At 71.8% G+C, this 111,691-nt stretch carries 108 protein-coding genes and 4 pseudogenes (1 of these 112 cut by a window edge); 62 read left to right on the top strand and 50 right to left on the bottom strand.

Annotated elements, in window-relative coordinates:
- The 3 genes from ACFY6S_RS26115 to ACFY6S_RS26105 all read right to left on the bottom strand — a co-directional run.
- Positions 1-805, bottom strand: partial view of a PepSY-associated TM helix domain-containing protein gene (locus ACFY6S_RS26115; RefSeq protein WP_388827454.1) — the 5' portion only. The gene continues 680 nt to the left of window position 1, outside the view; only the first 805 of its 1,485 coding nucleotides appear in the window; it begins with the start codon at positions 803-805; the stop codon falls past the left edge of the window.
- Between the two features lie 197 nt (positions 806-1,002).
- Positions 1,003-1,608 carry a sigma-70 family RNA polymerase sigma factor gene (locus tag ACFY6S_RS26110; RefSeq protein WP_388827457.1) on the bottom strand — a complete coding sequence of 202 codons (606 nt, stop codon included), beginning with the start codon at positions 1,606-1,608 and terminating at the stop codon, positions 1,003-1,005.
- A gap of 178 nt (positions 1,609-1,786) precedes the next feature.
- Positions 1,787-2,551 (bottom strand): hypothetical protein, encoded by a 765-nt coding sequence (locus ACFY6S_RS26105; RefSeq protein WP_388827460.1) that lies wholly within the window; start codon positions 2,549-2,551, stop codon positions 1,787-1,789.
- A 127-nt stretch (positions 2,552-2,678) separates the two neighbouring features.
- Between ACFY6S_RS26105 and ACFY6S_RS26100 the strand changes: the two genes are divergently transcribed.
- On the top strand, positions 2,679-3,590 hold the full coding sequence (locus tag ACFY6S_RS26100) for a hypothetical protein (RefSeq protein ID WP_388827462.1): 912 nt from the start codon (positions 2,679-2,681) through the stop codon (positions 3,588-3,590).
- Between the two features lie 18 nt (positions 3,591-3,608).
- Here the strand turns inward: ACFY6S_RS26100 and ACFY6S_RS26095 are convergent, their stop codons facing one another.
- The 8 genes and pseudogenes from ACFY6S_RS26095 to ACFY6S_RS26060 form a co-directional block, all read right to left on the bottom strand.
- Positions 3,609-4,403, bottom strand: coding sequence for an ABC transporter ATP-binding protein (locus tag ACFY6S_RS26095; protein ID WP_388827465.1), 795 nt, complete (start codon positions 4,401-4,403; stop codon positions 3,609-3,611).
- Positions 4,404-4,408: 5 nt separating this feature from the next.
- Positions 4,409-5,374, bottom strand: a complete 966-nt coding sequence (locus tag ACFY6S_RS26090; RefSeq protein ID WP_388827763.1) for a FecCD family ABC transporter permease — start codon at positions 5,372-5,374, stop codon at positions 4,409-4,411.
- 65 nt (positions 5,375-5,439) lie between these two features.
- Complete coding sequence (locus tag ACFY6S_RS26085) at positions 5,440-6,480, bottom strand: ABC transporter substrate-binding protein (protein ID WP_388827468.1); 1,041 nt, start codon at positions 6,478-6,480, stop codon at positions 5,440-5,442.
- 344 nt (positions 6,481-6,824) lie between these two features.
- Positions 6,825-7,340, bottom strand: coding sequence for a copper chaperone PCu(A)C (locus tag ACFY6S_RS26080; protein WP_388827766.1), 516 nt, complete (start codon positions 7,338-7,340; stop codon positions 6,825-6,827).
- A gap of 2 nt (positions 7,341-7,342) precedes the next feature.
- Positions 7,343-9,631: a heavy metal translocating P-type ATPase gene (locus ACFY6S_RS26075; RefSeq protein ID WP_388827471.1), complete on the bottom strand. Its 2,289-nt coding sequence runs from the start codon at positions 9,629-9,631 to the stop codon at positions 7,343-7,345.
- Positions 9,631-9,900 (bottom strand): hypothetical protein, encoded by a 270-nt coding sequence (locus tag ACFY6S_RS26070; protein ID WP_388827474.1) that lies wholly within the window; start codon positions 9,898-9,900, stop codon positions 9,631-9,633. Before ACFY6S_RS26070 ends, ACFY6S_RS26075 begins: the two co-directional genes overlap by 1 nt.
- A gap of 134 nt (positions 9,901-10,034) precedes the next feature.
- Positions 10,035-10,598, bottom strand: a complete 564-nt coding sequence (locus ACFY6S_RS26065) for a hypothetical protein (protein WP_388827795.1) — start codon at positions 10,596-10,598, stop codon at positions 10,035-10,037.
- Between the two features lie 67 nt (positions 10,599-10,665).
- Positions 10,666-10,827, bottom strand: a pseudogene (locus ACFY6S_RS26060) (alcohol dehydrogenase catalytic domain-containing protein); the annotation flags it as partial.
- 517 nt (positions 10,828-11,344) lie between these two features.
- Here ACFY6S_RS26060 and ACFY6S_RS26055 point away from each other — a divergent pair.
- On the top strand, positions 11,345-11,677 hold the full coding sequence (locus tag ACFY6S_RS26055) for an SCO4225 family membrane protein (RefSeq protein ID WP_388827477.1): 333 nt from the start codon (positions 11,345-11,347) through the stop codon (positions 11,675-11,677).
- 73 nt (positions 11,678-11,750) lie between these two features.
- Positions 11,751-12,386 (top strand): SMI1/KNR4 family protein, encoded by a 636-nt coding sequence (locus ACFY6S_RS26050; protein ID WP_388827480.1) that lies wholly within the window; start codon positions 11,751-11,753, stop codon positions 12,384-12,386.
- 709 nt (positions 12,387-13,095) lie between these two features.
- Here the strand turns inward: ACFY6S_RS26050 and ACFY6S_RS26045 are convergent.
- Positions 13,096-13,464, bottom strand: a complete 369-nt coding sequence (locus tag ACFY6S_RS26045; RefSeq protein ID WP_388827483.1) for a VOC family protein — start codon at positions 13,462-13,464, stop codon at positions 13,096-13,098.
- A gap of 28 nt (positions 13,465-13,492) precedes the next feature.
- Positions 13,493-14,266 (bottom strand): SDR family oxidoreductase, encoded by a 774-nt coding sequence (locus ACFY6S_RS26040; RefSeq protein ID WP_388827486.1) that lies wholly within the window; start codon positions 14,264-14,266, stop codon positions 13,493-13,495.
- An 81-nt stretch (positions 14,267-14,347) separates the two neighbouring features.
- Here ACFY6S_RS26040 and ACFY6S_RS26035 point away from each other — a divergent pair, with 81 nt between their 5' ends.
- The gene (locus ACFY6S_RS26035) at positions 14,348-14,926 is read left to right on the top strand and encodes a TetR/AcrR family transcriptional regulator (protein WP_388827489.1); all 579 of its coding nucleotides are present in this window, start codon (positions 14,348-14,350) and stop codon (positions 14,924-14,926) included.
- A 36-nt stretch (positions 14,927-14,962) separates the two neighbouring features.
- Here ACFY6S_RS26035 and ACFY6S_RS26030 read toward each other — a convergent pair.
- Positions 14,963-15,422, bottom strand: a pseudogene (locus tag ACFY6S_RS26030) (Tn3 family transposase); the annotation flags it as partial.
- Between the two features lie 212 nt (positions 15,423-15,634).
- Between ACFY6S_RS26030 and ACFY6S_RS26025 the strand changes: the two are divergent.
- Positions 15,635-15,793 carry a hypothetical protein gene (locus ACFY6S_RS26025; RefSeq protein ID WP_388827492.1) on the top strand — a complete coding sequence of 53 codons (159 nt, stop codon included), beginning with the start codon at positions 15,635-15,637 and terminating at the stop codon, positions 15,791-15,793.
- 184 nt (positions 15,794-15,977) lie between these two features.
- Here the strand turns inward: ACFY6S_RS26025 and ACFY6S_RS26020 are convergent, their stop codons facing one another.
- Positions 15,978-16,730 carry a MerR family transcriptional regulator gene (locus ACFY6S_RS26020; protein ID WP_388827494.1) on the bottom strand — a complete coding sequence of 251 codons (753 nt, stop codon included), beginning with the start codon at positions 16,728-16,730 and terminating at the stop codon, positions 15,978-15,980.
- Between the two features lie 166 nt (positions 16,731-16,896).
- Between ACFY6S_RS26020 and ACFY6S_RS26015 the strand changes: the two genes are divergently transcribed.
- The 5 genes and pseudogenes from ACFY6S_RS26015 to ACFY6S_RS25995 form a co-directional block, all read left to right on the top strand.
- Positions 16,897-18,408: an alpha/beta hydrolase gene (locus ACFY6S_RS26015; protein ID WP_388827497.1), complete on the top strand. Its 1,512-nt coding sequence runs from the start codon at positions 16,897-16,899 to the stop codon at positions 18,406-18,408.
- 1,004 nt (positions 18,409-19,412) lie between these two features.
- Positions 19,413-19,649, top strand: a pseudogene (locus tag ACFY6S_RS26010) (GTP-binding protein); the annotation flags it as partial.
- Between the two features lies 1 nt (position 19,650).
- Positions 19,651-19,845: a hypothetical protein gene (locus ACFY6S_RS26005; RefSeq protein WP_388827500.1), complete on the top strand. Its 195-nt coding sequence runs from the start codon at positions 19,651-19,653 to the stop codon at positions 19,843-19,845.
- 221 nt (positions 19,846-20,066) lie between these two features.
- Positions 20,067-20,207: a hypothetical protein gene (locus tag ACFY6S_RS26000; RefSeq protein WP_388827503.1), complete on the top strand. Its 141-nt coding sequence runs from the start codon at positions 20,067-20,069 to the stop codon at positions 20,205-20,207.
- Positions 20,208-20,227: 20 nt separating this feature from the next.
- Positions 20,228-20,462 (top strand): annotated as a pseudogene (locus ACFY6S_RS25995) (ammonia channel protein); the annotation flags it as partial.
- A gap of 79 nt (positions 20,463-20,541) precedes the next feature.
- On the opposite strand, the gene ACFY6S_RS25990 reads toward ACFY6S_RS25995, so the two are convergent.
- Positions 20,542-21,039: a DUF6194 family protein gene (locus ACFY6S_RS25990; protein WP_388827506.1), complete on the bottom strand. Its 498-nt coding sequence runs from the start codon at positions 21,037-21,039 to the stop codon at positions 20,542-20,544.
- Between the two features lie 98 nt (positions 21,040-21,137).
- On the opposite strand from ACFY6S_RS25990, the gene ACFY6S_RS25985 reads away from it, so the two are divergent.
- Positions 21,138-21,833 (top strand): MerR family transcriptional regulator, encoded by a 696-nt coding sequence (locus ACFY6S_RS25985; protein WP_388827509.1) that lies wholly within the window; start codon positions 21,138-21,140, stop codon positions 21,831-21,833.
- A gap of 82 nt (positions 21,834-21,915) precedes the next feature.
- Here ACFY6S_RS25985 and ACFY6S_RS25980 read toward each other — a convergent pair whose 3' ends face one another.
- Positions 21,916-23,640, bottom strand: coding sequence for a bifunctional 3'-5' exonuclease/DNA polymerase (locus tag ACFY6S_RS25980; RefSeq protein ID WP_388827512.1), 1,725 nt, complete (start codon positions 23,638-23,640; stop codon positions 21,916-21,918).
- Between the two features lie 267 nt (positions 23,641-23,907).
- Between ACFY6S_RS25980 and ACFY6S_RS25975 the strand changes: the two genes are divergently transcribed.
- Positions 23,908-24,822, top strand: a complete 915-nt coding sequence (locus tag ACFY6S_RS25975; RefSeq protein ID WP_388827515.1) for an NADP-dependent oxidoreductase — start codon at positions 23,908-23,910, stop codon at positions 24,820-24,822.
- A 153-nt stretch (positions 24,823-24,975) separates the two neighbouring features.
- The gene (locus ACFY6S_RS25970; RefSeq protein WP_388827518.1) at positions 24,976-25,524 is read left to right on the top strand and encodes an ATP-binding protein; all 549 of its coding nucleotides are present in this window, start codon (positions 24,976-24,978) and stop codon (positions 25,522-25,524) included.
- A 154-nt stretch (positions 25,525-25,678) separates the two neighbouring features.
- Here ACFY6S_RS25970 and ACFY6S_RS25965 read toward each other — a convergent pair whose 3' ends face one another.
- The gene (locus ACFY6S_RS25965; RefSeq protein WP_388827521.1) at positions 25,679-26,239 is read right to left on the bottom strand and encodes a sugar O-acetyltransferase; all 561 of its coding nucleotides are present in this window, start codon (positions 26,237-26,239) and stop codon (positions 25,679-25,681) included.
- 155 nt (positions 26,240-26,394) lie between these two features.
- Here ACFY6S_RS25965 and ACFY6S_RS25960 point away from each other — a divergent pair, with 155 nt between their 5' ends.
- The gene (locus ACFY6S_RS25960; protein WP_388827524.1) at positions 26,395-27,690 is read left to right on the top strand and encodes a DUF2786 domain-containing protein; all 1,296 of its coding nucleotides are present in this window, start codon (positions 26,395-26,397) and stop codon (positions 27,688-27,690) included.
- A gap of 19 nt (positions 27,691-27,709) precedes the next feature.
- On the opposite strand, the gene ACFY6S_RS25955 is transcribed toward ACFY6S_RS25960, so the two are convergent.
- From ACFY6S_RS25955 to rpmB, 3 genes are read right to left on the bottom strand one after another with little or no spacing between them, the layout of a single operon-like run.
- Positions 27,710-28,225, bottom strand: coding sequence for a hypothetical protein (locus ACFY6S_RS25955; RefSeq protein ID WP_388827527.1), 516 nt, complete (start codon positions 28,223-28,225; stop codon positions 27,710-27,712).
- A gap of 52 nt (positions 28,226-28,277) precedes the next feature.
- Positions 28,278-28,583, bottom strand: a complete 306-nt coding sequence (gene rpsN / locus ACFY6S_RS25950) for a 30S ribosomal protein S14 (RefSeq protein ID WP_388827530.1) — start codon at positions 28,581-28,583, stop codon at positions 28,278-28,280.
- Positions 28,583-28,819, bottom strand: a complete 237-nt coding sequence (gene rpmB, locus ACFY6S_RS25945) for a 50S ribosomal protein L28 (RefSeq protein WP_388827769.1) — start codon at positions 28,817-28,819, stop codon at positions 28,583-28,585. Before rpmB ends, rpsN begins: the two co-directional genes overlap by 1 nt.
- 52 nt (positions 28,820-28,871) lie before the next feature.
- On the opposite strand from rpmB, the gene rpmG reads away from it, so the two are divergent.
- The 5 genes from rpmG to ACFY6S_RS25920 all read left to right on the top strand — a co-directional run bounded on the left by rpmG (position 28,872) and on the right by ACFY6S_RS25920 (position 31,436).
- Entirely contained in the window at positions 28,872-29,036 is a 165-nt protein-coding gene (gene rpmG, locus ACFY6S_RS25940) for a 50S ribosomal protein L33 (protein ID WP_388827533.1), read from the top strand.
- A gap of 138 nt (positions 29,037-29,174) precedes the next feature.
- Entirely contained in the window at positions 29,175-29,438 is a 264-nt protein-coding gene (locus ACFY6S_RS25935) for a type B 50S ribosomal protein L31 (RefSeq protein ID WP_388827536.1), read from the top strand.
- Positions 29,435-30,610, top strand: a complete 1,176-nt coding sequence (locus ACFY6S_RS25930; RefSeq protein ID WP_388827539.1) for a CobW family GTP-binding protein — start codon at positions 29,435-29,437, stop codon at positions 30,608-30,610. The genes ACFY6S_RS25935 and ACFY6S_RS25930 overlap by 4 nt, the downstream gene beginning before the upstream one ends.
- Positions 30,610-30,858, top strand: a complete 249-nt coding sequence (gene rpsR, locus ACFY6S_RS25925; RefSeq protein ID WP_388827772.1) for a 30S ribosomal protein S18 — start codon at positions 30,610-30,612, stop codon at positions 30,856-30,858. The genes ACFY6S_RS25930 and rpsR overlap by 1 nt, the downstream gene beginning before the upstream one ends.
- Before the next feature lie 335 nt (positions 30,859-31,193).
- Positions 31,194-31,436 (top strand): DUF397 domain-containing protein, encoded by a 243-nt coding sequence (locus ACFY6S_RS25920; RefSeq protein ID WP_388827542.1) that lies wholly within the window; start codon positions 31,194-31,196, stop codon positions 31,434-31,436.
- 195 nt (positions 31,437-31,631) lie between these two features.
- On the opposite strand, the gene ACFY6S_RS25915 is transcribed toward ACFY6S_RS25920, so the two are convergent.
- Positions 31,632-32,126, bottom strand: a complete 495-nt coding sequence (locus ACFY6S_RS25915; RefSeq protein ID WP_388827545.1) for an ATP-binding protein — start codon at positions 32,124-32,126, stop codon at positions 31,632-31,634.
- Positions 32,127-32,440: 314 nt separating this feature from the next.
- On the opposite strand from ACFY6S_RS25915, the gene ACFY6S_RS25910 reads away from it, so the two are divergent.
- From ACFY6S_RS25910 to ACFY6S_RS25895, 4 genes are all read left to right on the top strand, one after another.
- Positions 32,441-33,322 (top strand): helix-turn-helix domain-containing protein, encoded by an 882-nt coding sequence (locus tag ACFY6S_RS25910; protein WP_388827548.1) that lies wholly within the window; start codon positions 32,441-32,443, stop codon positions 33,320-33,322.
- A gap of 63 nt (positions 33,323-33,385) precedes the next feature.
- The gene (locus tag ACFY6S_RS25905; protein WP_388827551.1) at positions 33,386-34,852 is read left to right on the top strand and encodes an aldehyde dehydrogenase family protein; all 1,467 of its coding nucleotides are present in this window, start codon (positions 33,386-33,388) and stop codon (positions 34,850-34,852) included.
- 78 nt (positions 34,853-34,930) lie between these two features.
- Positions 34,931-36,439 (top strand): hypothetical protein, encoded by a 1,509-nt coding sequence (locus tag ACFY6S_RS25900; RefSeq protein ID WP_388827554.1) that lies wholly within the window; start codon positions 34,931-34,933, stop codon positions 36,437-36,439.
- 9 nt (positions 36,440-36,448) lie between these two features.
- A complete protein-coding gene (locus ACFY6S_RS25895; RefSeq protein ID WP_388827557.1) occupies positions 36,449-37,090 on the top strand; it encodes a PadR family transcriptional regulator in 642 nt (213 codons plus the stop codon).
- Between the two features lie 56 nt (positions 37,091-37,146).
- Here the strand turns inward: ACFY6S_RS25895 and ACFY6S_RS25890 are convergent, their stop codons facing one another.
- Both ACFY6S_RS25890 and ACFY6S_RS25885 read right to left on the bottom strand, forming a co-directional pair.
- On the bottom strand, positions 37,147-38,547 hold the full coding sequence (locus ACFY6S_RS25890) for a glutamate decarboxylase (protein WP_388827775.1): 1,401 nt from the start codon (positions 38,545-38,547) through the stop codon (positions 37,147-37,149).
- A 193-nt stretch (positions 38,548-38,740) separates the two neighbouring features.
- Positions 38,741-40,018: an ion channel protein gene (locus tag ACFY6S_RS25885; protein WP_388827560.1), complete on the bottom strand. Its 1,278-nt coding sequence runs from the start codon at positions 40,016-40,018 to the stop codon at positions 38,741-38,743.
- Positions 40,019-40,353: 335 nt separating this feature from the next.
- On the opposite strand from ACFY6S_RS25885, the gene ACFY6S_RS25880 reads away from it, so the two are divergent.
- Positions 40,354-41,688 (top strand): VTT domain-containing protein, encoded by a 1,335-nt coding sequence (locus ACFY6S_RS25880; protein ID WP_388827563.1) that lies wholly within the window; start codon positions 40,354-40,356, stop codon positions 41,686-41,688.
- A gap of 24 nt (positions 41,689-41,712) precedes the next feature.
- Here ACFY6S_RS25880 and ACFY6S_RS25875 read toward each other — a convergent pair whose 3' ends face one another.
- Complete coding sequence (locus tag ACFY6S_RS25875; protein ID WP_388827566.1) at positions 41,713-43,401, bottom strand: threonine/serine exporter family protein; 1,689 nt, start codon at positions 43,399-43,401, stop codon at positions 41,713-41,715.
- A 203-nt stretch (positions 43,402-43,604) separates the two neighbouring features.
- On the bottom strand, positions 43,605-44,099 hold the full coding sequence (locus tag ACFY6S_RS25870) for an inorganic diphosphatase (protein ID WP_003968257.1): 495 nt from the start codon (positions 44,097-44,099) through the stop codon (positions 43,605-43,607).
- A gap of 176 nt (positions 44,100-44,275) precedes the next feature.
- Between ACFY6S_RS25870 and dacB the strand changes: the two genes are divergently transcribed.
- The 6 genes from dacB to folE all read left to right on the top strand — a co-directional run bounded on the left by dacB (position 44,276) and on the right by folE (position 51,860).
- The gene (gene dacB, locus ACFY6S_RS25865; RefSeq protein ID WP_388827569.1) at positions 44,276-45,757 is read left to right on the top strand and encodes a D-alanyl-D-alanine carboxypeptidase/D-alanyl-D-alanine-endopeptidase; all 1,482 of its coding nucleotides are present in this window, start codon (positions 44,276-44,278) and stop codon (positions 45,755-45,757) included.
- 116 nt (positions 45,758-45,873) lie between these two features.
- Entirely contained in the window at positions 45,874-47,007 is a 1,134-nt protein-coding gene (locus ACFY6S_RS25860; protein WP_388827572.1) for a zinc-dependent metalloprotease, read from the top strand.
- Positions 47,008-47,194: 187 nt separating this feature from the next.
- Positions 47,195-48,247, top strand: coding sequence for a tRNA lysidine(34) synthetase TilS (tilS, locus tag ACFY6S_RS25855; RefSeq protein WP_388827575.1), 1,053 nt, complete (start codon positions 47,195-47,197; stop codon positions 48,245-48,247).
- 69 nt (positions 48,248-48,316) lie between these two features.
- Positions 48,317-48,877 (top strand): hypoxanthine phosphoribosyltransferase, encoded by a 561-nt coding sequence (gene hpt, locus ACFY6S_RS25850; RefSeq protein WP_388827578.1) that lies wholly within the window; start codon positions 48,317-48,319, stop codon positions 48,875-48,877.
- A 224-nt stretch (positions 48,878-49,101) separates the two neighbouring features.
- The gene (gene ftsH, locus ACFY6S_RS25845; protein ID WP_388827581.1) at positions 49,102-51,129 is read left to right on the top strand and encodes an ATP-dependent zinc metalloprotease FtsH; all 2,028 of its coding nucleotides are present in this window, start codon (positions 49,102-49,104) and stop codon (positions 51,127-51,129) included.
- A 125-nt stretch (positions 51,130-51,254) separates the two neighbouring features.
- The gene (gene folE / locus ACFY6S_RS25840) at positions 51,255-51,860 is read left to right on the top strand and encodes a GTP cyclohydrolase I FolE (RefSeq protein WP_388827584.1); all 606 of its coding nucleotides are present in this window, start codon (positions 51,255-51,257) and stop codon (positions 51,858-51,860) included.
- Positions 51,861-51,917: 57 nt separating this feature from the next.
- On the opposite strand, the gene ACFY6S_RS25835 is transcribed toward folE, so the two are convergent.
- The 6 genes from ACFY6S_RS25835 to ACFY6S_RS25810 form a co-directional block, all read right to left on the bottom strand.
- On the bottom strand, positions 51,918-52,418 hold the full coding sequence (locus ACFY6S_RS25835) for a DUF3180 domain-containing protein (RefSeq protein ID WP_388827587.1): 501 nt from the start codon (positions 52,416-52,418) through the stop codon (positions 51,918-51,920).
- 75 nt (positions 52,419-52,493) lie between these two features.
- On the bottom strand, positions 52,494-53,108 hold the full coding sequence (gene folK / locus ACFY6S_RS25830) for a 2-amino-4-hydroxy-6-hydroxymethyldihydropteridine diphosphokinase (RefSeq protein ID WP_388827590.1): 615 nt from the start codon (positions 53,106-53,108) through the stop codon (positions 52,494-52,496).
- Positions 53,105-53,464 (bottom strand): dihydroneopterin aldolase, encoded by a 360-nt coding sequence (gene folB, locus ACFY6S_RS25825; protein ID WP_388827593.1) that lies wholly within the window; start codon positions 53,462-53,464, stop codon positions 53,105-53,107. The genes folK and folB overlap by 4 nt, the downstream gene beginning before the upstream one ends.
- Before the next feature lie 179 nt (positions 53,465-53,643).
- On the bottom strand, positions 53,644-54,102 hold the full coding sequence (locus tag ACFY6S_RS25820; protein WP_388827596.1) for a nuclear transport factor 2 family protein: 459 nt from the start codon (positions 54,100-54,102) through the stop codon (positions 53,644-53,646).
- Entirely contained in the window at positions 54,099-54,959 is an 861-nt protein-coding gene (folP, locus tag ACFY6S_RS25815; RefSeq protein WP_388827599.1) for a dihydropteroate synthase, read from the bottom strand. Before folP ends, ACFY6S_RS25820 begins: the two co-directional genes overlap by 4 nt.
- A gap of 80 nt (positions 54,960-55,039) precedes the next feature.
- On the bottom strand, positions 55,040-56,890 hold the full coding sequence (locus tag ACFY6S_RS25810; RefSeq protein WP_388827602.1) for a phosphatidylglycerol lysyltransferase domain-containing protein: 1,851 nt from the start codon (positions 56,888-56,890) through the stop codon (positions 55,040-55,042).
- 193 nt (positions 56,891-57,083) lie between these two features.
- On the opposite strand from ACFY6S_RS25810, the gene ACFY6S_RS25805 reads away from it, so the two are divergent.
- Positions 57,084-58,199, top strand: coding sequence for an alpha/beta hydrolase (locus ACFY6S_RS25805; protein WP_388827605.1), 1,116 nt, complete (start codon positions 57,084-57,086; stop codon positions 58,197-58,199).
- A gap of 21 nt (positions 58,200-58,220) precedes the next feature.
- Here the strand turns inward: ACFY6S_RS25805 and ACFY6S_RS25800 are convergent, their stop codons facing one another.
- On the bottom strand, positions 58,221-59,393 hold the full coding sequence (locus ACFY6S_RS25800; RefSeq protein WP_388827607.1) for an ABC transporter ATP-binding protein: 1,173 nt from the start codon (positions 59,391-59,393) through the stop codon (positions 58,221-58,223).
- A gap of 195 nt (positions 59,394-59,588) precedes the next feature.
- Between ACFY6S_RS25800 and ACFY6S_RS25795 the strand changes: the two genes are divergently transcribed.
- The 4 genes from ACFY6S_RS25795 to ACFY6S_RS25780 all read left to right on the top strand — a co-directional run bounded on the left by ACFY6S_RS25795 (position 59,589) and on the right by ACFY6S_RS25780 (position 63,271).
- Positions 59,589-60,296 carry an ABC transporter permease gene (locus ACFY6S_RS25795; protein WP_388827610.1) on the top strand — a complete coding sequence of 236 codons (708 nt, stop codon included), beginning with the start codon at positions 59,589-59,591 and terminating at the stop codon, positions 60,294-60,296.
- A gap of 2 nt (positions 60,297-60,298) precedes the next feature.
- The gene (locus ACFY6S_RS25790) at positions 60,299-61,033 is read left to right on the top strand and encodes an ABC transporter permease (protein ID WP_388827777.1); all 735 of its coding nucleotides are present in this window, start codon (positions 60,299-60,301) and stop codon (positions 61,031-61,033) included.
- 37 nt (positions 61,034-61,070) lie between these two features.
- Positions 61,071-62,054 (top strand): ABC transporter substrate-binding protein, encoded by a 984-nt coding sequence (locus ACFY6S_RS25785; protein WP_388827613.1) that lies wholly within the window; start codon positions 61,071-61,073, stop codon positions 62,052-62,054.
- Positions 62,055-62,206: 152 nt separating this feature from the next.
- Entirely contained in the window at positions 62,207-63,271 is a 1,065-nt protein-coding gene (locus ACFY6S_RS25780) for a hypothetical protein (RefSeq protein ID WP_388827616.1), read from the top strand.
- A gap of 81 nt (positions 63,272-63,352) precedes the next feature.
- Here ACFY6S_RS25780 and ACFY6S_RS25775 read toward each other — a convergent pair whose 3' ends face one another.
- Positions 63,353-64,504, bottom strand: coding sequence for an NADH-quinone oxidoreductase subunit D (locus ACFY6S_RS25775; protein WP_388827619.1), 1,152 nt, complete (start codon positions 64,502-64,504; stop codon positions 63,353-63,355).
- Positions 64,501-65,532 carry an SAM-dependent methyltransferase gene (locus tag ACFY6S_RS25770; protein WP_388827622.1) on the bottom strand — a complete coding sequence of 344 codons (1,032 nt, stop codon included), beginning with the start codon at positions 65,530-65,532 and terminating at the stop codon, positions 64,501-64,503. The genes ACFY6S_RS25775 and ACFY6S_RS25770 overlap by 4 nt, the downstream gene beginning before the upstream one ends.
- 285 nt (positions 65,533-65,817) lie before the next feature.
- Here ACFY6S_RS25770 and ACFY6S_RS25765 point away from each other — a divergent pair, with 285 nt between their 5' ends.
- Positions 65,818-67,017 carry a sensor histidine kinase gene (locus ACFY6S_RS25765; RefSeq protein ID WP_388827625.1) on the top strand — a complete coding sequence of 400 codons (1,200 nt, stop codon included), beginning with the start codon at positions 65,818-65,820 and terminating at the stop codon, positions 67,015-67,017.
- Between the two features lie 183 nt (positions 67,018-67,200).
- Positions 67,201-67,875, top strand: coding sequence for a response regulator (locus ACFY6S_RS25760; protein WP_388827628.1), 675 nt, complete (start codon positions 67,201-67,203; stop codon positions 67,873-67,875).
- Positions 67,876-67,917: 42 nt separating this feature from the next.
- On the opposite strand, the gene ACFY6S_RS25755 is transcribed toward ACFY6S_RS25760, so the two are convergent.
- Positions 67,918-69,006, bottom strand: a complete 1,089-nt coding sequence (locus tag ACFY6S_RS25755) for a DUF5937 family protein (RefSeq protein ID WP_388827631.1) — start codon at positions 69,004-69,006, stop codon at positions 67,918-67,920.
- Between the two features lie 100 nt (positions 69,007-69,106).
- On the opposite strand from ACFY6S_RS25755, the gene ACFY6S_RS25750 reads away from it, so the two are divergent.
- The 11 genes from ACFY6S_RS25750 (at position 69,107) to ACFY6S_RS25700 (ending at position 77,821) form a co-directional block, all read left to right on the top strand.
- A complete protein-coding gene (locus ACFY6S_RS25750; RefSeq protein WP_388827634.1) occupies positions 69,107-69,373 on the top strand; it encodes a hypothetical protein in 267 nt (88 codons plus the stop codon).
- A 145-nt stretch (positions 69,374-69,518) separates the two neighbouring features.
- Positions 69,519-70,526: a Rossmann-like and DUF2520 domain-containing protein gene (locus ACFY6S_RS25745; RefSeq protein ID WP_388827637.1), complete on the top strand. Its 1,008-nt coding sequence runs from the start codon at positions 69,519-69,521 to the stop codon at positions 70,524-70,526.
- On the top strand, positions 70,523-71,428 hold the full coding sequence (gene panC, locus ACFY6S_RS25740) for a pantoate--beta-alanine ligase (protein ID WP_388827640.1): 906 nt from the start codon (positions 70,523-70,525) through the stop codon (positions 71,426-71,428). The genes ACFY6S_RS25745 and panC overlap by 4 nt, the downstream gene beginning before the upstream one ends.
- Positions 71,425-73,263, top strand: coding sequence for an L-aspartate oxidase (locus ACFY6S_RS25735; RefSeq protein ID WP_388827642.1), 1,839 nt, complete (start codon positions 71,425-71,427; stop codon positions 73,261-73,263). The genes panC and ACFY6S_RS25735 overlap by 4 nt, the downstream gene beginning before the upstream one ends.
- A 2-nt stretch (positions 73,264-73,265) precedes the next feature.
- Entirely contained in the window at positions 73,266-74,354 is a 1,089-nt protein-coding gene (gene nadC / locus ACFY6S_RS25730) for a carboxylating nicotinate-nucleotide diphosphorylase (protein ID WP_388827645.1), read from the top strand.
- Complete coding sequence (locus ACFY6S_RS25725; RefSeq protein WP_388827648.1) at positions 74,354-75,151, top strand: type III pantothenate kinase; 798 nt, start codon at positions 74,354-74,356, stop codon at positions 75,149-75,151. Before nadC ends, ACFY6S_RS25725 begins: the two co-directional genes overlap by 1 nt.
- A gap of 157 nt (positions 75,152-75,308) precedes the next feature.
- Entirely contained in the window at positions 75,309-75,941 is a 633-nt protein-coding gene (locus tag ACFY6S_RS25720; RefSeq protein WP_388827780.1) for a hypothetical protein, read from the top strand.
- A gap of 14 nt (positions 75,942-75,955) precedes the next feature.
- Positions 75,956-76,147, top strand: coding sequence for a hypothetical protein (locus ACFY6S_RS25715; protein WP_388827651.1), 192 nt, complete (start codon positions 75,956-75,958; stop codon positions 76,145-76,147).
- 150 nt (positions 76,148-76,297) lie between these two features.
- Complete coding sequence (locus ACFY6S_RS25710; protein WP_388827783.1) at positions 76,298-76,792, top strand: BlaI/MecI/CopY family transcriptional regulator; 495 nt, start codon at positions 76,298-76,300, stop codon at positions 76,790-76,792.
- 9 nt (positions 76,793-76,801) lie between these two features.
- The gene (locus tag ACFY6S_RS25705) at positions 76,802-77,341 is read left to right on the top strand and encodes an amino-acid N-acetyltransferase (RefSeq protein WP_388827653.1); all 540 of its coding nucleotides are present in this window, start codon (positions 76,802-76,804) and stop codon (positions 77,339-77,341) included.
- A gap of 144 nt (positions 77,342-77,485) precedes the next feature.
- Entirely contained in the window at positions 77,486-77,821 is a 336-nt protein-coding gene (locus ACFY6S_RS25700; protein ID WP_329067003.1) for an Lsr2 family protein, read from the top strand.
- Here ACFY6S_RS25700 and ACFY6S_RS25695 read toward each other — a convergent pair.
- Positions 77,800-78,387, bottom strand: a complete 588-nt coding sequence (locus ACFY6S_RS25695; protein ID WP_388827656.1) for an SCO3374 family protein — start codon at positions 78,385-78,387, stop codon at positions 77,800-77,802. The two genes, ACFY6S_RS25700 and ACFY6S_RS25695, sit on opposite strands and share 22 nt — an antisense overlap.
- 597 nt (positions 78,388-78,984) lie before the next feature.
- Between ACFY6S_RS25695 and ACFY6S_RS25690 the strand changes: the two genes are divergently transcribed.
- The gene (locus tag ACFY6S_RS25690) at positions 78,985-81,507 is read left to right on the top strand and encodes an ATP-dependent Clp protease ATP-binding subunit (RefSeq protein ID WP_388827659.1); all 2,523 of its coding nucleotides are present in this window, start codon (positions 78,985-78,987) and stop codon (positions 81,505-81,507) included.
- 748 nt (positions 81,508-82,255) lie between these two features.
- Positions 82,256-82,906: a M23 family metallopeptidase gene (locus tag ACFY6S_RS25685; protein WP_388827662.1), complete on the top strand. Its 651-nt coding sequence runs from the start codon at positions 82,256-82,258 to the stop codon at positions 82,904-82,906.
- A 29-nt stretch (positions 82,907-82,935) separates the two neighbouring features.
- On the opposite strand, the gene ACFY6S_RS25680 is transcribed toward ACFY6S_RS25685, so the two are convergent.
- Positions 82,936-83,532 (bottom strand): TetR/AcrR family transcriptional regulator, encoded by a 597-nt coding sequence (locus tag ACFY6S_RS25680; protein WP_388827665.1) that lies wholly within the window; start codon positions 83,530-83,532, stop codon positions 82,936-82,938.
- A 114-nt stretch (positions 83,533-83,646) separates the two neighbouring features.
- On the opposite strand from ACFY6S_RS25680, the gene ACFY6S_RS25675 reads away from it, so the two are divergent.
- Positions 83,647-85,293, top strand: a complete 1,647-nt coding sequence (locus tag ACFY6S_RS25675; protein WP_388827668.1) for an MDR family MFS transporter — start codon at positions 83,647-83,649, stop codon at positions 85,291-85,293.
- Positions 85,294-85,489: 196 nt separating this feature from the next.
- On the opposite strand, the gene ACFY6S_RS25670 is transcribed toward ACFY6S_RS25675, so the two are convergent.
- Entirely contained in the window at positions 85,490-85,831 is a 342-nt protein-coding gene (locus ACFY6S_RS25670) for a hypothetical protein (protein WP_388827671.1), read from the bottom strand.
- A gap of 299 nt (positions 85,832-86,130) precedes the next feature.
- Here ACFY6S_RS25670 and ACFY6S_RS25665 point away from each other — a divergent pair, with 299 nt between their 5' ends.
- Positions 86,131-86,553, top strand: a complete 423-nt coding sequence (locus ACFY6S_RS25665) for a VOC family protein (protein WP_388827673.1) — start codon at positions 86,131-86,133, stop codon at positions 86,551-86,553.
- A 151-nt stretch (positions 86,554-86,704) separates the two neighbouring features.
- Positions 86,705-87,838, top strand: coding sequence for a winged helix DNA-binding domain-containing protein (locus ACFY6S_RS25660; protein ID WP_388827676.1), 1,134 nt, complete (start codon positions 86,705-86,707; stop codon positions 87,836-87,838).
- A gap of 119 nt (positions 87,839-87,957) precedes the next feature.
- On the opposite strand, the gene cseC is transcribed toward ACFY6S_RS25660, so the two are convergent.
- From cseC to ACFY6S_RS25630, 6 genes are all read right to left on the bottom strand, one after another.
- A complete protein-coding gene (gene cseC / locus ACFY6S_RS25655; RefSeq protein ID WP_388827679.1) occupies positions 87,958-89,271 on the bottom strand; it encodes a two-component system sensor histidine kinase CseC in 1,314 nt (437 codons plus the stop codon).
- 19 nt (positions 89,272-89,290) lie between these two features.
- Positions 89,291-89,995, bottom strand: coding sequence for a two-component system response regulator CseB (gene cseB, locus ACFY6S_RS25650; protein ID WP_388827682.1), 705 nt, complete (start codon positions 89,993-89,995; stop codon positions 89,291-89,293).
- Between the two features lie 10 nt (positions 89,996-90,005).
- The gene (locus ACFY6S_RS25645; RefSeq protein ID WP_388827786.1) at positions 90,006-90,614 is read right to left on the bottom strand and encodes a hypothetical protein; all 609 of its coding nucleotides are present in this window, start codon (positions 90,612-90,614) and stop codon (positions 90,006-90,008) included.
- A gap of 50 nt (positions 90,615-90,664) precedes the next feature.
- Positions 90,665-91,315 carry a SigE family RNA polymerase sigma factor gene (locus ACFY6S_RS25640; RefSeq protein ID WP_388827685.1) on the bottom strand — a complete coding sequence of 217 codons (651 nt, stop codon included), beginning with the start codon at positions 91,313-91,315 and terminating at the stop codon, positions 90,665-90,667.
- Positions 91,316-91,477: 162 nt separating this feature from the next.
- On the bottom strand, positions 91,478-92,410 hold the full coding sequence (locus ACFY6S_RS25635) for an A/G-specific adenine glycosylase (protein WP_388827789.1): 933 nt from the start codon (positions 92,408-92,410) through the stop codon (positions 91,478-91,480).
- A gap of 325 nt (positions 92,411-92,735) precedes the next feature.
- Positions 92,736-93,386 (bottom strand): phosphatase PAP2 family protein, encoded by a 651-nt coding sequence (locus ACFY6S_RS25630; RefSeq protein WP_388827688.1) that lies wholly within the window; start codon positions 93,384-93,386, stop codon positions 92,736-92,738.
- Positions 93,387-93,556: 170 nt separating this feature from the next.
- Between ACFY6S_RS25630 and ACFY6S_RS25625 the strand changes: the two genes are divergently transcribed.
- On the top strand, positions 93,557-94,471 hold the full coding sequence (locus tag ACFY6S_RS25625; RefSeq protein ID WP_388827691.1) for a hypothetical protein: 915 nt from the start codon (positions 93,557-93,559) through the stop codon (positions 94,469-94,471).
- A gap of 274 nt (positions 94,472-94,745) precedes the next feature.
- On the opposite strand, the gene disA is transcribed toward ACFY6S_RS25625, so the two are convergent.
- Together disA and radA are read right to left on the bottom strand one after the other, a co-directional pair.
- Complete coding sequence (gene disA / locus ACFY6S_RS25620; RefSeq protein ID WP_329067031.1) at positions 94,746-95,870, bottom strand: DNA integrity scanning diadenylate cyclase DisA; 1,125 nt, start codon at positions 95,868-95,870, stop codon at positions 94,746-94,748.
- A 44-nt stretch (positions 95,871-95,914) separates the two neighbouring features.
- Positions 95,915-97,324, bottom strand: a complete 1,410-nt coding sequence (gene radA, locus ACFY6S_RS25615; protein ID WP_388827695.1) for a DNA repair protein RadA — start codon at positions 97,322-97,324, stop codon at positions 95,915-95,917.
- A 290-nt stretch (positions 97,325-97,614) separates the two neighbouring features.
- Here radA and ACFY6S_RS25610 point away from each other — a divergent pair, with 290 nt between their 5' ends.
- Complete coding sequence (locus ACFY6S_RS25610; protein ID WP_388827698.1) at positions 97,615-99,600, top strand: hypothetical protein; 1,986 nt, start codon at positions 97,615-97,617, stop codon at positions 99,598-99,600.
- Positions 99,601-99,712: 112 nt separating this feature from the next.
- Here the strand turns inward: ACFY6S_RS25610 and ACFY6S_RS25605 are convergent, their stop codons facing one another.
- Positions 99,713-100,561, bottom strand: a complete 849-nt coding sequence (locus ACFY6S_RS25605) for a hypothetical protein (RefSeq protein ID WP_388827701.1) — start codon at positions 100,559-100,561, stop codon at positions 99,713-99,715.
- Between the two features lie 40 nt (positions 100,562-100,601).
- Here ACFY6S_RS25605 and ACFY6S_RS25600 point away from each other — a divergent pair, with 40 nt between their 5' ends.
- The 3 genes from ACFY6S_RS25600 (at position 100,602) to ilvD (ending at position 104,708) form a co-directional block, all read left to right on the top strand.
- Positions 100,602-101,534, top strand: coding sequence for a Ppx/GppA family phosphatase (locus ACFY6S_RS25600; RefSeq protein ID WP_388827704.1), 933 nt, complete (start codon positions 100,602-100,604; stop codon positions 101,532-101,534).
- Between the two features lie 105 nt (positions 101,535-101,639).
- A complete protein-coding gene (locus tag ACFY6S_RS25595; RefSeq protein ID WP_388827707.1) occupies positions 101,640-102,596 on the top strand; it encodes a sugar phosphate isomerase/epimerase family protein in 957 nt (318 codons plus the stop codon).
- 261 nt (positions 102,597-102,857) lie between these two features.
- Positions 102,858-104,708, top strand: a complete 1,851-nt coding sequence (ilvD, locus tag ACFY6S_RS25590) for a dihydroxy-acid dehydratase (protein WP_388827710.1) — start codon at positions 102,858-102,860, stop codon at positions 104,706-104,708.
- A gap of 86 nt (positions 104,709-104,794) precedes the next feature.
- Here ilvD and ACFY6S_RS25585 read toward each other — a convergent pair whose 3' ends face one another.
- Positions 104,795-107,221, bottom strand: a complete 2,427-nt coding sequence (locus tag ACFY6S_RS25585; protein ID WP_388827713.1) for a PQQ-binding-like beta-propeller repeat protein — start codon at positions 107,219-107,221, stop codon at positions 104,795-104,797.
- 265 nt (positions 107,222-107,486) lie between these two features.
- Between ACFY6S_RS25585 and ACFY6S_RS25580 the strand changes: the two genes are divergently transcribed.
- From ACFY6S_RS25580 to proC, 4 genes are all read left to right on the top strand, one after another.
- Positions 107,487-107,744, top strand: a complete 258-nt coding sequence (locus ACFY6S_RS25580) for a peptidase (RefSeq protein WP_388827792.1) — start codon at positions 107,487-107,489, stop codon at positions 107,742-107,744.
- A 37-nt stretch (positions 107,745-107,781) separates the two neighbouring features.
- Positions 107,782-108,366, top strand: a complete 585-nt coding sequence (locus ACFY6S_RS25575) for a hypothetical protein (RefSeq protein WP_388827716.1) — start codon at positions 107,782-107,784, stop codon at positions 108,364-108,366.
- A 39-nt stretch (positions 108,367-108,405) separates the two neighbouring features.
- On the top strand, positions 108,406-109,164 hold the full coding sequence (locus tag ACFY6S_RS25570) for a class I SAM-dependent methyltransferase (protein WP_388827719.1): 759 nt from the start codon (positions 108,406-108,408) through the stop codon (positions 109,162-109,164).
- Between the two features lie 163 nt (positions 109,165-109,327).
- A complete protein-coding gene (proC, locus tag ACFY6S_RS25565; protein ID WP_388827722.1) occupies positions 109,328-110,137 on the top strand; it encodes a pyrroline-5-carboxylate reductase in 810 nt (269 codons plus the stop codon).
- A 26-nt stretch (positions 110,138-110,163) separates the two neighbouring features.
- Here proC and trpS read toward each other — a convergent pair whose 3' ends face one another.
- Positions 110,164-111,159 carry a tryptophan--tRNA ligase gene (trpS, locus tag ACFY6S_RS25560; protein ID WP_388827725.1) on the bottom strand — a complete coding sequence of 332 codons (996 nt, stop codon included), beginning with the start codon at positions 111,157-111,159 and terminating at the stop codon, positions 110,164-110,166.
- Between the last annotated feature and the right edge of the window lie 532 nt (positions 111,160-111,691).

Here is a 111,691-nt window from a genome sequence, read left to right as displayed (position 1 = left end):
CTCCGGCGTGGACGGACCAGGTCATGCCGGTGGCGGATAGGCCCAGCAGGCCGACCGAGGCCCACACGCCGACCGCGGCGTGCCAGGACATGGTGCGCCGGCGCCCCTTCGGCCCGCCCTGGGGGATGAGCACCCGCCGGATCCGCTGGCGGGAGCGTGGGGCGGTCAGCCAGAGGGCGAGTCCGCCGAGGATCTCCACCCACAGCCAGCTCGCCGCGATCTCGCTGTAGATCCGGCCGGGCTCGCCCAGGTTGAGGTGCCGGTGAAAGCCGTCCACCCAGGACCGGACCGGCAGCCACCAGCCGGCGAACGTCCGCTCCTGGCCGAGCACTTCGCTGGTGTACGGGTTCACGAAGGCGGTCTGGGTGTAGTTGTCGGGCAGGCCGGGCCGGTCGAAGACGACGCGGGTGCTGTCCGTGCGGCCGGTGGCCGGGGTCACCGAGAACAGCGTGCCGTCGGGGACCGCCTTGCGTGCCGCCGCCACTTGGGCGGACAGCGTCTGGGGAGTGCCGTGCGGGGTGACCTTGAGTTCGTGGCGGTAGACGACCGCCTCGATCTGCGGGGTCGCGGTGTACATCAGTCCGGTGACAGCGGCCACGAGCAGGAACGGGCCGATGAGGACGCCCGCGTAGAAGTGGAGCCGGAGCAGGATCGGGCGCAGGCCGCTCCACGACACGGGCGGCTTGGCGCCGGGCTGCGTGCGCGTCTCGGTGACCGGAGCTGTCGCGTCGCCCTCGTGGGGCGCGAGGGTGGGGTCGGCTGTGGATATGTCCGTCGCAGCTTGCGCTGTGTGGCTTTCCGCCATAACGGGCCCTTCTGTAACGGAACGTCGTCCACCGCTTTCGGCGGTCCGGTGTAGTGGTCGGACGCGAGGGCGGGCGAGTTCCCGGCGTCTTGTCGTGAACGGGGTCACGGCAAGGACGGAGGAGTCGTGGTGGCGGGCTGACGCCGCACCCCCCAGGGGGCAGGCGTGTGTGCGGTGCGGCGTCAGCCCGTGTCGGGTCAGGCCGCGGCGAGTTCGAGCGCGCCGGGGCCGGATGACGGCGTTGCGGTACCTGTGAGAGACCGCTCCAGCCGGGCGCGGGCCCGTGAGACACGCGAGCGCACCGTGCCCACTGGGCAACCGGCCAGCACGGCGGCCTCCGCATAGGACAGGCCGAGCATTTGCGTGAGCACGAACGCCTCGTACCGGTCCGGGGGCAGGGCCTCGACGAGTTCCATGACGGCGATGCCGTCGTCGAAGCCGGGCAGCCCCCTGGGCTGGCTGCGCTCGGCGGCGCCTTGCCAGTCGGTGGTATCGGAGATGCGTGGCCGGGCGGCCGCGTGGCGCAGGCTGTCGGCCACGACGCGGCGTGCGATGGACAGCAGCCAGGTACGGGCGGAAGAGCGGCCCTCGAATCGGTGCAGGCTCGACAGGGCGCGCAGGAACGTGTCCTGGGTGAGGTCGTCGGCGGCCTGCGCGTCCTTGGCCAGATAGGTCACGAAACGGCGCACGTCCAACTGCAGGGCGCGTACGAAGTGTTCCAGGGCTTGGTCGTCGCCGCGTGCGGCGGCAAGGGCGATGGCGGTGACCGTGTCGTCGGTCACCGCGGACGGGGCAGGAGTCATTGCCCGAGGTCCCTTCTCGGATCCCGCTGGGCGCACGCGTGAGCGGCTGTCGGCGCGGGGCCGGACAGCTCACGGTGGGTCACGGGATGACGGGAGTTGAACCCGCGCCGCCCGTCAGGGCGTGGCGCGGGAGCGCGTCCGGGCGGCGGTCGGCCGCCCGGACGCGTGGCACCGGCTGTCAGGCGACAGCGGGCTCTCCAGGGGGACCTCGGGTGGCTAGGGTGTGAACGAGAAGCCGCGAGCGCAGTGGTGCGACGGTGGTGACGGTGCGCCGGACAGGTGCGGGGACCTGGGCCACCGGGCACAGGGCCAGGACCAGGCGCAGGGGCACGAACGCCCGGTCGGCGGCGGCGCGCAGGACGCGGAACGCGGCCCGCTCCCCCAACGCCAGCCAGATGCCGCAGACCAGCGCTGCGGCCACGTGCGCGACGAGCATCCCCCACGACGCCGTGCCCGACATCGCTCCCATGTGGTGCATGCCGGCCATGGAGTCCATCCCGGCCATGTCGTGCGCCATCGCGCCGCTGCCGTGCCCACCGGTGGGCATGTTCATCTGCTCGGTGAGACCGGTCCGCAGCGCCAGATCGTAGGCGCGGGCGGCCGCTTGGGGCGTGGGGTCCCCGCAGAGCAGCAGGCGGGCCCACTGCTCGGGGGCGGCTGCGGAGGACGTGCCGGTGGTGGCGTGCGCGAGCGACTGGGACAGGGTGAAGGCGATGTGCAGGCACGCCTGCACGGCCAACGTGAGCGCGACCACGGTGCGCGGTCGGCGTTCCTCGGCGGCGAATAGCCAGCCGGTCAGCGCCGTCGCGGCGGCTGCCAGGGCGAGTACGGGCCAGGGCAGCGGCGTTCCGGACATCCAGACGTGGCCCACGGCGGCGAGCACGACGCACACGGCGGCGAACATCGCGGCGCGGGACGCGCGGGACAACCGGCTGACGGACACAGCCACATCTTGGCACTGGCACCGCGCGCTGAGGAGCACCGGGGCGGGCGGTTGACGCGGGGGGTGCCGTGGTGGTTTCGGCAATGCTCCGTGAGGCCGGGTGGCGAGGTGGGAGCATGAGCGCGCCATGACTGCTGGACGGTGTGCGCGCACTGTGCGGACCGGGGTGTTCGCGGCGATCCGCGTAACGCTCGCGGCCCTGGGGCATGTCGTCATGTCCGGCGCCGGAGTCCCGTGGTGGGCTCTGCTCGTGGCCCTGATCACGACGGGAGTCGTCGGCTGGGGGCTGTCCGCTTTTGAACGCGCGGGGCGGACCGTGGTGAGGGCCCGCGTCGGAATCCAGGTCGCCCTGCACGCGATGCTGTGTCTGGCGCAGGCCGCGGCGCGACCGGACGTCGGCGGGTCCCTGCCGCGACGCTGGCTCGCGTACCTGCTCTGCACGGCCCCGCCGACACCCCACCCGCAGAATGGCTCCATGCCGTCCATGCCAGGGATGAGCAGCTCGGCGAGTACCGCCCTGCACGCGATGCCCGGCATGGGCGCCCCGGGGCAGGGCATGAGTGCCGCGTCCTCGGCGGGCATGCTCGCCGCCCACGTCCTCGCGGCAGCGCTGTGCGGCGGCCGGCCGGCCCGGGGCGAGCGCGTGGCCTTCGACGCGCTGCGAGCCGTCGAGTCCTGGCTGGCCGCGCCGCTGAGGCTTCCTCAGCCGTGCGCGCTCCTCGTGCCCGACTGCTGTGTCCCCGCGTCCCGTCCGGTTTCCGACCGGGCTCCGCGTCGCCTCCTGCTCGCCAGGGCGATCACCCAGAACCTCGACTGCGCGGACGTGGCCGCCACGACGGCCAGGCTGCTGCTGCGCGGGGACGACGCGCAACGGCCGCTGATCGCGGCACAGCTCGACGCCTGCCTCATCGCCTGCCGCGACGCTCATGAGCTGTGCGGCGGGCATGCCGGGCACCGCGAACACCGCCGCGTCTGTACGGAGACGGCCCGAACGGCCGCCGAGGCGTGCGAGGCGCTGCTCACCGCCCTGAAGCACTGAACAGCGCCACCAAAGCCGCTAGTTCGCTACGTGACCGTCCACGCTCAGCGGATCCGCCGCATACGTGAGCCGGACCACACCGTCCTCGTCGCGCCGTGCTGCTGCGGCCACGCCGAAGACCTTCGCGAGTACGGCCGAAGTGAGCACGTCGAGGACGGGTCCGGCGGTGACGACGCTGCCCTGGTCGAGGACGACGAGGTGGTCGCAGAACCGGGCCGCGAGGTCTAGGTCGTGCAGGACGGCGAGCGTCGTGGTGCCGGTGGACCGGATCAGGTGCAGTAGTTCGAACCGGGCTCGGATGTCGAGGTGGTTGGTCAGCTCGTCCAGGACAAGCAGGCGGGGCAGCTGGGCCAGGGCCCGCGCGAGCAGCACCCGTTGGCGCTCGCCACCCGACAGCGAGGCGTAGTCGCGGTGCACCAGGTGCCGGACGCCGCACCGGTCCACGGCACCCTCCACCGCATGCCGGTCCTGGGGTCCGTCGCGTCCCAGCAGGCCATGATGGGGCGCCCGTCCCAGGGCGACGGTCTCAATCACCGTGAGTCCGCCGCTGCCGCCGGTTCCGTCCTGGAGGACGGCGGCGGTGCGCAACGCGGCGGCGCGCGGGCTGAGTGTCCAGATGTCGTCGTCGCCGACCCGGACCGCGCCGTCGGCCGGCTTGAGAGAGCGGTAGACGGCCCGCAGGAGGGTGGACTTGCCGCTGCCGTTGGGGCCGACGAGTCCGACGAGGTCGCCGGGCCGGGCGTCGAGGTCGACGCCGTTGAGGATGGGGTGCCGGTCGAGGGTGATGTGGAGCCGGTCGACGGTGAGGCGCATGCGTGTCAGTCCAGACCCTTGTTGCGGCGCAGCAGCCACAGGAAGAAGGGAGCGCCCAGGAGGGCGGTGAGGATGCCGAGCGGGAGTTCGCTCGGCCGGTTCAGGGTGCGCGAGAGCAGATCGACGAGGACGAGGTAGACCGCTCCGAGCAGGGCGGACAACGGCAGTAGTCGGCGGTGGTCGGCGCCGGTGGTGAGCCGTACCAGGTGGGGGATCATCAGGCCGACGAAGCCGATGCCGCCCGCGACCGCGATCACCGAGCCGGTCAGCAGGGCGCTGAGCAGGAGCAGGAGGGTGCGCAGCCGGTTGACGTCGGTGCCCAGTGAGGTCGCGGTCTCGTCTCCGGCGAGGAGCACGTTGAGCTTGCGGCCGAAGAGGGTGAGCAGGCCGGTGCAGCCGATGACGACGGCGGTGACGGCGGGCAGTTGGTGCCACTGGGCGCCGGCCACGCTGCCGAGCATCCAGAACATCACGGTGCGCAGCTCGGTGGGGGTGGCCTGGAGCTGGACGTAGCTGGTGGCCGACAGGAACACGTAGCCGACCGCCACGCCGGCCAGGATCAGCCGGGTCGGCGCCATGCGGCCCCGCCTGCGTCCCAGCCAGAACACCAGCGCGCCCGCGACGACCGATCCGGCGAACGCGGCGGCCGACACCCCCACCCCGAACAGGGCCGCTCCCCCGCCCAGGGTGATGACGAGGACGGCGCCGAACGTGGCGCCGTAGGAGAAGCCGAGCACGAGCGGATCGGCGAGCGGGTTGGCGACCACTGTCTGGAGCACCGCGCCGGTCAGGGCGAGTCCCGCGCCCGCGACGGCGGCGAGCACCACGCGCGGGGTGCGGAACGTCCACACGATCTGGTCCAGAGCGCCGTCGGCGGGCGGGTCGCCGATGCCGGTGACGTGGTGCAGAACGATGCGCCACACCTCACCCAGCGGCACGTTGACCGCGCCGATGCTGACCGCGATCAGCATCACGGCAACGAGCACGAGGGGCAGGACGACGAGTGCGAGCGCCGCGCGGCGCCGGCCCGGTGGGGTCAGAACGCGTCCGGGTGCAGCTTCTTCGCGATCTTCTCCACGGCCCGGTCGTTGTCGGGGCTCAGGTAGATCGAGTCGGACACCGTCACGTACGTGTTGGTCTTCGCGGCCGGCCACTGGGGGAACTCCTTGAACAGTTTCCGGGCGTAGGCCGCGGGGTTCGGGTCCTGGTAGGCGATGACGACGAGCGCGTCGACGTCGGTGGCCGCCACCTTCTCCTTGCTGAGGTCGGCGAACGACGTCTTCGACGCGTTCTCGAAGACGTTGGCGGCCCCTGCCTTGCCGAGAATGTCGTTGTAGATTCCCTTGGCGACCACCGCGCTGAATTCGTTGCTGCCCATCGTCATGTTGGTGAACAGCATCATGACCTTCGGCTTCTTCTTTCCCTTCACCTTCGCCGCGACGTCGGCGATGTGCTTGCGGGAAGCGGTGATGATTTTCTCGGCACGGTCCGAAACGTGGAAGATCCGGCCCATGTCACGTAGGAGACGGTAACTGTCCTCGATGGTGAGTTCGGAATTCTCGTCGTGGCAGCCCTGTGGGGAAATGTAGGTGCGCGCACCCGCGTTCTTCAGTTCGTCACGGGTCGCGAATCCGTTCTTCGCGTCGAAGCCGTACGACGTGGTGGACAGGACGAGGTCGGGGCGCAGCCCGATCATCGATTCGCGGGGGATGTCGAAGGCGTCGTTCAGCTTGACGCCGCCGGTCGGGAGTTTCTTGATCGCCTCGGCGCGGCCGGGCACCTCGGACATGCCGTACGACTGCTGGTTCGCCACGATCTTGTCGCCGAGCCCCAGGGCCAGCAGCGTCGAGACCTCGGCGACGGAGGCGCCATTCATGACGACGACCCTGCTCGGCGCCTTGTCGAAGACCTGTGTGGTACCGCAGTTCTCGACCTTCACCGGATAGCCGGAGCCCCCGGCGGTCGCTCCTGCACGGCTGCCCGAGGTGTCGTCATCGGCCGATCCGCCGCAGGCCGTGGCTGCGAGGCTCAGGGCGATGACGGCCGCGACGGCGGCTGCTGGTCTGGTGACGGGCATGCGCGTTCCTCCGGTGTCCACGAGAGGGGGACTGATCCCCCGCCCCAGTAGTCGGGCGGTCCGGCTTTCCGGTTCCCGTCGTGCTCGGAGAAAAGAAGAAATCCTGCCGGCTGCCTCCCGCACCGGGACGGGGTGTGGCGATCAGGGCAGCCGACAGGAGTGCGGAGCACGCTCGGGAAGGCGAATTCCATCGCACTCCGCAGGAAAGATGCTGGCGTGGACCGGGCCCACGCGAAAGGCGCGTCCCCGCACATCCACTCGTGAGGATTCTCCTTTCCCCTCCGGGAACCACGGGGCTCCGCCTGCCGACTACCTTGAATTGCGGGACGGTGTGCGGCTCATGATCAGAGCGATCCGGGCCGCACGACGTCCGCTCGCACGCGCACCGTGCCGCTGTGCGTGAAGTGCAGATCGAAGGAGATCCGGTCACCGACGCTCCAGTCCGGGTCGGCGGGCACGGTGACGTCGCTGGACATCGGGGTCATGTCCAGCGTGCCGCGCGCGGGCACCTGGATCCGGTCGGCGACGTCGCGGTAGGCCGCGCCCTCCGGCGTCATCCGGTGGCGGCTCAGAGCGATCCCGTCCCCGATCGAGGGGGAGGTGACCGCCGTCAACTCGTCTGTGGAGTCACCCTGGTTGGTGACACGGAAGAAGGCGGCCGTGTCCGGAGTGCCGCCGGTCGGCAGGAAGACGCGGGCACGAGTGATGGCGAGGTCGGGCGGCGTACCCGCGTTCCCGAGGGACGTCCACGCGGTCAGCCCGCCCAGGGCCACCATGCAGGCGGCCACGGGGGCGGCTGCCGCGAGCAGCGACTGCCGCAGTCTCCCGGCCGTGCGTGCGGCCGGGACGGTCGTGGACATGTTCACCAGGTGCTCCTTGCCCGCTGTCCGGGCTTGTGCGGGCGGGTGGCGGTGGGTGCGGGCTGCCAGGTGCGCAGGCGCAGGCTGTTGACGACGACGAGGACCGAGCTGAGCGACATCGCCGCCGCGGCCGGCATCGGGTTCAGCAGACCGACCACGGCCAGCGGCACGGTCACCACGTTGTAGCCGAACGCCCACACCAGATTGGCGCGGATCGTGCCGAGTGCAGCACGGGACAGCCGTACAGCGTCGGCGAGTGCCTCGATCTCGCCACGCACGAGCGTCACGTCGGCGGCGCCGATCGCCACGTCCGTGCCGGCGCCCATCGCGATCCCGAGATCGGCGCAGGCGAGGGCGGCCGCGTCGTTGACGCCGTCCCCGACGACCGCGACCCGGCGCCCCTCGGCACGCAACGCGGCGACCAAGGCGGCCTTGTCCTCGGGCGAGCAGGCGGCGTGCACCTCGTCGATGGCCAGCCGCGAGGCGACCGCACGTGCCGGAGCCTCACGGTCCCCGGTGGCCAGCACCGGCCGCACCCCCAGCCGACGCAGCCGGTCCACCGCCCGGTAGCTGCCCGGCCGCAGCACATCCCCGACCGCGAACAGTCCCACCACCGTGCCGTCCACCGACACCTGCACCGCGGTGTGCGCCGCTTCCTCGGCGGCACGCAAGGCGTCCCCGAGGGCTTCCGGCAGACCGTCGCCCACGGCGGACACTTCGACGAGCCGCCCGTTCACCCGGCCGCGTACACCGAATCCGGGCGTCGCCACGAAGTCCGACACCGGCGGCAGCACCTCATCGGCGAGCGCGCGCACGGCGTGCACGGTGATCGCCCGGCCCAGCGGGTGCTCCGAGGCGTCCTCGACCGCCGCCGCCAGCCGCAGCACCTCGCCCTCCGTCGGGCCGTCGGGAACGACCGTGACCCGGGCCACGCTCATGTGACCCGATGTCAGCGTGCCGGTCTTGTCGAGCACGACGGTGTCTACGTGCTGCAACCCTTCCAGCGCCTGCGGCCCGGTCACCAGCACGCCGAGCTGCGCGCCCCGCCCGGTCGCGGCCATCAGTGCCGTCGGCGTGGCCAGCCCCAGCGCGCACGGACAGGCCACCACCAGCACCGCGACACACGCGGTGACCGCGGCCTGTGCCTCCGTGCCGGCACCGAGCCAGAAACCCAGCGTCGTCACCGCCAGCGCCAGAATCACCGGCACGAACACCCCGGCCACCGAGTCCGCGAGGCGCTGCGCGCGCGCCTTGCCCGCCTGCGCCTCGGTCACCAGCCGCGTGATGCGGGCCAGTTGGGTGTCCGCGCCGACCGCGCTCGCCCGCACGAGCAGGAGCCCGCCCGCGTTGACCGCGCCCCCGACCACCGTGTCCCCGGGCCCCGCCTCGACCGGCTCGCTCTCGCCGGTCACCAGCGCCTGGTCGACCGCCGAACTGCCCTCCACCACCACACCGTCGGTGGCGACGCGCTCGCCGGGACGTACGAGGAACGTGGCCCCGACGGCCAGCTCCTCCACCGGAATCAACCGCTCATGCCGCCCCTCGCGAACGGCGACGTCCTTCACACCGAGCCGGGCCAGCGACCGCAGCGCGGCCCCGGTCCCCCGCCGCGCCCGCCCCTCCAGGAACCGGCCCGTGAGCACGAACAGCGGCACGCCGACCGCCGCCTCCAGATACAGATGCGCGACCCCGTCCGCGGCGGACGGCACCAGCGTGAACGGCATCCGCATCCCGACCCGGCCCGCTCCTCCCAGGAACAGCGCGTACACCGACCACGAGAACGACGCCGCCACACCCAGCGACACCAACGTGTCCATCGTCGCCGCGCCATGCCGCGCCCCGCGCGACGCCCGCTGATGGAACGGCCACGCACCCCACACCGCGACCGGCGCCGCCAGCATGAAGCACAACCACTGCCAGTTCCGGAACTGCAACGCCGGAACCATCGACAGCACCAGCACCGGCACCGCCAGCAGCGCGACGACCACCAGCCGTTGCCGTTCCGCACGGTCGGCCGCCGACTCCTTGTCGTCCCGCGTCGCGACTGCCTCCTTCTCCGGCTGCGGCAGCCGGGCCGTGTACCCCGCCTGCTCCACCGCCGCGACCAGCTCCTGCGGACTGACGTCGGCGGGGTGGCTGACCCGGGCGCCGCCCGTGGCGAGATTCACGCTCGCCGCGACCCCGTCGATCTTCGCCAGCTTCTTCTCGACGCGCCGCACACAGGCGGCGCACGTCATCCCGCCGACCGTGATGTCGGTGACGGTCAGGGCTTGCACAGGCACGGCGCCCATCAGCGACCACTCCCGTGATCCATCTCCATGCCGCCCATGTCACCGGAGCCCGACTCATCGCCGTGGCCGTCGGCGCCGCCGCCACTGCTCGACCCGTGCATCCCCGGAGCGACCGGACCGACCGCATGTCCCACCGCGTACGAGACGCCGAACATCACGGCGAGCAACAGGACAAAACCGAGCAGCGTGGGGGCCGGAAGCCGTCGACGTCCCGACTGCTCAGGAAGTGAGAGCGCGGGCGCCAGGGCTCTATCAATGTGCTTGCTCAATGTTGCTCCCGACCGTGCTGTCCAACGCTCTAGCCGCGCTACATCAGAGCTTCCGACGCGCGGCATCTCTACAGTGGTCGGGTGGAAAGGCGGTGACGTTCCCGCTTGGTCGTGTGAGGGGCCTCACATGCACTTCATCCCTTCTCGTACCCGTCGCGCCACGTGGCGCGATCTGCTGACCCTCGTCTCCACGCACTGCGGCAGGCAGCACCTGTGCGACGCGCGGTGTCAGCACGCCGGCCTCGGCCTGACGGCAGAGAGTGTCCGGGCCGGCCGTGTCGCCGATGCGATCGGGGACCGTCACCGGGCATACCCTGATGTCCCGCTCGGCCGGTCCCAAGCTCGACGAGCGTGCCACCGTCGCTGATCGCGGGCACCAGGTCGGCGGTCTGGGCCGACCCGTCCACCACACCGGCCACGCCCTCGGGCACGAGCGCACGGAAGCGCTCAGCGATTCCGGCACCGCGCTCGACGACGTGGTCCGCCCCGAAGCCACGCACCGTTTCGACATCGCGAGGGGCCGCGTCGGCGATCATCGTCAGCCCGTCCGCCGAGGCCGGCTCGACCGCGTAGCCGCCCACGGCACCCGCGGCACCGGTCACCGCGACCGTCCCGCCCGGCGGCAGGTCCAGCACGTCGAGGGCCAGTCGCGCGGTCATGGCGTTCATCGGCAGCGTGGACGCCTCGGGAAAACCCATTCCCTCCCGGCGCCGGCACGACCGACTCGGCCGGCACGACGACCTGTTCCGCGTAGGCGCCCCCGTGCGGACCGGTGAACAGCACCAGCGCCACCACGCGTTGGCCCACTGCGAGCCGCCCCTCGACCCCGGGCCCGATCTGGTCGATGACCCCGGCGGCATCCATGCCCGCTACGAACGGAGGCCGACGGCCGGGCATCCGCACCGCGTGCCCGCCCGTACGCAGCATGACGTCCGTGGGGCTCACCCCGGCCGCGTGGACCCGGACACGGACCTCACCAGGGCCTGCCTGAGGTTCGGGCAGATCCAGCACCCGCAGGACCTCCGGACCACCGAACCCGTACATACCGACAGCCTTCACGCCGTCCTCCGACCACCCCTGCGCGACACGCATTCCAGGTAACGCCGCGCGCCGGCCCGGTAGGCGAGGAAATGACCGGGTGGTCAGGCGTGGTACGCCCCTGGCTGATCCGGGCCCCGCGCCCAGGCGGACACGGCCAGCCCGCATAGCGCCCGGCGTTGTTGCCACCCGCGCCCCCGGGGGAAGCCCCCGGGGACTGGCTGGAAGTGCAGCGTCGTCAGAAGCATGGGCGGCCGGAATGTCCGACCCCGGCCGGCAGATGCGAAGGCCGAAGGCGAACATGAGTAGGGGTACTCATGTGATGCAACTCGCGGAAAGGCATTGTTCAGACCGTCAGCAGGTCAGCCACCGTACCGGGCATTCCGGAATTCCCAGGAGATCCGTCATGGAAGAGAATCGTCGCTCGTTTTCCCAGAATCTCCGCCACTACCTGGTCAACCCTCTGTCCCTGGGATATTTGGGTGTTGTTCTCGCGGTGTGCCTGTGGGTGACCATCGACGCCATCTCCCACTCCTCCTCCGGAGACGCCAGCTTCGCCGGAATATGGGCCTTCTTGGTCACGGCACCGACCTCGATGGTGTTCCTCGTCGCCGGCCCCGCAGGGCTGATAGGCGTTCCCATCGGCGCCCTCGTCCAGGCCGCCGCGCTCGGCGCCCTGTACCGCGACATCACCGAACGGCGGGCCCGCAGCACCGGGAGCGGTGTCAGCAACGCCTGACTGCCCGGCAGTTCGACAGGTCCAGCACCAGGGGGCCGACGCCTCCCCTGCATTGTCGTAGCCACCTGGCACCATGATCGGCATGAGTGAGACAACTGAGCCTGAAGACAATGAAGTTGCCGACGTCTTGACTGCGCCAGAGGCGTGGCGCGACTTTCTGCAGCGGTACGGCGAGCTGTACGTGAAGACCCTTGCCGACGAGGAAGAGCTGGACGACCTCCTGGACGAGGATCAGCTGGAGGCTCTGGACCAAGGCGGACACGTCGAGCTGTGGCTGGGTGAAGCCCCTGCTCGCCAGGAGGCTCTGGCGGCAGCCGAGGAACGGCTCGGGGTGCGGTTCCCGCCCAGCCTGCGGGGATTCTTCCTGGCGAGCGACGGGTGGACGCGCCTCGATGACCACGTGGACGGCGTCCATCCGTGCGACCGCGTCGTGTGGATGCGGGACAGCGAGGCCGGCAGCCGGGTGATCGAGACCTACGCGTCCATACCCGGCAACGAGGAAGACGTCGAGTTGTTCCGCCGGTCCGTCGAGATCGCCCGGGGAGAGGACTTCTGGCTGCTCGACCCGACCGACATCGGGCCGGACGGCGAGTGGGCCGCTTACGAGTTCGCACCGAAGTACGGCGACACCACCCAGCACCCCAGCTTCTCCGCACTCTTCCGCTCCGGGTACGAGAGCATGGAGGAGGACGCGGACGACATGGACTGAGGCGGGTCGTCAGTCTTCACGCTCACGCCCCGAGTGGGGCAGGGGCGACGGCCGCTTCGTAGGACCGAGCGGTTCCGTCGCGCCGGGAGGCGATCCCTCGCGTGCGCAATGCCTCGGCGGCGGATACACGCGCAAAGCGCCCTCGAACAGCCCCTGCCCCAGGACGTGATCGGGCCCGGGTGCCCCTGCCTGGGGCCCCCGAGCCGGCGCGGGCCGGGGATCGCGGTGGGTGCGGAGACCGGAGTCGACGCCGGCGAAAGGTGTGCTGGACGTGCCATAGCGCCCGTGGAAGAGGCCGTTGGTGCACCCGGAGGCGCCGGTGACGGGGCGATCTCCCCCTGAACTGGTCAGGAGGTGGTGTGCTGTGAGCGGGGTATGACGACGAGGGCAAGGCGCGGGTTTTCTTTTCCTTTTTCGACCTGTGTCGTCAGTAACCGCGGATCACATCACCGAGGCCGCCTCGGTTGTGAACGCCGGACTTATTCTCTGCCCGCCTTCGTGGTGCGTCAGTTGACCGAGCCAGAGCGAATCAAGCGCGGGCAGGTCTCTGAAATGGGTTGAGTAGGAGCTGGTAACGCGATCTTGTTGAAGTGGGCTGGTGGGGCGTAACCGGTGTGAAGATTCGGCCGTGCGTGAGCTGTCGGTATTCGACCGTGGATCGTGGACGATCGTTTGACGAAAGGCGCGGCCCGATGGACGGCCGGTCGGCTCAGGTCGAGCGCAGGCAGAAGGGGTGTCCGGCCGGGCTGGCGTAGACCCGGCTACCGGTCCGGGTTTCCGGGGTGACCTCTTCGGTGGGCCGCAGTCGGGTGGCGCCGGCGTCGGTGGCCGTGCGGTCGGCGGTTGCGAGGTCGTCGACGCCGAAGTCGAGGTGCATCTGCTGGGAGGTGCCGTCCGGCCAGTTGGGGGCGGTGTGTCCGGGGGCGGACTGAACGACGATCACCGGGAGACCGGGGGCCTGAACGAAGTGGTGGGTCGGCGTGAGGGTGAGGGTGCCCCCGAGCAGCCGGTGCCAGAAGGAGCTCTCCTTCTCGATGTCGGCGGCGTCGATGATCACGGAGGTCAGGGTGATGGGCATGGAGTGTCCTCGTGCTGTCGGTGGTTGCTCAGACGGTCGGGATGATGCCGCCGTCGACGCGGAACTGTGCTCCGGTGAGCCATTTCGCTCGGCTGGAAGCAAGGAAGGCGATCATCTCGGCGACATCCTCGGGGTCGCCGGGGCGGCCCATGGGAACGTTCAGGTGGTCCACGATCTGCTGGGTGACCTCTTCGGTGGTGATGCCTTGCTTCTCGGCCATGTGCTTCAGGTGGGCGGTGGCGCCGTCGGTGACGACGAAGCCGGGAAGGACACAGACCACGCGCACGCCGTGCCCGCCGACCTCGGTGGCCAGTTCGCGGCTGTAGGTGTTGAGCGCGGCCTTGGCGGCGGCGTAGGACGCCTCGGTGCGCTGGGGCAGTTGGCTGGCGATCGAGGAGACGTGCACGACGACGCCGGAGCCCCGCTCAACCATTCCCGGCACCAGGGCCCGGTCCAGGCGCACGGCGCTGAGGAGGTTCATCTCCAGGTCCGCCTGCCAGGATTCGTCCGACCGGCTCAGGGTCGGCGCCGGGGCGCTCGCCGCGCCCGCGTTGTTCACGAGCACGTCCACGCCGCCCACCTGCTCGACGACGCGGCGGCCGAGTTCGGCCACTCCCTGCTGCGTGGAGAGGTCCGCCGCGAGGAATGTGGCACCGCTGTCCTCCTCGGGCCGGCTGCGGGAGGCCGTCAGCACGGTCGCGCCCGCGGCGACGAAGCGGCGCACGGTCGCCGCGCCCAGGCCCCGGCTGCCGCCGGTGACCAGTACCCGAAGGCCGTCGAGGTTGTTGTCCGTGATGGGCATGGGGTCTCTCCTCCGTAAGATGAACCTGACTCCGGAAACGGTACACGTAAACGGAACCGGACTCACCTTATGGAGGTTCTCTTGCCGGCATCACGCCCGCTGCGTGCCGACGCGCGACGCAACCGCGAGGCCCTGCTGTCCGCGGCTCGCCAGGCGTTCCTTGGCGGCGACACCGACGCGCACGTCGAGGACATCGCCCGCAGCGCCGGCGTCGCCGTCGGAACGCTCTACCGCCACTTCGAAACCCGCGAAGCGCTGATCGAGGAGGTCTACCGCAAAGAGGTCGACGAACTGTGCGCCACGCCCGGTGTCCTGCTGGACCAGCACACCCCGGAGGAGGCGCTGCGGCGCTTCCTGCTGCTGCTCGTGGACCACGCGGCGGTGGGCAAGGGGATGTCCAGTGTGCTGGAAAGCATCATGGCGACGGACTCACACGTCTTCGACGACGCACGCACCCGTATGGCCAACGCCCTCTCCCTGCTGCTCGAAGCCGGCAGCGCGGCCGGCACCGTCCGCGACGACGTCACAGGCTCCACCCTGTTGCGCGCCCTGGGCGGCATCTGCGGAATGCGCGCCACGGAGGGCTGGTTGGTCGAGGCCCGGCAGATCACCGCCCTCCTCTTCGACGGCCTGCGACACAGCGCCCCGCACTCACCCTGAGCCGGGGGCCGCGCGCCACCGGCCAGGCCCTGCCCGTCACTCCTGACCGCTCCCGTCGTCGTCCTCGTACAGCTCCGGCGGGTCAGGATCGCGCAGCGGGCGCCGGCGGCCGGGACACTGGCGGTGAAGTAGTAGCGGCCGAGCACGTTGAGGTTGGGCGTGCTTCAGCGGGGAGACGCGGGCGACGTCTTCGTCCAGGAAGTCGTGCTCGCGCTCCTCGGCGGGCCGGGCCCGCAAATCGAATGCGGCGTCGAGATGGCGAGTCGTCCACAGTGCTTCGGCATCCGGCACGACACCGAGCGCGCCGAGCCGGTCCTCCTGGGCGTCTTGGCGCCCGCATGATCTGTCCGCGCTTGCCGTGGCAGATGGCGCGGGCGAGCTTGTGATGGGACTCCCGCACGGTGAGCTGACGGTTCATCTGCCGCTGGTAGGTGTCGTCGACCGGGTCGACCACCCGTAGCAGGTGCGGAGTCCTGGCGATCCGCCCGTACCCGGCAGCCCCCGTTCGTTTCAGCAGCGCGGCCGGTGTGCGGGACTGGTTGTACTGGCTGGACACCTTCAGCGCTGCCTGTGGCCCCGTAGATGCTGACGTGTTCTCACTCCTCATCCGGGCCCACCGGGCTTCCGGAGAAACCTGACCCCGCCTCCCGAAGCTGTGCTGGACGACCATGCTCGATCTCAGCGCCAACTGCGGATCGGACCGGACCGATGAGTGCCGACAGCCGCCGAGCCCTCGACGACGCGATGACCGGCACGGCTATCAGCAGGGCGAGGACCTCGGCGATGGTGTTGGGCCGGCGGACCATGAAGTTCCTGCCGACCGGGGGCGAAGGCCACTACTTCCGCCGTACCGGTTCGTGCGGCTGACCGTTGATCCGGGGGTGGGCTCCAGCGGGCGTCGTGTTCCGAGTCGTCGTCACTGCCACTACCACCTGGACATCAGCGAACCGTAGTCGGTGTGGTCCACGTGCCGCACGTGCCTCGTTTCCGTAGGCCGGTACGACGCCGCGCGGACGGCACAGATGCGGTGTGCGCCTGCCCGGCGTTGCCCTCACTGCTGGGCGTCGTCGCTCTCGCTCCCCGCGGTGTCGTTCTCGACGAGGATGCTGTGAACGCGTCGCAGCACGTCGAGGTGCGCGCGGTTGTAGAACTCGACCAGTGCGTGCACGGTGACCGAGTCCGTTAGCGCCCTTTCTCGGTTCGAGGCCAGCCCGAGGTCGGCCAGAACAGGGTGGGCCCGGTGCTGCTGGCGGACTTCGGGCGCCATCTGCTCGGCCAGCCGCTGCCGTACGTCGTCGGGAGCGTCCTCCTCGAGCGCCGTGAACTCCGCTTCGAGGTCGCCGCGAGGTCCCGAAAGCTGTTCTTGGAGGGCGGCAATCGCTTCCGGTGTGAGGATGCTGGAGTAGGCCACCAGCAGGGATCGCTGGGTTTCGGGCAGGTCGTCGGCGAGCGTCTTGAAGTCCGGGGGCATGTCGAGCGCGGCCCGATTGTCCATGATGGCCGCCAAGTCCCGCCGCATCCGCTGTCGGCGTTCGATGTCCGCCGCGAGTTCGGCGTCCAGGTCCCGAAGGATCTGCCGTGCTCTCTCATCACCGCTCTCGACCGCGGGGACATCTGCGAGAGCCACACCGAGGTCGGTCAGTCTGCGGATACGCAGCAGGCGCACCAGATGGTTGACGCCATAGCGCTTGTAGCCGTTGGACGCCCGTTCCGGCTCGTCCAGGAGGCCGATCTCGTGGTAGTGCCGGACGGCCTTTGCCGTCGTCCCCGCGAGTTGCGCCAGCCGACGGGTACTCCACGCCATCAGGAGCCCCCTCTCCAGGATCGTGCCCGGCGGCCATTGAAAACCCTGCCCCTGGGGCACGGTCAACTCCGTTCGGTTCCGGCTCGCCACCGGTTGACCGTGCCCCAGGGGCAGGGAGTGGGATGGTCGCGACCACGCCCCACGCACCGATATGCGGAGACTGGACATGAAACGACAAAGCAGTGTCGGCCGAAAGCTGGCCCTCCTGGCGGTCATCGGCCTGGGCGCGTCACTGATCACTGTGCCCGCCGCCGCCGAGGAGACGAAAACCCCTCAGGTGGAGTGGGGCCAGTGCCCCGACGACGTCGGGGCGGAAGCCGCTCCGACCGTGCTGCGGTGCGCCACCGTGCGCGTGCCGTTGGACTATGCCGAGCCGGAAGGCGAGCAGATCGACCTCACCGTTTCGCGGCTGGCCGCCGCCGACCCGGACAAGAGGCGCGGCGTCCTCATGCTCAACCCGGGCGGTCCCGGCGGATCCGGGCTGGCGCTGTCCGCGCTGCTGGTGGCCCAGGGCCTGCCCAGCAGCGTCACCGACCGCTACGACTTGATCGGCATGGACACCCGCGGGATCGGTCGTTCCACACCGGTCAGCTGCGGTTTCACCACAGACAGCCCCTACTACTCCAATATCCCGCCTTACGCGGTCGATGACGCTGCGGTCACCGCGCAGGCGAAAGTCGCTGAGAAGGCAGCCGAGCAGTGCGCGGACAACGACGACGATGGCAGGCTGCGCCACCTGACCACCGCGAACACCGCCCGCGACCTGGACCGGATCCGGGCCGCGCTCGGCGAGGAGAAAACCAGCTACCTGGGCTACTCGTACGGCACGGCCCTCGGCGCCGCCTACGCGTCGATGTTCCCCGAGCGTTCCGACCGGATCGTGCTCGACAGCAACATCGGAGACACTCACCTCGACCGCGACGGCATGCGCCGCTACGCGCTCGGCATGGAGCAGACCCTGCCGGACTTCGCGAAGTGGGCCGCCAGTCGGCACGACAGCTACGGCCTGGGCCGCACACCTGGGCAGGTACGGGCGTCCTACCTCACCATCGCCGGCAGGCTCGACAAGGCTCCGGTCGCGGGAATCGACGGCAACCTCTTCCGGCTCCTGACATTCGGCCACCTGTTCAAGCAGACGCAGTACCCCACGCTGGCGCAGACCTGGCAGACGCTGCGCGAAGGCGACGAGGCCGCGGCCCGCGGTGTGACGGCCGCCACCGGGGAAACGGCGGACGGCACGCTGTCGCCGACCGACAACGCACTGACCGTGTTCCTCGCCGTCACCTGTAACGACGCCGAGTGGCCCGAGGACATCAACACCTACCGGCAAGGCGTCGCCGAGGACCGCGAACGCTACCCGCTGTACGGCGCCGCCACCGCCAACATCACCCCCTGCGCCTTCTGGCCGTACACCCCCGCTGAACCGCCCGTGGAGGTCGACGCCGAAGGCCCGCGCAACGTGCTGCTCCTACAGAACCGGCGGGACGCGTCGACCCCGCACCTGGGCGGGAAGATGCTGCGCGAGAAGTTCGGCGACCGCGCCCGGCTGATCAGCGTCGACGACAGCGGGCACGGTGTCTACGTCCTGGGCCGGAACTCCTGCGCGTTGAACTCCACCACGCGCTACCTCGTCGAGGGCAAGATGCCCACGAAGGACACGTCCTGCCGCGCGGATTGACCACCGGACCCGCGCCGTCGGCACCCCGTCCGCTGTTGACATCTTCCGGCGTACCCGTCGACGCCGGATCACAAGTAGTGCCGCAGTCCGCAGTACCAGTCCTCCCTTGGTAAACGACGTCAGTGGCGGCGCGCGTGCCGATAGATTCGGCAGTGGGGTCCGGAAGCCGGAGCAGACACAGGGCGGACCACGGGACTGCCCTAGTGGCGCTATGAGAGCTCGCCGGTGGTTCGCAGTGTCAGGAGTACGCCCTGCCGACGCGGGATCAGGGCCGGTGAATGGTGCAGCAGTGCATCGGAGGCCCGGCGCCCTTGGTACCAGGGCTCCGATGCGTTTCGAGGGGCGGGTCCTACGGAGGCGCCGGGTGGCCGCGCGTTGTAGGAAAGGCACAGTCGTCGTCGTGCCTCCGGCCCAATGTGCGCGGTCCTCGGTGAGAGCCGCGAGGTCTGAGGTCTGACGGGGATGAGTGGCCGATCGGCCTGGCCGGTGGACGGGCGGTGGACAGACGCCTTTGGCGCGGTGCGGCACGAGGTGGCACAGGCCAAGCTGCTGTAGATGCTCTGACCAGGAAATATGTCACGAGACTGTACGGCAGGGCATTCCCCGGCACGGCAGGGCATTCCCCGGCATGATCGCTCTCGGTCTCGTAATGCGTAGGTCTCGGGTTCGAATCCCGAAGGCGGCTCGGAATCACCCCAGGACTCACTCGCCGTGACCTGGGGTTTTTTCATGCCCGGAGGGTGCCGAGCCGCACGACGAGGATGGCCTTCTTCCCTTTTGGGAGATTGCGTTCGCCACCGCCGCCCCGGCGCACCGCGCACCGAAGCCTTACGCATGCTCGGATGCCGGGCGTCGGGTAGCGGCCGGCCCACTGTGACCCGTCGGGCAGGGCCGGCGTCAGGGGTTCGCAGGCGAAGGCCGTCCGGGTCGACAGGGCGCCGCGGAACCCGGTGGTTGGCAGCAGGTGGAGTCGCGACGCCAGGTCGCCACGGGGCCTGCCGCACAGCGCGCAGGGCGAGAAGGCGCTGCGCAAGCGAGGGCCGGGCATCACCGACTCGGACCTGCTCGTCATCAGCAAGATCGACATCGCGCAGTACGTCCGCACCGGCATCGCCGTCATGGAATCCGACGCCCACCGGCTCCGGGAGAACCGTCCGGTCGTTCTGACGGACTGCCTCAACGGGACGGCCTTCGACGGTGTGCTGAGCATCCTCGAGTCGCGCCGCGAGGTGCTGATCTGACGTGCCGCCCACCTCGCTCAGGGCCAGGCCCGACCGGCTCGATCCCCGGTACTACAGCGCCGAGCGGCTGCCGCCTGCGGTGGCACCCCCGGGCTCCGCGCCGGACACGCTCGCCGTCGGCTTCCCTGCCCAGGTCGGCATCCTCGGCATGGGTTTCGCTGTGCGGGGTGGGCGCACCGACCTCGCCGGGTGTTAACAGAAATCGCTGCTCCAGATCATCCGGTTCGCGGACGCCCGCTTCTAGCAGCACACCCGAGGTCATGGCCGCTCCCGGCGTTACGGCCGTCCTGGGCGGCACCGCGACTGTGCACGCCGCGACCTGGAATGCCGTACACCGGCCGCCCGGCGCCCGCGATGCGCAAGCCGTGACACCTGCGTCTCCCCGACCGACGAGCCCCTCAGCGAGGTATCCCGCCGGTGAACCCCTCTCGCGCCGATGCCACCCGCGTATTTCCCGGCGCCAGGACCTGGCTGCACGCCGCCACCGCCGTGATGCTGCTCATGACACCGGGACTGGCGTTCTTCCGCGGCGGCACGGCACGCCCCAACGCGTTCTGATGATGATCAAGATGAGCTTCGCCGCGCTCGACTTCGCGCCCTTGGGGGAGCGGCCGAACAACATTCCGGTCGGTGTGGTCGGTGCGGGACTCCTCTGGTTCGGCTGGTTCGGCTTCAACTCGGGTTCTGCGCTGAGTGACCTGGGCGCGGTGTCCGCCGTTCATCAACACAACTGGGCGCCGCGGGAGCCGCCATGGTGACCTGGCCGCTGGGTCGAGGAGTGGCGCACGGCAGCGCGTCACCACCGTGGGCGTCCGTCGTGGGACCGAGGGCGCCTTCGAGTCCCGTCCCGTGCGCTGTCGGATCCGTGTCCTCGGCGAGCCGATGAAGCTCCTCAGTCCGTCGTCGTCCCCGTACGCCGCTCGCGGCGTGCGCGGGCGAGGTGGTGGGCGTGGCGGAGCAACTCGCGGACGGTCATGCCGGTCCGGCGGCCCGGGTTCACCACCGCGAGCCAGCCGAGGGAGCCGTAGACGGGGTGGGCGATCACGACATCGGTGGCGTCGGGGGCGGCCCCGGCCGTGCCGGGGGCCGCGTCGGCGGCGGCTGGGTCGCGCGGTGTCCGGCCGGTCCGGGCGAGGAAGGCTTCCTTTCCGGCGGCGATATTGAGGCGGAACGTGTCCGGGCGGTCCAGGCGGGAGGTCTCGTCGCCCGGGTAGTTCTTCGTGACGATCGTCGCGAAGGGTTGGACCGTTGCCGGGACGTCTCCGTCCGGAGCGTAGAAGAAGTAGGTGTCTCCCCAACTGATCTCCGGTGACCCGTCGCCGGGTCCGGGTCTGACGGCCAGTACCCCGTCGAGGTCCGCCGTGAAGCTGATGATCTCGTCCATGGTCATGTGTTCAAGCGTTTCATTAAGGTGCTTGTGGGGATATGGAGCCGCACGACGCCTTGGTGGAGGGGGGATGGAGGGTGTCGACTCTCAACTCACCGGTCTTGCGTACCGTCGATGTCGCGCGCCGGGCCGGATACTCCGTCCAGCAGATCCGCGATCTCGAACGCGACGGTGTGCTCCCGTCGGCGCCGCGTACGGCGGCGGGCCACCGGAGGTACGGCGAGACCCATCTGCACTCCGCGCTGGCCTACCGCGCCCTCGCGGCAGGTACGGGGCCGGTCGAGGCGAGACGGATCGTCCGCGCCGCGCACCGGCGCCCGGTCCCGGAGCTGCTCGCACTCCTCGACGCGGCTCACGCCGTACTCGACCGGGAGCGCGAGCAGCTGGCGCTCGCGAGGGCGGCGGCGCAGGCGATTTCCGCCGAGCCGGTCGCGGACGTACGCGCGTCGGACTCGATGAGCGTCTCCGAACTCGCCGACGCGCTCGGAGTGCGCCCGTCTACGCTGCGGCACTGGGACGCCGAGGGGCTCGTCGTTCCCGACCGGCTCCCGCCGCGCGGCACGCGGAGGTACGCACCGGACCATGTCCGGGACGCCCGGATCGTGCACCAGCTGCGCGGCGCCGGATACCGCGTGGGTTCGCTCCGGGCGCTGATGCCGGATCTGCGGCAGGGACAGAGGCCGCAGGACGTTGAAGCCGCGCTGGCGGCCCGGGACAAGACCATCGCGGCTCGCTCCCGGGCGCTCCTTGATGCCGCCGCGCACCTCGGTCGGGTCCTCTCGGCCACCCGCACGTGAATCGACCGCCACCGCCACCGCCACCGCCCCCGCGACCGACCGGCCGCGCCGCGTCGGCCGGCTCGGTTTGCCGCCGTGCCCCTCACTTCGCGTCGGAGTACCGCTCGACCGTCGCCGTCGTCAGCGGGAAGCGCACCGGAGTCTCCCCGAAGGCGATGCGTCCGGCCAGCTCCCCGGCCGCGCGGACGGCCCGCGCCACTTCTTCCGCCTCCGCCTGCGGGCAGTGCACGATCACCTCGTCGTGCTGGAAGAAGACCAGCTCGGCCCGCATCCCGGTGATCGCGCGGCGGAGCGCGGCCAGCATCAGCAGCGCCCAGTCGGCGGCGCTGCCCTGGACGACGAAGTTACGGGTGAAGCGGCCCCGCGCCCGGCCGTTGGACGACGCGTAACCCGGAGTGAATCCGGCCGGTCCGCCCGACGCGCCGGTGCCGGAGTCGGTGCCGGGGCCGTCGCCCGGGGCGAGGTCCTGGGGGATGCCCGCCTCGTCGGAGTCCTCGGCTCCCGCCGCCCGTGGGCTCGTGCGCCCCAGCCAGGTGCGTACGAGCCTGCCCTCCTCGCCCGCCCGCGCCGCGTCGTCCACATAGGCCACGGCCAGCGGGAATCTGCGGCGCAGCGCCGCCAGGTTCTTCAGGCCGTCGCCGGACGTCTGGCCGTAGATCGCGCCCAGCAGGGCCAGTTTGGCGTGGTCGCGGTCGCCGGAGAAGGCGCGGTCGGAGAGCGCCGTGTAGAGGTCGCCGTCGTGTCCCGCCACCTCCATCAGCCCCGGATCGCGGGAGATCGCGGCCAGCACGCGCGGCTCCATCTGGTCGGCGTCGGCCACCACCAGCCGCCAGCCCGGGTCAGCGACGACGGCGCGCCGGATCACCCGGGGGATCTGGAGGGCCCCGCCGCCGTTGGTCGTCCAGCGGCCGGAGATCGTGCCGCCCGGCAGGAACTCCGGCCGGAAGCGGCCTTCCCGCACCCAGTCCTGGAGCCAGCTCCAGCCGTGCGCCGTCCAGATCCGGTACAGCTTCTTGTACTGGATCAGCGGCTCCACCGCCGGATGGTCGATCTCCGCCAGCTCCCAGCGCCGGGTCGACTTCACCCTGACGCCCGCCCCCGCGAACGCCTTGATCACATCGGCCGGGAGATCCGGCCGCACCCGCCGGCCGAAGGCCCGTGACACCTCGTCGGCCAGCTCGGCCAGCCGCCGCGGCTCGCCTCCGCCCGCGTACCGCTCGCCGAGCAGCTCACTCAGCAGCGCGCGGTGCACATCCGCCCGCCAGGGCAGCCCCGAGCGGTGCATCTCGGCGGCCACCAGCATCCCCGCCGACTCGGAGGCGGTGAGCAGCCGCATCCGGCCGGGGTGCTCGGCGGCGGCATGGCGGCGGCTCTGCTCCGCGTACACCTCCAGCAGCGCGTCGAAGGGCAGGCCGGCGCCCGCCCTCGGTTCGAAGAGCGAGGACTGCGAGCCGGGCACCGCCGACCGGGGCGGCGGGTCGGGCGGCACCGGCGCGCCCCGCAGCCGGGCCGAGGCCGCGGCGGCCGAGCGCGGCTCGCCGAGCCGCCCCTCGTGGCCGAGGAGCAGCGACTCGGCCGCCTCGATGTCGTAGCACCGCTCGACGCGCACACCCGCCGCGAGCAGCTGCGGATACAGCTCGGCGGTCGACCGCCACACCCACCTCCCGACCTCCGGCTCGCGCTCCCTGACCGCCGCGACGAGATCCGGCTCGCGCAGCACGGGCCCGGCGGGCAGCCCGTCCGCGCCCAGCGGAGCGAGCAGCGCGCCGCCGCCCTCCACCGGCGCCAGCGCCCAACGTTCGCTCATACCGCCGAGTCTCGCAGGGGGGTCTGACAACGGACCGGCGCGGCGCGGTCCGGCCGGGCGGCACGCCGACCCGGCCTGACGGCACGCGGTCCCGGACACGGCGGTCCGGCGCCGCGGTCCGGCTGAACCTCCGGCCGGACCGGACCGTTCGACAGGCGGTCCCGGCCGGTGACCGGGAGGATCGACCCGGGACCAGAGCCACGGAATCCCGGACCCGTCCCGTGAACACCCCCTTCTGATCCATGACCACAGGCTGTGGAGGCTGCTGTGCGAGCGACCGTTTTCCATGAGTTCGGCGGGCCCGAGGTACTGCGTACGGAGGACGTGCCGGAACCGCACGCGGGTCCCGGTGAGATCCGGGTGGCGGTACGGGCCGCGGGCGTCAACCCGATGGACTGGAAGATCCGGCGCGGCTGGATGGAACAGCTCGCGCCGACCCCGCTGCCCGCCGTGCCCGGTGCCGAGTTCGCCGGGGTGGTGGACGAGACCGGCGAGGGCGTCACCGAATTCGCCGTCGGGGACGACGTGCTCGGCTGGTCGGCGACCGGTGCCTACGCGCCGTACGCCCTGGCCGGGATCGTGGTCGCCAAGCCGCCCGCCCTGGGCTGGGCGGAGGCGGCGGCGATCCCGGTCGCCGGGGAGACGGCCGCGCGGGTGCTCGACCAGCTCGCCGTGCGGGACGGGGAGACCCTGCTGCTGCACGGCGCCGCCGGCGGGGTCGGCGCGCTGGCCGTCCAGCTCGCGGTGGCGCGCGGCGCCACGGTGATCGGCACGGCGTCCCCGGCCAACCACGACTATGTGCGCTCCCTGGGCGCCGTCCCCGTGGCGTACGGGGACGGGCTGGTCGACCGTGTCCGGGCCGTGGCGCCCGGGGGAGTGGACGCCGTCTTCGACGCGGCGGGCAAGGGGGCGCTCCCCGACTCGATCGAGCTGCGCGGCGGCAGCACGGACCGGATCGTCACCATCGCGGACATGGACGCCGGCGAGCACGGGGTGGTCTTCTCCTCCGGCGGCACGTCGCCCGAGGCCCGGCGGGCGGGGCTGGCGGAGAACGCCCGCCTCGCGGCGGAGGGCGCGCTGCGGGTACAGGTCGCACGGACGTTCTCGCTCGCCGAGGCGGCAGCGGCGCAGGAGTTGAGCGAAGGCGGGCACCCCGGTGGAAAACTGGTGATCACGCCCTGAAACGGCGGACGCGGCGGGGCCGGTCCGACGCCGCGTCCCGCGCGTCGGCCCGCGTCGATCCGACAGGGCCCGGGATCGGGGATGTGGCACGACAGGGCTCCTCTCGGGCACCATGGGTTGCTTTCGGTGACCTATTGATGTCCGAGAGTAACGATGCTCACTGACAGTGGACTTGCGCACGATGTCTACGACTCCGACCCCGGCTGGCTTCCGCTCACCCGGATGCCGCTCCCGCACCGACCGGAGGCGTCTCCCCGGGCCCGCCGCCATACCCGCGAGGTGCTCGCGCTGCGCCGGGTGGAGGGCGAACTGGCCGCGGCCGTCGAACTGGCGGTCAGTGAACTCGTCACCAACGCCGTACGGCACGGCGTCTGCATCTGCGGCTGCACCCGCGGTCCCGTCTCCCTCGCGCTGCTGCGCGCGGAGGACCGGCTGCGTGTCGAGGTCGCCGATCCGTCCCGTACGCCTCCGCGGTGGCCCACGGGTATCGAATCGGTCGACGCGGAGACCGCCGCCGAGGCGGAGGAGGGGCGCGGGCTGCTGCTGGTCACCGCCCTCGCGTCGGACTGGGGTGATCACGCGGGACCGGTGCGGGGGAAGGTGGTGTGGTGCGAGTTCACGGCGCAGGGCGCGGGAGGGGGCGCGGAGGGGAGCGACCGCGGAAGCGGCAGCCGGGATACGAGCGGGGGTGCGCGCCCCTGAGCTGCGAGGAGCTGCGGGCGCGCGGGACGCGCCCACGCGCCCCACGCGCCCCACGCGCCCACGCGCCCCGCGCGGGCGCCCCACCTACGCGCCTCGCCGCTCCCGCTGCCCTCCCGCTGCCCCCGTCGGCCGCCCGGGCCGCTCCTCCGGCGGGTCACGGCTCCAGCGAGCGGACCACCCGCGCCGGGTTGCCCACGGCCAGGACGCCCGGCGGGAGGTCCTTCGTCACCACCGATCCCGCGCCGACCACCGTGTTCTCGCCGATGGTCACTCCCGGGCAGACGATCACCCCGCCGCCCAGCCAGACGTTGTCCCCGATCGTCACCGGAGCGGCCCGCTCCCAGCCCGCGCGCCTGCGTTCGGCGCCCAGTTCATGGAGAGGGGTGAGGAGCTGGACGTTCGGCCCGATCTGCACGTCGGAACCGATGGTGATCGGCGCGGCGTCCAGGAAGACAGCGTTGAAATTGACGAACGTACGGTCGCCGACGCTGATGTACGTCCCGTAGTCGCACTGGAACGGCGGCCGGATGGTGACCCGCTCGCCCACCGAACCCAGCAGCTCGGCCAGAATCCCGGCGCGGTCGGCGCGCTCCGCGCCGCCGTTCGCGTTGTAGGCGGAACAGAGGGCGAAGCGCCGCTCGGTCTCGGCGTGCAGCTCCTCGTCGTCCGGGATGTACCAGTCGCCCGCCAGCATGCGCCGCTTGTTCTCACCCATGGATGCCCCTGAAGCGTTGGTCCGTCGGAGGTGGCCACCGTAAGGGGAGAGGGCGCGGACCGGATATCCACAGCCTGTGGACAGAGAGCGGGTCGTGACCGGGGATCTGAGATCATCGGGGGCGTGGACATCCGTACGCCGGAGGGGGCGATCGCATGAGTGACACCGTCGAGCGAGCGCTCACCGCGCTGCTCTCCACCGGCGGCGGGGCCGGCGCGGGCGAGGGGCTCGACCTGGCCGCCTCCCTGCTGGCCGCCGACCCGGCGGCCGACCAGGAGCTGCGGCGGCGTGGCGAGGGATACCTACGGCTGGCGTGGGAGCGTGGCTGGCAGCCCGCCGATGTCGCCCGGCTCGTCCGCCGCGAGCTGCGCGACCCGCAGACGCGGCTGCTCGCCGAGCTGATCGCGGGGGAGATACGGCGTTACGAGCGGCTGCCGTCACGCTGGACCGGCCAACTGGCCGACCTGGGTATCGACTTCACCCCGGGCAGCGGTGGTGGCACCGGCGCCGGCGCCGGTGCGGTGGTGGTCGCCGGTGAGCCGTACCGGGCCGACCGCTTCTCGTACGCCACCGCCGTACTGGAGCTGTATCTGCTGCTCGCCCGGCTGCCCCCGCTCGAACCGGCCGGGCCCGTACCGGGGGCGTCCCTCCGGCTCGCCCCCGTGGAGGGCGAGCCGCGCATGCTCACCCGGATCAGGGCGCTGCTCGCGAAGGCGGAGGCGACCGGCTACCCCGAGGAGGCGGAGGCGCTCACCGCCAAGGCGCAGGAGCTGATGGCGCGGCACAGCGTCGACGAGGCGCTGCTGGCGGACCGCACCCACCGGGGCGATGTCCCCGGCGCGTGCCGGATCGGTGTGGACGCCCCGTACGAGACGGCGAAGGCGATCCTGCTCGACGCCGTCGCCTCGGCCAACCGCTGCCGCGCCGTGTGGAACAGCGCGTACGGCTTCTCCACGGTCGTCGGCTTCGAACCGGACCTGGAGGCGGTGGAGCTGCTCCACACCTCCCTGCTGGTGCAGGGCACGTCGGCGATGACCCGTGCGGAGGCCGCCCAGCGCGCGTCGGGAAGGAAGCGGACGAAGACTTTCCGGCAGTCCTTCCTGATGGCGTACGCCCACCGCCTGGGCGAACGCCTGGCCCTGGCCGCGGAACACGCCACCGCCGAGGCCGCGCAGGTCGCCGAGGCCGAAGCGTCGGCGGGCCCGGCCGCCGGGGGCGTGTCCGCGGGCTCCGGGCTGCTGCCCGTGCTCGCGGCGCGCGACGTGGCCGTGGCCGAGCACACGGACCGGATGTTCCCGGAGACGGTCGCGACCCGCGTCCGCGGGGCGACCGACGCCGAGGGCTGGCATCACGGCACGTCGGCGGCGGACGCGGCCCATGTGCCGGCCGGGGACCGGCGCGGCCGCGACCGCGCCGGACGCGACCGGGAGCGCATCCGGGGCGGCCGCTGACCACACCGGGGGTGGTGCCTCAGCGCGATGTCGGCAGTTCGGTCGGCAGTTCGGTCGGGAGGTCCGTGGGCAGGGTCGGCAGGTCGGTCGGCAGACTGTCCGCGCCGTTGGTGAACGAGTCCTTCCTGCCGCCGCCCCAGGAGACCACCAGCGTCTTGCCGTCGTTGGACTCGATCGTGCCCATGGCGCGGTCCTTGTTCCCGTCCGCGCACGTGAGCGAGAACATCGGCTCGCCGCCCATGTCCGTCACCTCGCCCTCGCAGACATGGGTGGCGGCGATCAGGGAGACCTTGCCGGACGTGACCGACATGGCGACGGGCTTGCCGTCGGTGACGGCCGCCCAGGTGCCGTCGACGCGCGCGGCCTCCGAGGCCGATCCCGACCCCGCGTCACCGGAGACCGTGGCGGACGGGGCGGCCCCGCTCTTGTCCTTGTCGCCGCTGTCCCCGTCACCGCCGCATCCCGCGAGCGCGAGCGTGAGCGCGACGGCGAGACCGGCGGTGGCCGAACCGGTCCGTACGAACTGCTTCCGCACGATCAAGTCCCCCTTCTCAGTGGCCGAACGCAGTGGCCGAACGGGGGTCAAACTACCAGGAGGATTTCCGCACACCGGGAAGGAAACCGGCGTGTGCCTGCTCGCGCAGCCGGACCCGGGAGAGCCCGAACTTCCTGAGATGACCGCGCGGCCGGCCGTCCACACTGTCCCGGTTCCTCACCCGGGTCGCGCTCGCGTCACGCGGCTGACGACGCAACTCGCGCTCCGCCGCGATCCGTTCCGCCTCGGGGGTGCCGGGGCTCCGCAGGATCTCCTTCAGCTCGGCACGGCGTACGGCGTAGCGCTCGACGATCTCCTGGCGCCGCTCATTGCGGACGATCTTGCTCTTCTTCGCCATCAGACCTTCACCCCCCGCGCGCGGATGCGGGCGACCGCGGCCTCGATGCCGATCGAGTCGATGGTCTTGATGGCCCGGGCGCTCAGGGTGAGGCGCACCTGCCTGCCCTCGCTCGGCAGCCAGTAGCGCTTGCGCTGGATGTTCGGGTCGAAGCGGCGGGAGGTGCGCCGGTGGGAGTGGGAGATCTGGTTGCCGAAGCCCGGCTCGGCTCCGGTCAGTTGGCAGTGGGCGGACAAGGTCACACACCCCTCTCTTTGGAAATGGAAACCATTTCCATATACTAACCCCATGGCACGCAACGAACTGCGCCCGATCGTCAAGCTCCGCTCCACCGCCGGTACCGGCTACACGTACGTCACCCGCAAGAACCGCCGTAACAACCCGGACCGGCTGACGCTGCGCAAGTACGACCCGCTCTGCCGCCGGCACGTCGACTTCCGCGAGGAGCGCTGACAGCGGACCGAGCGCTCGGGGCGGCGACCGGCAGACAGTGACCGACAGCCCTCGGCCGGTCGGGACAGACACAGACACAGACACAGACACAGACACACAGACGGACACAGAGACAGAAAAGGACAGGACGAGACCCCGATGAAGCCCGGAATCCACCCCGCGTACCGGCCCGTCGTCTTCCGCGACAAGGCGGCCGGCTTCGCCTTCCTCACCCGCTCGACCGCTTCCGGCGAGAAGACGGTCGTCTGGGAGGACGGCGCCACCTACCCCGTCATCGACGTCGAGATCTCCTCGGCGAGCCACCCCTTCTACACGGGCACCGCCCGCGTCCTCGACACCGCCGGCCGCGTCGAGCGCTTCGAGCGCCGTTACGGCCGCCGCGCCCCCGAGGCCCGGCCATGAGCGGGACCGACGGCCGGCTCCCCGTCGCCCTCGTCTGCGGCCTGCACACCGACGCCCGCGAGGCCACCGTGCGCCGGCTCCTCGCCTCCGTGCCCGGCAGCGTCGCCCTCCACCACGACCTGTCGACGGCCGCCGACGGAACCGTCGTCCGCACTGTCCGCGACCTCACGGGACCGCTCTCCTCCGGCGAGGCGCCGCTCGTCAACGACTGCGCCTGCTGCGCGCTCCGCGAGGACCTCGTACCCGAGCTGATCCGGCTCGCGGACGACGGGACGACCCGGCTCGCGATCGTCGAGCTGTGGGACTCGGTCGAACCCCGGGCCATGGCCGAGGTCATCGCGGCACACGGCGAGCGGCTGGTCGTCACCTCGGTGCTGACCGCCGTCGACCCGGCGCTGCTCCTCCCGTACCTCGGCAACGGCGACGACCTGGCCGACGCCGGGCTCGCCGCGGCGGCCACCGACCGGCGCACGATCGCCGACACCTGGGCCAGACAACTGGAGTACGCGCCGGTGCTCGCCGTCGTCGACAACCCGTCGGCCGACGACGAGGACCGCGCGCTGCTGGCCCAACTGCACCCGACCGCACGCCGGATACGGATCGATCCGGCGAGCGGTACCGGCCCGGCCGTCTCCGGCGAGCTGGCCGAGGCCGCTCTCGCCGGCTTCGACGTCGAGGCCGCCGCCGCGCGCCAGCACCCCGCCTGCGCGCTGCTGCCCCAGGAAGCCGACGAGTGCGGGGTCGGTACGTACGTCTGGCACCGCGCCCGGCCCTTCCACCCCGAGCGGCTCTACGCGGCGCTGGAGGACCTGACCTGCGCCGCCGCCCGCAGCCGGGGCCGGTTCTGGCTCGCCGACCACCACGACAGCCTGCTGCACTGGGACGCGGCGGGCGGCGCGCTGTGCGTGGAGAGCGCCGGCCCCTGGCTGGCGGCGCTGCCGGACGCCGAATGGGAGAAGGTCCCGCCGCTGCGCCGGGCCGCCGCCTCCCTGGACTGGCACCACCCGCACGGCGACCGCTGCCAGCACCTGGTCTTCACCTCACCCGGCCTCGACCGGGAGGGAATCGAGCGCCTGCTCGACTCCTGCCTGCTCACCGACGCCGAGTACAGCGCGGGCCGCGCCGCCTGGAGGCGTCTGCCGCCCGCCTTCGACACCCTCCTGGAGGTCTGATCCCCGTGCCCACCCGCCGCGCGCAGCGCAAGCCGCCCGCCCCCCGCCCCAACCCGCTGGACCGGGACGGCATCACGTACGTCGACTACAAGAACACCGACCTGCTGCGGAAGTTCCTCTCCGACCGGGGCAAGATCCGCAGCCGCCGGGTGACCCGGGTGAGCGCCCGGCAGCAGCGCCAACTGGCGCGCGCCGTCAAGAACGCCAGGGAGATGGCACTGCTGCCGTACGGCTCGTCACCACGCTGACGGTCCCTGCCCCACCGCACCGGTGCCACCGGGCCCGGGCGGCTGAACCGCGCGAGGCGGGGTACATGGCGTAAGCGGGGACCGATTTCCGCGGATCGGGGGCGGGGAGGGATCCTGGGGGCCTCGAATTGCGTCTCTACCCAGAGCATTACTCAGCGCGGGTACACCGGTAGCCGCCGACGTGGGTCCCTCCACCACCGAGGCGCGCCGGTCACCAGGTCTGTAACCAAAGGAACACCCCGCGTGCACGTGCATTTGCTCATGCATCAGCACATGAAACACAGCTATGATCCGAGACAGTTGACACCTGCACCTTGCAACTCGGGGAGCGTCCTGTGCACCACGTGTACAACGGCATGGCGGCCACAGAGCTTCACGGAGTCGTCTGGCAGAAGAGCAGGCACAGCAACTCCCAGGGTTCCTGCGTGGAGTTCGCCAAACTGCCGGGCGGGGAAGTGGCGGTACGCAATTCACGCCACCCCGAGGGACCGGCGCTCGTGTACACCCCCGCCGAGATCGAGTCCATGCTGCTGGGCGCGAAGGCGGGAGAGTTCGACCACCTGATATCGACCACCTGATCTGGACCGGGCGATCTGGACCGGTCGATCTGGACCAGCTGATCCCGGCCATCTGACGGCCCCGGCGGCCGTACCGTCAGGTGGCCCTGATCACAGCTGATTTCGGCCAACCTCCGGCCGACGGGTCCGATCCGCCCGTCGGCCGCGCGCCAGGACGCCCGGCGCGCGCCAGGAAGCCCGGAGGGAGCCCGCGCGTCAGCTCGTCTCCAGCCGGAACAGCGCCCAGACCACCTTGCCGTGCAGCGACCCGGCCAGCGGGTGCCATCCCCAGGTGTCGCTGAACGACTCCACCAGGAACAGCCCGCGGCCCGATTCGGCCGAACAGTCCTCGTCCGTCTCCCGCGCCGTGGGCCGGGCGTGGCTCGGGTCCCGTACCGCGCAGACCAGCCGCGACGACCAGCGCATCAGATGCAGACGTACGGGAGGCTCGTGCGGCTCGCGCGGGGTGTCGGCGGGCAGCGCGTGCCGCAGCGCGTTGGTGACGAGTTCCGAGACGACCAGCGCGACATCGTCGAAGCGCTCGCTCAGCTCCCACTGGGACAGCGTGGTCCTGGTGAACTGGCGCGCCCCGCGCACCGCCTCGTAGCGGGCGGGCAGGGCGCACGAGGCCGAACCGGCCGCTGCGGCGAGGTCGGTGGGAGGAAGCCCCTGCCTTAAAGGCCAGAGCATGGTCGATCCAGTCATCCCCATGCGAGGCACTCCCGGTATTCGCGGCCGTAGCGATACTGCGGTGGTCCAGCGTCACAACACGTCAATCACGAAACGAGCGCAGGTGCGCGGGGCCCATGGTTCCGAATGCGTACGGCAGATGCAAGGGCAGATGCACGTGCACGCGCCGGACTTCGCCGGTCCCGTACCGTTTCCGTAGCTTTTCTCCTCGTGACCATTTTCGTCCTCTTCGCAAAGCCTTCTTATTTCCGTAATCGAATGAGTACGGGGTGAAGCGTTTTGATGGCAGAATCCGGCACTTGGAGTTCGGGGGTGCTCCGGGGAGAACCACATTGATGGGGAGGGTTGGAGACGTGACCGCAGCCGAATCGGGCGGTTCCGTGGTGCGGCGCATCCTGCTGGGCTCACAACTGAGGCGGCTGCGCGAGACGCGCGGTATCACCCGTGAAGCCGCCGGCTACTCGATCCGCGCTTCCGAGTCCAAGATCAGCCGCATGGAGTTGGGACGGGTGAGCTTCAAGGCCAGGGACATCGAGGACCTGCTGACCCTCTACGGGGTGGCCGACGAGGGCGAGCGCGCGGCCCTGCTCGGGCTCGCCCGGGAGGCCAATGTCGCGGGATGGTGGCACAGCTTCGGCGATGTGCTGCCCGGCTGGTTCCAGACGTACATCGGTCTGGAGGGCGCCGCCTCCCTGATCCGCATCTACGAGGTGCAGTTCGTGCACGGACTGCTCCAGACCGAGGCGTACGCGCACGCCGTCGTCACCCGTGGCCAGCCGGACGCGCCCCGCGCCGAGGTCGAGCGCCGCGTCGCCCTGCGGCTGGAGCGGCAGAAGGTGCTCGTCTCCGAGCGCGCCCCGCGCTTCCACGCCATCCTCGACGAGGCGGCGCTACGCCGCCCGTACGGCGACCGTGCCGTCATGCAGGGGCAGTTGAGGCATCTGATCGAGATCTCGGAGCAGCCGAACATCACCCTTCAGGTGATGCCGTTCAGCTTCGGCGGACACGCGGGCGAGAGCGGCGCGTTCACCATGCTGAGCTTCCCCGAGTCGGACCTCTCGGACGTCGTCTTCCTGGAACAGCTGACCAGCGCGCTGTATCTGGACAAGCGCGAGGAGGTCGGCCAGTACGAACGGGTGATGGCGCGGCTCCAGGAGGACAGCCCGGGGCCGGAGGAGAGCCGAGACGTCCTGCGCGGACTGCTCCCATTGATCTGAGGCATCAGTACGATGACAACACATCAGGAGTTCCCGCCTGTAGCACCCGCAGTAAGGGATCGCATGTCCTACTTCACCGACTTGGCGCATCAGTACATCGACGGCGAGTGGCGGACCGGCAGCGGCTCGTGGGACATCATCGACTTCAACCCGTACAACGGGGAGAAGCTCGCCGCCATCACGGTCGCCACGGCCCGCGAGGTGGACGAGGCGTACCGCGCGGCCGAGCGCGCGCAGCCCGGTTGGGCCGCGACCAACCCGTACACCCGCAGGGCCGTTCTGGAACGGGTGCTGCTGCTGGTCGAGGAGCGCGCCGACGACATCGTCGAGGCGATCATCGACGAGTCGGGCGGTACGCGTGCCAAGGCGCTGTACGAGGTCGGCGCCGCCGGTGAGTTCCTGCGCGAGGCCGTCCGGCTCGCGCTGCGCTGCGAGGCCCGGATCATGCCCTCCCCGGTCGACGGCAGGGAGAACCGCGTCCACCGGCTGCCGGTCGGTGTCGTCGGGGTGATCAGCCCCTTCAACTTCCCCTTCCTGGTGACGCTCAAGTCGGTGGCGCCCGCGCTGGCCCTCGGCAACGCCGTGGTGATCAAGCCCAATCAGAACGCCCCGGTGACGGGCGGCGGGCTGATAGCCGGACTCTTCGCGGACGCGGGACTGCCCGCCGGACTGCTCAACGTGGTGGTCACGGACATCGCGGAGATCGGCGACGCGCTCATCGAGCACCCCGTCCCCAAGGTGATCTCCTTCGCTGGCTCGGACCGGGTGGGCCGCCATGTCGGGGCCGTCGCCGGCGGCCACTTCAAGCGGGCGCTGCTCCAACTGAGCGGCAACAGCGCGCTGGTGGTCCTGGACGATCTGGACGAGGCCGGGATCGACTACGCGGTGGACGCCGCGGTCTTCAGCCGCTTCTTCTACCAGGGCCAGATCTGCATGGCCGCCAACCGGGTGCTGGTGGACCGCGCGGTGGAGCGGGAGTTCACGCGGAGGTTCGTGGCGAAGGTGGCGGCGCTCAGGACCGGCGACCCGCGCGACCCCGAGACCCGGATCGGCCCGGTCATCAACAGCTCCCACGCGGACGCCCTGACCGCGCTGGTGGACCAGGCGCTCGCGGAGGGCGCGACCGCGCTCGTCCGGGGGAACACCCGCGGCAACCTCGTGGAGCCGACCGTACTGACCGGTCTGCGGCCCGACTCCCCGCTCATGCGGCAGGAGATCTTCGGTCCTGTGGTGCTGCTGGTCCCGTTCGACGGCGAGGACGAGGCGGTACGGCTGGCCAACGCCACTCCGTACGGGCTGAGCGGCGCCGTCCACACCGCTCGGGTGGAGCGGGGCGTCGCGTTCGCCGAGCGGATCGTCGCCGGCATGATCCATGTCAACGGCACGACCGTGCTCGACGAGCCGATGGTGGCCTTCGGCGGCGAGAACGCCTCGGGCCTCGGCCGGCTCAACGGGGACTCGGCGCTGGAGGCGTTCACGACGCAGAAGTGGATCTCGGTGCAGCACGGCCGTTCGGAGTTTCCGCTCTAGGGTGGGGGAGGCCCGCTGGTCCGTCCATGGACGGACCAGCGGGCCTCGTACTGTTGTCCAGGGGGCGGAACCACCTTCGTGATATCTCCAACGGCGTCCTCGCGGCGCCGCGTTCTCGTCTGGCTGATCCCGGCGCTGTGGACGGTCGCCCTCGGCCTGTGGGGGCTGTCCCGGCAGGGCAGCGTGTGGCGGGACGAGGCCGCGACCTGGCAGGTGGCCCAGCGCTCCACCGCCGAGATATGCCGGATGCTGGGGAACGTCGATGTCGTGCACGGGGTCTACTACCTGTTGATGCACGGGCTGTTCGCGTGCTTCGGTCCCGGCACCACGGTCCTGCGGCTGCCCTCGGTGCTGGCCACGGCGGTGGCGGCGGGGTGCGTGGCGGTCGTCGGGCACCGGCTGGCCGGGGGGTACGCGGGGCTGACGGGAGGGCTGGCGTTCGGGCTGCTGCCGGCCGTGCAGTTCTACCTCCAGGAGGGCCGGCCGTACGCGCTGGTCGCGGCCGGGGCCGGGATCTCGACCCTGCTGCTCGTGTCCGCGCTCCAGGGGCGGGCCCGGACGGCGCACTGGGTCGCCTACGGCGGCACCGTCCTGCTGTGCGGGGCGCTGAACTGGCTCTCGCTGCTGATGCTGCCGGCGCACCTGGCGACCCTGGCCTGGACGCGGGCCGGGCGCGGGGTGTGGAGGCGCTGGGCGACGGCCGCCTCGGCGGCGGTGGTGTGCGCGCTGCCGTTGGTTCTCTTCAGCCGGGGCCAGTCCGCACAGGTGTCCTGGATTCCGCCGCTGACCTGGCACATGCTGATCGGCCCCGGCGTCCTGCTGCTGATCGGTGGCGCCGGCGCGCTGCTGGACCGGCCCGCGGTCGGCCGGCTGTCGGTGGCGGCCGTGGGGCTGCCGTTGCTCGCGGTGCCACAGCTCGGCCTCATCGCTCTTTCCCTGGTCCAGCCGCTGTTCCTGGACCGGTACGTCCTCTTCAGCCTGCTGGGCCTGGCCCTGCTGACCGGCACGTTCGTCGGCGCGGCGACACGGGCGGCCCGGCCCCGGTTCCCGCGAGCGTCCGCGTGGATTCTTCCGGTGGCGCTCGCCGTGGCGGCGTCGGCGCTGCTGCCGCAGTCGCTGGCCAAACGCTCCCCGGCGAGCCGGGTGGACGATGTCGTGGCCATAGCGTCGGACGTGCGGCGCATGACGGAGAGCGGAAGCGCGGTCCTCTTCGTCCCGTCGGCGCGCCGGGACACCAAATCCGTCTCCCCGGCCGCCTTCGCCGGTCTGCGGGACATCGCTCTGACCGAGAGTCCGGAGGACTCCGGGACGCTCAAGGGCGTGGAGGCGGACCCGGACCGCATCAGGGCGGCGATGCTGGCCCAGCGGCGGATACTGCTGGTGACGGACGCGGCCCGGGTGGCGAGGCCGGTGACGGCGCGGCGGGACAGAACGAAGCTCGCCGTGCTGGAGGAGCACTTCACGGCGGTGGCCGACCGGCAGGTCCGGGGCCGGCGGGTGACGGTGTACGAGCGGCTCGCGCCGGCCCGTCGAACTCTCCCCGACGACCCCGGCGGCGCCGGGGGAGGGCACCGGGGCAGGGCCTAATCTGGGGGGATGTCAGCGATCCGTCTGCTGGTGCTCTGCGCGGTCCGCCAGCACGGGCGCGCCCACGGTTACCAGGTCCGCAACGACCTGGAGTTCTGGGGTGCCCACGAGTGGTCCAACGCCAAGCCGGGATCGATCTACCACGCGCTGAAGCAGCTGGCGAAGCAGGGCTTCCTGCTGGCCCACGAGGTCGCGCCGAGCCCGGCGGGCGGTCCGCCGCGTACCGAGTACGAGCTGACGCCGGCCGGCCGCGAGGAGTATCTCCGGCTGGTGCGCGCGTCGCTGACCTCGTACGACCAGAAGGTGGACGTGCTCTCCGCGGGCCTCGGCGCCATGGTCGACCTGCCGCGGGCCGAGGTCGTGGAGCTGCTCGGCGCGCGGGTGCGCGCGATCGAGGCGTGGCGGGCCGAGGTGACCGAGCACTACGTACCGGAGGGCGGCCCCGGGCCGCTGGGTCACATCGGCGAGGTCATGAACCTGTGGATCCACTCGGCGGACGCCGGCGCGGAGTGGACCCGCGGTCTGATCGAGCGCGTCGAGGGCGGCGCTTACACCTTCGCCGGGGAGGGCGAGACCTTGGTGACGGTGCTGACCGGGGGCGAGAGGAACCCGTACGCGACGGGGACGCCCCACGAGGGCGACCGGCGCTGACGCGGGCGGCACCGGGTGCCCGTGTCCGGACGGGCGTCGGTGGTCCCCGTACGCCCTCAGTGGTGAAACGCCGTCGCGGCCGACTTGTCGCGGTTCAGCGGGCGCTCCTGGCGGCGCAGCTCCGGAAGCACCCGTTCCAGATCCGCGACGAGCAGCGCGGCCAGATCCGCCGAGAAGCCGTTGCGGCAGACGATCCGCAGGACGGACAGGTCCTGGCGGTTCGCCGGGAAGGTGTAGGCGGGCACCAGCCAGCCCTGTTCGCGCAGCCGCCGGGAGACGTCGAAGACGTCGAAGTTCGTCACCCCGGGGGCGGTGGTGAACGCGAACACGGGCAGCTCGTCGCCCCGGGTGAGCAGCCGGAAGTCACCCAGCGCCCCGATCCGGTCCGCGAGCCCCCTCGCGATGTCGCGGGCGGTCTGCTGGACCGCCCGGTAGCCGTCCCTGCCCAGCCGCAGGAAGGTGTAGTACTGCGCGACGACCTGCGCGCCCGGCCGGGAGAAGTTCAGCGCGAAGGTGGGCATGTCGCCGCCCAGGTAGTTCACCCGGAAGACCAGCTCCTCGGGGAGTTCGGCGGGGGTGCGCCACAGCGCCCAGCCGACACCCGGGTAGACCAGCCCGTACTTGTGCCCCGAGGTGTTGATCGAGGAGACGCGGGGCAGCCGGAAGTCCCAGACGAGATCCTCGTCGATGAAGGGCGCGATCATCGCGCCGGAGGCGCCGTCGACATGGACCGGCACATCGAGACCCGTACGCTCCTGGAGCGCGTCCAGGGCCGCGCACAGCTCCGCGACCGGTTCGTACGAGCCGTCGAAGGTGGAGCCCAGCACGGCCACGACGCCGATGGTGTTCTCGTCGCAGAGATCGGCCGCCGCCCGCGGATCGAGATGGAACCGGTCGCCTTCCATGGGGACTTGGCGCGCCTCCACCTCCCAGAAGGCGCAGAACTTCTCCCAGCAGACCTGGACGTTGACGCCCATCACGAGATTCGGTCGGGCGCTGCCCGGATAGCGCGCGGCGTTGCGGATCGCCCAGCGCCGCTTGAGCGCCATCCCGGCGAGCATGCACGCCTCGCTCGACCCGGTGGTCGAGCATCCGACCGCCGAGGACGGGTCGGGGGCGTTCCAGAGCGCGGCGAGCATCGCCACGCAGCGCCGTTCCAGCTCGGCCGTACGGGGGTACTCGTCCTTGTCGATCATGTTCTTGTCGCGGCACTCCGCCATCAGCACCGTCGCCTGCGGCTCCATCCAGGTGGTGACGAAGGTGGCCAGGTTGAGCCGCGAGTTGCCGTCGAGCATCAGCTCGTCGTGGACCAGCTGATAGGCCGTGTCGGGAGCGGTCGGACCGTCGGGGAGCCGGTGCGTCGGCGGGGCCGAGGTCATCTCGCCCACCGGGTCGGCCTCCCCGTAGAACGGGTTGAGCGACAGCCTGCGCATCTCGGCCCGGTCCTCCTCGGGCATCTTCGCCGCCCGGTCCGTGCCTCGGTCGAGTGACATCGGCTGGTCTCCTCGCGCTGGGACGACGGGCACGGCGGCCCCCGTCGCGAGGATACGGACGTACGGGACATACCGCCCGCCGGGTGGTGCTCGTCGGGCCATGCTCGCCGGACGCCGCTCGCCGGGTGGTGGCGGGCGGCGGGCGGAGACGTCCGGGTCACCGCAGCGCCGTGCCGTCCTCGCGCAGCTGCATCTGAGGGCGGCCGGTGACCAGCAGCCAGGCCGGCAGGGTCGCCACGCACAGCAGGGGCAGGATGTTCGGGTCCGCGACCATGACCGCCGCGGTGAACAGGCTCAGCCACCCCTGCCGGGTGACGGCGAGCAGGATGCCCAGGACGCCGCAGACCACCGCCAGCGCGGGCTGGGCCGCCGGGACGAGCGCGTGGGCGCACAGGCCGAGGGCCACTCCGACGAAGACGCCGGGGAAGATCCGGCCGCCCCGGAAGCCGCAGGCGGCGGCGGTCAGCAGGGCGACCAGTTTCACCACGGCCATCAGGGCGAACGAACCGGCCGACCAGCCGTCGGGGCGCTCCGCCAGGGTCCTGACCTCCGACAGCCCCTTGAAGAGGGTCAGCGGTCCGCCCAGCGCCCCCAGCAGGCCGAGCACCAGCCCGCCCGCCGTGAGCATGAGGCCGGGGTGGCGCAGCCGCCGGAAGAGGGCGTGCGCGTACGGGAACGCCCGGACGGCGGCCATTCCGAGCGCCGCCGCGACCGGGGCGATCACCAGAGCCGTCAGCAGGTCGCCCCAGTGGGTCCCGGTGTACTCGGGCAGGCCGAGGTCGAAGGTCGGACGGGCGATCAGCACCGTGGTCAGCCCGCCCGCGCCGGCGGCGATCAGCGGCCCGAACAGCTTGTCCCACAGTGTGCCGGGCCCCGGCCGCGCGGCCATGGTCTCGGTGAGGATCAGCGCGGCCGCCACGGGGGTGCCGAACAGCGCCCCGATCGTGCCCGCCGCGCCGAGCCCCACCCACAGCGCGGCCGGCGTGCCGGGCGCGGCCTTGCGGCCGAGCCAGTACGCGAGCGCGATGTTGGCCGCCGTGATCGGGTTCTCCGGGCCGAGACTCACCCCACCGGCCAGGGCCAGTACGGTCACCACCAGCAGCCCCGGCACCACCCCGGCCGGCATCGGCGCGTCGACGAGCCCGGTGGTCGCCGGATCGGGCCCGGCGTGCCCGGGCACCCGCCGTACGACGATCCCCACCGCGAGCCCGGTGGCCGTCAGCATCACGATGATCCACAGCGCGGAGTGGCGACCCACCCCGAGGGCGTCCGGCAGGGTCTTCCACAGCACGTCCTCGAACCGCTCCGCGACCTCGCTCACCCCCAGCAGCACCAGCGCCGCGACCACCCCCACCAGCAGCGAGGGCACGACCAGGGGGAGCAGGGCGCGCGCGGAGGGGGAGGGGGCGGGAGCGGACGGAGCGTCGGCGGTCACGTACTCAACGTAATCGCGCGGGCGGACTCGCACCTCACGTCGCGGGAGGAGCCGCAACGGCACCCGTACGGATTCGCACGACCGGCCCGTACGGATACGCACGGAGGGGTAACGGACCCGGCCGGGCACCTGCCGGAGGCTCCCGCGCGGCGCGTAAGGGACGCGGAGGCCGATACGGGTACGGGGCGGGTCACGGCGGGTCGGGGGAGCGGGCCGGAGGCGGGATACCGGGGCGGGGTGGAACCTGTAGGTGCGCACGGGCGTTGATAGCTTGTGCGCGGCCGACCACGCCGATTCGACGATCGACCGACCAACGACTCAGGAGTCCGGAACCCGTGACCACCCTTGCGCTCGGACCCAGCTGGCTGGACCCGGACTATCTGATCGGGACCTTCGGGCTGATCGGTGTCCTGGTCATCGTCTTCGCGGAGTCCGGTCTTCTCATCGGCTTCTTCCTGCCGGGCGACTCCCTGCTGTTCACCACCGGCCTGCTGGTGACGGCGGGCACGCTCAAGAGCCCGCTCTGGCTGGTCTGCCTGCTGGTCGTGCTCGCGGCGATCGCGGGTGACCAGGTCGGCTATCTCTTCGGCCGGAAGGTCGGCCCCGCGCTGTTCCGGCGGCCCGACTCCAAGCTGTTCAAGCAGGAGAACGTGGAGAAGGCCCACGAGTTCTTCGAGAAGCACGGCCCCAAGTCGCTGGTGCTGGCGCGCTTCGTCCCGGTCATCCGTACGTTCACGCCGATCATCGCCGGTGTGAGCCGGATGAACTACCGCTCGTTCATCACCTTCAACATCATCGGCGGCCTGCTCTGGGGCGCCGGGGTCACGCTGCTGGGGGCCGCCCTCGGCAAGATCGAGTTCGTGCACCAGCACATCGAGATGATCCTCATCCTGATCGTGCTGATCTCGGTGCTGCCCATCGTGATCGAGTTCCTGCGGGCGCGCGCCAAGTCGAAGAAGGCGGCGGCGCTGGAGCCCGGCGTCGACGACGGCCAGGTCGGCCCCGGCACGGCCGCGACGGACGCGTACCCGGCGGCGTACGGCGCCGCCGCGGTCGCCGGCGCTCCGGCTCCCGGCACGCCCGGCGCGGACACCATGCGGTTCCCGAAGGTCCCGGCCGCTCCGTCCGGCCCGTCCGCCCCGTCCGGCCCGCAGGGCGGCGGCCAGGCCGGCGGTCAGCAGACCCCGAACCCGTACCAGACCCCCGGCCCCTACCAGGCCCCCGCCGACGGCCAGGCCCCCGGCCCGTACCGGACGCCCGGCGGCCAGCAGGCCCCGAACCCGTACCAGACCCCCGGCGGCTACCCGGAGCAGCAGCAGGGCGGTTACGGGGCGCCCGGTGGCTATCAGGACCAGCGGCAGGGGGGGCAGGGCGGCCATCAGGGCTCCGGCGGGTACCAGAACCCCAACCCGTACCAGCAGACCCCGAGCCCGTACCAGGGCCACCCGAACCCGTATCAGGGGAACCCCGACGCGTACCAGGGGACTCCGAACCCGTACCAGGAGACCGGCGGCTACCAGGAGCCGAACGGCTACCAGGGCCCCGGCGGTTACCAGGCTCCCGACCCGTACCAGGCACCCCGGGCGCCCCACACGCACCAGGGGCCCGCCGCGCCCGACGACTCGCCCGACGGTCCCGGTGACCCGCACGGCCGGCACGCCAGGTACTGACCCGCACCCGCGCCCCTCCCGGCGTCAGAAGCCGCGCGTCCGCTTGGCCGCGCGGCGGCTCGACGCCCGGCCGGAGCCCGGCACCTTGAGGAACAGCCGCGACACCTCTCCACCGAGGTTCACCCCCACCGCGATCGCCAGCGCGAGGGCCACCGCCTTGGAGAGCGACGCCAGCCCGCGGTCCAGCTCGTTCTGCGCGAAGCCCAGCAGCCCGAAGTACGTCGCCGAACCGGGCAGCAGCGGGCCGATCGCCGCCGTCACGTACGGCAGCGCCGACGCGAACTGGTAGCGCGAGAACAGCTGGCCGAACAGCCCCACCAGACCCGCCGCCACCGCCGTCGCCGCCACCGGCGAGATCCTGCCCGTGTCCGCCATCGCGCCGTAGACGATCCACGCCACCCCGCCGTTGAGCGACACCATCAGCACCGTGGAACGTTCCTGCTGGAGCAGGATCGCGAAGGCGAAGCTGAGCGCCACCGACGCCAGGATCTGCACCCACGGCCGCTCGACGGTGTGCAGCGCCGCGTCCGGGTTGAGCTGCGCGTCCAGCTGCACCCCCAGATAGAGCACCACCAGCACCCCGATGACGATCGCGATGAAGAAGTACATGACTTCCAGGAGCCGCGCGGCCGCGGTGATGTAGTAGCCGGTGAGACCGTCCTGCACCCCCGCCACCAGCGCACGCCCCGGCAGCAGCGCGAACAGCCCACCGGTGATCACCGCCGAGGGCCGGCCGCCCCAGTGCAGGGCCGAAGTCAGCAGCGTCAGCGCCACCCCCATCGCGGCGGGCGGCATCGCGGCCACCACGAACTGGTAGAACTCCGGCAGCCCGCGCCCCGCGCACAGCCAGGCGAGCCGGTCGCCGAGCATCGCGCCCAGCGCCGCCGCGGCGAACACCACCGCGTCACCGCCGACCAGCACGGAAGCGGAACCCGCCAGCACCCCGCTCGCCACCGTGAGCGCCCAGCCGGGGTAGGGGTGCCGGTTACGGCGGATCTCGGCGAGCCGCCGGTACGCCTCCTCCAGCGTGACGTCCGTGTCCTCGGTCGTGATGTCGTCGATCAGCGTGTACACGGCGGACAGCCGGGTGTAGTCCGTACCCCGCCTGCGGACCGTCCGGCTGGCCGTCACCGGGTCCTCCACCAGCGACGGCTGGTGGGAGATCGACAGCAGGGTGAAGGTGACGGTCGGCTCGCAGTGGTCGAGGCCGTACGCGCGCGTGACCGCGAACATCGCGGCCTCCACGTCCTCGGCGCCCTCGCCGCCCGCCAGCAGCAGTTCGCCGATGCGCAGGGTCAGGTCCAGCACGCGGGGCACGGCGGGCCCCTCGTCGTCGTGCCGCTGCACCCTCTCCGGCACGGGACGGTCCCCGACCGGCATCCGCAGCAGCGTGCGCATCCGGTCCTGCCAGGGCGCGTCCCTCGGCAGCAGCGCCAGCGGGAGGCCGTGCGTGGGGGTGAGCGGTCCCGAGGGGCTCCCGAGCGGTCCGGGGCCGCTCGGCTGCGTACCGCCCGGCAGGTCGAAGGCGGAGCCCTCCGGCTCGGGGGAGACCTCCACCAGCCCTTCGAGCCCCTCGGGCAGCGCGAACTCGGAGGTCGGCTGATCGTCTTCGGGAAGCGGCGGCTGCTCCACCCCGAGCGGCGGAGTGAAGGCGCTGCGCGCCTCGTCCGACTGAGGCTTTCGGTCCTCGGGACCGTCCGGCTCGGCCACCACTGTCTGCTTCCTCGCTCCCTGTCCTGCCCGGCACCACCCTGCCCACCCCGCCCGCACGTCACACGGACGAGCCCGCTGGTCCCTCGTCTGCCCAGTATGGGCAGGGACATGGCGGGGCACACGCGGACGGGCGGCACACCCACGAGGGGTGTGCCGCCCGTCGTCCGTCCGGCCAACCGCCGGTCACACGGGGAGTCGCGTGCTCAGTGCGCGCCGCCCTGCGCTTCCAGCCGCTTGTACGACGCCTCGATCTCGGCCTCGGCCTCGGCGCGGCCGACCCAGTCGGCGCCCTCGACGGACTTGCCGGGCTCCAGGTCCTTGTAGACCTCGAAGAAGTGCTGGATCTCCAGCCGGTCGAACTCCGAGACGTGGTGGATGTCGCGCAGGTGCTCCACCCGGGGGTCGGACGCCGGGACGCACAGCAGCTTGTCGTCGCCGCCGGCCTCGTCGGTCATCCGGAACATGCCGATCGCGCGGCACTTGATGAGGCATCCGGGGAAAGTGGGCTCGTCCAGGATGACCAGCGCGTCCAGCGGGTCGCCGTCCTCGCCGAGGGTGTTCTCGACGAAGCCGTAGTCGGCCGGGTAACTCGTCGAGGTGAAGAGACGACGGTCGAGGCGGATCCGACCGGTCTCGTGGTCCACCTCGTACTTGTTCCGCGAACCCTTCGGGATCTCGATGGTGACGTCGAACTCCACGGGTGGCTCCTCCATGATCAACACATATGTCGGTAATGCTGCGTCCACACGGGAGAGGACCCCCCGAACGCCCGGCCTGACGGACGGATGGTGGCCGGGGCGCCGCGCTCGTGGCAGGGCGCAGTGATTAAGTGTCCCCCACGCAACTGTGTGATCGCGAAAGGGGCTGGTCAGCCGTGGTTGGGCCGAAAGCGTGGCAGTTCGCGGCGGGTTCCGCCGTCGTCGGCCTGACGCTCGCCGCCGTGGTGGTGGCCGCGACCGGCCCGTGGGACTCCGGTCAGCGTAAGGCCGAGCGGGAGTGGGCGGTCGCCCAGAGCCGTACGGGTGGCGCAGATCACGACGGGTCCGCCCCCCGCGCCCCCGCGCCCGCCCCCAGCGCCGCCGCCGTGCTCGCCGAACTGGGCGGCGCCGGTACGACCACCGCCGGGCAGGGGAAGGCGTCCGGCGGCCAGACGCCGGGACGGCCCGCACGACTCCCGCCGGAACTCGCCCCCCGGCTCGCGAAGACCCTCGGGCCGCTCCTCGACGCGGACGCGCTCGGCCCGGTGCGTACCGCCTCGGTGGTCGACGTCGCGACCGGCGAGCGGCTGTACGGGAAGGGCGAGGGCGATCCGATGACCCCGGCCTCCACCGTCAAGATCGCCACGATGGTCGCCGCGCTCTCCGCGCTCGGCCCCGACCACCGCATCGCCACCACGGTCAGGGCCACGCCCGACGGCCGCCGGATCACCCTGGTCGGCGGCGGCGACGCCACCCTGGACCGGGAGGGCCTGGCCCGGCTGGCCGACGACACCGTCCGCGCCCTGCGCGACCGGGGCGTCGCCAAGGTGGAGCTGCGCTACGACACGTCCCTCTACTCGGGCCCACGCGAACACCCCATCGGCCCCAACGACAACATCGCCCCCGTCGTCGCGCTGATGTCCCGGCAGGGACGGCTCGACACGTCGGCCGGCGGACCGGCGCCGCGCAGCGGGAACCCGGCCGGCGACGCCGCCCGGGTCTACGCCGCGCTGCTGCGCGAACGGGGCGTCCGCACCACCGGCGCACCCGAACGGAGCAGAGCGCCCAAGGGTTCGCAGCTCCTCGCCCGTATCCACTCCAGCCCCCTCTCCGCCCTGGTCGAACGGGCCCTGACCGAGAGCGACAACGACATCGCGGAATCCCTGGCCCGGCAGACCGCCCTCGCCGCCGGCGAGCCCGCGAGCTTCGACGGCGCGGGCCGCGCCGTCCTGGACCGGCTCAGGAAGCTCGAACTGCCCGTGCGGGGAGCCGTGTTGGACGACGGCAGCGGACTCGACCGCGCGGACCGGGTCAGCGCCTCGCTCCTCACCGCCCTGCTGGTGCGCGCCGCCTCCCCCGACCACCCCGAGCTGCGCCCCGTCCTGACCGGACTGCCCGTCGCCCGGTTCACCGGCACGCTCCGCACCCGCTACGCGGACGCCCCGTCGGCGGCCGGGCTGGTGCGCGCCAAGACGGGCACGCTCAGCGGGGTGAACACCCTGGCGGGGACGGCGGTGGACGCCGGGGGGCGGCTGCTGGCCTTCGCCTTCATGGCGGGCTCCACCGAGGCCCCCGACACCGCGCAGGCGGCCCTGGACCGGCTCTCGGCGGCCCTGGTCCCGGCGGGGGACCCCGACGCGGGCCGCCGGGGGCGCTGAGGCCGTTCCTCCCCCCGGAGCCCTGGGGCCCCTAGGGGAGAAGCAGGGAGAAACGGGGGAAGAACCGGGTCCCCTTCACCTCACCGCTCCGCGATGCCAGCACGTACGGTTGACGCATGACGAGCATCGGTGGTGCAGAGATGGTCGACTGGAACCTCGCGGTGGCGACCGCGACCCGCCTCGCGCGCCCGGGACCCGAGGTCAGCCGCGACGAGGCGCGCGAGATCGTCGCCGAGCTGAGGCGCCACGCCAAGGCCGCGGAGGAGCACGTCCGGGGATACACCCGGATGATCCCCGAGGGCCACGAGCCGCCGGACACCCCCGTCCTGGTCGTCGACCGGGCCGGCTGGGTCAAGGCCAACGTCGCCGGCTTCCGCGAGCTGCTCAAGCCGCTGTTCGAGAAGATGAAGGACCGGCGCTCCGGCACCCCGGGCGGCGCCGTGCTCGGCGCGGTCGGCGGCAAGGTCACCGGCGTCGAGGTCGGCATGCTGCTGTCCTTCATGTCCTCGCGCGTGCTCGGCCAGTACGAGACGTTCGCCCCCGCCACCCGCGACCTCCCGGCCGCGGCGGACGGTGGCGGCCGGCTGCTGCTCGTCGCCCCCAACATCGTCCACGTCGAGCGGGAACTCGACGTGGACCCGCACGACTTCAGGCTCTGGGTCGCCCTCCACGAGGAGACGCACCGTACCCAGTTCACCGGGGTGCCCTGGCTCCGTGACCATCTCCAGGGCGAGATCCAGTCGTTCCTGGACGAGACCGACGTCGACCCGATGACCGTGGTCGAACGGCTCCGCGAAGCCGCCCAGTCGCTCTCCGGAGGCCGCCCCGAGGGAGAGCGCGACGAGGAGGACGGCCGCTCCATCGTCGAGCTGGTGCAGACCCCCGGGCAGCGCGAGATCCTCAGCAGGCTCACGGCCGTGATGTCCCTGCTCGAAGGGCACGCCGACTTCGTGATGGACGGCGTGGGCCCGCAGGTCGTGCCCTCCGTGGCCGAGATCCGCGAGAAGTTCCAGCAGCGCAGGGCCAGCGGCGCCGGCCGGCTCGACCAGGCGCTGCGCAAGATGCTCGGCCTCGACGCCAAGCTGCGGCAGTACCGGGACGGGGAGCGGTTCGTGCGGTCCGTGGTCGAGGAGGTCGGCATGGACGGCTTCAACCGCGTCTGGACTTCTCCGAACACCCTTCCCACCAAGGCGGAGATCGCCAAACCGGCGGATTGGGTCGCGAGGGTGCACCGTAAGGCCGATTCCTGACCCGAATCGACCCCTTGGCAGAAGAACGCCCCAGGTATCACCCATCCGAGGGACCGTGGGTGAGGGATAGGCGTGCAATGCTCGGGTAATGGCTCGGTTCTGTCACCATCGACGCACTCTGAGTGACGCTCTCCGTCCTTACTCCGACCGAGGCACCCCCCAAATAACATCACGAAGGGCACCGGATATGGGTCCCCATCCTGCGGTCGCGGCGATACGCCTGGCGGTCCGCCGCGTACTCCACGACATCCTCACCGAACGGGCGGAGACGCACTCCGCCACCTCCCCGCACGCCTCCCCTTCCGCCTCCCCCTCCGCCCCCGGCGGCCCCCCGCTCGTGCTCGTCGCCTGCTCGGGCGGCGCGGACTCCATGGCACTCGCCTCCGCCCTCGCCTTCGAGGCGCCCCGGCTCTCCGTCCGGGCGGGCGCCGTCACCGTCGACCACGGCCTCCAGGACGGCTCGGCCCTCCGCGCGGCCGAAGTCGTCGCCCGGCTCGGCGCGATGCGGCTCGACCCCGTCGAATCGCTCGCGGTGACCGTCGGCCGCGACGGAGGCCCCGAAGCCGCCGCGCGTGACGCGCGCTACGCCGCGCTCGACGCCGCCGCCGAGCGCCACCGGGCGGCCGCCGTCCTGCTCGGCCACACCCGCGACGACCAGGCCGAGACCGTACTGCTCGGCCTCGCCCGCGGCTCGGGCACCCGCTCCCTGTCCGGCATGGCGGCCGTCTCCGGGGCGACGGGACGCTACCGCCGCCCCTTCCTCCGGCTCGACCGGCAGACCGCCCGCAAGGCATGCCTGGTGCAGTCGATCCCCGTCTGGGACGACCCCCACAACTCCGATCCCGCCTACACCCGTTCACGGCTGCGCCACGAAGGGCTGCCCGCGCTGGAGAAGGCGCTGGGCAAGGGTGTGGTCGAGGCCCTGGCCCGTACGGCGCAGCTCTCCCGCGACGACGCCGACGCCCTCGACGGCTGGGCCCGCGAAGCGGAAGCCGGCGTGCGGGACGAGTCGGGTCAGCTGGAGTGCGCCAAGCTCTACGCGCTCCCGCCCGCCGTCCGCCGCCGGGTGCTGCGCAGGGCAGCCATCGCCGCGGGCGCCCCCGCGGGCTCCCTGTTCGCCCGGCACATCGAAGAGGTCGACCGCCTGATCACCGGCTGGCGCGGCCAGGGAGCCATCAACCTGCCCGGCCGCGTGGAGGCCAGGAGGCAGGGTGGCAGACTGGTCATCCGGCAGGGCTGAAGCGCGGATGCACTACGGCTGTGTCTCCGGGACCGGTCGGTTCCGGACCTCTGGCCGACGACGAAAGCGATGCGGGTGGACGACAAGGACATGGGCAAAGACCTCCAGTCGGTGCTCATCACCAAGGAAGAGATCGACGCGAAGCTGGCCGAGCTGGCGGCGGAGATCGACGCGGAGTACGCGGGCAAGGACCTGCTGCTGGTCGGGGTTCTCAAGGGTGCCGTGATGGTCATGGCGGACCTGGCGCGTGCCCTGTCCACCCCCGTGACGATGGACTGGATGGCCGTCTCCTCGTACGGGGCGGGCACCCAGTCCTCCGGCGTGGTCCGGATCCTCAAGGACCTGGACACCGACATCAAGGGCAAGCACGTCCTGATCGTCGAGGACATCATCGACTCCGGTCTGACGCTGTCGTGGCTGCTGTCCAACCTCGGATCCCGGGAGCCGGCCTCGCTGGAGGTCTGCACGCTGCTCCGTAAGCCGGATGCCGCAAAGGTCGCGATCGACGTGAAATGGATCGGCTTCGACATTCCCAATGAGTTCGTCGTCGGATACGGCCTGGATTACGCGGAGAAGTACCGCAACATGCCATTCGTCGGCACGCTCGCACCGCACGTCTACGGCGGCTAGCGGAGAGGGCGGACACCCCCGGTGCGGCGAAGTGTTACCGAAAGGCTTCGTCGTGGCCGGGAACCCCAGCCCTCTTCGCACCGTTGGAGCATGGGAAGACTGGTTTGTCAGCCGTCCCGTGCGGTCGCGGGCCATGATGCTGGGGTACCGTCCGAAGAACACTCTTTTCTCACAGCAGCATTTACCTACGGGCAGGAGGGACGGGGCGACTTCGCCTCGTATGGATGGACGTGAAGCGATACTTCCGTGGGCCGGTCATGTGGATCGTGCTGGCCGTCCTCGCCGTGGTCGTGCTGATGAATGTCGTCGGCTCGGGCAGCGGCTACAAGACGGTGGACACCGGCGAGGTCGTCCAGGCGATCAGCAAGAACCAGGCCGAGCAGGTCAAACTGACCACCGGTGATGACCAGGTCATCAAGGTCGACCTCAAGAGCGGCGTCAAGGTCAAGGGCAGCGACAAGATCCAGGCGAGCTATATCGGCAGCCAGGGTTCCCAGCTCGCCCAGACCCTTCAGACGAAGTTCCAGAACGGCGACATCTCCAAGGGCTATACGGTCTCGCCGACGAAGCAGAGCCCGTTCCTCTCGGTTCTGTTCTCGCTGCTGCCCTTCGTGCTGATCGTCGTGGTCTTCCTGTTCCTGATGAATCAGATGCAGGGCGGCGGCTCCCGCGTCATGCAGTTCGGGAAGTCCAAGGCCAAACTCATCACCAAGGACACCCCCAAGACCACCTTCGCCGATGTGGCGGGCTCCGACGAGGCTGTCGAGGAGCTCCACGAGATCAAGGAATTCCTCCAGGAACCGGCCAAGTTCCAGGCCGTCGGCGCCAAGATCCCGAAGGGCGTGCTGCTCTACGGCCCGCCCGGCACGGGCAAGACCCTGCTCGCCCGCGCCGTCGCCGGTGAGGCCGGGGTGCCGTTCTACTCGATCTCCGGCTCGGACTTCGTGGAGATGTTCGTCGGCGTCGGCGCCTCCCGGGTGCGTGACCTCTTCGAGCAGGCCAAGGCGAACGCTCCGGCGATCGTCTTCGTGGACGAGATCGACGCCGTCGGCCGGCACCGCGGTGCGGGCCTCGGCGGTGGCCACGACGAGCGCGAGCAGACGCTCAACCAGCTCCTCGTCGAGATGGACGGCTTCGACGTGAAGGGCGGCGTCATCCTGATCGCCGCCACGAACCGGCCCGACATCCTCGACCCGGCGCTGCTGCGCCCGGGACGTTTCGACCGGCAGATCGCGGTCGACCGCCCGGACATGCAGGGCCGGCTGGAGATCCTCAAGGTCCACCAGAAGGGCAAGCCGGTCTCCCCGGACGTCGACCTGGGCGCGGTGGCCCGTCGTACGCCCGGCTTCACCGGCGCGGATCTGGCGAACGTGCTGAACGAAGCGGCGCTCCTGACGGCGCGCAGCGACAAGAAGCTGGTCGACAACCACTCCCTGGACGAGGCGATCGACCGTGTCGTGGCGGGCCCGCAGAAGCGGACCCGGATCATGTCCGAGAAGGAAAAGAAGATCACCGCGTACCACGAGGGCGGCCACGCCCTGGTCGCCGCGGCGTCTCCGAACTCCGACCCGGTGCACAAGATCACGATCCTGTCCCGCGGCCGGGCCCTGGGCTACACCATGGTCCTGCCCGACGAGGACAAGTACTCGACCACGCGCAACGAGATGCTCGACCAGCTCGCCTACATGCTGGGCGGGCGCGCGGCCGAGGAGCTGGTCTTCCACGACCCGACGACGGGCGCGGCCAACGACATCGAGAAGGCCACGGCCACGGCCCGCGCGATGGTCACGCAGTACGGCATGACCGAGCGGCTCGGCGCGATCAAGTTCGGCGGCGACAACACCGAACCGTTCGTCGGCCGTGAGATGGGCCACCAGCGCGACTACTCGGAAGAGGTCGCCGCGCTGGTCGACGAAGAGGTCAAGAAGCTCATCGAGACCGCGCACAACGAGGCGTGGGAGATCCTCGTCGAGAACCGTGACGTGCTCGACAATCTGGTCCTGGCGCTCCTGGAGAAGGAGACGCTCAACAAGGAGCAGATCGCCGAGGTCTTCTCGACCATCGTCAAGCGGCCCTCCCGCCCCGCGTGGACCGGTTCGTCGCGTCGTACCCCTTCGACGCGTCCGCCGGTGCTCTCGCCCAAGGAGCTGGCGCTCACCAACGGCGCGACCGGTGCGAACGGCACCCACCCCGCGGTGACGAGCGGTGAGACGCCGACCGAAGCGGTTCCCGAGGACCGTCCGGAGAGCTGACCCGGGCGCCCCAGCGGGCCCGGAATGGATGCCGCGTCCCCCAGGTTCTAGCCTGTGGGGGCGCGGCATCCGTGTATGCGGACGACCGCCCATGCGACAGGCACGGCACAGGAACGAGGCACCCCATGACCGACCCGGTGACGCTGGACGGCGCCAGCCCGGTCCGCGAGTTCGACGAGAAGCGGGCCGAGGACGCCGTGCGCGAACTGCTGATCGCGGTCGGCGAGGACCCGGACCGGGAGGGGCTGCGGGCCACCCCCGGCCGGGTGGCCCGGGCGTACAAGGAGATTTTCGCGGGGCTCCGGCAGAACCCGGAGGACGTGCTGACGACGACGTTCGACCTGGGGCACGACGAGATGGTCCTCGTGAAGGACATCGAGGTGATGTCGTCCTGCGAACACCACCTGGTGCCGTTCACCGGGGTCGCCCATGTCGGCTACATCCCGTCCGCCGAGGGGAAGATCACCGGACTGTCGAAGCTGGCCAGGCTGGTGGACGTCTACGCCCGCCGGCCGCAGGTCCAGGAGCGGCTGACGACGCAGATCGCCGACTCCCTGATGGAGATCCTCGATCCGCGCGGGGTGATCGTGGTGGTCGAGTGCGAGCACATGTGCATGACCATGCGCGGGGTCCGGAAGCCGGGTGCCAAGACGATCACCTCGGCGGTCCGCGGCCAGATGCGGGTGCCCGCCACGCGCGCGGAGGCCATGAGCCTGATCATGGCCCGCTGACCGCGGCCCGTCCGATCGCGGCTCGCTGAGGGCGGGACCCGCCGGTCGCGCCCGCCGCTACGCCGGTCCCGCCGGGGCCGCTCCGTTCCCCCGGTGGTCGTCGTCGGAGTCGTCGGGGAGCTTGCAGACGTGCTCCAGGAAGAACGCCGCGGCGATCACCGCGATACCCGCCAGGACGGAGAACCCGGCGTAGATGGCCTGGTCGCGGCGGACAGGGATGTCGAGGGAGCCCAGCAGAAAGACGCCGGCGCCGCCGTAGACCCCGCTGACCAGGGCCGCGACCAGGGCGCTTGCCTGGCCGAAGACGACCGCCCTGGCCGCCATGAGCGGATCGACGCCCTTCGCCTCGGGGCGGCGCTCGCGCTGGGCGCGGAGCCGGGCGCGCAGCGAGAGCGCGGTCGCGGAGAGCACGGCGGCGATCGCCGCCAGCACGATGGGCGCCGCGAGAGGCACGCTCGGCAGCGTGCCGAACGCGTCCCAGAGCCGGGCGGCGGCCCACGACAGCACACCCGCCACCACGAACAGTCCGGCGAGGACGCCGATCCGCAACTGCTTCACCGAGAAAGTCCTCCGCCTCGCGCCGTACTCATCCGTCCCGCACCGATCCGCCGAGCCTACTTCGCCGTACAACGACTACTCGGGCAGGCGCAGTTCCAGATCGGCGCGGGGACGCACGCCCGTACGGCCGACCTCGGCCAGCAGCTCGGCGACGGGGCCGTGTCCCGGGACGAGCGCCTGCGGATCCACGTCGTGCCACGGGGCGAGGACGAAGGCGCGCTCGTGGACCCTCGGGTGGGGGAGTGTGAGCAGCGGGTCGTCCGACACGACGTCCGCGTAGGCCACGATGTCCACGTCGATCGTGCGCGGCCCCCAGCGCTCCTCACGGACCCGGTCGAAGGCTTCCTCGATGGCCTGGCCACGCTCCAGCAGCGAGGACGGCGGCAGCGTCGTCCTGATCACCGCGACCGCGTTGAAGTACGACGGCTGGGAGCCGGGGTCCACGCCCCACGGTTCCGTCTCGTACACCGGGGAGACCGCCTTGACCCGGAGGCCGGGGGTGTCCTCCAGGGCGTCGACGGCGCCCTGGAGGGTCTCCAGCCGGTTGCCGAGGTTGGAGCCCAGGGCGACCACGGCCCACTGCGGATTGGACAGCGTGCTGTCCGCGGCGTCCACCTGGGCGACCACCGAGGCGGGCACCGGCTGAACGGTCGGGTCGCTCTGCGGCCCGTTGGCAGAAAACACAGTCATACTCGGCTCCGGGTGATCGTGACGGTCACATCGTCGAAGGGCACCGTGATCGGCGCGTCCGGTTTGTGGACGACCACCTCGACCTCCTCGACGCCGTCGTGTTTCAGGCACCGCTGGGCGATGCGCTCCGCCAGGGTCTCGATCAGGTCGACCGGCTCCCCCTGGACGACCTCCACGACCTCCTCGGCCACGATCCCGTAGTGCACCGTCTTCGCCAGATCGTCGGCGGCGGCCGCGGGGCGGGTGTCGAGGCCGAGCACCAGATCCACGATGAAGGTCTGGCCCTCCTCGCGCTCCCGGGGGAAGACGCCATGGTGCCCACGGGCTTTGAGGCCGCGCAGCGTGACACGGTCCACGCGAATCACTCCTGCTGTCGTTGGTCGTAGGGGCGCGACGCCGCGTACCGACGGCTCCGCACCCTCTTTCGAATCTACCCGCGGGCACCGACAGTGCTCCCCCTCGGGGGTGACGCCCGGCACGCAGCCCCGCCCCTACCCCGGGCGCGCTTCGGTCAATCCACTGCGAGGCGGCCCGCTCAGGCGGGTGTCTCCTCGTCCGGTTCCTCATCGGTTTCCGTCAGTACGGGGGACCCGTGGTGCGACCAGAGTTTCCACCCTTCCGGTGTACGCCGGAACACGTTCGTCGCGACGACCAGCTGGCCGACGAGGGGACCCAGCTCCCCGCTCTCCTCGGCCGGGCCGCCGCTGAGGATGTTCTCCGTGCAGGTGACGAGGGCGGTGTCGGAGTGGACGGACACCTCGACATCGGTCAGGAAGAACTGGATGTACTCCGTGTTCGCCATGATCAGGGCGTACGAGCGCAGCACCTCGCCGCGGCCGGAGAGCACGGGCCAGCCCGGGTGGACGCAGGAGACGCCCTCGTCGTCGCCGTCCAGCCAGAGCCCGGACAGCGACTCGAAGTCGCCGCGTTCCATCGCCTCGTAGAAGGTCGTGTTGGCCAGCTCGACCTGCTCGTTGTCCGTGAGCGCCGTCATCCGGCGACCTCCACCGCGCGGGCGACCCGTACCGCGTCGGCCGTCGCCCGTACCTCGTGGACCCGGACCGCCCAGGCGCGCTCGTGGGCGGCGATCGCGGAGACGGCGGCGGTGGCCGCGTCGCGCTCGCGGGCGGGCGGCGGGGCGCCCTCGCCGTCCGCGAGGACATGGCCGAGGAAGCGTTTGCGGGAGGCCGCGACCAGCAGCGGCCGGCCCAGGGTCCGCAGCTCGGCCAGGTGGGCGAGGAGCGCCAGATCGTGCTCCGCCCGCTTGGCGAAGCCCAGACCGGGATCGACGACCAGGCGCTCGGGGGCGACCCCGCCGGCGATCACCGCGTCCAGCCGGGCCCGCAGCTCGGCGAGGACCTCGGCGACGACGTCCGTGTAGACGGCGCGGCTGTTCATGCGCTCGCTGTAGCCGCGCCAGTGCATCACCACGAAGGGCACGCCCGCCGCCGCGACCGCGGGCACCATCGCGGGGTCGGCGAGTCCGCCGCTGACGTCGTTGACCAGGACGGCGCCCGCCGCGACCGCCCGCTCGGCGACCGAGGCGCGCATCGTGTCGACGGAGACGGTGACGCCCTCCGACGCCAGGCCCCGCACGACGGGCACGACCCGGCGCAGCTCCTCGTCCTCGTCGACCCGGGGCGCGCCGGGCCGGGTCGACTCGCCGCCGACGTCCACCAGGTCGGCGCCCTCGGCGGCCAGCCCGAGGCCGCGTTTGACGGCCGCCGTGGTGTCGAACCAGCGTCCGCCGTCGGAGAAGGAGTCGGGCGTCACATTGACGACCCCCATGACCGCGCAGCGGTCCCACCGGGGGAGCCCTTCGACCGTGCCACGCCCGCGCAATGTACTCATATGCCCACCCTATGGGGTGTCCGGTGCCCCGGCCGGAGGAAGCGCGGTACGCGGCCCCGCGGCGGGGCCGCGTCCCGCGCCTAGGCGGTACGCACCTCGTGGTCGGACCCTGTGAGGGCGGCCGGGTGGGCGCACGGGTGGTCGTGCCGTCCGCGGCCGAGGCGGCGCAGCGGGCGCGGCAGCGCCAGCGTGACGAAGCCCTCGGCCCGCATCGCGGCCAGACCGATCCTGGGCAGGTCGCCGGTGGAGCGGAAGATCACGTAACGCGGCTCCCAGCGCGGCTGGAACTTGGCGTTGAACTTGTACAGCGACTCGATCTGGAACCAGCGGGAGAGAAAGACGAGCAGCCCCCGCCAGCAGCGCAGCACCGGGCCGGCGCCCAGCCGCTCGCCCCGGGCGAGCGCCGAGCGGAACATGGCGAAGTTGAGCGAGACCCGCACCACGCCCAGTTGGGGCGCGGCGTGCAGCGCGGCGACGATCAGCAGTTCGTTCATGCCGGGGTCGGCGGAGCGGTCGCGGCGCATCAGGTCGAGGGACATGCCGTCCGTCCCCCACGGCACGAAGTGGAGGACGGCCTTCAGGTCGCCGTAGGGGCCGGGCGGGTCCCCGCCCGGCCTGTGGGCGGTCGCGATCACCGAGTCGCCGTCGGCGGGGTCGCCGATCCGGCCGAGCGCCATGGAGAAGCCGCGCTCGGTGTCGGTGCCGCGCCAGTCGTCGGCGGCGCGGCGGACCCGCTCCAGCTCTCCTTCGGAGAGGTCACGGACGCGCCGTACCCGCGTTTCGTAGCCGGCGCGCTCGATGCGCTTCACCATCTGGCGTACGTTGCGCATGGCGCGTCCGTGCAGGGAGAAATCCGGCACGTCCACCACCGCTTCGTCGCCCAGCTCCAGGGCGTCGAGTCCGGTCTCCCGGGTCCAGACCTCGCCGCCGGTCTCGCTGCACCCCATGACGGCGGGGGTCCAGGAGTGCGCCTTGGCCTCGTCCATGAAGCGTTCGATGGCGCCGGGCCACGCCTCCACGTCGCCGATGGGGTCGCCGCTGGCGAGCATCACTCCGGAGACCACGCGGTAGCAGACGGCCGCCTTGCCGCTGGGGGAGAAGACCACGCCCTTGTCGCGGCGGAGGGCGAAGTGGCCGAGGGAGTCGCGGGCGCCGTGCCGGGCGAGCAGGGCGCGCAGCCGCCGCTCGTCCTCCTCGGTGAGCCGCGCCGCCGGGTGCTCGGGCCGGAACGCCAGATAGATCGTGGTGAGCGCGGTGAGCAGGCCGAGGGCGCCGAGCGAGTAGCCGACGGTCCAGTCCACGGTGCCGCTGTACTCGACCGGTCCCTCGGCGCCGAACAGGCCGTACAGCACGTGTTCGAGACGGTCGGTCAGGCCGGGACTGCCCACGGTCCGGTGCGGATGGACGCTGACGATGATCAGCCCCAGACCGATCGAGCCCGCGCCCATCAGAACGAAGTTGGCGAGTGCTCGCCACCGGCTGCGCGGGTCGGGCAGCGCCGCGAACTCGCCGCGGTGCCGCAGCAGCAGGGCCAGCAGGGCCAGCGAGAGCACGACCCCGGCGATCGAGTGCCGGTAGCCGAATTGCGCGACGGCTCCGGCCGGCAGCAGGATGACGGACGCACGCCAGGCCCGTCGCTTGCGGCGCTTGAGGCCGTGCGCGAGCAGCAGCAGGAGTACGCCGACGCTCAGCGACAGCGCGGCGGCGAACGGTCCGAGCGCCCCCGGCAGCACTTCGGCGAGGGTGTGCATCCGGCTGTGGCGGAAGCGGGGGAAGACACCGGCGGCGATATCGACCAGGCCGATGAACGAGCACGCGGTGCCGACCAGCCAGGGGACGGAGTCGGGCCGGGGACCGCCGAACAGCCGCCGCGCCCGGCCCGGTGGACGCCTGGTCAGAGAGGTGACCGTCGCGCCCGACGAACGATTCATCCGATCCGGAACCGATCCCGATTTATCCCCATCTAGCGTCACAGACATCGCTTCCCGTGGCTCCGCGAGAGAGTGTGGTGTCCGAGTCCGCTGCTTTGGCGCGGGCCGGACATTTTGCGACCTCTAGGACGGGGCTTTCGGGGTGCGGGTTCCGCTGTGTTCGGGAAAATCTCACGGAAGAGCTCCGGTCGACATGGGTCTTACCAGCCGTAAAGTTCTGGTTCTGGCGGTCGTGCTGGCCGTTGCGCTGTTCGTCCTGACGGTCTGGCTGTGGCCACGGCTGTCCCGCCGTACGCCGCGGGCCGTCGCCGGCCGTGTCGGGGTGCTGGCCGCCACGCAGGTGTCCATCTTCGCCGCTGTCGCCCTCGTGGCCAACCAGTACTTCCTCTTCTACGGCACCTGGGGCGACCTCTTCGGCCAGGAACAGCCACTGGGAGCGGTCGTGGGCCCGGCGGCGGCCGACGGCAAGAACGTCACGGTCATGGACACCCAGCACGCCCCCGTGCCGGGGAGCCGGCAGCCCTCGGTCTCCGGACAGATCCAGAAAATCGCCCTGAGCGGCCGGAAATCGGGGATCGACAGCACCGCGTACGTCTACCTGCCGCCCCAGTACTTCCAGCCGCAGTTCAAACGGCAGCGGTTCCCGGCGGCCGTGGTGCTCACCGGCTACCCGGGGGTGGCGGAGAACCTGATCAAGGGGCTCAACTACCCGACGACCGCCTGGCAGCTGGCCAAGGCCGACAAGATGCAGCCGATGATCCTGGTCATGCTGCGGCCCACCGTGGCGCCACCACGGGACACCGAGTGCGTGGACATCCCCGGCGGTCCGCGGACCGAGACCTTCCTCGCCGAGGACGTGCCGACGGAGGTGTCGCGCGCCTACCGCGTGAAGAACGTGCCGCGCAGCTGGGGCGTCATCGGCAACTCCACCGGCGGCTACTGCGCGCTGAAGATCGCGATGCGCCATCCGGAGCGGTTCTCGGTGGGCGTCGGCCTCTCCGCGTACTACAAGGCGGCCGAGGACCCGACGACCGGCGACCTCTTCCACGGCGACGACCGGCTCAGAAACCGGTCGGACCTGCTGTGGAGCCTGGACAACCTGCCGCAGGGCGAATCGTCTCTGCTCGTCACCAGCTCCCGGACCGGCGAGCGCAACCTGGCGGACACCGAGATGTTCATCAGCAAGGTCAAGGCGCCCTCCCAGGTCTCGTCGATCATCCTTCCGAGCGGTGCGCACAACTTCAACACCTGGCGCCGGGAGATCCCGCCGGCCCTGGTGTGGATGAGCGGCCGGCTCAGCGGCGCCTGATCCGGCCGCGCGGGCCGCCCGTCACGCGGAGGCGGCCCTGCTGACGGTCTCCAGCTCCACCTCCGTACGGGGAACGGCCCGTACGTCCGCGTCGATCGACCGGCGCAGCGCCTCGTGCAGCCGGGCCGGGGTGAGGACGCCGAGGAAGCGGCCCGTCTCCTCCCGGTCGATGACGGCGATCCAGCCCGCGTCGTGCTGGAGCATGGTGGCGAACGCCTGCTTGAGGGAGGCGCCGACGGGCAGCCACGCCTCCATCCGGCGGGCGTGCTCCCGTACGGTCCCCGAGGCGCCGGTGCGGTCGGTGGAGATCCAGCCGTGCAGGTTGTCGTCCGAGTCCAGCACGACGGCCCAGCGCGCGCCTTCCTCGGCGAGCCTGGCCGACGCCTGCCCCAGCGGGTCGTCGAGGTGGAGCACGGGCGGCTGCTCCAGGTCGCCCTCCTCGATGGGCGTGACGGAGAGCCGCTTGAGGCCCCGGTCGGCGCCCACGAAGTCCGCCACGTACGGCGTGGCGGGTGCGCCGAGGACGGCGGCGGGGGCGTCGAACTGCTCGATCCGGCCCTGGCCGTAGACGGCGATGCGGTCGCCGAGCCTGACGGCCTCCTCGATGTCGTGGGTGACGAACAGCACGGTCTTGTCGACCGCAGCCTGGAGCCGGAGGAACTCGCTCTGGAGGTGGTCGCGCACCACGGGGTCGACGGCGCCGAACGGCTCGTCCATCAGCAGCACGGGCGGGTCGGCGGCGAGCGCGCGGGCCACCCCGACGCGCTGGCGCTGGCCGCCGGAGAGCTGCTCGGGGTAGCGGTCGCCGTAGACGGACGGGTCGAGGCCGACCAGGTCGAGGAGTTCCGCCGCGCGCTCGCGCCCCTTGCCCCGTTTCCAGCCGAGAAGGTGCGGGACGGTCGCGGTGTTCTCCAGGACCGTCTTGTGCGGGAACAGTCCCACCTGCTGGATTACGTAGCCGATCCGGCGCCGGAGCTGGACCGGGTCGATGGCCGCTATGTCGTCGCCGTCGAGGAATATCCGTCCCTCGGTCGGTTCGATGAGACGGTTGACCATTTTCATGGTCGTGGTCTTGCCGCAGCCGGAGGGTCCGACGAGCGTGACCAGTTCACCGCGCGCGACCTCGAAGGAGAGATCGTCGACAGCGGTCGTGCCGTCCGGGTACCGCTTGGTGACGTGCTCGAATCGGATCATGGTTCCCCATTGTGCTGCGAGTTGTGTGAAGGCCATGTTGCTGGAATGTGGCGGGCTTCCGCGAATGTCAGTGGTCGGGGATAGGGTCGCCGGACATGGGTGCCGCACAGCATCCATACGTACGGCACACATACTCACCGGCGAATCCGGTCGGCGGTACACATACTCACGGGAAGACGGGGGAGGCGGGGACGGATGAGCGCGCGAGGATGCCTGGCGGCGAACGACTGGATCTGCGGTGAATATCTCCGCTCCCGCAGTCAGGAGCTGACCGACGCCACGGTCCAGCATGTGTGGATCACGGTGGTCTCGGTCGTCATCGGGCTGGTGGTGGCATTTCCGCTGGCACTGCTGGCCCGGAGCAGGCCCGCATTCACCGGGCCGGTCCTCGGGCTGACGACCCTGCTCTACACGATTCCCTCCCTGGCGATGTTCTCGCTGCTGCTGCCGCTGTTCGGCCTCTCCGCAGGTCTGGTGATCACCGGCCTGGTGCTGTATTCACTGACGATTCTCGTGCGGAACATCATGGCCGGGCTGGAATCCGTTCCGGAAGAGGCCAGGGAAGCGGCGCGCGGGATGGGATACGGACCGGGCAGGCTGCTCTGGGAGGTCGAGTTGCCGCTCGCGCTGCCCGCGCTGATGGCGGGGGTGCGCATCGCCACGGTCTCCACGATCGCGCTGACCACGGTCGGCTCGATCGTCGGCAGGGGCGGACTCGGCAATCTCATCGAGGACGCGCTGTCGAGCTTCTTCAAGGCGCAGGTGCTGGCCGCTTCCGTGCTCTGCGTGCTGCTCGCGGTCGTCGCCGATCTCCTGCTCCTGGGCGTGCAGCGGCTGCTGACGCCCTGGACCCGGATACGTACGCCGGAGAAGGCGCGTGCGACGGCGAAGGCGGTGGCGTGACCATGGGTGTGCTGGGAGAGGCGTGGTCCTGGCTGACCACGGGCGCCAACTGGTCGGGCGACGGCGGGGTGTGGCACCGGCTCCAGGAGCATGTCTATGTGAGCGGTCTCTCGCTCGCCCTCGCCTGCGCGATAGCCCTGCCGGTGGCCCTCTGGCTGGGCCACATCGGCAAGGGCGGCTCCCTCGCGATCAACATCTCCAACGTCGGCCGGGCCGTCCCCGTCTTCGCCGTGCTCGCGCTCTTCATGGTCTCCCCGCTGCGCAACGCGGGCTCGGGGCCCACCGTGATCGCGCTGGTGCTGTTCGCCGTGCCACCGCTGCTGACCAACGCCTACGTGGGCATGCGGGCGGTGGACCGCGCGGTGGTGGAGGCCGCCAGGGGGATGGGAATGTCGGGGCGCCAGGTCTTCGTACGGGTGGAGCTGCCCCTCGCCTACCCGCTGATCATGACCGGGCTGCGCTCGGCCTCCGTGCAGGTGGTCGCCACCGCGACCATCGCCGCGATGGTGGGGCAGGGCGGCCTCGGCCGCGTCATCACCGCGGGATTCAACACGTACAACACCGCGCAGGTGGTCGCGGGCGCCCTGCTGGTCGCGCTGCTGGCGCTGCTCGTCGAGGGCGCGCTGGTGGCGATCGACCGGATCGTCGACCCGGCGCCTTCCATAGCCGGGGCCGGGCCGGCCCCGGACCGTACGGCGGCCTCGGCCGGCCCGGCCCCCGCCCGCGAGACCGCGTGACGACCGACCTTTCGGCTTCTTGGAGATGGTGGACATCATGAGCAAGACCTCGCGCATCGCGGGTGCGGCACTGGGAGTGGTGGCGCTGACCGTCTCGCTCGCCGCGTGCGGCGGCGACAGCCTGGAGAAGGACGACGCGGGTGCCGGGTCGGACTCCGGGTCCGGGGCGGGGAAGAAGGGCTCGCTGGTCATCGGCGCGGCCGCCTTCACCGAGTCGAAGGTGCTGGCCGAGCTGTACGCCGGGATACTCGCCGGCTCCGGGTACTCCACGTCCGTCACGACGGTGAAGAACCGCGAGCTGTACGAACCTTCCCTGGAGAAGGGCGAGATCGACGTGGTGCCGGAATACGCCGCGACGATCACCGAATTCCTCAACGCCAAGGTGAACGGCGCGAAGGCGGCCGAAGCCGAGCCCCTCGCCTCCAGCGACGCCGACGCGACCGTCGCCGAGCTGAAGAAGCTCGCCGAACCGCGCGGGCTGAAGGTGCTTCCGGCCGGGCAGGCCGTCGACCAGAATGCCTTCGCCGTCACCAGGGAATTCGCCACGAAGAACAAGCTCAAGACGCTTTCCGATCTTGGTAAGAGCAAGATCGAAGTGAAGATCGCCGCAGGTGACGAGTGCGCCGTACGGCCGTTCTGCGCGCCCGGCCTCAAGAAGACCTACGGCATCGATGTCGCGGGCATCGACCCGAAGGGCGTCGGCACTCCGCAGTCCAAGCAGGCCGTCAAGGACGGCGTGGACCAACTCGTCCTCAGCTCCACCACCGACGGCACACTCGACAGCTTCGGACTGGTGGTGCTGGAGGACGACAAGAAGCTCCAGAACGCCGACAACATACTCCCGGTGGTCAATGCCAAGGACGCCGGTTCGCAGGAGATAGCCGATGTCCTGGGCAAGCTGACGGCCGCTCTGACGACCGACGACCTCGCGAAGTTGAACCTCAAGGTCGATGGGGAGCGGGCGAAGCCGGAGGATGTCGCCAAGGAGTATCTGGAGTCCAAAGGTCTGGTCAAGAAGTAGCTCACGCGCGGCCTTCGCCGGGTAACCCGCAACAGGCATAAAGGAGTTCTCCAGCGGAAACGGGAGAGGAACGGAGGGGGCCCGGCCACGGACCGGGAAAGATTGTCCGACCGGCGCCCCATTCGGTCCCCACGCACGGTAAATTTCAGGCCATGCCACGTGGACGCCACCGCCATTCCCCACCCCTCCACAAGCTTCTGCCGCCCACGGCGGTCGCCGGAGCCGCGGTCCTCTGCGCCGCGGGCGCCTGGCTGTTCGCCGATCCGCTGGTGCTGCGCGGGCTCGTCGCCGCGACGGCGGTCGCCGCCATCACCGGCGCGGTCGTCATGCGCGGCTGGGACCGCAGCGCGGGCCGCCGGGTCGCCGAACTGACACGCGGCCGCGAGAGCGACCAGTGGAAGACCGAGGAGCGCCTGGCCGAACTGGAGGCGGACGTCGAGGAGTCGCGCGAGCTGCGCGGCAAGCTCGACGCCAAGCTCCGGGCCAAGCGCGTCGAGCTGGCCAAGCTGCGCGGCGAGCACGCCGCGCTGCTGCGGCGCTACGCCACGGCGGAGACCGAGCGGGCCACGGCGCTGGAGGGGCGGCGTCAGCTCGCCCTGGAAGCGGCGACCGTGCCCAAGGCGCTGACCGCCGCGAGCGGTACGACAGCGGCGGCCTATCTCGGCGCCGCCCGCGCCCTGGACGAACTGGCGCGCAACGCCGCCGCCCAGCAGGCCAGGTTCACCGTCGAGGCGGCCCGCGCCCGCGACCTGGCCGAGCGCGCCACGGAGGCGGAGGACCAGCGGGGGAAGCACGCGGCGGACGCCGGGGCCGAGCAGCACAGCCGCCCGGCGTCCGCCCTGCCCGCCACCCGGGTGCCGACCGCGTCCGCGATCGTGCCGTACTCCCCGCTGCGCCGCCCGGTGCGGCCGGAGGGCGGCTTCGACTTCTTCGGCGCGGAGGGCCGGCCCGAGGGAGGCGAACGGCCCCCGGGCGAGGCGCCGTCCGGCGAGGAGGCCGGGACCGGTGCGGCGGCCGGGGAAGGGACCGGGCCGGTGGCCCGTCTGGAGCGCGAGGACCTCGCGGACGTGGTGGGCGAGGAGGCCCTCGCCGAGCGGCGCAGGTCGGAGGACCGGGGCGTCGGTCAGGTCATCGATCTGACCGCGCACGACCTGGCCGCGCACGACGGGACCGGGCGGTTCCCGCTCGGTGAGCTGCGCGGCGCGGTCGGTTCCTGACGGACGGCCCCCCTCGCCCGGCCGGTCCGTGAGGCGGCGCGGGCCGGGGACGAGGCCGAGGGTCCTGGAGGTGGCGTCCCGTCACTTGTCGATGTCGCCGACGACGAAGAACAGCGACCCCAGGATCGCCACCATGTCCGCCACCTGCGTCCCCGGCAGCAGTTCGGTCAGCGCCTGGATGTTGTTGAACGAGGCCGAGCGCAGCTTCAGCCGGTACGGCGTCTTCTCGCCCTTCGACACCAGGTAGTAGCCGTTGACGCCGAGCGGGTTCTCCGTCCAGGCGTACGTGTGGCCCTCCGGGGCCTTCAGCACCTTGGGCAGCCGCTGGTTGATCGGCCCGGGCGGCAGCTCCGCGATCCGGTCCAGACAAGCGTCGGCGAGGGCCAGCGCGTTGTGCGTCTGGTCCAGCAGGCATTCGAAGCGGGCCAGACAGTCGCCCTCCTCGCGGACCACTACCTTCAGGGTGTCGCGCAGTTCGCCGTAGCCGAGGTACGGCTCGTCACGGCGCAGGTCGAAGTCCACCCCCGAGGCGCGGGCGATCGGCCCCGACACCCCGTAGGCGTGCACCGCCTCCCGCGACAGCACCCCGACGCCGCGCGTGCGCCCCCGGAAGATCTCGTTGCCGAGGACCAGCCGGTCGTACACGTCCATGCGCGAGCGGACCTCGGCGACGGCGTGCCGGGCGCGGCCCTGCCAGCCCGCCGGAAGGTCTTCCTTGAGGCCCCCGACCCGGTTGAACATGTAATGCATCCGGCCGCCGGAGATCTCCTCCATCACGGACTGAAGCTCCTCGCGCTCCCGGAACGCGTGGAACATCGGCGTGATGCCGCCCAGCTCCAGCGGGTAGGAACCGAGGAACATCAGGTGGTTCAGCACTCGGTTCAGCTCGGCGAGCAGCGTCCTGGTCCACACCGCGCGCTCGGGCACCTCCATGCCCAGCATCCGCTCGACGGCCAGCACCACGCCCAGCTCGTTGGCGAACGCCGACAGCCAGTCGTGGCGGTTGGCGAGCATCACGATCTGCCGGTAGTCACGCGCCTCGAAGAGCTTCTCCGCGCCCCGGTGCATATAGCCGATCACCGGCTCCGCCTGCCGGATCACCTCGCCGTCCAGCACGAGGCGCAGCCGGAGCACACCATGGGTGGAGGGATGCTGCGGACCGATATTGAGCACCATGTCGGTGCTCTCCGCCGCGCCGCCGATGCCGACCGTCGTCCGGGTGGTCTCCGTCATGGGCCACAGTCTCTCAGAGCACCGTCCGGGCCACTCGGAGCGGTACCGACCGGCTGTACGAGCCACCCGAAGTCGCCCAGCCCGCCGCGCGCCGTCAGCTCGGCCGCCGCCCCCGCCGCCGACAGCGCCCGTACGTAGCCGGCCGGGTCGGTGGAGGCGAGGGCCAGCGGCGGGCGGGCGCCGGCGACCCCGAGCCGGCGCAGCGCCTCGCGCTGCGTGAACAGTTCCGCGCCGGGCAACGCGCAGGCGTCCAGGGCCACATGAGCCGTCAGGTCGCGGCTGCCGTCCGGTACGGGGGGCACCTCGCGGCCCGCGCGGAAGCCGGTCAGGGTGCCGAACGGCGGCCGGGCCTCCCGTACGTGCGCGTAGTCGACGGCGACGGCGAGTCCCGCCTCCAGGGTGGCCACCGCGGCCGCCCACGCCTCGTCGCGCGGGCGGCCGATCTCCGCCCTCGTTCCGGGGCCCGCCGACGGCCACCAGCGGTCGAGCCAGCGCGCGTCGGGGCCCTCGACCGGTTCGCCGGGCTCCTCCGAGCCGTCCGGCCGGACCAGGACGTAGCGCACCACGCCGTCCTCGCCGGTCTCCGCGACATCGACGGGCACGTTGTCGAGCCATTCGTTCGCGAACAGCAGCCCCCGCACGCCCGTGGGCGGTCGCGCGCACCACTCGATCCTCGGGTCGAGCCCGGCGGGCCTGGCCGCGCGCTCGACGGCGTACGGACGCACCGTGAGGCCGTCGGGCACCGCAGCCAGGATGCCGGTCAGCAGCTCGCCGTGGCCCGCGCCCAGGTCGACGACCGTGATCTCGTCGGTCGCCAGCTCCCGCGCGGTCCCGGCCAGCAGCCGGGCCACGGCGGTGGCGAAGAGCGGGGAGGCGTGCACGGAGGTACGGAAGTGCGCGGCGGGGCCCTCGGGGCGCAGATAGAAGCCGTCCGGGCCGTACAGCGCCGCCTCGGCCGCCGTGCGCCACCGGACGGCTGCCGGCGCCGCGTGCGGCGGCCCGTCCACCGCGTGCGGCGGCCCGTCCACCGCGGGCGCGTGCGGCCGGGCCGCCGCGGCCGTACCCGGCCGGGTCCCGGCGGCCCCGGACGGGCGGCTTTCCTCCGGGGCCGTGGACCGCCGTTCCGTTTCCGTCCCGTACCGACCGCTTTCCGTCCCGTACCCGCTGCTTCGCGCGCCCCGCGCCCTGCCCGTCCCGTGCGTCACGTCATCCGCCACGAGGCCAAGTCTCCACCTTGGGGAGTACGCTTCCGCCGACCGGATCGACCCTCCGGTTGACCCGTACGCCGTTTCCGCCTCCCTACGCTGGGTTACGTGCAGCGCTTCTACGACTTCCTCCGCAGGCACCCGACGAGTGTCGACAGTTTTCTGGCTGTCCTCCTCTTCGGGTTCTCCCTGTTGTGGGCGGTCCAGACGAACCTCGGCGTCGCACCCCGGCTGGTGGCCATGGCCGCCGTCCTGCTGCTGAGCCTGTCGGTGGCGCTGCGCCGTCGCGCACCGGCGAAGATCCTGCTCCTGGTGACCGCCGTGGGTGTCGCGCAGCTCGTGCTGAACGTGGACATCAACCCGGCGGACTTCGCGATGCTGGTGATCATCTACACCGTCGCCTCGGAGGACGGACCACGCTGGGCCTCCCGGTTCGCGCTGGTCGGCGGGGTGCTGGCCGCGCCGCTGTCCCAGCTGCGCTGGCCCACCGGGAACGACGGCCTGCTGGGCCGGTTCTTCGCCGCCGTGGTGCTGGCCGTGCCGTTCGTCCTCGCCTGGGTGCTGGGCGACTCCCTCAGAACCCGGCGCGCCTACCTCGACCAGCTGGAGGAGCGGGCCACCCGGCTGGAGAAGGAGCGCGAGGCACAGGCCAAGGTGGCGGTCGCCGCCGAGCGCGCCAGGATCGCCCGTGAGCTGCACGACGTCGTCGCGCACAACGTCTCGGTGATGGTGGTCCAGGCAGACGGCGCCGCCTACGTCCTGGACGCCGCCCCCGACCAGGCGAAACAGGCGCTGGAGACCATTTCGAGCACCGGCCGGCAGGCGCTCGCCGAGATGCGCAGACTCCTCGGGGTACTGCGGACCGGCGATGCCAAGGAGAGCGGCGAGTACGTACCGCAGCCCGATGTCGGCCAGATCGAGGAGCTGATCGAGAAGGTGCGCGAAGCGGGCCTCACCGTGGACTTCCGGATCGAGGGCACCGCCCGCCCGCTGCCCAGCGGCGTCGAGCTGACCGCGTACCGCATCGTGCAGGAGGCCCTCACCAACAGCCGCAAGCACGGCGGCCCCGATGTCGGCGCCAGCGTGCGGCTCGTCTACTTCGACGACGGGCTGGGGCTGCTGGTGGAGGACGACGGCCGGGGCGCGGCCCACGAGCTGTACGAGGACGGCGGGGCGGACGGCCGGGGGCACGGGATGATCGGGATGCGGGAGCGGGTGGGTATGGTCGGCGGCACGCTGGACGCCGGGCCGCGGCCCGGCGGCGGTTTCCGGATCAGCGCGTTGCTGCCGCTGAAGCCGGCGGACTGAGGCGGCGGACTGGGGCGGGGAGCGCCGGGAGCCCGCCGCGCGGACCCCTCTCGTCGTCCCGCTCGTCGTCCCGCCCCCTGCCGTCGTCCCGTCTTCCGCCGTCGTCCCGTCCCCTTCCGCTCCGTCTCTCCTTCCGCTCCCCGTTCCCCCGTTCCGCTCGCCCTACTGGACAAGGACCCCCATATGTCGATTCGCGTGATGCTCGTCGACGATCAGGTACTTCTGCGTACCGGTTTCCGCATGGTGCTGGCCGCGCAGCCGGACATGGACGTCGTCGCCGAGGCGGGCGACGGCGCGGAGGCCATCGAGAGACTCCGCTCCACCAAGGTGGACGTCGTCCTGATGGACGTGCGCATGCCCCGGCTCGACGGCGTCGAGGCCACCCGCCGGATCTGTGCCCAGCCCAACGCACCCAAGGTGCTGATCCTGACCACCTTCGATCTCGACGAGTACGCGTTCTCCGGTCTCAAGGCGGGCGCCAGCGGGTTCATGCTGAAGGACGTCCCGCCGGGCGAGCTGCTGAGCGCGATCCGCGCGGTGCACAGCGGCGACGCGGTCGTCGCCCCGTCCACCACGCGCCGGCTCCTGGACCGCTTCTCACCGATGCTGCCGAGCGGCGCACCGCAGCGGCACAAGGAGCTGGACCGGCTGACCAGCCGCGAGGGGGAAGTGCTGCTGCTGGTCGCGCAAGGACTGTCGAACGGCGAGATCGCGGGCCGGCTGGTGCTCTCCGAGGCGACCGTGAAGACGCACGTCGGCCGGATCCTCACCAAGCTCGGCCTGCGCGACCGGGTCCAGGTCGTGGTCCTCGCCTACGAGTCCGGGCTGGTGCGCGCCGGCGGCAACCCGGGGAGCTGAGCCGGCCCCGGCGCCGTGGTGGCGCCCGATACGGAATCCTCCTCAGCGCAGCATGCCCTCCAGGAAGTCGCTGCCCAGCCGCGCCACCACGGCGACGTCCAGCTGATGCAGCACATAGCGTCCGCGCCGCTGGGTCGTCAGCAGCCCCGCCCGGCGCAGCACCGCCAGATGACGGGACACCTCGGGTGCGGTGATCCCGTTCGCGTCGGCCAGCTCGCTCGTCGTGTACGTACCCCGCGCGAGGTGGCGGCACAGCCGCATCCGCAGAGGGTGGGCGACGGCCTCCAGACGCAGCTTGACGGTGTCGACCGGGGTGGCGCCGGCCAGCTCGCGGCCGGAGACCGGGTACTGGACGACGGGCCGCCAGCCCGGCGCGTGCAGCGCGATCAGGTGCGGCCACCCGAAGGCGGTGGGCAGCAGCGTCAGGCCGGAGTCCGATGCGGTGGTCCGGCCGTGGCCGAGCTTGTCCACCGCGATTCGGGTGCGCGGTCCGTCCCGCTCGACCGTGACGGCGGGCGAGACCGCCGCCATGGCCTCGGCGACGCCGTGGCGGCGCAGCAGCTCCGTCTTGTGGCGGGCGTCGGCGGCCAGCTGCACCCGCACGCGCCGCCAGGTGTCCGCGAAGAAGACCTCGTCGCACTCCTCGAACAGCCGGCGTATCCAGGCCCTGACGGCGGGCGGGTCGTCGAGCATGCGACGGGCGAACGCGGCCTGGCGCGGGCCCCGGGCCGCCGCCAGCTCCAGGGCGCGCTTGCGCACGGCCGCGTCGACGAGCGGTGAGGGGATGCCCTCGTCGTACCGGCTGGCGCAGGAGATCTCCAGCGCGGCGGCGACGTACCGCTCGTCGTCCATCCGGTCGAGGTCGTCCAGCTCCTCCGCGAGGGTCTCGCGCGGGGTGGCGGGCAGCAGGATGTCGGCGCGGGCGGCGCGCCACAGGAAGTCCGCCTCGTGCAGCCGGTCGGCCAGCTCGGGCTTGAAGGAGGCGGCGGTGGCCGTGGTCCAGCCGTGCAGCCTGGCGTGGTGGGCGGGCTCGGAGAGCGCGTGCAGGGCCGCGGCCAGCTCGGCCAGCGGGGACGGGGCGAAGGCGATCCGCTCCGGCGGCAGCCCGGTGATGTCGATGTACACGCTCATGGCCCCCATGCTGCCTCCCTCCACTGACAACGGGCGCTTCGATTGACGGGGGCCGTCAATCGAAGCGCCCGGAGCCGCCCGCCCGGCGCAGGGTGGGCGCATGGACGCCATTCAGCAGTACATGCTCGACAGCTACCGCGCCTCTCTCCGCGGCGAGATCGCACCACCGCCGCCCGGCCGGTACGACCGCGAGACGCTGCGCACGATCCGGGAGTACCAGCGGGTGCGCCGGGTCGCCGGACCGCCTGAGGGGACCGCCCGCGGCCCCGTCACCGGCCCCGCCGCCGCTCCGCGAGCGCCGCTGGCCCGGCTGGCGCGGCTGCTCCGCCGCCCCCGCCGCCGCCCCCGCGCGGCAGGGGCGCGCTGAGCGGGGCGACGGGCGGTTCCGGGCGGTACGGGGCGGTCGGACGCGCGGGTCCGACCGCCCCCTACCGAGGCCGGACCCGTGGGCCGGGAAGCCCGGCCCACAGGCTGTGGACAACCCGGGCGGCTCCGGGAAACGCTGGCGTAGCATGGCGAGAAATCGTCCGGTACCCCCTGCGGACTGGAACGGAAGGCCCCGCCGCGTGAACACACCACCACAGGACCCCTTCGACCCCCGGGACCGCCCCGCCCGGCTGTCCGTCGGCGTCGTCGGGGCGGGCCGGGTAGGCCCCGCCCTCGCCGCGTCGCTGCGGCTCGCCGGGCACCGCCCCGTCGCCGTCTCCGGGGTCTCCGACGCCTCGGTACGCAGGGCGGGCGCGCTGCTGCCCGATGTTCCCCTGGTCACCCCCGCCGAGGTGCTCGCCCGCGCCGACCTGGTGCTGCTGACCGTCCCCGACGACGCGCTGCCCGGCCTCGTCGAGGGCCTCGCCGAGACCGGTGCCGTACGACCGGGACAGCTGCTCGTGCACACCTCCGGGCGGTACGGCGCCAAGGTGCTCGACCCCGCGCTGCGCGCCGGGGCCCTGCCCCTCGCGCTCCACCCCGCGATGACCTTCACCGGCAGCCCGGTGGACGTCCAGCGGCTGGCGGGCTGCTCGTTCGGCGTCACCGCGCCGGAGGAGCTGCGGCTGGCCGCCGAGGCGCTGGTCATCGAGATGGGCGGCGAGCCGGAGTGGATCGCGGAGGAGTCCCGTCCGCTCTACCACGCCGCGCTGGCCCTGGGCGCGAACCACCTGGTCACCCTGGTCGCCCAGTCCATGGAGCTGCTCCGCGAGGCCGGGGTCACCGCCCCCGACCGCATGCTCGGCCCGCTGCTCGGCGCCGCCCTGGACAACGCCCTGCGCTCCGGCGACGCCGCGCTCACCGGGCCGGTCGCGCGCGGGGACGCGGGTACGGTCGCCGCGCACATCGCGGAGCTGCGCGCGCACGCCCCCGGCGCCGTCGCCGGATATGTGGCGATGGCCCGCACCACCGCCGACCGGGCGCTCGCGCACGGGCTGCTCAAACCCGAGCTGGCCGAGGACCTCCTCGGCGTCCTCGCGGACGGCGACAGCCTCGGGGACGCGCGCGGAGGCGGCGCGGGGGGCGCGCGATGAGCCCCGTACTCACCACCACGCGCGCCGATCTCCACGGGCTGCTGGCGCGGCGCGCCGTGCCGGGCCGTACCGCCGCCGTACTCACCATGGGCGCCCTCCACGAGGGGCACGCGGCGCTCGTCCGGGCGGCGCGTGCCCATGTCGGGCCGGACGGGTTCGTCGTGGTCACCGTCTTCGTCAACCCGCTCCAGTTCGGCGCGGGGGAGGACCTCGACCGTTATCCGCGCACCCTGGACGCCGATCTGAAGGTGGCCGGGGAAGCGGGGGCCGACGCCGTCTTCGCCCCGTCCGCCGAGGAGGTCTACCCCGACGGCGAGCCGCTGGTGACGCTCGCGGCCGGGCCCATGGGCGAGCGGCTCGAAGGCGCCTCGCGCCCCGGCCACTTCGACGGGATGCTCACCGTCGTCGCCAAGCTGCTGCACCTCACCCGCGCCGACGTCTCCTTCTTCGGTACCAAGGACGCCCAGCAGCTCGCGCTGGTCCGCCGGATGGTCCGCGATCTGAACTTCCCGGTCGGGATCGTCGGCGTACCGACGGTCCGCGAGGAGGACGGTCTCGCGCTCTCCAGCCGCAACCGCTACCTCTCCCCGGCCGAGCGCGGCACCGCCCTCACCCTCTCCCGGGCCCTGTTCGCGGCCCGCGGGGCACCGGCCGGCGTCCAGGCACCGGCCGTCGTCCAGAAGTCGGCCGACGCCGTACGGGCCGCCGCACACGCCGTGCTCGACGGGGCGAGCGGGGCCGTGCCGCCGCTGACGCTCGACTATCTGGCGCTCGTCGACCCCGCCGACTTCACCGAGGTCCCCGACGGCCACACCGGTGAGGCGATCCTCGCCGTCGCCGCGCGCGTCGGCGCCACCCGGCTGATCGACAACACCCCCCTGACCTTCGGAGCCCCCCAATGACCGGACCAGCGACCGGAACCGGAATACGGCTGTCCGCCCCCGCCCCCGGCTGGGCGATCGACGCCGACGTCGTCGTGGTCGGCTCCGGCGTCGCCGGTCTCACCACGGCCCTGCGCTGCACCGCCGCCGGGCTGCGTACCGTCGTCGTCACCAAGGCCAGGCTCGACGACGGCTCCACCCGCTGGGCCCAGGGCGGTATCGCCGCCGCCCTCGGCGAGGGCGACACCCCCGAGCAGCACCTCGCCGACACGCTCGTCGCGGGCGCGGGCCTCTGCGACGAGGAGGCCGTGCGCACCCTGGTCACCGAGGGCCCCGCCGCCGTGCGCCGGCTGATCGACACCGGCGCGCACTTCGACACCTCCGCCACCGGGGAGCTCCAGCTCACCCGCGAGGGCGGCCACCACCGCCGCCGGATAGCCCACGCGGGCGGTGACGCGACCGGCGCGGAGATCTCCCGGGCCCTGGTCGAGGCGGTCCGCGCCGCGGCGCTGCGCACCGTGGAGAACGCGCTCGTCCTGGACCTCCTGAAGGACCGGCAGGGCCGTACGGCGGGCGTCACCCTCCATGTGATGGGCGAGGGACAGCACGACGGAGTCGGGGCCGTCCACGCGCCCGCCGTGGTCCTCGCCACCGGCGGCATGGGCCAGGTCTTCTCCGCGACGACCAACCCCGCCGTCTCCACCGGTGACGGCGTGGCGCTCGCACTGCGGGCGGGCGCCGAGGTCTCCGACCTGGAATTCGTCCAGTTCCACCCGACGGTGCTCTTCCTCGGCGCCGGAGCCGAGGGCCAGCAGCCGCTGGTCTCCGAGGCGGTACGGGGGGAGGGCGCCCATCTCGTGGACGCCGACGGGGTCCGCTTCATGCTCGGCCGACACGAACTGGCGGAGCTGGCGCCCCGCGACATCGTCGCCAAGGCGATCATGGGCAGGATGCTCGAACAGGGCGCCGAGCACATGTATTTGGACGCCAGGCACTTCGGCGCCGCGATGTGGGAGAGCCGCTTCCCGACCATCCTGGCGGCCTGCCGCGCCCACGGGATCGACCCGGTCACCGAGCCCGTACCGGTGGCCCCGGCCGCCCACCACGCCTCGGGCGGCGTCCTCACGGACCTGCGCGGCCGGACCACCGTCCCGGGGCTGTACGCGTGCGGCGAGGCGGCCTGTACGGGGGTGCACGGGGCGAACCGGCTGGCCTCCAACTCCCTGCTGGAGGGCATCGTCTTCGCGGAGCGCATCGCGGCGGACATCGTCGCGGACGCCGTCGTGGACTCCGTCCCGTCGGAGCCCTCCGGACCGGCGCGGCGCCGCCTTCCCGAGCCCGCTGAGCACCGCCCTCTCGCTGAGCACCGCCCTCTTGAAGAGGGCGCGGAAAACGGCGGCGAACTGCCGCTCGTCGCCCCCGAGACGCGTTCCGTGATCCAGCGGATCATGTCCGAGGGCGCGGGCGTCCTGCGCTCGGCCCGCAGTCTGGAGGAGGCGGCGCGCGGTCTGGAGGCCGTCGAGTCGGCCGGGTACGAGCCGGAAGCGTCCGGCTCCCCGTCCGCCAAGTCCGCCGTGCCCGGCGTCGACTCCTGGGAGACCACCAACCTGCTCTGCGTCGCGCGCGTGCTGGTCGCCGCGGCGCTGGAGCGCGAGGAGACGCGCGGCTGCCACTGGCGGGAGGACCGCCCCGAACGTGACGACACCGACTGGCGCCGCCATCTCGTCGTCCGGCTGACGCCCGAGCGCCGCCTCGTGCTCCGCCGCACCGGCACGGCGGGCTTCCCGCCCGTCCGCCCCGCACCCATCCCCACCGACGCACCCCAGCCCCCCGCCGACGCCCCCAGGGAGCCGTAACCGTGAGCACGCACGAAGACAGTCCACGACCCGAACCCGTGGACGTTCCGCTCATCCAGATCGGCGCCCCCGCCGCCGAGCGGTCCGAGACGGGCGGTTGCGGCGACGGCTGCGGCTGCTCGGCCGGCGAAGGCGCGGAGGGACTCGACCTCGCCGGTCTGGAGTGCGGTCTCGACCCCGCCCTCGCCCAGCTCCTCGCCGACGCGGGTCTCGACCCCGTCCTGGTGGAGGACATCGCGCACGTCGCCGTCGAGGAGGACCTCGACGGCGGTGTGGACGTCACCTCCGCCGCCACCGTCCCCGACGGCGCCGTCGCCACCGGCGACTTCACCGCCCGCGAGAGCGGCACGGTCGCCGGGCTGCACATCGCCGAGGCGGTGCTGTCCCTCGTCTGTACGGAGGCGTTCGAGGTCGAGCGGCACGTCCTGGACGGCGACCGCGTCGAGGCGGGCCAGAAGCTGCTGAGCGTGACCACCCGCACCCGCGACCTGCTCACCGCCGAGCGCAGCGCCCTCAACCTCCTGTGCCGGCTCTCCGGCATCGCGACCGCCACGCGCGCGTGGGCCGACGCCCTCGAAGGCACCGGCGCCAAGGTCCGCGACACCCGCAAGACCACCCCGGGGCTGCGGGCCCTGGAGAAGTACGCGGTGCGCTGCGGGGGCGGCGTCAACCACCGCATGTCGCTCTCGGACGCGGCCCTGGTCAAGGACAACCACGTCGTGGCCGCCGGCGGCGTCGCGCAGGCGTTCAAGGCCGTACGCGCGAGCTTCCCCGACGTACCGGTCGAGGTGGAGGTCGACACCCTCCACCAGATCCACGAGGTGCTGGAGGCCGGCGCCGATCTGATCCTGCTCGACAACTTCACCCCGGAGCAGACCGCCGAGGCCGTGGCCCTCGTCGCGGGCCGCGCCGTCCTGGAGTCCTCCGGCAGGCTCTCCCTCGGCAACGCGCGCGCGTACGCGGACACGGGCGTCGACTTCCTCGCTGTCGGCGCGCTGACGCACTCCTCGCCGATCCTCGACATCGGACTCGACCTGCGCGAGGCCGCCGGGCCCGGCGGGACCGCCGCGACGGGCGGGGCGGACGCCTGATGCTGCTCACCATCGACGTCGGCAACACCCACACGGTCCTCGGCCTGTTCGACGGCGAGGAGATCGTCGAGCACTGGCGCATCTCCACCGACGCCCGCCGCACCGCCGACGAACTCGCCGTCCTCCTCCAAGGTCTGATGGGGATGCACCCGCTGCTCGGCGACGAGCTGGGCGACGGCATCGAGGGCATCGCGATCTGTTCGACGGTCCCCTCCGTCCTGCACGAACTGCGCGAGGTGACCCGCCGCTACTACGGGGACGTTCCCGCCGTCCTCGTGGAGCCCGGCATCAAGACCGGTGTGCCGATCCTCATGGACAACCCCAAGGAGGTCGGCGCGGACCGCATCATCAACGCCGTCGCCGCCGTCGAGCTGTACGGCGGCCCGGCGATCGTCGTCGACTTCGGTACGGCGACGACCTTCGACGCGGTCAGCGCGCGCGGCGAGTACACGGGCGGTGTCATCGCCCCGGGCATCGAGATCTCGGTCGAGGCGCTCGGCGTCAAGGGCGCCCAGCTCCGCAAGATCGAGCTGGCCCGGCCGCGCAGCGTCATCGGCAAGAACACGGTCGAGGCGATGCAGTCGGGCATCCTCTACGGCTTCGCCGGCCAGGTCGACGGCGTGGTGGCGCGGATGGCCCTGGAGCTGGCCGACGACCCCGAGGACGTCACGGTGATCGCCACGGGCGGCCTCGCCCCCATGGTCCTCGGCGAGGCGACCGTGATCGACGAGCACGAACCCTGGCTGACCCTGATCGGACTGCGTCTGGTGTACGAGCGCAACGTCTCGCGCATGTAGCGCCTCAGCGCCGAGGTGCCAGGGCGCCGACGGGTGCCCGCGCCGCCGTCATCCGTTCGGCGGCGCGGGCCGCGCCAGAGAAGAGGCGTTAAGAGGATTTTGTCCTTTTGGCGCGTACTGTCGCCGCATGCCCACGCCATACGGATCCCGCGGCGGCATGGCCTTCGGCACCGACGAGCTGCGTGTGCTCCGACGTGCCCTCGCCGGTGCCCTTCATCCCACCCCGCTCCCGGACGGGGACATCCAGGCATGTCTGCGGCTCGCCGAGTCCGTGGACGAGGCGATGCGCGAGGCCGGGCGGCTGCGGGACTTCCTCCTGGCCGACCTCACCAGATACCGCCAGGCGCTCCCCGGCTCGCTCACGGGCTACCTGGAGCTGCTCCAGGACGCTCTGGGCGCCGGTTACGTCCCGCTCCCCGACGATCTCGCCGCGCTGCGCGCCCTGCGCGGCAGTCCGACCGCCGCCGCGCTGCTGGAGCGCTGCCGGCTCCTCGCCGAGCAGTCGGTGCGCGCCCGGCTCGCCGACCGCGCCGCCGCCGCCGATGCCCCGGCCGCTCCCGCGCCCCGCACCCGGCTCCTCGCCGCCCCCCGCACCCGGCTCCTCTCCATCCCCGGCGGCCGGGGAGCCGACGAGCCCCGGCGGCCCAAGGAGCCCCAGCGCCCCGCCGAGCCGCGCGAACCGGCCTCACCGAAGCCCGCGACGCCCGGCCGGCCCATGCCCAAGCCGTCCGAGGTCTTCCCGCCGCGCCGCCGCCCCGCGCCCCCGCCGGAGCGTCTCGCCGCCGGATAGCTACGCTGGGCGCCATGGACTACGTATCCGCGCTTCTGCCGCCCGTGGTGATGGCGGGCTTCTTCATCGGCCTGGTCGTGACGATCGTCAAGAGCCAGGGCGGCCCCAACAAGTTCAAGGAGGACGCCGCCGTCGACGCGGCGTTCTCCCGTGCGGAGGCCGACCGGCTCCAGGGCGGCCCGGCCCCGGACGTCCGCGGCGCCTGAACGGGAGCGCTCGCTCCGAACGTATGACCCGGACGTACGACTGACTCCCAGTCGTACGTCCTTTTTGTTACGTCAATAACCGGCCATTCGGACATCTCGCACTATGGTGGCGCTGTGCCCCGTCAATTGGGAGACCTGGAAGACGCCGTCATGACCCGCGTCTGGCAATGGAACCGACCGGTCACTGTCCGGGAAGTCCTGGAAGACCTTCAACGGGAGCGGTCCATCGCCTACACCACCGTCATGACCGTAATGGACAATCTCCATCAGAAGGGCTGGGTGCGCAGGGAAGTCGACGGACGCGCCTATCGATATACGGCCGTCTCCACCCGCGCCGCCTACGCCGCCGCCCTCATGAACGAGGCGTGGTCCAAGAGCGACAACCCGGCGGCGGCTCTGGTCGCCTTCTTCGGCATGATGTCTCCGGAGCAGCGCACCTCACTGGAGGACGCGGTCCGTATGGTCAGGGCCCGGCCGGAGGACGCGGAAGCCCGGCCCGGAGATGGGGAAGCCCGGCCGGAAGGTACGGAACTCCGGCCGGAAGGCGCGGAACAAGTGCCGGGAGAGGGCCGCGAAGAGCCGCGGGAAGGCGTGCGGGAAGAACGGGCCGAGGGCGCCGACGGGCCGCGCGCGACGGGGCGATAGCGTCCAGCCATGGCCACAGCCCTTCCGGTTCCCAATGCCGCAGCAAATGCCCTCACCGTCCGGCGGGCCAGGACCAGGGATGTTCCGGCGGTCCGCCGCCTTGTCGATCCTTACGTCGGTGAAGGCATCCTGCTCGACAAAGCGCCGGTGACGCTTTACGAGGACATCCAGGAGTTCTGGGTCGCGGAACGCGACGAGGACGCCACGGTCATCGGCTGCGGCGCCTTGCACGTGATGTGGGAAGACCTCGCCGAAGTGCGCACACTCGCCGTCGACCCCTCGGTCAAGGGCGCCGGCGTCGGCCATCTTCTTCTGGACAAGCTGCTGGAGACGGCCCGCTGGCTCGGAGTGCGGCGCGTATTCTGCCTCACCTTCGAAGTCGAGTTCTTCGCGAAGCGCGGGTTCGTGGAGATCGGTGAGACGCCGGTCGGCGGAGATGTCTACAGAGAGCTGCTGCGTTCCTATGACGAGGGCGTTGCGGAGTTCCTCGGTCTCGAACGGGTGAAGCCGAACACCTTGGGCAACAGTCGGATGCTTCTGCACCTGTGATCGCCGCACTCGACGAGATCCCTATGTCCGAATCGCGCACGTTTCCCGCGCGGTCGCCCCACTGAACCTCTGCCGGGGGTTTGTGTTTTCCTGAGAAAAGCGGTTTCCTTTCCGCGTACTGCATTTTCGATGAAAGGAAATCCGGTGGCACAGAAGGTTCAGGTCCTTCTTGTCGATGACCTCGACGGTGGCGAGGCGGACGAGACCGTCACGTTCGCTCTGGATGGCAAGACGTACGAGATCGACCTCACCACCGCCAATGCGGACAAGCTCCGGGGTCTGCTCGATGCCTACACCAAGGGCGGCCGGCGTACCGGTGGCCGGGGTGCGAGCAGCCGCGGCAAGGGCCGGGTGGCGGCGGGTGGCAACAAGGACACCGCGGAAATCCGCAAGTGGGCCAAGGAGAACGGCTACAGCGTCAACGACCGCGGTCGTGTTCCCGCTGAGATCCGTGAAGCCTACGAGAAGGCCAACGGCTGAGTATTCGTACGAAACGTATTTCTGCGCAGCAGCCGGGCCCGGTGGCACTCAAGCGCCGCCGCGCCCACGAGGCGTACGAGATCGGGGGCATCCCCACCGCTGCCCCCGCTGCCGCCGCTTCCGAACGGGATGAGCGCCGGCAGCGTCGTCTCCATCTCGCGTCCGGGCTCGGGGGGACGCAGCCACACGGCGGCCCCCTGGGCGGTGGCGCCCCGCCACCCCGGCGGTACGGGCGCGGGCAGGTGCCCGTCCGTGCCGAGGGCGGTCAGCCCGAGCGGCACACCGCCCCACTCCAGCCAGTCGAGCAGCCCTGGCAGCTCGTCCGCGCTCCCCGGGGCCACCAGCAGCCGCATCCGGTCCCCCTGGAGCGCCACGGGGCCCGTCGGGCCGACGCGCCGCAGCACCGCGGCCCCCGCGTCGGCCGGCAGCTCCAGCGCGTCGAAGCGCACCCCGGTGAGCAGCAGGACCGGCGGCCCCGAGGCCGTCGTCCAGCCGAGTTTCTCCTCGTACCACCGGGCGGGATCGCCTTCGGGCGTGGCGCGGGGCGACGGGACGGCGGGAGTCATGCCCGGAGCAACTCCCGGACCGCGCCCGGAGTTACGCTGTGCCGGTGGACGGTCGCACAGAGTGTTCGTTTCGGGAGCGCGCGAAAGGGTTCAGGGGCGCAAGGGTGTTCGCCCTTAGCGGAGGGAACCAAGGTGCCCCGCATGGAGTGTCAGTGCTTGCGGGTAGGACATGGTCGAGTGGTCCTCCCGGCAGACTCCGTCCCGTCGCACCGTCCGGCTCGCATGCTCGCCGCGTCGGCCAAAAGCCCAGGTAGCTCCGCTACGACGGGCTCCGGCCGCCGAGCGATCGTACGTACGGGACGGCGCTTCCCCGGGACGGACCACGCCGGTCGCGGCACGCTCGGCAGTCGGACGACACGCGGTTTCGGTCGGCTCGCGTTCGCCATCGGCGTACTGATGGCGAGGGTATCTGCCTGGCCTGCGGGAACATCGTCTCGGACCATCGGGTTGGAGCTGGTGTCCGACGTTCGGGGCTGAGAGCCTGGGACAGGTGTCAGCAGTTGGAATGAGCGGTCCCCGCTTGCGGGACTAAGCTGCGGAAGGACAGGGAGGGGACCGACCCCTTTACTGCCTGACCGCTCTGAGGAGCGATTAACGATGTTCGAGAGGTTCACCGACCGCGCGCGGCGGGTTGTCGTCCTGGCTCAGGAAGAAGCCCGGATGCTCAACCACAACTACATCGGCACCGAGCACATCCTCCTGGGACTGATCCACGAGGGTGAGGGTGTCGCCGCTAAGGCCCTGGAGAGCCTCGGGATTTCGCTCGAGGCGGTCCGCCAGCAGGTGGAGGAGATCATCGGCCAGGGGCAGCAGGCCCCGTCCGGCCACATCCCCTTCACCCCCCGTGCCAAGAAGGTCCTGGAGCTGTCGCTCCGCGAGGCCCTTCAGCTGGGCCACAACTACATCGGCACGGAGCACATCCTGCTCGGCCTGATCCGCGAGGGCGAGGGCGTCGCCGCCCAGGTCCTCGTGAAGCTGGGCGCCGATCTCAACCGGGTGCGGCAGCAGGTCATCCAGCTGCTCTCCGGCTACCAGGGCAAGGAGGCCGCCACAGCGGGCGGTCCTGCCGAGGGCACGCCCTCCACGTCCCTGGTCCTCGACCAGTTCGGCCGGAATCTCACCCAGGCCGCCCGTGAGTCCAAGCTCGACCCGGTCATCGGGCGCGAGAAGGAGATCGAGCGGGTCATGCAGGTGCTGTCCCGCCGTACGAAGAACAACCCGGTCCTCATCGGTGAGCCCGGCGTCGGCAAGACGGCGGTCGTCGAGGGACTGGCACAGGCCATCGTCAAGGGCGAGGTGCCCGAGACCCTCAAGGACAAGCACCTCTACACCCTCGACCTCGGCGCGCTCGTCGCCGGCTCCCGCTACCGCGGTGACTTCGAGGAGCGCCTGAAGAAGGTCCTGAAGGAGATCCGCACCCGCGGCGACATCATCCTGTTCATCGACGAGCTGCACACCCTGGTGGGTGCCGGCGCCGCCGAGGGCGCGATCGACGCCGCCAGCATCCTCAAGCCGATGCTGGCCCGCGGTGAGCTTCAGACCATCGGTGCGACGACCCTCGACGAGTACCGCAAGCACCTGGAGAAGGACGCGGCCCTGGAGCGCCGCTTCCAGCCCATCCAGGTCGCGGAGCCGTCGCTGCCGCACACCATCGAGATCCTCAAGGGCCTGCGCGACCGCTACGAGGCGCACCACCGCGTGTCCATCACGGACTCCGCGCTGGTCGCCGCCGCGACGCTCGCCGACCGCTACATCTCGGACCGCTTCCTGCCGGACAAGGCGATCGACCTGATCGACGAGGCCGGATCCCGGATGCGCATCCGCCGGATGACCGCGCCGCCGGACCTCCGCGAGTTCGACGAGAAGATCGCGGGCGTCCGCCGCGACAAGGAGTCGGCCATCGACTCCCAGGACTTCGAGAAGGCAGCCTCTCTCCGCGACAAGGAGAAGCAGCTGCTGGCCGCGAAGACCAAGCGGGAGAAGGAGTGGAAGGCCGGCGACATGGACGTCGTCGCCGAGGTGGACGAGGAGCTGATCGCCGAGGTCCTGGCGACGGCCACCGGCATCCCGGTCTTCAAGCTCACCGAGGAGGAGTCCTCGCGGCTGCTCCGCATGGAGGACGAGCTGCACAAGCGGGTCATCGGCCAGAAGGACGCCATCAAGGCGCTCTCGCAGGCGATCCGTCGTACGCGGGCCGGTCTGAAGGACCCGAAGCGTCCCGGTGGCTCGTTCATCTTCGCCGGTCCTTCCGGCGTCGGTAAGACCGAGCTTTCCAAGACGCTCGCCGAATTCCTCTTCGGCGACGAGGACGCGCTGATCGCTCTCGACATGTCGGAGTTCAGCGAGAAGCACACGGTTTCCCGCCTCTTCGGTTCTCCCCCCGGATACGTGGGTTACGAAGAGGGCGGCCAGCTCACCGAGAAGGTCCGCAGGAAGCCGTTCTCCGTCGTCCTCTTCGACGAGGTCGAGAAGGCCCACCCCGATATCTTCAATTCCCTTCTCCAGATCCTGGAGGACGGTCGCCTGACCGACTCCCAGGGCCGGGTCGTGGACTTCAAGAACACGGTCATCATCATGACGACCAACCTCGGGACCCGGGACATCTCCAAGGGGTTCAACCTGGGCTTCGCCGCCCAGGGCGACACCAAGACCAACTACGAGCGGATGAAGAACAAGGTCAACGAGGAGCTGAAGCAGCACTTCCGGCCCGAGTTCCTCAACCGTGTCGACGACACGGTGGTCTTCCACCAGCTCACCGAGGAAGACATCATCCAGATCGTCGACCTCATGGTCGACAAGGTCGACGAGCGGCTCAAGGACCGCGACATGGGCCTGGAGCTGAGCCCGTCCGCGAAGTCGCTCCTCGCCAAGAAGGGCTACGACCCGGTCCTGGGCGCCCGGCCGCTGCGCCGGACGATCCAGCGGTCGATCGAGGACGTCCTCTCCGAGAAGATCCTCTTCGGTGAGCTGCGCCCCGGTCACATCGTGGTCGTGGACACGACGGGCGAGGGTGACGCCAAGGAGTTCACCTTCCGGGGCGAGGAGAAGTCCCCGCTCCCGGACGCCCCGCCGATCGAGCAGGCGGCGGGCGGCGGCCCGAACCTGACGAAGGAGGCGTGACCGCAGCGTCACGCCGGTTGTGAAGGGGCTGCCCCGGACCGTTTCCCACGGTTCCGGGGCAGCCCCTTTCGTATGCGCGGGTGCATGCGCGGGTGCCTGCGCCGGTGCCCACGCGGGCCGGGCCGGGCCGGGCCGCCGGGCTTCGCGGTGCCCGGGCTTCGCGGTGCCCGCGGTACCCGCGAGCGAGGGCGGGGGCGGGCTCTCTACAGCCCCTGGAGCGCGAGAGGCCGGGCGGAGCCGTCGACCGGCGGCGGCAGCGGCCCGCTCGGGGCCGCCGGGGTTCGCCCGGCCCGGCCGGGGCCCGGGGGTCCGCGTCGTCCCGTACCCGCCCGGTCCGCCAGGACCTTCGTCCCGAAACGGACAGCCTTCGTACCCGGTGGCCGTGACAAGGCGCACAGGCGTTTTCGGCGGTACTAGCCGGAATAGTCAGTCCGCCCGATCGGGGGCGGGACCTTCGGCCGTGGGGGTCCGGGGACCTTCGGCGGCGAGGGTGCGGCCGCCGTCGCGGCCGGGCCGGCCAGTCGGTCCGTGCCGCTTCGTACGGGGCTCGGAGCGTCCGGAATGGCATATGCGCCGAGGGTTCCGGCCGGGTTGATTGAAGCGTCAAGGGACGGAGGGCCGTGATGATTCCTACGACGTGATGTCGTAGATGGGGTGTTTTGGGATGCGCTGGGGGTCGGGTTACCAAGGTGTGGCAAGCCCGGTGCTTCGAGTGCCGGGTCCCCTTACGCCCGGAGGTTCATCCCGTATGTCGCAGCGTGTGCTGTCCCGTCTCTCCCGCCCGTCCGCCCTTCGTACCCGTGCCGGTGTCCTGGCTGCCGGACTCGGCGTGTCGATGGCGGTAGGGGCCGGGTCCGCGTTCGCCGCGACCAGCGGTGGCGACGCGGTCGCCGGTTCCGCCGTCACGGCCGCCGCCGGCTCCGTCCACCAGCAGGTCGGTACCAAGGACGCCAAGGAGGCGGACGCCGCCAAGAAGGCCGCCGCCTGGACCACCCCCGTCAAGAAGTACAAGCTGAGCGCCGCCTTCGGCCTCGGCGGCAACATGTGGTCGGCGAAGCACTCCGGCCAGGACTTCGCGGTGTCGATCGGCACGGCCGTCCACGCCGCCCACGCCGGCACCGTCGTCAAGGCCGGCCCCAACGGCGCCGGTGACGGTCCCGCGTACGGCAACGCGATCGTCGTCAAGCACAAGAACGGCACCTACTCGCAGTACGCGCACCTCTCGAAGATCCAGGTGAAGGTCGGCCAGTCCGTCAAGACCGGCCAGCAGATCGCCCTGTCCGGCAACACCGGCAACTCCAGCGGTCCGCACCTGCACTTCGAGATCCGCACGACCCCGAACTACGGCTCGGCGGTCAACCCGGTCAACTTCCTGCGCTCGGTGGGCGTCAAGGTGTGACCGCACACCTCACGGTGTGACCACGCGCCTCACGGCGTGCCGGGCGCGTCCGGATGATCCGGATGCGCCTGGGTCATCAGCTCGATGGAGACCTCCAGGATGGCTTCGCGCTTCTCCTCGGGGTCTCCTTCGACGTCTTTCAGGGCCATCATCCCCGCGTGCATGGTGAAGACCGAGCTGATGCAGCGGACCCGGTTGGCCAGGGACGCCTCCGGCTCCTGGATGAGATCGAGCAGCCGCAGCATGCGGCTTTTGAAGGACTCGCCGATACTCAGATCGCGCAGAGTCGCCTGGTTCTCGTGCATGAAGCGGAACAGCGGGGAGGCGGCCGTCAGCGCCCGGCTGTAGCGGCGCAGGATCTCCTGCTTGGTCTCCAGGGTGTGCGGCCGCCCCGCGCCCCACTCGATCAGCTCGTCGATCGGCCGCGTCAGCTCCTCGAAGACGCTGATGATGATGTCTTCCTTGGTCTTGAAGTGGTAGTAGAGCGCGGCCTTGGTGACATCCAGCCGCTCCGCGATCTCCCGCAGCGAGGTCTTCTCGTACCCCTGCTCGGCGAACAGTTCCAGCGCGACGTCCTGGATGCGCCGGCGGGTGTCGCCCCGTCGCGGGTGCTGGGTGCTGCCCATGCTGCTCTCCCGAGGATTAACTTACTTGACGCCCGACAAGTAAAGGTCTACCTTCCCCCAGTGTAGTCAGCTTGCCGGGCGGCAAGTAAGTGCAGGGGCAGGGGAGTGGGGAAGATGAGTCCAACCGGTAAGCAGGCGGAGAAAGCTCCGAAGGACGTGGCCGCAGGGCCCGAACCGGCCGTGGGGGCCGCGCCGGACGCCGGCCCGCAGCCCCGCAGCGTACGCGTGGTGCTGCTCGCGCTCATGATCGCGATGCTGCTGGCCATGCTGGACAACATGATCGTCGGTACGGCGATGCCGACGATCGTCGGCGAGCTGGGCGGGCTCGCACATCTGTCCTGGGTGGTCACCGCGTACACCCTGGCGACCGCCGCCTCCACCCCGATCTGGGGCAAGCTCGGCGACCTCTACGGGCGCAAGAGCATCTTCCTCGCCTCGATCGTCGTCTTCCTGATCGGCTCGGCGCTCAGCGGCATGTCCCAGGACATGGGCCAGCTCATCGGCTTCCGCGCCATCCAGGGTCTCGGCGCCGGCGGTCTGATGGTCGGTGTCATGGCGATCATCGGTGACCTCATCCCGCCCCGCGAGCGTGGCAAGTACCAGGGCATGATGGCCGGCGTGATGGCGCTCGCCATGATCGGCGGGCCGCTGGTCGGCGGCACCATCACCGACCACCTCGGCTGGCGCTGGAGCTTCTACATCAACCTGCCGCTGGGCGCGGTGGCGCTGATGATGATCACCGCCGTACTGCACCTGCCCGCCAAGGACCGCTCCAAGGCCAAGGTCGACTATCTCGGCGCCGGGCTGCTGACGGTCGGCATCACCGCGATCGTGCTGGTCACCACCTGGGGCGGCTCCGAGTACGCGTGGGGCTCCGCGGTGATCCTCATGCTGATATTCGGCGGTGTCGCCGCGCTCGTCGGGTTCGTCGCCGTACAGAGGCAGACGGCCGAGCCGATCATGCCGCTGCACATCTTCAACAACCGCAACTTCTCGCTGATGTCGGTGATCGGCTTCCTGACCGGCTTCGTGATGTTCGGCGCGGTCCTCTTCCTGCCGCTGTACCAGCAGGCCGTCCAGGGCGCCTCCGCCACCAACTCCGGGCTGCTGCTCCTGCCGATGCTGCTGTCGATGATGCTCGTCTCGCTCGTCGCGGGCCGGATCACCACCAGCACGGGCCGGTACAAGATCTTCCCGATCATCGGCAGCGGGCTGATGGTCGTCGGGCTGTTCCTGCTCGCGCAGATGGACACCGGCACCTCCCGTCTGACCTCCGGCCTCTACATGGCGGTGCTCGGCGCCGGCATGGGCTTCCTGATGCAGATCACCATGCTCGTCGCGCAGAACAGCGTCGAGATGAAGGACATGGGCGTCGGATCTTCCACGACCACCCTCTTCCGCACGCTCGGCGGCTCCTTCGGTGCCGCGATCATGGGCGCGCTGTTCACCAACAAGGTGCAGGACGAGATGTCCGCCCTCGCCGGCTCCGGGGGAGGCGCCGCGACCGCCGGCTCCGCCGTGACCGAGACCTCCGCGCAGCTCGACGCGGCGAGCCTGGCCAAGCTGCCCGACCTGGTGCGCGAGGCGTACCAGCACGCGGTGTCCACCGGCACGCACGCGGCGTTCACGCTGGGCGCTTCGATCGCGGTGCTCGGCTTCGTGGCGTCCTTCTTCGTCAAGGAGATCCCGCTCAGGGGCGCGGGACCGCAGAAGTCCGACGCGACGCCCGCGGCGGACGGCAAGGTCCCGCAGTCCGCGTGACCCCGGCGCCGCCCGTACGGCACTGATCCAGGTACGACCACGACGGCTCCCCGGCGCGCACCGCGCCGGGGAGCCGTCGCGGTCGTGCGCGGCGTCCGGTCGCCCGGAACGACGCGTCCGTACGGCGTGCGGACGATCCCTCTCCACGCCGCGTGGGGGAGAGACCCGGCGGATTCGGCACCGGCCGACCGGGCGCTCAGGCCACGGCATGGCTGCCGATCGTCAGCTCGACCTCGTCTCCGGTCCGGATGAACTCCCGGATCAGCCAAGTGCGGCCGCCGACGGCGGTGCCGGCCCCGGTCGTGTAGGCCGGGACCGCGAGTACGGGGCCCACCGGGTCCTCGGTACGCAGCTTCGCCTCGGCGACCACATCGTCGGAGAAGCGCAGGTCCAGATCGATCGGCCACGGGTCCGCCGGGAAGGCGTGGGGATCGGGCAGACCCTGGAGGCGGCAGCGGGCACCCGGGAACAGATGGGTGTGACCGCATACGGCCAGGAAGGTCTCCGCTTCGGCCGGTCCGCTGGACGACTGGGGCATGAGGGGCTCCGGAACGCGTGGTGGCGATGGGCCCGGGCAGTCTCGCGGGCCGGGCGCCCGCCCGCCGCGTCCCACGGCCGCGCTGCTCCCGCTGTCACCCGGTCGGAGCCACGGGAAGTCCGGAGGCCGCCCTGCGCACGGCGCCGATCCCCCCGCGGTACAGGACGCGACCTGTCCGCTACCCCTGTCAGGGTGGCGTACGAGCCGCCCGGGAGGCATCGCCCCTGGTCACGGCAGCCGCCGCCGGACTTCGACGGCCCGGCGGCGCACATGGGTCACATCGAGGCAAGGAGCGGGTCATGACCGTCACGACCACCACTCATCTGAACTTCCGGGGCGCCGCGCGTGAGGCGCTGGACTTCTACCGATCGGTCTTCGGCGGACGCACCGTCGTGGTCACCTACAAGGACGCGGGCGCCGTGCGGAACGAGAGCGAGGCGGACTGGGTGATGTGGGGCGAGGTGACCGGAGACAACGGCTTCCACGTCATGGCGTACGACGTGCCAGCGCAGCTGCCCTGGAGCCAGGGCGAGAACCCGTTCTTCGTCTCCGTGCGCGGCGACGGCGCCGAGGAGATCACCGCCCTGTGGGGCAGGCTCGCCGAGGGCTCGACCGTCGTCCGTCCGCTGGAGCCCGCACCGTGGGCGCCGCTGTACGGCATGCTCACCGACCGCTTCGGCGTCACCTGGGTCCTGGACGTCACCGCCCCGTACAACGGCTGAAACCAGCCGCCCCCCACCGCCCGCGCCTCTCCGGGCCGCCGCGCCGACACGGGCGGCCCGGAGCCGGGCATCTCCCGCACATCCCCGAGCCCCGCCCCCACCGACCCGCGCCGACGCCCGTCCCACGAGCGAGCCGTCGCGTGAGGAAGCCATGACTGTCCTTGACACCCGTGCCCTGAACCGCGCCACCCTCGCCCGCCAGCACCTGCTGACGCGCGGCGACATCCCCGTGGTGGAGGCGGTGGCCCACCTGTGCGGCCTACAGGCGCAGGAGCCGCGGGAACCCTTCATCGGGCTGTGGTCCCGGCTGTCCGGCTTCGAGCCCGGGCAGCTCGACACCGCGCTGACCGGCCGCGCGGTGGTACGCACCCATCTGATGCGCCGCACCGTCCACCTCGTCACCTCGGACGACGCGCTCGCCTGGCGGGCCCGGCACGACGTCATGCTGCGCGGCCGAGTGCTGGGCACCTACCGCCGCGAACTGGCCGGTATCGACCTGGACGAGGTCGCCGCCGCCGGCCGCGCCGTCCTGGCCGACCGGCGGCCCCGCACCATGAGCGAACTCGTCCGGGCCGTCGAGGACCGCTGGCCCGGCCCACCACGCCGGGCCCTGGGCGAACTGCTCGTCGCGGCCCTCGTCCCCATGGCCCAGCTCCCGCCCCGCGGCCTCTGGCACCGGACCGCCGGCGTCCGCAATCTGCCGCTGACCGTCTGGCTGGAACGGGACATCGCCCCGCTGCCCGCCGACGACGGCGATCCCGTCGCGCAGCGGCTGCTGCGCCGCTACCTGGCCGCCTACGGGCCCGCCGCGAGCGCGGACCTGCGCGCCTGGTGCGGTCTCGCGGGCCTGCCCGCCGCCGTCAAGGCCGCGCGGGACGAACTCGTCGTCTTCCGCGACGAGCGCGGCCGCGAGCTGCTCGATCTGCCCGACGCGCCCCGCCCCGACCCCGACACCCCGGCCCCCGTCCGGTTCCTCCCGGCCTTCGACAACGCGATCCTCGGCTACCACGACCGCAGCCGCGTCATCGACGCCGCTCACCTCGGTCTGTCCGTCGCGGGCCACCGCACGGTCCTTGTCGACGGACGTGTCACCGCCACCTGGACCGTGCGCGACCACCAGCTCCACGTCAGCCCCCTGCGCCCCCTCACCGCCCCGGAACAAGAGGCCGTCCGCGCCGAAGCCCAGGATCTGAGCGCCTTCCTGGACGAGGGCATCGAGCACGTCCGGCTCGACACCGAGGACAGGACCTGGTCCGGACGTGGCCCGGCCCCGGCCCACAGGTAGCCCGGCCCGCAGGTAGTCCCGGCCGGAGGTAGCCCCGCCCGCAGGTGGCCCGGCCCGCAGGCAGCCCCGCCCGCAGGTAGCCCGGCCCGGAGGAGGTCCGGCCCGGAGGCAGCCCCGGCCTAGTCCGGCAGGTGCGGTATCGGGAAGCTGCCCGTGATCGTCGGGGCGTGCTCCGGGAGCCAGAGCACCGCGATCGCGCCGCTCCGGCCATCGCGGCCCACCGTGCCCTCCGGCATGGCGTTGCGGAAGGTGAGCCGGGCGCCGAGGACGCGGGCCTGGCCGGCCGCGATGGTCAGGCCCAGCCCGTGGCCGTGGCCCGCGCGGTCCATGGCGCCCGTACGGAAGCGGCTCGGGCCCTCGCGCAGCAGCTCCTCGGGGAAGCCGGGGCCGTGGTCGCGCACGCGGACGACCCGGCCCTCGACGGTCACCTCCACCGGGGTTCCGCCGTGCTTGGCCGCGTTGGCCAGCAGATTGCCCAGGATCCGTTCCAGCCTGCGCGGATCGGTGTTCACCCAGGAATCGTGCACCACCTGGATCCGGGCCTCGGGGTTCAGCAGCGCCACCCGCCGCTCCACGAACTCGCCGAGCGCGATCTCCTGGAGTTCCGCGCGCTCCGAAGCGCTGTCGAGCCTGGCCACCTCCAAAACGTCCTCGACCAGCGTCCGCATGGCCTGCGCCCGGTCCCGTACCAGCTCCGTGGGGCGCCCAGGCGGCAGCAGTTCGGCGGCCGTGAGCAGTCCGGTGACGGGGGTGCGCAGCTCGTGCGCGATATCGGCGGTGACCCGGCGCTCGGCCTCGATGCGCGCGTTCAGCGCGTCCGTGAGGGCGTCCACGGCGCGGGCCAGTTCGTCGGTCTCGTCGCGCACGACGCCGCTGATGGCCTCCCCGACCCGTACGTCCGTGTTTCCCTCGGCGACCCGGCCCGCCGCCGCGGCGGCCCTGCGCAGCCGGCGCGAGAGCTGGCCGCCGATCAGGACCCCCAGGGCGCAGCCGCCGAAGACCACCGCGACCGAACCGATGATCAGGGACCGGTCCAGGTCCGTCATGATCGTGGCGCTGCGGTCGGCGAACTTGCTGTGCAGCGAGAGCACCGTGCCGTTGCTCATCGGCACGGCCGCCCATACGTCCGGTACCCCGCTCGGCGTCTCGTGCACGAAGGTCGCGCGCCGGCCCTGCTTCATCTTCGCGCGCAGATCGTGCGGCAGAGCGGGGTCGTTTATCTTCGTGCCGAACTTGGGTTCCTTGGTGGTGTCGTACATCCGCTGCGCGAACAGCAGCCGTTCCAACTGCACTTCGCGCGCGTTGTCGAGCATGGACACCCGGGCGGAGTTGTGCACCACCAGGCTCAGCGCCACCGCGACCAGGGCGCCGACGCCCGCGATCGCGATGCTGATCTTCCACCTGACACCGGTGCGCAGGACGAGCCGCTTCATCGTGCTCCTCGCGTGGGTGTCAGGCCCTGAGCTTGTAGCCGAAGCCACGGACGGTGTCGATCCGGTTCTGGCCGATCTTGGTGCGCAGCCGCTGGACGTGGACGTCCACGACCCGGGTGTCACCGCCCCAGCCGTAGTCCCAGACCCGCTCCAGGAGTTTGTCGCGCGAGAGCACGGTGCCCGGCGCCGCCGAGAACTCCAGCAGCAGCCGCATCTCGGTCGGGGTCAGGCCCACCGGCAGTCCGGCCCTGCGCACCTCCATGCCTTCCGTGTCGATCTCCAGATCGCCGAAGGTCAGCACCCCGTGCTGGTCGGGCCCGCCGGGCCCGCCCTGTTCGCCGGCCGGCCCGCCCGCGTGCCCGAAGCGGCGCAGCACGGCCCTGATCCTGGCGACCAGCACCGCACCGTCGAAGGGCTTGGTCACGTAGTCGTCGGCGCCGGCCTCCAGACCGAGGACCACGTCGATGGAGTCGGCACGCGCCGACAACATGATCACGGGCACGGTCGACTCGTCGCGGATCCGCCGGCACAGGCTGACCCCGTCCAGGCCCGGCACCATCACATCGAGCAGCGCGATGTCCGGCCGGTCGGCGCGGAACGCCTCCAGGCCCGACAGCCCGTCCGGCATGGCGGTGACCGCGAAGCCGTCACGCTCCAGCGCCAGCTGGGTGGCTTCGCGGATGACATCGTCGTCCTCGACGAACAGGACGTGGGTCTCGGTCATCCTCCGGCTCTCAGTTCTCGTGCGGGTAGACGCCGGGCTCGTCGGCGTTTCCGTCGCCGTTGCCCACCGCCCTGCTGTAGTCGTTGCGCACCCGGTAGCGCTCGCTGAACCTGGTGTCGCCCCAGCTGTACGTCACCACGTCCTCGCCCGAGGGGAACGACAGCGGGTCGCCCTTCGCGTAGACCTGCTGGGTGACGACCAGTTCGCCCCGGTCGATCGTGGCGTAGACCGCCGGCTCCTCGGCCGCGAAGACATTCTCGTACGCCTCGCCCTTCAAGCGGTACACGAATGTCCCGATTCCCACCGAGTCACCGCACGTCAGAACGTTGACCACCACATCCGGAGAGGTGCCGCCGGTGAGATTTCCGTACGACGTGTCCACCGGGTAGGCGTCGGCCGAACAGGGTTTGAGATCGGCCTTGATCCGCTTGCTGACCGCCGGGTCGTTCCGCAGCAGCGCGACCGGGTCCACCGGTCTGGCGGGTGCCGAAGCGGCCGGTCCCGGTGTGGGCACCCCCCGCTCGACCGGCGCGGTCACGGCCGCGCCCTCGTCCCTGGTCCCCGTCCCCCCGGTCGAACAGCCCGCAGCGAGCAGGCCGAGAGCGGCGAGTCCGGCCATCACCGTGCCGCCCGCCGTCAGCGATCCGCCCCCCGGCCGGTCGGGGCCTGTCAGGCCGCGCACCTTTCCCGCCCCATCCCCTCACGACCGCCCCGGCCGCCGCGCACCTCGCGACCACCGCGACTCTCATCCCTGTCACGGCGGAGCTCCGGCCTGCCGCGACGCAGCTCCGCCCGCCCCACGGCGCGGACCTCCGGCTCCCGGCCCTCGGCCGCCCTGCTCTCCAGCTCCTGACGGAGCCGGGCCAGCGCGCGGTGCAGCGTGCTCTTCACCGTACCCGCCGACATGCCGAGCGCCGCCGCCGTCTCCTCCGTGCTCATCTGCTCCCAGTGTCGCAGCACCACCACACTGCGCTGCTTGGGAGCCAGCACTCCGAGGATGTCCATCAGCAGGGCCCGGTCGGCGCGCTGTTCACTGCCGTCCTCGACGCTCGCGTCGGGCAGCTGCTCGGTGGGGACCTCTTCGAGCCTGCGGGCCCGCCACCACTCCGTACGCGTGTTGATCATGACGCGGCGCAGATACGCGTCGGCGAGGGACTTGTCGGCGATGCCGTCCCAGCGGCCGTAGGTACGGGCCAGCGCGGTCTGCAGCAGGTCCTGCGCGTCCACCGGGTCGGGCACCAGCCGCCGGGCGCTGCGCAGCAGGGCCTCCTGCCGGGTACGCACGTACTCCTCGAAACCGAGCACCTCGCCCTGCGCCATACCAACCGCCTCCGACCCCGTGACCAACTCCGCCGTTCCCTTACGGCATTGAAATTACGGAGCGCTTGTCACGAGGCTGTGCGGGACAGCCGTCGGCGGACGCACGGCTGTCCATCGGTTGTGTAACGGAGGCGTCGGCGAACCGGCGCCGGCCCGCCCGGGTCAGCCTTGCGGCAGCCGGTACACGCCGTTCTCCAACGGCTCGACCAGCCCGTCGGCGACCAGCCCGTCCAGCGCCCTGGCGCGCTGCACCGGCTCGTCCCACACCGCGTCCAGCGCCCGCTGGGGTACGGGACCGACCGTGTCGCGCAGGACGGCGAGCAGCTTGCCGCGCACCTGGCGGTCGGTGCCCGCGTACGTCTGGCCGCGTCGCGCCGGGCCCTCGTGCGGGGGCTTCCCGGCCAGCTGCCAGGCGCACCGCGCGGCGATCGGACAGCGCGCGCAGCTCTCGTTCTTCGCGGTGCAGACCAGCGCGCCCAGCTCCATGGAGGAGGCGGCCCAGCGCGCCGCGGTCTCCTCGTCATCGGGCAGCAGCGCGCGGGCGAGCTTGCGCTCGGCGGCCGTGGTCGCGTTCGGCGGGTACTGGACGCCGGTCACGGCACGGGCGAAGACCCGGCGGACGTTCGTGTCGAGCACGGCGTGGCGCTGCCCGTACGCGAAGGAGGCGACCGCGGCGGCCGTGTACTCGCCGATCCCGGGCAGGGCGAGCAGCTGCGCGTGCCGGCGGGGTACGTCACCGCCGTGCCGCTCCGCTATCGCCTGCGCGGCCCCGTGCAGCCGCAGCGCGCGGCGCGGGTAACCGAGCCGCCCCCAGGCGCGTACGGCCTCACCGGGGGCCTCGGCGGCGAGATCCGCTGGGCGCGGCCAGCGGGCGATCCACTGCTCGTACACCGGCAGCACCCGGCTGACCGGGGTCTGCTGGAGCATGAACTCGCTGATCATCACCCCCCAGGCACCGGCCTCCGGGCGGCGCCAGGGCAGATCGCGCGCGTGCGTCTCGAACCACGCGAGGACGGGGGTGTGCAGCTGGGCCGGGTCGAAAGGGGCGGTGGGAATCCCGGCCGCCGTGGGGGGCGTGAGGGGGGTCGGGAGCATGCCCTCCGGGGAGGGCGCGGCGTCTTCTGAGGTGTGCGCGGGGGTAGCAGTCATGGCACCACCGATCCTGGCACGACCGGGAGCGTGGACGGTGCAGCGGGCGGGCGTGCGCCGGAGGTTGTCACACGCCCGGGCCCGCCCGGCGTCCGCGCCCCCTGTCGGTTCCGTATCGCGCCCGGTCCCGTATCGCTCCCGGTCCGTCTTCCGTCTCTCCTGTCTCTCCCTTGTCTCCCGTGCGTCTCCCGCCTCTCGTCCGTATCTCTCGTATCTCTCGTATCTTTCGTATCTTTCGGGTGACCCGTCGCGTGGACGGCCCGCGGTGCGGTCAGCGGCGGCCGGCGCTGTGCCGGCCGCGCTCGACCCCGGCGCGCGCGCCGGTGCCCGCCAGCCAGAGCGCGATCCCCGACCGGCTGTTCCGCATCGTCCCCACCAGGGTCGCCAGGGGCCCCGTGGCCAGCAGGACGACGAGGGTGGCCATCAGCCCGCCGAGCACCAGACCCACCGCGACGTCGTGCGGGTAGTGCACTCCGACGAAGACCCGCGAGAACGCCATGAGGATCGCCATCGGCACGGTGAGATAGGCGAGTACGGGGCGGGCGAGGGCGAGCGCGACGGCGGCGCCACCGGCGATCGTCGAGTGGTTGCTCGGGAACGACCAGTCACCGACCGGCGGGCAGGCGACGAGCGACGCTCCCGCGCCCACGACCGCGCGGCACGGCCTCTCCTCGGTGAAGAAGGTCTTGAGCACCTCACTGCACACATACGCGACGGCTGTCGCGAGCGGAGCCAGTACCGCCACGGCCACGACGCGTGTGCCGGAGGGCCTGGCAACCCACCAGACCGCCACGAAGAGAACGCCGAACAACAGCAGTCCGGCCTCCGTCCACAGCTCTGCCAGGTGTTGGAACCAGGAGGGGGTCGTGCGTGCGAAGTCGGTTATGTCGAGATAGAGATCGCTGGTTGCGCTGCTGTCCATGGGGAGAACGTACAGAGTTCACCGCCGGTTCCCCGCACGCGGCTTCTTCTGCCCGCTTTTCGCCGCCCGAAGGGCCGATACCGCCTCGCCGGGATGATGATCCGTAAAACTTGCCGAGACGAGCGGCATGGGGGCGGGAGTTGGCGCCGATCTCTCGTACAGTTTGCGCCGTGGGATCTTTGCGCAATCCGGTCGGGCCGCTTCCCTCCACCATCTACTGGCGACGGAGGGCTGTAGCGGCGACTCTGATCGCGCTGCTCGCTCTGCTCGTCGTCTGGGTCGTCAGTCTCGGCGGCGGTGGCGGCAAGAAGACCGGTGACACCTCGGACGGCGCCAACCCCACCAAGACCATCGGCCCCGGCCCCTCCGGTTCGGGCCCCGCCATCAGCGAACAGCCGGGCGGGCGCGACGATTCGGGCGGCTCGGGCGGCTCGGGCGACGGCGGTACGAGCGGTGCCGACGCGGGTGGTGACGGCGGCGACGGCGGCAAGAACGGCGACAGCGGCGGTTCGGGCGGCACGGGCGGTTCCGGCTCCGGCGGTTCGGACGGCTCGTCGGACGGCGGGGGTTCGGGCGGCTCGTCGGACGGTGGCGGCTCGACGGGCTCCGGCGGTGGTACGGGCTCCGGCTCCGCCACCGGCTCCACCGGGACGGGCCGTCAGGTGGAGGCCGGCTCCGCGCTCCCCGACTGCGCCCCGAACTCCCTGACCCTGCGCCTGGCCACCACGAAGGTCGCCTACGCGCCGGGCGAGAAGCCCGCGTTCCGGCTGACCGTCAGCAACACCTCCGACACCAGCTGCAAGGCGGACTTCGGGCCGAAGGCCATCGTGCTGACCATCACCGACACCGACGACGACCAGGTCTGGACCTCCAAGGACTGCCCGAAGACCGGCGCTTCGCTCTTCGAGGTCCCCGCGAACGGCACCGTCACCAGGACCGTCGAGTGGGACCGCAGGAAGAGCACATCGAAGTGCGCCACCCCGCCGCCCGGAGCGGTCGGCCCCGGAACCTACCTTGTGGAGGCCAAGGCGGCGGGCGCCACGGTGAAGCAGGGACAGCAGTCCATCCGGCTGGAGAAGGACTGACCGCGCACGCCGGCCGTACGACGCCCCGAGCGCACCGCACACCCGAACGCCCCGGCCGCACGGCCGGGGCGCTTCGTATGACGAGTGGAGCCGGGCCGGGGTGAGCCGGGTCCGGTCGGCGCGTACGCGACACCGGGGGAGTGCACGGGGTTTGTCCGTACGACTTCTGTACGCACCGCTGTCCCGCGACGCATCGCTGTTACCCGTACCGCTGCTACTCGTACCCCTGTTACCCGTACCGCTGCTACTCGTACCGCTGTTATACGTACCGCTGTTATACGTACCGCTCCAGGATCGACGACTCCGCCAGCCGCGACAGGCCCTCGCGCACGCTCCTGGCCCGCGCCTCGCCGACACCGTCGACCGTCTGGAGATCGTCCACACTCGCCGCCAGCAGCTTCTGCAAACCGCCGAAGTGCTCGACCAGCCGCTCGATGATGGCACCCGGCAGTCGCGGCACCTTCGCCAGCAGCCGGTAACCACGCGGCGAGACCGCGGAGTCCAGCGTCTCGGGCGAACCGCTGTAACCCAGAGCCCGGGCCACGATGGGCAGTTCGAGCAGCTCGGGATGGGTGAGCCCGTGCAGCTCGACCAGCGCCTCGTCGACCGTGCGCGAACGCTTCGCGGTCGGCTCCGGGACGTAGTCGCGGGCGACGAGGTCCCGCTCCGGGTCGACGCCCGCGATCAACTCGTCCAGCTGGAGCGAGAGAAGCCGGCCGTCGGTGCCCAGCTCCACCACGTACTCGGCGATCTCCGTGGCGATCCGGCGCACCAGCTCCAGCCGCTGCGCCACCGCCGTCACGTCCCGGACCGTCACCAGGTCCTCGATCTCCAGGGCGGAGAGCGTGCCCGCGACCTCGTCCAGCCGCAGCTTGTACCGCTCCAGCGTGGCCAGCGCCTGGTTCGCCCGCGACAGGATCGCCGCCGACTCCTCCAGGACCCGGCGCTCCCCGTTCACGTACAGCGCGATCAGCCGCATCGACTGCGACACGGAGACGACCGGGAAGCCGCACTGCTTCGACACCCGGTCCGCCGTGCGGTGCCGGGTCCCCGTCTCCTCCGTCGGGATCGAGGACTCCGGGACCAGCTGCACGCCGGCCCGCAGAATCTTGGTGATGTCCTTGTCGAGAATGAGCGCACCGTCCAGCTTGGCCAGCTCGCGCAGGCGCGTCGCGGTGAACTCCACGTCCAGCACGAAGCCGCCCGTGCACATCGATTCGACGGTCTTGTCCATGCCGAGGACGATGAGACCGCCGGTGTTGCCGCGCAGGATCCGCTCTAGCCCGTCGCGCAGGCCCATACCCGGCGCGACAGCGCTCAGGGTGGCGCGCATCAGCGCTTCGTTGCCGGAGCCCGCGCCGGATTTTCCGGGAGCTGATGCCCGGTCGTTGGCTGCCACTGCACTCCTCCGGCTCGTACGGATGGGCGAGACCAGGGCAAAGTCTACCGGCGAGCGTTGTCCTCCCGTGGGGCGTCCGTACGACCCCGGCGCGGCAATGCCCGCAGAGCATCACCCATATCAGCGACTTCCGTGACCTTCATACCAGCGGGGATCTTCCCGGGGTCGCTCGGCACGAGGGCCTGGGTGAAGCCCAGACGGTGTGCCTCTGCGAGCCTGCGCTGCACGCCCGTGACCCTTCTGACCTCCCCGGCGAGCCCCACCTCGCCGATCGCGACCAGGTTCTTCGGCAGCGGGGTGTCGCTCGCCGCCGAGGCCAGCGCGAGCGCCACCGCGAGATCGGCGGCCGGCTCGGTGAGCTTCACGCCGCCGACCGTCGCGCTGTAGATGTCCCGCTTGCCGAGCGCGCTGATCCGGCCGCGCTGCTCCAGCACGGCCAGCATCATCGAGACCCGTGAGGTCTCCAGGCCGGAGGTGGTGCGCCGGGGCGAGGGGATCTGCGAGTCGACCGTCAGCGCCTGCACCTCCACGACGAGCGGGCGCTTGCCCTCCAGGGTGACGGTCAGGCACGTACCGGGAACGGCCTCGTCGCGGCGGGTCAGGAACAGCCCCGACGGGTCGGTCAGCCCGGTGATCCCCTCGTCGTGCAGCTCGAAGCAGCCGACCTCGTCGGTCGCCCCGTATCGGTTCTTCACGCCCCGGACGAGCCGCAGCCTGGCGTGGCGGTCGCCCTCGAAGGACAGCACGACGTCCACGAGATGCTCCAGCAGCCGGGGGCCCGCGATCGCGCCGTCCTTGGTGACATGGCCCACCAGCAGCGTCGCCATCCCGCGCTCCTTCGAAGCCCGGATGAGCGCGCCCGCGACCTCGCGCACCTGTGCCATACCGCCGGGCGCCCCGTCGATCTCGGGCGAGGCCACGGTCTGCACGGAGTCCAGGATCAGCAGCGACGGCTTGACCGCGTCGAGATGGCCGAGGACGGCCGAGAGGTCCGTCTCGGCGGCGAGATACAGATCGTCGTGGAGCGCGTTGATCCGGTCGGCGCGCAACCGCACCTGACTGGCGGACTCCTCGCCCGTCACATAGAGCGTGCGGTGCTCGGGGCCGGCCGACTTCGCCGCGACGTCCAGCAGCAGCGTGGACTTGCCGACGCCCGGCTCGCCCGCGAGCAGGACCACCGCGCCGGGCACCAGGCCGCCGCCCAGCACCCGGTCCAGCTCGGCCACCCCGGTGGAACGCGCGGTGGCCGTACGGACATCGACCTCGGCGATCGGGAGCGCGGCGGCCGAGACCCGGCCGGCCGCCGTGGTCCGCACCGCGGGCGCGCCGTACTCCTCCACCGTCCCCCACGCCTGGCACTCGGGGCAGCGGCCGAGCCACTTGGCGGTCGTCCATCCGCACTCGGTGCAGCGGTAGGACGGCCGGTCCTTCGCGGATTTCGTACGGGCAGCCATGGCGTCACCGTATAGGGGCCCACCGACAGTCCCGACCGGGGCGGGTGCGACGCCGGGCCCCGGCCGTCCGGCGGACGGACCGAGAGGTGGATCGGGAGACGGACCGAGAGGCGGATCGAGGGGCGGATCGGGAGACGGACCGGGGGGCGGACAGAGGGGCCCCGCAGGTGGCGGAGCGCCTCGAAAGGAGACGTTCGTGTCCCCTTTTGAGGGATACCTTCACCCGTAAGGATTAAATAGGCTCAAGGGGTGTGAAGGCCGCGGGCCTGAATGTCTACCGTCGGCGGGTGATGAGCAGCAGCCCCGAGCCCCCCACGCACACCACCGGCGCACACCGCGCGGTCCATCGTGCGCCCCAGTCGGTGGCGCAGCACCCGCCCGCCCGGTACGAACCGTATCTGGACGGTCTGTTCACCTACTGCCTCTCCGTGTTGTGCGACCACGACGCGGCCACCGAGGTGCTGGGTGACGTTCTCGCCATCTCCGAACGGCAGCAAGGTCGTTGCCCCTCCGACACGGGTGAGCGCAGAGCCTGGCTGTACGCCATCGCCCGCTGGTCGTGTCTGCGCAAGGTGACCGAACAGCGGCGCGGCCGACAGGGGGCGCACGCGGGCAACCGCGCGCCGGGACCCGCACCGAATCCCGCACCGAATCCCGTGCCGGAACAGGGGCAGGGGGAGGGACAGGGGACAGAGGGGCCGACGCCCGCCGTCGCCCAGGAGACCGCCGCACGCCGCAGGCACGAACTGGCGCTGCTGGCCTGGCCGGAGGCCGCCGGTACGACCCCCGAGCAGCGCGAGGTCCTGGAGCTGTCCGTCCGCCACCGGCTCGCCCCGGACGAGGTCGCCTGTGTCGTGTCCATGGACCCGCCGGCCGCCCGCGAGCTGCTCTCCTCCGCCGCCTGCGAGGTGGAGCGCACCCGCGCCGCGCTCGCCGTCGTCGACACCGGCGACTGCCCGTCGGTCGCCCGGCTCACCGGCGATCATCAGGTACTGCTCTCCGCCACGCTCCGGCGCGAACTGGTCCGGCACGTGGACGACTGCCCGCGCTGCCGCCGTGCCGCCGAGCGCGTCGAGGCGGCGGGCCCCTGGCCGGGATCGCGCCCCTCGGGCCCGCCCCCGGCCGGGACGCCACGGCGCACGGGCGGTACGGCCATGGACAGCGGTACGGGGACGGGCGGCGCGGCCCCGAGCGGTACGAGCACGGGCGGCGCGGCCCCGAACCCGACGGGTCCGGGCGCCACCGGACCGGCCGCCGCCTCCGCGCCCCCCGCCGCGCCCATCGGCTCTCCCGCCGTCCTGCCCCTGGTCACCGTGGACCGGAGCGCCGCCTACGCCGCCATGATCCGTGCGCCCCGGGCCCGCGCGAGCGCGCCGCGCTTCGACCGCAACGGCTTCCCGATGGACCCCAAGGACCGGGCGGCCCGCCGCGACCGGCTGCGGGCGCGCGCCGTGACGACGACCGTCGTCGCGACCGTCGTCGCCGCCCCCGTGCTCGCCCTCTGGGCCGCGCACCGGGGCGTGCCGCAGACGGGCGAGGGCCACAGCGGCTCCTCGGTGACCGCGGGCGAGACGGAAGCACCCGACCGCGTGGACGGGCAGCCGTACGAGCACTACGAGAACGCCGGCAGCACCCAGGACGGGAAGGGCTCCCGCTTCATCGAGGGCAGCCGTGCGCCCGGCGTCTCCGTCGAGGTCATCAGCGACGGTGTCGGGGTACCGCCGGTCGGCCCCGGGCGCGCGAACCCCGGCCGGATCTCGGTGGAGGCGCACCCCAGCGGGGACACGACGCTGATCACACTCCGGGCCTCCGGTGGCGAGCCGGTCTCCTGGACCGCCGGGACGGAAGCGCCCTGGCTCCGGCTGAGCAGCCACTACGGCACGCTCACACCCGGCGGGTCCACCACCGTCCGCGTCACCGTGGACCACCGGCGCGCGCCCTCCGGGCCCTGGAGCGCGCGGATCGCGCTCTATCCGGCGGGGGCGGTGGTGAAGATCCACGGTTACGGACCGAGGCCGCCCACGTCCGGCCGCCCCAGCGTTCCCGGCGTTCCGGGAGGCCCGGGGACCACCCGGCCGACCATGCCGCCCGGCACCTCCGGCCCCGGCACGCCCCGGCCCACCGACCCGGCTCCCTCGGACCCGGGCCCCTCCGACCCCGGCTCCAGCACCGGCCCCCCTGACCCCGAGCCGTCCGGTCCCGGTCCCTCGGACCCCGACCCCGCAGAACCCGAACCGACGGCGAGCGGTCCCGCCGACCCGCCGCCGTCGGACTGAGACCGGACCGCGACCGCTCAGGGCCCGGCCGCGACCGCTCAGGGCCCGGCCGCGACCGGGACTGAGCGCTCAGTCCCGGCCGGATCCGCTCAGTCCCGCCGCCCGGATCCGCTCAGGACCGGGCCGGATCCGCCGGATGGGGAGCGAGCAGTGGCAGCTCGCTCGCCATCCGCCGCTCGCACAGCTCGGCCAGCCGCTCGTACCCCTCCTTGCCCATCAGCTCCGTCAGCTCGGGCCGGTACGTCTTGTACACCGGCTCGCCCGCGCCGTGCGCCGACGTCGCCGACGTGCACCACCAGTGCAGATCATGGCCGCCCGAACCCCAGCCGCGCCGGTCGTACTCCCCGATCGACACCTGGAGCACCCGCGTGTCGTCCGGCCGGTCGATCCAGTCGTACGTCCGCCTGACCGGCAGCTGCCAGCAGACGTCCGGCTTCGTCTCCAGCGGCTCGCGCCCCTCGCGCAGCGCCAGGATGTGCAGCGAGCAGCCCGCCCCCGCCGCGAAGCCGGGACGGTTCTGGAAGATGCACGAGCCCTCCCAGCGCCGCGTCTGCCGGTCGCCGTCCTCGTCGGTCTGTGTCCAGCCCGTCCGCGTGCCCTCCGCGTGGAACTGCCACAGGTCCGGGGTGAGACGCGCCACATGTTCCGCGACCCGCTTCTCGTCGTCCTCGTCCGAGAAATGCGCGCCCAGCGTGCAGCAGCCGTCGTCCGCGCGGCCCGCCTCGATGCCCTGGCAGCCACTGCCGAAAATGCAGGTCCAGCGCGAGGTGAGCCAGGTCAGATCGCAGCGGAAGACCTGTTCGTCGTCGGCGGGGTCCGGGAACTCCACCCAGGCGCGGGCGAAGTCCAGACCCTTCTCGTCGGGCACGTCCGGAGCCGCGCCCCGGACCTCCCGACGCCGCTCGTCCTGCTTCTTCGGGCCCTGAGCTTTGCCCGGCTTCGCCTTGTTCGTCTTTGGCACGGGTCCAGCGTATGCGCGTGCTCGCAGTAGCGTTCCGTTCATGAGACTCGGAGTCCTCGACGTCGGTTCGAACACGGTGCACCTGCTGGCTGTCGACGCGCACCGCGGAGCCCGTCCGCTGCCCGCCCACTCGCACAAGGCGGAGCTGCGGCTCACCGAACTCCTCGACGCGGACGGCGCGATCGGCCCCGAGGGCGTCGACCGGCTGGTGTCCACCATCGCCGACGCCCTCCAGGCCGCCGAGGACAAGGGCTGCGAGGACGTACTGCCCTTCGCGACCTCCGCCGTGCGCGAGGCCAGCAACGCCGATCAGGTACTCGGGCGTGTCAAGAGCGAGACCGGAGTCGACCTTGAGGTCCTCACCGGCGAGCAGGAGGCCCGGCTCACCTTCCTCGCCGCCCGGCGCTGGTTCGGCTGGTCGTCCGGGAAACTGCTGGTCCTGGACATCGGCGGCGGGTCACTGGAGATCGCGTACGGCATGGACGAGGAGCCGGACGCCGCCGTCTCCCTGCCCCTGGGCGCCGGCCGGCTCACCGCCGGCCGGCTGCCCGGCGATCCGCCCGACCCGATAGACGTGAAGGCGCTGCGTCGCCATGTACGGGCGGAGATCGCCCGCACGGTCGGTGAATTCTCCCGGTTCGGCGCCCCGGACCATGTCGTGGCGACCTCCAAGACCTTCAAGCAGCTGGCCCGCCTCGCCGGGGCCGCGCGCTCCGGCGAGGGCCTCTACGTACAGCGCGAACTGAGCCGCACGTCCCTGGAGGAGTGGGTCCCCAGGCTCGCCACCATGAACGCCGCCCAGCGCGCCGCGCTCCCCGGTGTCTCCGAGGGCCGCTCCTCCCAGCTGCTGGCGGGAGCGCTGGTCGCGGAGGGCGCGATGGATCTGTTCGGGATCGAGACGCTGGAGATCTGCCCCTGGGCGCTGCGCGAGGGGCTCATCCTGCGCCGGCTGGACCAGCTTCCGGCGACATAGGGGGCCTCCGGCGGCACAGCGGGTACGGTCCGCCCGGAACCGGCCCCTCGGGGACCGGACCGGACCAGCTCCCGGCCGCGCGCCACGTGCCCGTACGCTGTCTCCGTGGTGGAACCAGTGGTGCGCAACCCGGCCGCGAAGGTGGCGCTGTCGACAGCCTCCGTCTATCCGGAGTCGACGGCGACGGCCTTCGAGATCGCCGCGCGCCTCGGGTACGACGGCGTCGAGGTCATGGTCTGGACCGATCCGGTCAGCCAGGACATCGACGCGCTGCGCCGGCTGTCCGACCGGCACGGTGTCCCGGTCCTCGCCGTCCACGCGCCCTGTCTGCTGATCACCCAGCGGGTCTGGTCGACCGATCCCTGGGTGAAGCTCCAGCGGGCCCGCGCGGCGGCCGAGCGGCTCGGGGCGAGCACGGTGGTCGTGCATCCGCCCTTCCGCTGGCAGCGGCACTACGCGCGGGACTTCGTCAACGGCATCTGGCGGATGGCCGAAGAGACGGACGTACGGTTCGCCGTCGAGAACATGTACCCCTGGCGCTACCGGGACCGTGAACTGCTCGCCTACGCCCCCGACTGGGACGTCACCAAGGACGAGTACCGGCACTTCACCGTCGACCTCTCGCACACCGCGACCGCCCGCACCGACGCCATGGCCATGATCGACCGGATGGGCGACCGGCTCGGCCATGTCCACCTCGCCGACGGCAACGGCTCCGCCAAGGACGAGCACCTGGTGCCGGGGCGGGGCAGCCAGCCGTGCGCCGAGCTGCTGGAGAGCCTCGCGGACAGCGCGTTCGACGGCCATGTGGTGATCGAGGTCAACACCCGCCGCGCGATGTCCGCGGCCGAGCGCGAGGCGGATCTCGCGGAGGCACTGGCGTTCGCCCGGCACCACCTGGCTCCGTCGACGGGCGCGTCCCGTGCCCTTCAGGGCCCGCGCCCCGCCCGCGCCCAGGGGACGACCGCCCACCCGCCGCGCACCGCCCGTACCCCGCGCACCTCGCGCGCCGCCCGCGCCCCACGCAACCCGGGCGGCCCGCGGAGCACCGGACCGTCGTGACCGCAGGACAGCCCCGCACGCCGAGCGCTGCCTAGACCGAGCGGCCTAGACCGAGCGCTGCCTAGACCGGGCGCCCCGGCTCACCGGGCGCCCCCGTCTCACCGGGCGCCGCCCCGCCGAGCGCGGCGGCGTCACCGGGAGCTGACCGGGAACTGAAACGGGCATCCCGCATTCCGGACGGCGTGTCCAGATCTTGGATTCGAGGCGTACGCTCGGAAAGAGTCTTTTCTGCCGAAGGATCTGTCGAAGGAGCGAACGGCGATGCCCGAGCTGAGGTCCCGCACTGTCACCCACGGCCGCAATATGGCGGGCGCGCGCGCCCTTATGCGAGCGTCGGGCGTAGCGAGCGCGGACATCGGCAAGCCGATCGTCGCCGTGGCCAACTCCTTCACCGAGTTCGTGCCCGGCCACACCCACCTCGCGCCGGTCGGCCGGATCGTCTCCGACGCGATCAAGGCCGCGGGCGCCGTGCCGCGCGAGTTCAACACGATCGCCGTGGACGACGGCATCGCGATGGGCCACGGCGGAATGCTCTACTCCCTGCCGTCCCGCGACCTGATCGCCGACTCCGTCGAGTACATGGTCGAGGCGCACTGCGCGGACGCGCTGATCTGCATCTCCAACTGCGACAAGATCACCCCGGGCATGCTGATGGCAGCGCTGCGCCTCAACATCCCCACGGTCTTCGTCTCCGGCGGCCCGATGGAGGCCGGCAAGGCCACCCTGGTGGACGGCACGGTCCGAAAACTCGACCTGGTCAACGCGATCTCGGACGCGGTCAACGAGTCGATCTCGGACGAGGACATCCTCCGCATCGAGGAAAACGCCTGTCCGACCTGCGGTTCCTGCTCCGGGATGTTCACCGCCAACTCGATGAACTGCCTGACCGAGGCCATGGGCCTCTCGCTCCCGGGCAACGGCTCGGTGCTCGCCACCCACACCGCCCGCAAGGCGCTGTACGAGAACGCGGGCCGGACGGTCGTCGAGATCACCAAGCGCCACTACGAGCAGGACGACGCGTCGGTCCTGCCGCGCAACATCGCCACCCGCGCCGCCTTCGAGAACGCCATGGCCCTCGACATCGCCATGGGCGGCTCCACGAACACCATCCTCCACCTGCTCGCCGCCGCCCAGGAGGCGGAGCTGGACTACGACCTCGCCGACATCGACGCCGTCTCGCGCCGGGTCCCCTGCCTGGCCAAGGTCGCGCCGAACGTCGCCCCCGGCGGCACGTACTACATGGAGGACATCCACCGGGCCGGCGGCATCCCCGCCATCCTCGGTGAGCTGTACCGCGGCGGTCTGCTCAACGAGGACGTGCACACCGTCCACTCGCCGAGCATCAAGGACTGGCTGGAGACCTGGGACGTGCGCGGCGGCTCGCCCTCCGATGAGGCCGTCGAGCTGTGGCACGCGGCCCCCGGCTGCCGGCGCTCCGCCGAGGCGTTCTCGCAGTCCGAGCGGTGGGACACCCTCGACACCGACGCCGCCGGCGGCTGCGTCCGCGATGTCGCCCACGCCTACTCCGAGGACGGCGGCCTGGCGGTGCTCAAGGGCAACCTCGCCGTGGACGGCTGTGTGGTGAAGACCGCGGGCGTCGACGAGTCCATCTGGACCTTCGAGGGCCCCGCCGTCGTCTGCGAGTCGCAGGAGGACGCCGTCGAGAAGATCCTCCGCAAGGAGATCGCCGAGGGCGATGTCATCGTCATCCGCTACGAGGGACCGCGCGGCGGCCCCGGCATGCAGGAGATGCTCTACCCGACCTCGTACCTGAAGGGCCGGGGCCTCGGGAAGTCCTGCGCGCTGGTCACGGACGGCCGCTTCTCCGGCGGCACGTCGGGCCTGTCGATCGGGCACGCCTCGCCGGAAGCGGCCTCGGGCGGCACGATCGCGCTGGTCCACGACGGGGACCGCATCCGGATCGACATCCCGAACCGCTCGATCGAGTTGCTGGTGGCCGACGAGGAACTCGCCGCGCGCCGCGAGGCGTTGAACGGCGTGTACGCCCCCGCCGCCCGCGACCGCAAGGTCTCGGTGGCGCTGCGCGCGTACGCGGCGATGGCGACGAGCGCCGACAAGGGCGCGGTCCGGGACATCTCGCTGCTCGGCTGACGGCTGCTCGGCTGACGGCGGCTCGGCTGACGGCTGTCGCGGCCCCGGCGGTCCCGTACGTACGGGACCGCCGGGGCCGCCTCCTTTTACCAGCGCGCCGGATCGCGGCCGTCGACGGCGAAGACCGATCCGTCCGGCGCGCTCGCGAACACCGTGTCCGCCACGGTGACGGGCGCGGCCAGGCTGGGGACCAGCGTGTCGGAGCCCGTGCCCATCCGGGGCTTCGTCTGCCCCAGCAGCCTCCCGCGCGCGCCGTCCACGGCGAGAAGCCGTCCGTCCCCCGCGCTCAGATAGACCCGGCTCCCGGCGGCGGTGGGGCGCGAGGCCCGGGTGACCGACGTCTCCAGCCGCCAGCGCACGCCCCCGGCCTTCCCCTTACGGGTGTCGACGGCGAGCAGCGACCCCGTGTACCCCATGACGTAGACCATGTCGCCGTCCACGGTGGCCTGCGCCTGCTCCACCGGCGCGCCCAGCGGGACGCGCCGCGTGGTGCGGGTCGAGGCGTCGACCCGCACCACGGTACGTACCCGGTCGTCGAGGTCGCGGGCGAGCAGGAACAGCGCGTCGGAGGAGGCCCCGGCCGGGGTGAGGGTGCCGTCCAGCCGCTTCTCCCAGCGCAGGGCCCCGGTGGCCGGGTCGACGGACCTGATGTCCGTCGCCGTACCGTCGGCCGACGGAGTCGCGGCGAACAGCGGGCCGTCGCCGCCGTCGCCGGTGCCGCCGCTGCCGTCGCCACCGTCCGGGCCGCTCGCCGACGCCCAGACCGTGCCCGTACCGCCGTGCCGCCGCGTCCAGAGTGCCGCCCCGGTCGCGCTGTCCAGCGCGCGCACCTCTCCGTCGTACGCCACGAGCAGCACCGAACTCCCGGTGTACCGGACGGTGGCGTACGAGCCGACGCCGACCGTCCAGCGCTCGGCGCCCGACGCCGGGTCGAGCGCCCTCAGCCGGGTACCGGCGGGCTCGACGACCAGCAGCAGCCCACCGGAGAGGACCGGTGGCGCGCCGTTGTCGGACACCTCGCCGGACCCGGTGCCGCCCGAGCCCTCCGCCGCCCGCGCGGTCGGCACGGTCCAGCGGACCTCGCCGTCGTCCGGGTCGAGCCCGGCCGCCGCGACGCCGGGAGCGGCGCAGTAGACGCCCGCGCCCGACCCCGTACCCGTACCCGTCCCGCCGGCCGAACAGACGGGCAGTCCCGCGCCGGTTCCCGCACCGCCCCGGCCGCCGCCGCGCAGCTTCGTGTGCCAGGGCCGGAACGTCTGCGCCGCCCGCGATCCGTCCGTACCTGTCCCGGCCGGGGCGGTCGGCGCGGTGTCGTCACCCGTGGCCCGTACCGCCACCGCACCGACCGCGCCGACCACGGCCAGCGCGGCCACCGCCGCACCCGCCGCCGCCCAGCGCACCCGCCGGCGGGCCCCGGCCGGAGACCGGACGGTCCGTGGCCCCCGCGTCCCGGCCCTGGCAGCGGAAGCAGAAGCAGAAGCGGAAGCGGGGGAGTGGGTGGTGGTGGGCGCGGGGGTCAGGGACTCCTCCGCACCGGGACCGCGCTGCGCGGGTACGAGCGGACTCGCGCCGTGCGGCGCGCCCGTCGTCCGCCCGTCGTCCCGACCGGCCCCGACCTCCTCGTCGCCGCCCCGGTCGCCACCGGCACCACGCGCCCGGACCTGCCGCGCCCCGCCCCCGTCCGTCAGGCCCCCCGGCCGCAGCGCGGCCATCAGCTCGTCCGGCGTCGGCCGGTCCGCCGGATCCTTCGCCAGACAGCGGGTGATCAGCGGTACGAGTCCCCCGGGGACCCCGGCCAGATCCGGGTCGTCGTGCACGACCTGGTACGCGACGATGTACGGGCTGTCCGAGTCGAAGGGCCCGCGCCCGGTCGCCGCGTGCACCAGCACCGCGCCCAGCGCGAACACATCGGCGGCGGGGCCGACTTCGCGCGGGCGCTGGAACTGCTCGGGGGCCATGAACGGCGGGGTGCCGATGAGCCGGCCCGTCTCCGTGCGCAGATCGCTGTCCACAGGCCGCGAGATGCCGAAGTCGATGACCTTCGGGCCGTCGGACGCCAACAGGACGTTGCTGGGCTTGAGATCCCGGTGCACCACCCCGGCGCGGTGGATGTCCCGCAGCCCCTCGGCCAACCCCGCGCCGAGCCTGACGAGTTCTCCGTAGCTCAGCGGGCCGTTCCGCTTCACCCGCTCGGACAGCGTGGGCCCGTCGATGAACAGCGTTGCCATCCAAGGCCGTCCGGCCTCCGGATCGGCGTCCACGACAGGCGCGGTGAAGGCCCCGCTCACTCGCCGGGCGGCGGCGACCTCCTGCCGGAACCGCGCCCTGAACTCGGGGTCCGCGGCGTGGTTGACGTGGATGACCTTGATGGCCAGGCGCAGTCCTGAAGCGGAGGTGGCCAGATGGACCACACCCATTCCGCCCGAACCCAGGGCTGATTCGAGCAGATAGCCACCGGCATGATCCGGACGCTCCGCTTCCGGGGTCGACCCGGTATTGCGCAGTGGTGGCATCGCCCACCCCCGTGAAATTCGTGCGCAAGCGCGACGCACGGAGCCTAGTCGATGGTGCGTGCTATCAAGCCACGGCTTGCTAGCGTGCGCGGCGCGGAGATCCCCGCCCGCGAGCGGGGACGCGACACCTTCAATGGGGGAGGACGGCATGTCGGTCGAAGAGGTTGCGAGCGAAGAGACAGTGAGACAGATCCCGGCCCAGGTCCAGGCTCAGGTCCAGGTCCAGGCTGCGGTCCAGGCCCGAGTCCCGGCCCAGGCGCGGGCGATGGTCGCCGCCAAGCGGTACGCGGTCCACCCGGACTACCGGGTCAACGTACGCAGCGGCCCCGGCACCCAGTACGCGCTCGTCCGCGTCCTGGCGTACGGCGCGAGCGTTCCGATCAACTGCCAGCGGCCGGGCCAGTCCGTGGCGGGCCCGTACGGCACCACGAACATCTGGGACAACATCGCCAACGGCGAGTACATCTCGGACGCGTACGTCTACACCGGCAGCAGCGGCTATGTCACGGTGCGCTGCGCCTGATCGTGACGGAACACGCTCACCGGGCGATAATCGCCCGGTGAGCGAACACCCCGCACAGCGTCAGCAGGAACAGCCCCGGCGCTCCGAAGCCGCCGCGACCGCTCCCGTACCGGGTGAGGGCCGCGGCGGACCGGAACCGGAGGCCATCCGCTTCTTCGGTACGACCTGGCTCGGCCATGACGGCGGTTACGCGGCGCGGCGCGTGGCGGTCGCCGCCGGCTCGCTCACCACCGCCTTCGCCGCCTGCCTGCTGTTCCGCCTCGCCTACCAGGGGCTGGAGATCGCTGCGGTGGGCCCCTTCGTCGGGGTGCTGGTCGTCGTGGTGTTCGCGGTGTGCAGCGCCGTCGCGTTCCGCGGGACCTGGGAGGGCTTCAGCCGCCGCCCGGCCGATCCGGCCCGCGAGGAGTCGCTGCGCGGGCTCAGGACGATCGGCTTCATCGGCTCACTGATCGCGTACTTCCTGCGCTCGCTCGCCGAAGCCCCCGGAGAGGGGCTGCGCCGCCGGGAGTACGAGACGGCCGTCGCCCAGTACCAACGCCGCCGCGCCGCCCGCACGGGCAACCCGGCCGCCCGGCGCCGGGACGGCAGGGGCGCCAAGGGTCCCGAGGCCGGGCGCGAGTAGCGCGAAAGCCCCCCACCGGGGGCAGCCGCCTGACGCAGCATGGGAGGCATGAATCTTCGCGCGCTCTCCTTCGACGCCGTGGCCGACCAGTACGACACCGCCCGCCCCGGTTATCCGCCCGCCCTCTTCGACACCGTCGAGGAGCTGGCCGGCCGGCCCCTCCGGGGCGCCCACGCCATCGATGTCGGCGCGGGCACCGGTATCGCCACCCGCTCGCTGCGCGAACGGGGCGCCCTGGTCACCGCCGTGGAACCGGGCCCCGGCATGGCGGCCAGGCTGCGCCGGACGCTCCCCGGCGTCCCGCTCGTCCGGGGCTTCGGCGACGCACTGCCGTTCGCGGACGGCAGCGCCGACCTCATCACGTACGCCCAGTCCTGGCACTGGACCGACCCGGCCCGCTCGCTGCCCGAGGCGCTGCGGGTGCTCCGCCCCGGCGGCGCGCTCGCCCTGTGGTGGAACGTCTCCGACGGCTCCGTCCCCTGGATCGCGGAGCAGGGCGCGCGGATTCACCTCTGGGCGGGGGACGCCGCGCACGGCGCGCACAGCATCCACGGCCGGGGCAACGGGCTGCCGGAGTCGCCGGCGCGCGTGGAGCGCCGGGTGCCCTGGACCCGGCGCGTCACCGTCGACACCCACCTCGCCAATCTCGGCAGCCACTCGATCTTCCGGATGCGCGGCGAACAGGAGTCCGACGCCTTCCTCACGGCCGAGCGGGCCGAACTCCTCGCGCGTTTCCCGGACGGGAACCTGGAGGAGGCGTACGTGGTCGAGCTGACGCTCGTCGTGAAGCGGCGCTGAGCCGCCCGGCCCACCGCCCCGGCCGCCCGCCCAGACCCGGTGGCCACGGCGGGCCGCCACGCCGTACCGCTCCTCGGACACGCGCGCCCCCTGTCCGACCCCGGTGCGAGGATGGGGCACGGACGACAGCAGCACCCCTTTTCCACCGGCGAGGTGACCCGCAATGCCCCAGACAGTCGCAGTCCTCGGCACCGGCAAAATCGGCGAGGCCCTGCTCAGCGGCATGATCCGAGCGGGCTGGCGAGCCGCCGACCTGCTGGCCACCACCCGCCGTGCCGAGCGCGCCGAGGAGCTGCGCTCGCGCTACGGCGTGGAGACCGCCACCAATGCCGAGGCGGCGAAGCGCGCCGACATCCTCATCCTCGCCGCCAAGCCCCAGGACATGGGCACGCTGCTGGACGAGCTCACCCCGCACCTCACCGCCGACCGGCTGGTCATCAGCGCCGCCGCCGGCATCACCACCGCCTTCATCGAGGAGCGCCTCCCGCTCGGCACGCCCGTCGTACGCGTCATGCCGAACACCCCCGTCCTGGTGGACGAGGGCATGTCCGTCATCTCGGGCGGCAGCCACGCCCTGCCCGCACATCTGGCCCACGCCGAGGAGATCTTCGGCGGCGTCGGCAAGACCCTGCGTGTCCCGGAGTCCCAGCAGGACGCGTGCACGGCGCTCTCCGGGTCGGGCCCGGCGTACTTCTACTTCCTGGTCGAGGCGATGACCGACGCCGGCATCCTCCTCGGCCTGCCCCGCGCCCAGGCACACGAACTGATCGTCCAGGCCGCCGTCGGCGCGGCGGTCATGCTGCGCGACAGCGGGGAACACCCGGTGAAGCTCCGCGAGGCGGTGACCTCCCCGGCCGGCACCACCATCAGCGCCATCCGGGAGCTGGAGAACCACGGGGTGCGGGCGGCCCTCATCGCCGCCATCGAAGCGGCCCGCGACCGCAGCCGCGCCCTGGCCACGGGCAACGGCTGACGGCCGGTCGGGGGACGGGACCGGCGTCAGGCCGGCAGCAGTCCGATGGCGCGGGAAGCCGCGTCGACCACGGGCCGCGCCAGCGACCTGGCCCGTTCCGCCCCCTCCCGCAGCACCTGCTCCACATATCCGGACTCCGCGGCCAGGACCGCGTGCCGCTCCCGCACCGGTCGCAGCAGTTCGACCACCGCCTCGGCGGTGTCCCGTTTCAAGGCGCCGTACGAGTCGTAGGCACCGGCCAGTTCGTGCGGCTCCCGGGCCGTGCACGCCGCGAGGATCTCCAGCAGGTTCGACACGCCCGGCCTGGCCTCACGGTCGTAGGCGACATCGCGCCCGCTGTCGGTGACAGCGCGCATGATCTTCTTCTGTACGGTGTCGGCGTCGTCCAGCAGGTAGACGATCCCGGCGCCGGAATCGTGCGACTTCCCCATCTTCGACGCAGGGTCCTGCAGGTCCATCACGCGCGCGGCCACCGGCGGCCGGGTCGCTCTGGGCACGGTGAAGGTGTGCCCGTAGCGCTGGTTGAAGCGCAGGGCGAGATCCCGTGTCAGCTCCACGTGCTGCGTCTGGTCCTCACCCACCGGGACCTCGTCCGTCCGGTAGGCCAGGATGTCCGCCGCCATCAGTACCGGGTACGAGAGCAGGGAGAACCGCACACTCTCCCCGGACGCCCGCGCCCGCGCGCTCTTCTCCTTGTACTGGATCATGCGTCGCAGCTCGCCGTCGGTGGCCGTGCACTCCAGCAGATAGGACAGCCGGGTGTGCTCGTCCACATGGCTCTGGACGAATACGGTGCACAGCGCCGGGTCGAGCCCGGCCGCCAGCATCAGCGTGGCCGCCTGCCGGCTGAGTCTGCGGACCCGGGCCGGATCGTGTTCGACGGTCAGGGCATGCAGGTCCACCACGCTGAACAGCGCGTCGGCCCGGTGCTGATCCACCTCGACCCAACGGCGCAGGGCACCGAGGTAGTTGCCCAGCGTCAGATGTCCGGTGGGTTTGATCCCGCTGAAGATCCGTGTCATCTCTCTGCTCACCCTCTTGCTTGATCGGTTCGATCCGAGTCCGGCCACCGTCACCGGCGGCCGGACTCCCCGGAGGGGGAGAAACACGAACGGCCGCCGAAGCGGCGGCCGTTGAACGCGTACGCGAGTAGCGGGGCCGCCGTCAGGCGGCCCGCCACTCAAGGACGTGCGTACGCGAGGTCATGGCCTCAGAGTAGCGTCCGACCCCCGAGTTGACACGCGAAACAGCGATCCGTAATGTTCTCCGAGCTGTCCGACGTGAGCACCGGCCCAGGTCGGCCCCGGACAGCCACTCCGCAGGGTCATACAAGAAGCAGTGCGACCATTTTTTTGGTGGCAGCGGCTTTCGCGTGTGAGTTTGCGAAATGAGGAATCCGCGTTCGAACGGACGCAGCCCCGATTAGCGTTGGAGCCGGTGATTCCGCTAAAGTCTCACTCGTCGGAAGGGCCCAACAGCCCGGACGACAGCCCACTCTGACTGGGAATCAGGCCCGAAAGGATCTGGTAGAGTCGGAACCGCCGGAAAGGGAAA

Origin of the sequence: Streptomyces sp. NPDC012835 (genome assembly GCF_042900885.1) — a bacterium.
Taxonomy (GTDB): domain Bacteria; phylum Actinomycetota; class Actinomycetes; order Streptomycetales; family Streptomycetaceae; genus Streptomyces.
The sequence above is the reverse complement of the archived record's forward strand: the minus strand, read 5'-3'. Positions and strand labels throughout refer to the sequence as shown.

Bases quoted from the DNA above. Each gene is read 5' to 3' on its own strand.
- ACFY6S_RS25930 (WP_388827539.1), top strand. From the start codon at position 29,435: ATGAGCGGGACCGACGGCCGGCTCCCCGTCGCCCTCGTCTGCGGCCTG.
- ACFY6S_RS25775 (WP_388827619.1), bottom strand. From the start codon at position 64,504: ATGACGGAGACCACCCGGACGACGGTCGGCATCGGCGGCGCGGCGGAG.
- tilS (WP_388827575.1), top strand. From the start codon at position 47,195: ATGGGTCCCCATCCTGCGGTCGCGGCGATACGCCTGGCGGTCCGCCGC.
- ACFY6S_RS25690 (WP_388827659.1), top strand. From the start codon at position 78,985: ATGTTCGAGAGGTTCACCGACCGCGCGCGGCGGGTTGTCGTCCTGGCT.
- ACFY6S_RS25820 (WP_388827596.1), bottom strand. From the start codon at position 54,102: ATGACGGCGCTCACGGACAACGAGCAGGTCGAGCTGGCCAACACGACC.
- ACFY6S_RS26110 (WP_388827457.1), bottom strand. From the start codon at position 1,608: ATGACTCCTGCCCCGTCCGCGGTGACCGACGACACGGTCACCGCCATC.
- ACFY6S_RS25805 (WP_388827605.1), top strand. From the start codon at position 57,084: ATGGGTCTTACCAGCCGTAAAGTTCTGGTTCTGGCGGTCGTGCTGGCC.
- ACFY6S_RS25785 (WP_388827613.1), top strand. From the start codon at position 61,071: ATGAGCAAGACCTCGCGCATCGCGGGTGCGGCACTGGGAGTGGTGGCG.
- folE (WP_388827584.1), top strand. From the start codon at position 51,255: ATGACCGACCCGGTGACGCTGGACGGCGCCAGCCCGGTCCGCGAGTTC.
- ACFY6S_RS26100 (WP_388827462.1), top strand. From the start codon at position 2,679: ATGACTGCTGGACGGTGTGCGCGCACTGTGCGGACCGGGGTGTTCGCG.
- ACFY6S_RS26045 (WP_388827483.1), bottom strand. From the start codon at position 13,464: ATGCCCATCACCCTGACCTCCGTGATCATCGACGCCGCCGACATCGAG.
- ACFY6S_RS25705 (WP_388827653.1), top strand. From the start codon at position 76,802: ATGGCCACAGCCCTTCCGGTTCCCAATGCCGCAGCAAATGCCCTCACC.
- ACFY6S_RS25780 (WP_388827616.1), top strand. From the start codon at position 62,207: ATGCCACGTGGACGCCACCGCCATTCCCCACCCCTCCACAAGCTTCTG.
- ACFY6S_RS25860 (WP_388827572.1), top strand. From the start codon at position 45,874: ATGACGAGCATCGGTGGTGCAGAGATGGTCGACTGGAACCTCGCGGTG.
- ACFY6S_RS25720 (WP_388827780.1), top strand. From the start codon at position 75,309: ATGGCCTTCGGCACCGACGAGCTGCGTGTGCTCCGACGTGCCCTCGCC.
- ACFY6S_RS25960 (WP_388827524.1), top strand. From the start codon at position 26,395: ATGAGTGACACCGTCGAGCGAGCGCTCACCGCGCTGCTCTCCACCGGC.
- ACFY6S_RS25630 (WP_388827688.1), bottom strand. From the start codon at position 93,386: ATGGACAGCAGCGCAACCAGCGATCTCTATCTCGACATAACCGACTTC.
- ACFY6S_RS25640 (WP_388827685.1), bottom strand. From the start codon at position 91,315: ATGGCGCAGGGCGAGGTGCTCGGTTTCGAGGAGTACGTGCGTACCCGG.
- ACFY6S_RS26085 (WP_388827468.1), bottom strand. From the start codon at position 6,480: ATGCCCGTCACCAGACCAGCAGCCGCCGTCGCGGCCGTCATCGCCCTG.
- ACFY6S_RS25570 (WP_388827719.1), top strand. From the start codon at position 108,406: ATGGGAGGCATGAATCTTCGCGCGCTCTCCTTCGACGCCGTGGCCGAC.
- cseC (WP_388827679.1), bottom strand. From the start codon at position 89,271: ATGAAGCGGCTCGTCCTGCGCACCGGTGTCAGGTGGAAGATCAGCATC.
- hpt (WP_388827578.1), top strand. From the start codon at position 48,317: ATGCGGGTGGACGACAAGGACATGGGCAAAGACCTCCAGTCGGTGCTC.
- ACFY6S_RS25970 (WP_388827518.1), top strand. From the start codon at position 24,976: ATGCTCACTGACAGTGGACTTGCGCACGATGTCTACGACTCCGACCCC.
- ACFY6S_RS25965 (WP_388827521.1), bottom strand. From the start codon at position 26,239: ATGGGTGAGAACAAGCGGCGCATGCTGGCGGGCGACTGGTACATCCCG.
- ACFY6S_RS25810 (WP_388827602.1), bottom strand. From the start codon at position 56,890: ATGAATCGTTCGTCGGGCGCGACGGTCACCTCTCTGACCAGGCGTCCA.
- panC (WP_388827640.1), top strand. From the start codon at position 70,523: ATGAGCCCCGTACTCACCACCACGCGCGCCGATCTCCACGGGCTGCTG.
- proC (WP_388827722.1), top strand. From the start codon at position 109,328: ATGCCCCAGACAGTCGCAGTCCTCGGCACCGGCAAAATCGGCGAGGCC.
- ftsH (WP_388827581.1), top strand. From the start codon at position 49,102: ATGGACGTGAAGCGATACTTCCGTGGGCCGGTCATGTGGATCGTGCTG.
- ACFY6S_RS25980 (WP_388827512.1), bottom strand. From the start codon at position 23,640: ATGAGCGAACGTTGGGCGCTGGCGCCGGTGGAGGGCGGCGGCGCGCTG.
- ACFY6S_RS26040 (WP_388827486.1), bottom strand. From the start codon at position 14,266: ATGCCCATCACGGACAACAACCTCGACGGCCTTCGGGTACTGGTCACC.
- rpsN (WP_388827530.1), bottom strand. From the start codon at position 28,583: ATGGCGAAGAAGAGCAAGATCGTCCGCAATGAGCGGCGCCAGGAGATC.
- ACFY6S_RS26080 (WP_388827766.1), bottom strand. From the start codon at position 7,340: ATGTCCACGACCGTCCCGGCCGCACGCACGGCCGGGAGACTGCGGCAG.
- ACFY6S_RS25685 (WP_388827662.1), top strand. From the start codon at position 82,256: ATGTCGCAGCGTGTGCTGTCCCGTCTCTCCCGCCCGTCCGCCCTTCGT.
- ACFY6S_RS25760 (WP_388827628.1), top strand. From the start codon at position 67,201: ATGTCGATTCGCGTGATGCTCGTCGACGATCAGGTACTTCTGCGTACC.
- ACFY6S_RS25585 (WP_388827713.1), bottom strand. From the start codon at position 107,221: ATGCCACCACTGCGCAATACCGGGTCGACCCCGGAAGCGGAGCGTCCG.
- ACFY6S_RS25905 (WP_388827551.1), top strand. From the start codon at position 33,386: ATGTCCTACTTCACCGACTTGGCGCATCAGTACATCGACGGCGAGTGG.
- ACFY6S_RS25790 (WP_388827777.1), top strand. From the start codon at position 60,299: ATGGGTGTGCTGGGAGAGGCGTGGTCCTGGCTGACCACGGGCGCCAAC.
- ACFY6S_RS26075 (WP_388827471.1), bottom strand. From the start codon at position 9,631: ATGGGCGCCGTGCCTGTGCAAGCCCTGACCGTCACCGACATCACGGTC.
- radA (WP_388827695.1), bottom strand. From the start codon at position 97,324: ATGGCTGCCCGTACGAAATCCGCGAAGGACCGGCCGTCCTACCGCTGC.
- ACFY6S_RS25610 (WP_388827698.1), top strand. From the start codon at position 97,615: ATGAGCAGCAGCCCCGAGCCCCCCACGCACACCACCGGCGCACACCGC.
- ACFY6S_RS25800 (WP_388827607.1), bottom strand. From the start codon at position 59,393: ATGATCCGATTCGAGCACGTCACCAAGCGGTACCCGGACGGCACGACC.
- ACFY6S_RS25675 (WP_388827668.1), top strand. From the start codon at position 83,647: ATGAGTCCAACCGGTAAGCAGGCGGAGAAAGCTCCGAAGGACGTGGCC.
- trpS (WP_388827725.1), bottom strand. From the start codon at position 111,159: ATGACACGGATCTTCAGCGGGATCAAACCCACCGGACATCTGACGCTG.
- ACFY6S_RS25665 (WP_388827673.1), top strand. From the start codon at position 86,131: ATGACCGTCACGACCACCACTCATCTGAACTTCCGGGGCGCCGCGCGT.
- ACFY6S_RS25600 (WP_388827704.1), top strand. From the start codon at position 100,602: ATGAGACTCGGAGTCCTCGACGTCGGTTCGAACACGGTGCACCTGCTG.
- ACFY6S_RS25755 (WP_388827631.1), bottom strand. From the start codon at position 69,006: ATGAGCGTGTACATCGACATCACCGGGCTGCCGCCGGAGCGGATCGCC.
- ACFY6S_RS25695 (WP_388827656.1), bottom strand. From the start codon at position 78,387: ATGACTCCCGCCGTCCCGTCGCCCCGCGCCACGCCCGAAGGCGATCCC.
- ACFY6S_RS26015 (WP_388827497.1), top strand. From the start codon at position 16,897: ATGAAACGACAAAGCAGTGTCGGCCGAAAGCTGGCCCTCCTGGCGGTC.
- ACFY6S_RS25635 (WP_388827789.1), bottom strand. From the start codon at position 92,410: ATGCTCCCGACCCCCCTCACGCCCCCCACGGCGGCCGGGATTCCCACC.
- ACFY6S_RS25935 (WP_388827536.1), top strand. From the start codon at position 29,175: ATGAAGCCCGGAATCCACCCCGCGTACCGGCCCGTCGTCTTCCGCGAC.
- ilvD (WP_388827710.1), top strand. From the start codon at position 102,858: ATGCCCGAGCTGAGGTCCCGCACTGTCACCCACGGCCGCAATATGGCG.
- ACFY6S_RS25990 (WP_388827506.1), bottom strand. From the start codon at position 21,039: ATGACCATGGACGAGATCATCAGCTTCACGGCGGACCTCGACGGGGTA.
- ACFY6S_RS25715 (WP_388827651.1), top strand. From the start codon at position 75,956: ATGGACTACGTATCCGCGCTTCTGCCGCCCGTGGTGATGGCGGGCTTC.
- ACFY6S_RS26095 (WP_388827465.1), bottom strand. From the start codon at position 4,403: ATGCGCCTCACCGTCGACCGGCTCCACATCACCCTCGACCGGCACCCC.
- ACFY6S_RS26065 (WP_388827795.1), bottom strand. From the start codon at position 10,598: ATGGGTTTTCCCGAGGCGTCCACGCTGCCGATGAACGCCATGACCGCG.
- ACFY6S_RS26025 (WP_388827492.1), top strand. From the start codon at position 15,635: ATGAGTGCCGACAGCCGCCGAGCCCTCGACGACGCGATGACCGGCACG.
- ACFY6S_RS25750 (WP_388827634.1), top strand. From the start codon at position 69,107: ATGGACGCCATTCAGCAGTACATGCTCGACAGCTACCGCGCCTCTCTC.
- ACFY6S_RS26020 (WP_388827494.1), bottom strand. From the start codon at position 16,730: ATGGCGTGGAGTACCCGTCGGCTGGCGCAACTCGCGGGGACGACGGCA.
- ACFY6S_RS25910 (WP_388827548.1), top strand. From the start codon at position 32,441: ATGGGGAGGGTTGGAGACGTGACCGCAGCCGAATCGGGCGGTTCCGTG.
- ACFY6S_RS25725 (WP_388827648.1), top strand. From the start codon at position 74,354: ATGCTGCTCACCATCGACGTCGGCAACACCCACACGGTCCTCGGCCTG.
- ACFY6S_RS25670 (WP_388827671.1), bottom strand. From the start codon at position 85,831: ATGCCCCAGTCGTCCAGCGGACCGGCCGAAGCGGAGACCTTCCTGGCC.
- folP (WP_388827599.1), bottom strand. From the start codon at position 54,959: ATGAGTACATTGCGCGGGCGTGGCACGGTCGAAGGGCTCCCCCGGTGG.
- ACFY6S_RS25660 (WP_388827676.1), top strand. From the start codon at position 86,705: ATGACTGTCCTTGACACCCGTGCCCTGAACCGCGCCACCCTCGCCCGC.
- ACFY6S_RS25915 (WP_388827545.1), bottom strand. From the start codon at position 32,126: ATGGGGATGACTGGATCGACCATGCTCTGGCCTTTAAGGCAGGGGCTT.
- rpmG (WP_388827533.1), top strand. From the start codon at position 28,872: ATGGCACGCAACGAACTGCGCCCGATCGTCAAGCTCCGCTCCACCGCC.
- ACFY6S_RS25895 (WP_388827557.1), top strand. From the start codon at position 36,449: ATGTCAGCGATCCGTCTGCTGGTGCTCTGCGCGGTCCGCCAGCACGGG.
- folK (WP_388827590.1), bottom strand. From the start codon at position 53,108: ATGACTGTGTTTTCTGCCAACGGGCCGCAGAGCGACCCGACCGTTCAG.
- ACFY6S_RS25745 (WP_388827637.1), top strand. From the start codon at position 69,519: ATGGCGAGAAATCGTCCGGTACCCCCTGCGGACTGGAACGGAAGGCCC.
- cseB (WP_388827682.1), bottom strand. From the start codon at position 89,995: ATGACCGAGACCCACGTCCTGTTCGTCGAGGACGACGATGTCATCCGC.
- ACFY6S_RS25890 (WP_388827775.1), bottom strand. From the start codon at position 38,547: ATGCCCGAGGAGGACCGGGCCGAGATGCGCAGGCTGTCGCTCAACCCG.
- ACFY6S_RS25735 (WP_388827642.1), top strand. From the start codon at position 71,425: ATGACCGGACCAGCGACCGGAACCGGAATACGGCTGTCCGCCCCCGCC.
- ACFY6S_RS25795 (WP_388827610.1), top strand. From the start codon at position 59,589: ATGAGCGCGCGAGGATGCCTGGCGGCGAACGACTGGATCTGCGGTGAA.
- ACFY6S_RS25710 (WP_388827783.1), top strand. From the start codon at position 76,298: ATGACCCGCGTCTGGCAATGGAACCGACCGGTCACTGTCCGGGAAGTC.
- ACFY6S_RS26055 (WP_388827477.1), top strand. From the start codon at position 11,345: ATGGAAGAGAATCGTCGCTCGTTTTCCCAGAATCTCCGCCACTACCTG.
- ACFY6S_RS25680 (WP_388827665.1), bottom strand. From the start codon at position 83,532: ATGGGCAGCACCCAGCACCCGCGACGGGGCGACACCCGCCGGCGCATC.
- ACFY6S_RS25580 (WP_388827792.1), top strand. From the start codon at position 107,487: ATGGTCGCCGCCAAGCGGTACGCGGTCCACCCGGACTACCGGGTCAAC.
- ACFY6S_RS26090 (WP_388827763.1), bottom strand. From the start codon at position 5,374: ATGCTGATCGCGGTCAGCATCGGCGCGGTCAACGTGCCGCTGGGTGAG.
- ACFY6S_RS26050 (WP_388827480.1), top strand. From the start codon at position 11,751: ATGATCGGCATGAGTGAGACAACTGAGCCTGAAGACAATGAAGTTGCC.
- ACFY6S_RS25645 (WP_388827786.1), bottom strand. From the start codon at position 90,614: ATGGCCGGACTCGCCGCTCTCGGCCTGCTCGCTGCGGGCTGTTCGACC.